Here is a 113,062-nt window from a genome sequence, read left to right on the forward strand (position 1 = left end):
AGCGCCTTGGCGCGGAACGCCTGGTGACTGTCGACGACCGTGTGGGGCGTGTCGTCGCGATTGACCCAGGTGACGACGGTGCCGATCGGCACTCTCAGCTCCGCGGGAGCAAAGGTGAAATTATCGATCGTGATGGTGGCCCCCGAATCCTGCGCGGCGTGCGCCTGCAAGGCCATCACCGCGCCGGCCATCAAACCTGCCGGAATGACGACAGCCAACGCACGGCGAAAGCTCGGGTGTTTGGCCCCCGCGCGGGGTTCTATGGTCGGATTCTTCATTCTGCCAACTCCAGAACCCTAGTGTGGCGTCTCGCAATTGCCTACCGCCTTTGCGGCCAGTCTCTCGTAGGCAATTGCGAGACATAAGCCACACTAGCGCTTTGATTTTGCTAGTGTCCTTTATGTCTCCGAATTACCGTGCGAGGGTGAGGCAAATGAAGCGGTAATTCGGAGACAGGACACTAGGTCGCGAGCGTCGTGTCGACGATGGCGAGCGGCTTGTTGCCCTGGCGCAGCGTGACGGTGGACAATCCGAGAAGGCTCCGCAGCCGTTCCGCGGGAACGACCATCGGTCCGGGTGACGGCGCCGAGCCCGGCGACGGCTGCGGAAAGGCCGTCGACAGCGCGGTATGGAAGGTCATGTTGCCTTCGACCTTCTGCGCCAGCTGGTGGATGTGGCCGTTCAGCACGGTGACGGAGCCGAACCGCTTGAGCAACGCCAGCGCGCGCTCGCCGTCGTCGGTGCCCCATCCCCATTGCCGGTAGAGGACGTAGAGCGGAATGTGGGCGAAGACCACGATCGGCGTGCTGGCGGACTTGTCTTTCAGGTCATTCTCGAGCCAGGCCAATTGCTCGGTGCCGAGATTGCCGAGACCGCCGGCCTTGAGATCGGCGACATTGACGAGTCCGATGAAGTGGACGCCGTGATCGTCGAAGCTGTACCAGCCGGCGCCGTTCGTGCCCTTGCCATAGCGGTCGAGATAGGCCTTGCCCCGGTCCTCGTCGATGAGGTCGTGCTCGCCGGGAACGGCGTGCATTTGCAGGGCCGTCTCGGCATAGACCTGATCGGCATTGTCGAATTCGGCCGGTTTCGACAGATGGGTGATATCGCCGGTATGGATGATGAACGAGGGCTTCACCGCCAGTGCTTTCACCCTGGCGACGGCTTCGCGCAGGGTGCCGAGCGCATCGGGATTGGCGGCCTTGTTGAAGCCGATATGGCTGTCGCTCATCTGCAGGAAGCTGAAGTCCGATGCGGCCGCGGCCTGAGCGTCGCCGAGCAGGCCGCGGGCGACAGGGACGCCGCCGCTCATGGCCCAGAGCACGCCGGTTCCGGCCCACACCATGCATTCGAGGGTATCGCGGCGGTTCGGCTGAGATCCGCCATCCGCGGTCTGCCTTCGGCTCATGTCCGTCCTCCCTTGCGAAAAGCGCGTCACAAGGGGAGACTCGGGCAGAGCCGGATTTATTCTCTGTGAAAGAGGGGCGCACCAAAAAACGGACGCGTAAGGTTGCCGGCAGGATCTTGATCCGCCCGGCAGCAACAGGGATGCCGGCCATCACCGGCGCCGGTGTCCGGGTCAGATCGGCCGGGCTTGGCGCAGGATCTCGACGCCGCCGCCATGACGACATGGGCGTCTCGATCCTGATCGATGGCCGATCAGCTTGCGTGAAGCTTGTGGCGCCCACTGCTCTGCAGGCTGGCGATGAACACGCCCTATTGCGCCTGCAGCCGGTAGATGTACTCGGTCAGAAGCAGAACGCGGGCGCGTGTATAGGCTTCGCGATTGACACGGATGTCGTCGTAGAGGCCCTCGCCGATCTCGGCGCTGTAGCGTGGCCCCCAGATCGGCATGTCGGTCGGGCCGTGGGCGGGCACCCGCTGGCGTCCGTCGATCGTCTCGTAGACCCGCACCACGGGGAAGACGCCGCCGTTGCGCTTGGTAAGTGTTGTGAGGTTTGGGACCGCGCTGGTCAGGTATGGCGCATAGGGTCCGTTGCCTTCACCACGGGCGCCATGGCACACGGCGCAGTGGGCCTCGTACTCGTTCTTGCCCGTATCGAATATCGGTTGCGTTGCGGCGCCGCTTTGCTGCGCTTGGGCCGCTGTCGCGGCGCCGAGCGCGAAGGCGCCGGTCGCCAGAACTCCAAGCAAGGTCGAGCGCATCTGTCCCTCCGTTGGAAGGTGGAGAACGAAGTATCGCTTCCAGCTGCGTCGAGGCGCGTTGACATAGGTCAAGGACGCAGGGCGGCGGATGAAGCCGCGGTCCACCATGATGGCGGTCGTGAGGTGAGCATCGCCAGAGTGGGAACGCCTTTGCGGTAAGCTTAGCCGAACGCCTCGACACGGGAGTCCGAAATTGCGGCGACGCTTCTGTTGCGCTGCAGCACGCAATTCGGAACAAGACGAGCGATGCTCTGCCGACGCTCGCCGTCGTGAGCTCATTTGTCGCGCGCATCCTTGCGCCTTCGCCATGATGGCGGAGACATCATTCTCCCCGGCACGGCGCGCGATCGGATCGGTCGAGCAGTTGAGCGTGATCCAGAGCCTCGCCTCGCTCCGACGTCGATGCGGCATCTTTGGGCATGACGGCTTGACCGGCGGCGAAGATTATAATCTCGTCGATGAAGTGTGGAGGTCATGAGCCTGAACGCCATCTGCAGGAATGTCTTCGGTCGCAATGCCGTCAGCCGACGTGTTTGGCTCGGCATGGCCTTCGCCACCCTTGCGCAAACGATCGCCCGGGCGAGCGATGTCGCCCCCGGCGCGAGCGTTCGGCTCGGCATCCTGCAATTCGGCACCATCCAGTGGCTCGCCGACGTCATCCGTCGCCATCATTTCGATGCCGCGCACGATGTCATGCTGCAGACCGTCAAGCTCGCCACCGCCGAGGCAGGGCGGATCGCGCTGATGGCGGGTTCGGCCGACATCGTGGTGTCCGACTGGACCATGGTCGCAAGCCAGCGCGCCGCCGGAATCAGGCTCTGCTTCGCACCGTTTTCCAGCGCCGTGGGCGGCATCATGGTCGGATCCGACACGCCATTGCGAACGCTGGGCGATCTCAAGGGGCGTAAGATCGGCGTCGCAGGGGGACCGCTCGACAAGTCATGGCTCATCGTCCGGGCTGCGGCGCAGACCGCTCACGGCCTCGATCTCGGCTCCGAAGCGCAGATCACCTACGGCGCACCGCCGCTCCTGAACGGCAAGATGCAGCAGGGCGAATTCGACGCGGTGCTGACCTATTGGACTTTCGCGGCCCGGCTCGAGGCCGCGGGGTTCCGGCAGATGCTGTCGGTTGCCGACTGCGCCCGGGATCTCGGCCTTCCAGGCCAGCTCGACCTGCTCGGCTTCGTCTTCCACGAGGATTGGGCGCGGCAGCAACGTTCCGCTATCGACGGATTCCTGGCGGCCGCCGCCGCGGCTGAGCGCCTGTTGGCGACGTCCGATGCCGAATGGGAGGCGGTGCGGCCGCTGATGGACGCGCCGGACGATGCCTTGTTCTCCGGCCTGAAGCGGCGTTTCCTCGATGGCCTGGCCCATCGATCGGCCGAGGAGCAGCAGCGCACGGCGGAGCAGCTGTTTGCCGTTCTCGTCAGGACAGGCGGTACACGCGCAACCGGCGGTCTTTCGGAGCTGCCGCAGGGAATCTTCTGGCGGTAACGGATGGAGCCCAACAGCAGTCGAGCCCGACGTGCAGCGGCGCTCCGCAGCACTCTGTCGCTGGCCGCCTTCATCGCCTTGTGGTGGCTCGGCGCTGTCCTGGCCGGGTCGCCCCAGTTGCTGCCCTCGCCCGCGGACGTGCTGATCGTCACATGGCGGGAGCTGGCGAGCGGCGCGATGCTCTCCAACATCGGCATCACGCTGTTGCGCGTCTCGATTGCCTTCTCGCTGTCGATGATCGTCGGCAGCACGATCGGCTACCTCGCCGGGCGCTCGGTGCGCGGCAACGCCTATATCAATCCCTGGCTGATCATCAGCCTGAACATGCCGGTCCTTCTGGTCATCATTCTCGTCTACATCTGGATCGGTCTGAACGAAACCGCCGCGGTGCTGGCGGTGATCATCGCCAAGACGCCGACGGTGATCGTGACGATCCGCGAGGGGACGCGGGCCCTCGACCGAGGTCTGGAGGATGTTGCGGCGGTCTTTCATCTTCCCCTGCTGCGCCGGATGCGCAGGATCGTCCTGCCGCAGCTCTCGCCATATATGGCGGCCGCAGGCCGCAGCGGACTATCGATTACCTGGAAGATCGTCCTGATCGTGGAACTGCTCGGGCGACCCAACGGCGTCGGCTTCGAGATGAACCTGTTCTTTCAGAGCTTCAACGTCGCCGGGGTGCTGGCCTACGGTCTTGCCTTCGCCGCGATCATGCTGATCGTGGAAACGACCCTTCTGCAGCCATGGGAGCAGCGGGCCAATGCCTGGCGACGTCCTTGAGGTCCGGATCGAGACGAAGACCTACCGTGCCAATACCGGCCAGGGGCGGAAGGTTCTGCGCGACATCGCCTTCTCCGCGTCGCCGGGCTCGGTTCTGGCCCTGTTCGGTCCATCCGGCACGGGCAAGACCACCACGCTGCGCATCGTGACGGGGCTCGATGCCGATTTCGCGGGGCGCATACTGCGTCCCTCCCGGCGGCTCGGCGTGATGTTTCAGGAGCCGAACCTGGCGCCGTGGCTGACGGTCAATGACAACCTCCGCCTCGTCGTCACCGATGGCGTGCCGGAGCCGGACATCCCGGCCATTCTCGAAGAGGTCGGGGTCGCCGCTTCGGGCAAGAGCCTTCCCCGCCAGCTCTCGCTCGGCATGGCGAGGCGCGTCGCCTTCGCGCGGGCGCTGGCGGTGTCGCCAGGCGTGCTGATCCTCGACGAGCCGTTCGCATCGCTCGACCGGCAGGCGGCCGGCGGTCTTGCCGCGGTGATCAGGCATCGGGCGGACGACATGGGAACGACGGTGCTGCTCGCGACCCACGATCTCGATCATGTGCTCCCGATCGCGGATCGCATTTTGATCCTGTTCGGCCAGCCGGCCAGGCTGGTTGCGGATGTCGCGCTGCCGTCCAAGATGGATGCCGGGGCAAGGATGCAGTTTCGGGGAGAACTCCTCGCCCGCTTTCCTTTCCTGGGAACCATCGAAGAGAATGCGCCGCCGGAATCATCCGGCCCGCCCGCCATTGGACCCTCGCCGCCCCCGGGCGACGGCTGAGGCCACCGTTTACGAGGCGGAACGATCACTGGCGGGAGGCTGGCCGTGATCCCATATCGTCCAGGGTCTCGATCAAATTCGGCGCGTCGACCTCCGGGAGATGCGATATGCGCAAATCGTCCAGGATCAGGGCATCCACCAGCAAGTCGTCGACGAAGAAGTCATCCGCGAGCAAGTCATCGGGCGACAGATCGCCGGCAAGGAGGACGCCGAAGACCTCAGCTGCCAAATCCAACTCTCCGGAATTCAAGTCATCTGGATCCCGGCCATCCGGATCCACGCCGTCCAAGTCCAGACCATTCAAGGTCGGCGATCATGTCGGCTGGAATTCGGAGGCCGGCCGGATCAGCGGCCGAATCGTGCGGGTGCACACCCGTGACGTGGTCCGCGGCGGCTATGTTCATCACGCCAGTGCGGATGATCCGAACTACGAGATCAAGAGCGACAGGACCGACCACCTCGCCCTGCACAAGGCTCGGGCGCTGCGGCATCTGCGCCGGAAAGCGCAATCGGCATCCTGACATGGAGGCGGCCCGGACCGGATCTGCGCATGGCCTTGCCATTCTACACCATCGGTCACGCGAGGCGTCCGATCAATGAGTTCGTCGGATTGCTGCAATCGTCGGCCGTGACGCTGGTCGCCGACGTCCGGACCGTGCCGCGCTCGCGCACCAATCCGCAATATGACGCGACGGTGTTGCCGCAGGCGCTTTGTGCCGCCGGCATCGGCTATGAGCATATCCCGGCGCTCGGAGGGCTGCGCGGCCGGTCGCGGGATGTGCCGCCGCAGACCAACGCGTACTGGCAGAACGCGAGCTTCCACAATTATGCCGACTACGCCATGAGCGGAGCCTTCCGCGCCGGCCTTCTGCATCTGAGGGAACTGGGCCGCGAGCGCAGTTGCGCCATCATGTGCGCGGAAACGCTGTGGTGGCGCTGTCACCGGCGGATCATCGCCGACTATCTGCTGGCGGCGGGCGAAACCGTCTTTCACATCCTCGGGCCCCGGCACGTCGATCCGGCGCAAATGAATGCCGCGGCGCGGGTGCAGCCTTCAGGCGCGCTGGCTTATCCGGCCGACGAGCCGTCGCTGCAGGCTCCGGTAAGCGTGACACCCGCTTCACCTCTTGCCTCAGGCCCGGCGCTTCACCATAGGCCGGGGATGAGACGATAGCGCACGCGCGCGGCATAGGCCGTATAGCCCTTAAGTTCAGCGCGCAGGGTCTGCTCCTCCCTGGTCGCGCGCCAGGCGATCGCCACGATGAGCGCGAGCGCGAGAGCGAGACCGAGCCAGGAGCCGAGCAGCAGCGGAATGCCGAGGAATAGAAACACGGCGCTGGCATACATCGGATGCCGGACGACCGCGTAGGGGCCGGTGTCGATTGGCCTCTGGCCTTGCTGGATCTTCACCACTGGCGCGGCATAGGCATTGACGCGGAAGGTCAGCCACGTTCCATAGCCATTGATCGCGATGAAGACGACGCCGACAACCTGCAGCCAGAGCGGCACCGCATGAAAGCCGGTGCGCGCGGCGTCCCACCCCATCAAGGCCAGCCAGCCGCAGAACGCGAGCATGAAGAGGCCGAGCCAGACCCGGTCCCACGGCTTCTGTTCGCGCTGGAGCGGCGACGCCATCCGCTCGCGCAGCAGGGCCGGACTGCTTTTCGACAGCCAGAGGATCATGGCGCCGCCGCTGGCGGCGAAGATCGCAATCATGATCCAGCCTGCAGGATAATCGAGACTGCCGGTCGGAACCATGACCAGGGCTGCCATCAACGCTGTCCAGGCGGCCAGCTGGAGCAGATAGACAACCATCTCTCGGGCTTGGACCATGACGCAACCTCGCCGCGCTCGACCGCAGAAGGCCAATCTGGCGGATCTATATGGCGGCACAGGCCGGATGCGCAAGACCGCACTCTGGCAACCTCATCAGCGTTGTCGTTGCCCCTGCCATTCATCGCCGATAAGACCGAGCTCGACGTCCAGCAGCCGCAGTGCGCGGTGAATGATCTGATCGATGCGTTGGAATTGTCGCGGAACCGCGTCGACGTCTTGGCGCTGCGGGCGGAGAGCCAGTCGCTGGCGACGATGCTGGCATCGCAGGCGGTCCGGTTTCTCAAAACCTGGCTCGGCGGGATCAATGGCTGACGGCGCGGGCGGCAAGCCAGAATCAGACTTGGCTGCGGCAGCAGGCTAATGCGTGCTCGGCCGCTTGGGCCGGCGGCGGCTTGGCTGCAGAACGGCTTTGGCGCATGGGATCGCTGTCGTGTCCCGGCTCTCCGCCAGCCGCACCGCAGCGGGCGGCCTCGCTTCCTTCGGCCGATAGGCCGCGACCGCGTTTTCCAGCAGTCGAATACCCTTATGCTCCCACAGGATCAGGTCGCGGTCATCGATGACGCTGATCAGCTCGGAGAGCGCACGCATTTCGGAGATGTCGCGATCGTTTCGGTCCGTGGCTTTCAGTTCGGCCAGGCGCTGCCGCACGGCCGTCAGAAACGAGGATGCATTGACCATCGTGATGCTAAGTCCCGCCCCACCTGTTGCTGTTGCGGGAATCCCTAGCATTGGTGTGCGCCCCGCACGAGACCGAGAACTGCCAAGGATCGGCCCCGCACAATCAGAATTTGAGCAGCATTATAGTTCCTGTCTTCGCGCTCCGGGCGCAAGGAGCGGCAATGGCCTGCAGGAAAGGCAGCCATCGACGAGAGTCTGGCGGGTGGGGCCATGACGACGAACCAAAAAACTTGGATCGTGTCCCCTGGCGTGGTGTAGCTGAGTGCGGATCACCACGTTCGCCGGCGTGGGCCGGATCGGTCAGCTGGCGATTGCCGGGAAGCTGACGGCAGGATCATCGCCCAACGGGGCGATGGTTTCCAGTGTCATGTAACGGCCGCGCTGGACCGCCCACTCATCGTTCTGCTCGAGCAGGATCGCGCCACCAGGCGTGTGATCGCGTCCTCGTTGGGAAAGATGCCGACCACCTCGGTTCTGCGTTTGATTTCGCCGTTGACGCGCTCGAGCCGGTTGGTCGAGTGCAACTTGGTGCGGTGTGTGGCCGGGAAGCTCATATAGGCGAGTACGTCGGTCTCCGCCTCATCAAGGAACGCCGCAAGCTTTGGCAGCTTGGGCCGCAGTTGATCGGCGACGCGCCGCCATTGCACCCGGGCTGCTTCGGCGTCGTCCTGGGCAAACGCAGTGGCGATGAACGCAGAGACGATGCGCCGGCCGCCCTTGCCAGCGTGCGCAAGGGCGTTGCGCATGAAGTGGACACGGCAGCGCTGCCAGCTGGCATTCAAGACCTTGCCGACCGTGGCCTTGATCCCCTCATGGGCGTCGGAGACCACCAGCTTGACGCCGCGTAATCCGCGCCGCGCCAGCTTGCGCAGGAATGCGGTCCAGAACGTCTCGGCCTCTGACGGGCCGATGTCCATGCCGAGTACCTCGCGCCGGCCGTCGCTATTGACGCCCACCGCGATGATCACCGCGACCGAGACGATACGCCCGTTCTGGCGCACCTTCACGTAGGTGGCGTCGATCCACAGGTAGGGCCAATCGCCTTCGATCGGACGGGTGAGGAAGGCCTTCACCTTGTCGTCGATCTCACCGCACAACCGCGACACCTGGCTCTTGGAGATGCCGCTGTCGCCTGCACCAGATCGTCGACCGAGCGGGTGGATACGCCCTGGACGTAGGCCTTCTGCACCACCGCCGTGAGTGCCTTCTCGGCCATCCGCCGTGGTGCCAGAAAGCCGGGGAAGTAGAAGCCTTTGCGCAGCTTGGGAATGCGCAGCTCGACCGTGCCGGCGCGGGTCTCCTAGTTCCGGTCGCGATGGCCGTTGCGCTGAGCTAGGCGCCCCTGGCTCTTCTCGCCGTAAGCAGCTCCCGTCAGTCCCTCGACCTCCAGCTCCATGAGCCGGTGGGCGGCAAAGCCGATCATCTCGCGCAAAAGATCAGCGTCTGGGATCCTATCCACAAGCGTGCGCAGGTTCATCATGTCGTCGGTCATTGGTGGTTCCTCGAATCAGGTTGGTGTCACAACACGAACCTTACCGACGAATTATCGGTGACCACCCGCAAAGCCGCTCGCTCGCTACGGCGCTATTGGGCGAGCGGCTTCGCTCCAGCCACGCCACCAGATGGGACACAACCCTTGTTGACTCCTTGTGAAACCAGCGCGAGCCGGCGCTCGAACGTCATCAAGAGTGAGACGCCGATCCGCAATCACAAAGCCAGCGTGCGTTGGGGGTTATCGCGACCTTGCTTAACGGTACGATCTCTTGTTAACAATGTCATACTCGCAAATAAGGAGAGGTCGTTGAACGGGATTGTAGGGGGGGGCGTCGGGCGCACCGCATTCTCTGGATTCGGACGCTTGCATTTCACAAATCTGCCGTCGGCTGCGGCTCGGTCTTTGTCGTTACCGCAGCCTCAGCCTGGGCGAATGCAGCGTTCAGCCACAATGGCCTCTGTCTGCTTTGCAGCTGTCTGCACTTGCTGTGCAGACGACGCAGCAGCGCAAACCGTTCTCCCATCTGTGACAGTTGATGCGCCCGTCGTCCGTCAGAGGGCCCAGCCGAAACGCGCAGTTCGACCAGTGCGAGAGGCCCAACGCCGCTCGTCACGCGCGCGACGACCAAACGCGTCACCCGAAGAACCCAATCCAGCCGCCTCGGATGCACGCCCTGCAATCGCGGAGCGTGGTAATGGCCCGGTCGACGGCTACCGCGCCACCCGCACCACCAGCGGCACGAAAACGGATGCTCTGCTCAAGGATATCCCACAGGAAATCGTGGTCGTCCCCAGACAGGTCCTTGAAGATCGAAACGCGACGACCGTCGCTGGAGCGCTCGATGTCGTGGGCGGCGTGACCCGAGGCAACAATTTCGGTGGATTGAACAATTACGAATTCAACATCCGCGGGTTCCCGACCCGTAATGCGGCCAAGAACGGCATCTCCGCCGTCCGCCGTTATGAGCCGGATGACGCCGCCAATGTCGAACGCGTGGAAGTCATGATGGGGCCATCCGGCGCGCTTTATGGACGAAGCGATCCAAGCGGCTTCTACAACGTGATCACCAAGCAGCCGCTTGACCGCAATGTCGTGACAGCGACGGGCACGGTCGGATCCTACGGTGTGCGTCGCGCAACCATTGACGCGAACCAGGTACTGTCTCAGGACAAGGCTTGGCTTGGCCGCGTCAACGTTGCGGTCGATCAGCGCGATAGCTTCCGTGATTTCAATCATAGCGAGCGGGTATTTGTCGCGCCGGTGATCTCGTACACGCCATCCGCGGATTGGCGCGTGACGTTTGAGGCCGAATACCTGAAGGACGATCGGCCGTTCGATCGCGGTTTGGTCGCGATCAACAAGAATGTGGGCTCCCTGCCGATATCCCGCTTCCTCGGCGAGCCTAACGACGGACCTATCCGCAATCAGTATGCTTTGGCGACCGCGCGCGTCGAACACGATATCAACAAGGATTGGCTCGTCAGATTTGCTACCCAGTACAAGGAAGGGAGCCTGTACGGTTGGACGGCCGAGCCCGTTTCGGTCAATGCAGCCGGCACCCTCACTCGCCGCAACACCTTCCGAGACTACAATTGGGCGTCCTCCAATTCTCAATTTGAAACGGTCGGCCATTTTGGCATCGGCGGCCTCAAGAATACGCTTTTGGCGGGAGTTGAGTACGAGCACTACACCGCTCGCGAAGATTATCGGCGGTCCGACAATACGACGAGCCCCTACAGCATCAATGCCTTCAATCCCGTCTATGGTCAGGTGAAGGCCCCCGTCAGCATCTATTCGCTTTTCACCGATCGCGTCGACACCTACGGACTCTACGGATCGCTGCAGACAGAATGGACCCCCCAGATCAAGACGCTCGTTGGATTGCGCTACGACAACTACAATCAGGATGCGCGGCAGTTGATCACCGGCCAGCGCATCACACAGAATCCTGATCCGGTCATTCCAAAGGCCGGGGTGACCTACGAGATCATCCCGAACTTCACCCTTTTTGCCGATGTCGCGAAATCCTTCCGACCAAACTTAGACTCCGACACCGGCTTCACTGGAACATCGACGGGGCAAGCATTCGCGCCGGAAACCGGAATAGGCTACGAGGCCGGTGCCAAGTGGGAGCTGCTCAACAACACGCTTAGTGTGACGGCTGCGGCATTCAAGATCGTCAAGGAAAATGTTCTGACCGCTGACCCTGCCAACCCGGGATTCAATACGACTGCGGGACAGGTCACGAGCACCGGATTCGACGTCAACGTGGTCGGAAACCTCACACGCGAACTACGGGTGATCGGCGGCTATGCCTATACGGACGCCCGAGTCACCAAGGACATCACGATTCCCGCCGGCGCGCGATTCCCGAACGTTCCACTGAACAGTGGATCGATGATGGCCGTATACGAGTGGCGCTCGGGACCGTTCAGCGGACTTGGTCTCGGCGGAGGCGTGTCGGTGGTCGGATCTCGTGCCGGCGACACCACCGGCGGCACATTCACCGTTCCCGGTTACACGAAGTTCGACGCGCTCGCCTACTACAGCATCAACAGCACCACGAAAATATCGCTCAATATCTACAACATCACGAACCGCGTCTATTACGAACAGGTTCGCTCCGCGACCAACATCTATCCCGGTCAGCCCCGCTCGGTGTGGCTGACCCTGAAGAGCACATTCTGACGGCACGGTTGCGGCATCGCGACGTCTCCAGTGTCTTCGAGGAGGAAACGGCATTTCTCATCCCCGATCTAATTTCGCGTTGAAGGAGGAAATCCGCGAGTATTGGAGCCGGAGAGCCGACACCTTCGATCAGTCGCCTTTTCACGGCATGCAAGCACCTGGCGAGAAGACGGCCTGGCTCGAATTGATCGGGCGACATGTCGCCGCCCTAGCCGGGTCCGACGTATTGGAGCTCGCCTTCGGTACCGGGGAGATCACGACGGTTTTGCTGGCGCTAGGCTTTCGCGTCACCGGGTTGGACTTGACAGAAGCGATGCTTCGAAAGGCAAAGGCGAAACACGCCGGTGCTGCCGACCTGTCGCTTTTTCTGGGGGATGCGGAGGATACGCGGGAAGGTGACGAAAGCCACGATGCGATCGTGATGCGGCATCTCGTATGGACACTGATCGACCCCATAACCGCTTTCCGCGATTGGTACCGGGTCGTCCGCCCCGGGGGCCGGATCGTGATCATCGACGGCGATTTCGCGGAAACCTCGTTCGTAAAGCGCTGGCGCAGAAAACTGTCGCAGTGGATGGAAAAGCTGGAGGGCCCCAAGGGGCCGGTAATCGATTGGGCTGCGCATGAAGCAATCATGCGACAGATCTTTTTTAGCCGAGGCCTGAAGCCCGGCGTGCTTCAATCGATGCTGGCCGAGGCCGGCTTTATCGATTTCAAGATCGAAGGACTCGGATCGATCCGGAAAGCGCAACTCCGGGGTGCCAGTTTGTCGGCACGTCTGAAAACCGGGATCTCGGACAGTTTCATTCTGTCTTGCGCAAAGCCGCGATGATGGTCGAGACGCTCGCTTCGTCGATCACGCTTCCGGCGCGGACCGCGCGGTCGCGGTTGCGGGATGACTGCTGACATGCTGTCGCGGCGACACTTTCTCGCAGCGGTTTCCACAGTGTGGGCATCCTCGACGGCGCGCGCGGGTACCCGCTCGCTTCGGGTGGTCGGAGCCACGGGTCTGATCGGCCGCGACGCACTCGCCTCTCACCATCTCATTCGCAGTCTGGAAGTCGGCGAAGGATTGTTCAGGGTCGGTCCTCTCGGCGGTCTCGAACCAGGCCTCGCGATTCAGAGCGAGACCTCGACGGACGGATCGACCTGGCGATTTCGTCTCAGTCCGACCGCACTGTTTCATGACGGAACGAAGGTCTCGGCTGAGATCGTCGCGTCCGCCCTCAGCCGCTTGAGGCAGACCGCCGCCTCCGCCTTGTATCGCACGCCGACAGCATCCATTGCCGCAGAGGACGACACGGTCGTCATCCGCCTCGACAAGCCTTTCGCGATCTTACCGGCGTTTCTGGCTGCCGATACATCGTTGATTCTCGCCCCGTCCTCCTACACGGCCACGGGCTCGTTGGGTGTTCCGATCGGCACCGGAGCCCATCGGGTCGATGCTGTGATTGATAACGACATCCTCGAATTGTCGTCTGCGAAGGACCAGACCGCTTTCGGTTCAATCACTAACCTGCGTTACACGGCTGTCACCGACGCCGAAACCCGCGCCCGCATGGTCGAGGCTGGAGATGCGGAGATCGCTTACGTATTGTCGCCGATCGCGACCGAGCGGCTGGCGCGCAATTCAAGCCTGCGAGTCGTCAAGACCCCCGGCCCGCGCGTGCGTTACGTGATGGTCAACGCCGCAGATGCGCGGTTGGCCGACATCCGCGTTCGCCGCGCTCTGTCTCTGGCACTTGATCGCGCCACCGCCGCGCGGATCGTGCTGCGCAACCCCGATGCCGCGGCAACACGGCTGATGCCCCCGATACTGCCGGAATGGACGCCGTCCGACATCGCGCCGCTGGAATACAACGTGGCCAAAGCCGAGGCACTACTTCAGGAAGCCGGATGGGAGCAGCAAACCGAAGGCCCGCGGCAGCGCGGTGGACTGCGGTTGGCATTCACGCTCAGTACCTATGCGATGCGGCCGGAGTTGGCGCCTTTGGCAACGGTCTTGCAGGCGCAATGGCGCAAGATCGGCGTCGATGTGTCGATCGAGATGGTGACGCCGGAGCGCATACTGCAGAAGTCGCGCAATGGCAGTCTGGAGCTGGCGCTGATGATACGGTCCTATCTTGCCGTGCCGGATCCGGTCGCAACGTTGTCGGAAGATTTTCTGTCGACATCGTCGGCGCGTGGCTGGGGCGCGGTGGGGTGGACATCGCACGACCTCGACGAGGCAATGCTCGGCTACCAGGCCACGTCCGCCGAGACCGTTCGCGCGCGGGCACGTCAGACCATCATGCGCATCCTGCACGACGAACTTCCGATCGTTCCTCACTCCTGGTACGAACATATGCTCGCTCATACAAAGGCGGTGACCGACGTGACCGGTGATCCGTTCGAATCCAGCTTTCGGATCAGCCGGATGCGGTGGGCATGACCGACCTCGTCTCACGGATGGTCGCTCGCCTGTTGCTCAGGATGGTCGGAGTGACCGGCGTTCTCGTGTCGCTCTGCTTCATGATGGTCGAGTATCTGCCCGGCGACATAGCCTTTCAGGTGGCTGCCGCCAGGTACGATGTGGAGAACGTCACACCGGACGTCGAGGCTGCCGTTGAGCGTGAACTGGGTCTCGATCAGCCGGCAGGTTTTCGCTTCGGCCAGTGGCTCTGTGCGCTTGCGAGAGGTGATCTGGGCCGGTCTGTGGTCACCCATCAACCCGTCGCGTCGATGCTGGAGGCACCGCTGCGGCGTTCACTGCTGCTGGTGGCGCTGACACTCCCCCTGTCCGTCGCATTCGGGTTGCCCCTGGGCCTCTGGCTGGGCCGGACGCCGACCGGGCTGACTGTCGCGAAACTGCTAGGGGCATTGGCATCCGGAGCACCGACCTACGTGCTGGGATTGCTCCTCGTCCTGATCGTGTCGATCAAATTGAAGGTGCTGCCATCGGCCGGATTCGGTGGTGCCGCATTTCTCATCCTACCGGCAGCCACTCTCGCCCTGCGAGGGATGGTGCGCATCGCTCTCTTGACTGCGGTCTGCATCGCAGACGCATTGCAACATCCCAGTATCGCCTTCGCCCGCATGAAAGGACTCGGCGAAGCGTCCGTGATGTTGCAACACGCACTTCCACTGACATCAGCGACGATCGTTGCTTTCGTATTTGCAACGCTCGCGGCTCAACTGGAGGGGGCGGCCGTGGTAGAGCAGTTGTTCGCCTATCCTGGCCTCGGGAAGTTGCTGGTCGATGCGGTTCTGGCGCGGGACGTGCCGGTGGTGCAGGCAAGCGCCATCGTGATGGCGATGCTGATCGTCGCCTGCAATACAATGGGCGAGGCGAGCGTCTGGCTCTTCGATCGTCGGACGCAAACATGACTCGTCTGCAGGTCGTCGGCCTTCTGCTGAGTTTTGCGATGCTGGCCCTGGCTGTTACCGGTCCGGTTATAGCGTCGTCGCCGAACGAGCAAGATCTGGGCAGCGCGCTGCAAGCTCCGTCGCTGGATTATCTGCTCGGCACGGACCATCTCGGCCGGAGCGTCGCCGCAAGGCTTACCTACGGATCGCGCACGTCGCTCTTGATCGCCGGACTCTCCATGATGATCGCACTCGCCTTCGGCACTAGCTTGGCCATGGCCGCGGCTTTTGTGCCCCGCCTCCGCGCTCCGATCCGCTGGCTGCTCGACGTCTTCCAGGCTTTTCCATCGTTCATTGGAATCCTCCTGCTCTCTGGCATCTTTTCGCCTACCCCGGCGGCGATGGCACTCAACGTCGCGTTGGTCTCATGGCCTGAGCCGTGCCGCGTGGCCCTCTTCGCCGCCGAAGCGGCGATGCGCAGCACAGCCGTCGAAGCGGCGACTCTCGTGGAGCTGCCACGGACTACGATTGCGACGAAGCTCGTGCTGCGCCGGCTTTTGCATCCGCTCGCCGCTCTCGGCGCAATGCTTTTCGGACAATCGATCCTGTCAGTGGCTGCCCTCGGCTTTCTGGGGCTCGGTCTCAATCCGCCAGCGCCGGAATGGGGCACCATGATCGCGGAGGCGCTCCCCTACATCGCGGATGCTCCGCATCTGCTGATCGCGCCGTCACTGGCCATTGTCGCAAGCGTAAGTGGCCTGCTGCTTCTGGTCGACCGGAGCAAATCATGAGCACATTGAGCGACTTGCTCCTTGTTGATCAGTTGAGCGTGACCGATCGGAAAGGCAGAGCACTGATCGTGAATTTCAACCTGCATCTCGCGGCGGGAGCGATCCACGTCATTCTTGGTGAATCCGGTGCAGGCAAGAGCATTGTTTGCGCGGCCATCGCGGGCACACTCCCGGAGGAACTCAATGCATCCGGCTCGATCGTTCTCGATGGACTCGAATTGACTCGCTTGACCAGGATTCAACGTCGTGCGACCTGGTCCCGAGATCTATTCCTGCTGCCGCAGGAACCCTGGAACGCCCTGGCCCAGACCCGAAGCCTGGAACGGCAGCTTGCCGACATGCCGCGCCTGTTCGACGGAGCCGACCGCAGGCGCGCTGGCCTTATGACGCGAGGGTTTCTGCAGCGCCTCGGTCTGTCGCCGGTGTCCGATGGATCGAAACTGCCCTGTGAAATCTCGGGAGGCATGGCGCAACGCGCCAGCATCGCGACGGCTCTGGCGTCACCGGCTCGACTGATCCTCGTCGACGAACCCACGAAAGGTCTCGACGCCGTCCGCAGACAGGAAATCTCGGACGCCCTGCGTGTGCTGGCGTCGGAGGGCCGGTCGATTCTTGCGGTCACCCATGATCTTTCGTTTGCCCGCATGCTTGGCGGTACGCTGTCGGTGCTGCGGGACGGTGGCGTTGTTGAATCGGGTGCAACGGCTGGTGTCTTGCGGGAGCCGCGGTCAGCGTACATGCGCAATCTGGTCGATGCGGAGCCGTCGCACTGGCCCCGACGTCGCTACGCGCCGTCAAAGACCATTCTGGAGCTGGATCGTGCCACGATAAGCGTCGGCGACGATCGTCGCCCACTGATGACGAACGTGTCGCTATCCGTTCGCGCGGGAGAAATCGTGGGCCTGTGCGGCCCCTCCGGCTGCGGCAAGACCACTCTGGGAAATGTGCTTCTGAAGCTCCATCCGCCGGCAGCCGGGAGCGTGACATGGTTTATGTCCGAGCGGCGGCGATATCAGAAAATCTATCAGAACCCGGGCGCCGCGTTCGCGCCGTGGCGAACCATTGGGGCGACCGTTTGCGATGCTCTCGACGACACGAACGATCCGAAACGTTTGCTCCCTCGCCTATTGCAGAGCGTCGGTCTAGCGATGACCATTCTGGACCGGCGTCCCCATCAGGTCTCAGGCGGAGAGATTCAACGCATCTCGCTCGTCAGAGCCCTGCTGTGTTCCCCGGCCTTCATTTTCGCGGACGAACCCACATCCCAGCTCGATGTGTTAACGCAACGGAAGATCATGGACCTGCTTGCAGATTTCGTGATCGACCGGAATATTGCTGTCCTACTCGTCAGCCACGACGGCGATCTGATCGATCGCATGACTGAGCGGTCGATAGCAATCTCTCCTGCCGACAATTCGTCGCCGATGGGCGTGGCCGCACTCTGGCAAAGCGTGCGGCGAACTACATGCCCGCGCTGATGTTTAAACCCGCTAATCCCACCGTGTCGTGCTCGGTCATTAATCCCGCCTTAGATTTGCGTCGAAATGGGGTCCTCGATAATTTCCGCGATTCTAGGTTTGCGTGACAAAATTCTAGCGCCGCATAGCGAAAGTTGCATTCCCCGGCGTCATCCACTCAATCCCTGGGTTGGCTTATTTGGCAGGAAAATATTCGTTTTATCGCTTTGCAGGATCACTGCTGGCCGAGGCCTGCAGCGTCTTCCCCTGGCAAAGAGCAGAAATTTCGACGCGCAAAACCTGCATGCGCTCATGACCTCTCGCTGGTCGACATGAACATCTTCGGTGCGCCGCTACCTGTCGTCTGAAACGCGGCGAGGCGCTCAGGGCGCGGCCGCGACGCTCATGTCGAGATAGATCCGGCCGTTCTCGAGCTTGACCGGGAAGCTGCGGGCGCAGCCCTTGTCGGCGCCGGTCGCCTCGCCGTCCTCGAGATTGATGATCCAGTTGTGCAGCGGGCAGGCGACCTTGCGGCCGTGGACGATGCCTTCGCCGAGCGGCCCGCCCTTGTGCGGGCAGCGGTTTTCCAGCGCAAAGACCTCGTTGCTGGCGGTACGGAAGACCGCGATCTCACGGCGCGGAGTGCGCACGGTGCGGGCACCGCGTGCCGGAATGGAGTCGAGTGGGCCGAGATCGAACCAGAAATCGCGGGGCTGCTGCATGACGGACCTCATTCGGCGGCGACGGGCATGATCGGGTTGAGGGTGGCGAGCGGCGTGAATTCGTGCAGCTCGCGACCGGCGGCGCGCTCCGCCCAGGGATCGCGCTGCACTGCCCGCTGGGATTTCTGGAAGCGTTCAAACAGGGCGCGGCGGCCGTCGTGATCGTCGATGATCGCGGCGCGGATGTTGTCGAGCCCGGTCTTCTCCACCCACTTGTAGACACGGTCGAGATAGGCGGCCTGCTCGCGGTAGAGCTGCATCACCGCCGCGACGTGTTCGAGCGCGGCCTCTTCGGTGTCGACATGGCCGAGCAGATCGGTGGCGCGGACATGCAGGCCGGCTGCGCCGGCGATGTGGATGTCGTAGCCGGAATCGACGCAGACGATGCCGATGTCCTTCACCGTCGCCTCGGCGCAGTTGCGCGGGCAGCCGGAGACGGCGAGCTTGACCTTCGCCGGCGTCCACGAGCCGCACAGCAGCCGTTCGAGCCTGACGCCGAGGCCGGTGGAATCCTGGGTGCCGAAGCGGCACCATTCGCTGCCGACGCAGGTCTTCACCGTGCGCAGGCCCTTGGCATAGGCCTGGCCGGAGACGAGGCCGGCGGCGTTGAGCTGGGCCCAGACCGCTGGCAGGTCCTCCTTGCGGACGCCGAGCAGGTCGATGCGCTGGCCGCCGGTGACCTTGACCGTCGGGATCTTGAAGCGGTCGGCGACGTCGGCGATGGCGCGCAGCTCGTCCGGCGTGGTCAGGCCGCCCCACATCCGCGGCACCACCGAGAAGGTGCCGTCCTTCTGGATGTTGGCGTGGACGCGCTCGTTGACGAAGCGCGACTGGGCATCGTCGCGATATTCGCCCGGCCAGGCGCAGAGCAGGTAATAGTTCAATGCCGGACGGCAGGACGGGCAGCCGCAGGAGGTCTTCCAGCCGAGCTCCTGCATGACGGCGGGCAGGGATTTGAGCTCCTTGGCGAGGATGAAGGCGCGCACCTCCTCATGGGTGAGGTCGATGCATTTGCACATCGCCTTGCGCCCGGCCGAGGAATAGCGTTCGCCCAGCGTCGCAGCGAGCAGGGCATCGACCTTGCCGGTGCATTGGCCGCAGGAGGCCGATGCCTTGGTGTGAATGCGAATATCCTCGACGCTGGCGAGGCCCTTTGCGGTGATCGCGTCGACGATCGTTCCCTTGCAGACGCCGTTGCAGCCGCAGATCTCGGCCTCCATGGACAAGGCGCCGATCGCGGCGACTGGATCCATGGCGCCGCCGCCACCCTGATAGGCCTGACCGAGGATCAGCACGTCGCGCACGGAGGTGACATCGGCATTGGTCTTGAGCAGGTCGAAATACCAGCTGCCGTCCGCAGTATCGCCGTAAAGCACGGCGCCGACGACCCGATCGTCGCGCAGCACCACGCGCTTGTAGATGCCGCGGGCAGGGTCGCGGAGCACGATCTCATCGGTGTCGTCGGTCTCGGAGAAGTCGCCGGCCGAGAACAGGTCGACGCCGGTCACCTTGAGCTTGGTCGAGGTCGCCGAGCCGGCATAGCCGCCGACGCTTTCGCCGGCGAGGCTGGCCGCGAGCGTCCTTGCCATGTCGAACAGCGGCGCCACCAGGCCGTAGCACTGGCCGCGGTGCTCGACGCATTCGCCGACCGCGTAGATGTCGTCGTCGCTGGTGCGCATGAAATCGTCGACCACGACGCCGCGCCGGACCTCGAGCCCGGCATCCTTGGCGAGCGCCGCATTGGGGCGGATGCCCACCGCCATGACGATGAGGTCGGCGGGCAGGATGCGGCCGTCGTCGAGGCGTACGGCCTCCGCCTTGCCGTCGCCGAGAATGGCGCTGGTGTTGGCGCCGGTGAGCACCTCGATGCCGCGCTTTTCGATCGCCTTCTGCAAGAGATAAGCGGCGTTGGGATCGAGCTGGCGCTCCATCAGCGTCGGCATCAGATGCACGACGGTAGTCTTCAGGCCCTTAATCGCCAATCCCGCCGCCGCCTCGAGACCAAGCAGCCCGCCGCCGATCACCACGGCATGGCCGCCGCGCGTCGCCGCGGCGAGCATCGCGTCGACATCGTCGAGATCGCGGAACGCCACGACGCCGGCCAGTTCCGCGCCGGGCACCGGGATCAGGATCGGGCGCGAGCCGGTGGCGATGATCAGGGTGTCATAAGGCTGGACCGCGCCCGCCCGGGTGCGCACCGTGCGGGCGCTTCGGTCGATGGCGACGACGACTTCGCCCTTGCGCAGGTCGACGTTGTTGGTCGCGTACCAGGCATCGTCATGGGTGATGATGTCGTCGAACTGTTTTTCGCCGGCCAGCACCGGGGACAGCATGATCCGGTTGTAATTGACGCGCGGCTCGGCGCCGAACACCGTCACGTCATGGCGGCCGGGCGCCCGCGCGAACAGTTCCTCCAGCATGCGGCCGGCGGCCATGCCGTTGCCGATGACGACGAGCCTGGGTTTGGGAGATAGTGCCTGGTCCATGGTCGATCCTGTTTCCAACCGCGTCCGATCGGAGACAGGGAAAGACGGATACCAATGGGGGCATCACGACGACTGCGCCAGGCGTCCTGTTGGACAGTGCTTGGCTGGTCCCTGCGCTTCAACCGACTTTGGCAAAAGCAGTCCGGCGGACGGCAGTCGTCATTGACTGAAGATCGGGTAGCAATCGGCGTGCCAACGCCAGGCATTATCCGACACGTTGAGAGTCTTGGCGAATTTCGAAAGAAGCGCGGAACCTCAGCGGCGGCGATCGCGGTGCGATGATGCAAATTGTGGCGCTGAATGCCTATTGCATGTGCGAAGAGGCTCGATCCCGCACCACGATCAGGCTCTCGATCAGCGACGCTCGGTCGGCTCCCGCCGCGGACGGATCGCCGCATTCCCCAGCACCGTGGCGCGGCCGCCCGCGTCGGCCGGAATGCCCTCCTGGCTGGTGTAGAATTCGGCGACATCGCCGAGGATTTCGACGAAGGTGGCAGCGCCGTAACCGTCGTCATCGTCATAGGTGCGGTCAAAAGGTGTGCCCCGGCGAAGACGAGCATTCCCAGCGGCGATGGCGGACAGGGGGATGTGCCGAGTTGGAGGGCGCCGGTGCGGCTATCGCGTAGATCGGCTTCGTTGCGACGCGTTCAGCAGCTTCATCTCGCGCCAACGATCGACCGTGCAAATGCCTTTGACGCTTTGAATCACCTCGTCGGCGTGCCGGCTGTCCACTTCGACATGCACAGACAAGGCACGGTCACCGGACACGATCACGGCGCTGGGGATATTCTCGATCAGCGACTCGATGTCGACCGGTGCGGCGCCGCGCGCCGCCTCGTGCATCTTTTCTTCAGTGATCGTCAACAGAAGATGGGTTTGGCTCATGTGCATCCGACCGACCATATCAAAGTATACCATAGCGACGTAAAGGATTCACTTTTTCAGCCGCGCGGTTGGAATCCTTGGGACGCCGAGACCTTCTCGTGACCGCGGCAGTCCAGTGCGCAAGCACATGGGTTCGAACGTCGCACGGGCATAGGCCGTTCGGGCCGAGGTCCTCGGCAAGGTGAGATATTTCCGGTTCCAAAGGTAATCCCTGGGGATCGCAGATCTCGAAATTGAGCTCGTCCTGGTCCATCTCGGGGGTCCGTGGCGGCCGCCGCAGCGAATTCGCTGCTGCCGAGAGTCGTCAACCTCTGCGTGTCTGTCCAGAGAATATTTGATAGTCTCTCTTGGCCGGCGGGCGCCACGAACGGCAGCAGGCTGCATATGAGGGGATTCTCGTGTCGAGGAAGCGCGGTGGGGTCGTCATCGGCGTCGACAAGACCGGCGATCTGCCGGCGCTGGAGGCCTCGGCCCGTGGTGCCGCGAAATTCGGAGCCTGGCTCCAGGATGAGGGATTCGAGGTCAAGACGATCACCGATGCCGACGGTTCGGTGACGGCGTCGCAGATACTGGAAGCCATCACGGGGTTTGTCGCCGCCGGAACGTATGACCAGCTCGTCGTCTATTTCTCCGGTCACGGCTATTGGAAGAACGACTCCGAATTGTGGCTGCTGACGCGCGCGCCGGCCGATGCGAACGAAGCCGTCAACTGGAAGGAGACGGTCGACTTCGCCAAGGACTGCGGGGTTCCGAATGTCGTGCTGATCTCGGATGCGTGCCGGAGCATCCCGACGACGCCCCGGGCGATGCGGGTGCGCGGCAGCATCGTCTTCCCCAACGACGACGTTCGGAGAAACCGCGCCAAAGTGGATCAATTCATCGCGGCGAGCATCGGCACGGCCGCTTATGAAGTATCGCTCCAGGGAGGTCCGAAGGAGAACGTCTTCACCCGTTGTCTGATGCAGGCCTTCGCCCAGCCGGACAGCGATATGGTGGTCGAGGTCGTGGAAGACGGCCAGCAGGTGCGGGTGGTCCCTAATCGTCGGCTGGGGCCTTATCTGCGTCGCGAGGTCGCGACGCTGCTGGCCGGCGTTAACATCACTATGGACCAGGCACCGGACGATGAAGTCCTGTCGGATGACAGCGCCTATATCGGCCACGCCAGGACGACGGGAGCAATCATTGCCAAGTCTCCTCGCGAGGTGCCGCTGGCGGGCCGCGGCCTCGGCGGATCGGCACTGCGCAAGGCCGGCGTCCGCGCCCTACCTCCCGATTTGCGCGGCATCGCCGCGCAGGTCTTCACCAAGGCTCTCGACGAGGGACGATCCCTGCGGCGCGACGTGCCTGCCACCGACGGGACCGAACCCGCGGCGCACCCCGTCATCCCGATCGCCGCCGGGCATCCCGGTTTCGACGAGGCGGTGGCGCGCGCGCGCGGTCTTGCGCCCGATGTTCGGCATTTCGAGACCGATACCGGCTTCGCCGTCCTCGGCGGCCGCGTCGTCGACGCAGCGCTGGCGGGCGGCGGTCGTCTTGATCTGCTGGCGTCGGGGGACGGCGAAGCCGAACCGGCGATTCTGCGCGTCGATCCGGATCGAGCGGCCTGCACCGCCGTGATCCGGCTAGGGGACGGCAATGGCGTGCCGCTGGCGGTGCTGCGCGGCTATGTCGGCCATGTCGTCGTAGACAAAGGTCGTGTGGTGAATGTCAGCTATATTCCTTCCGACAGGAATTCCCGTTTTCCAGACTATGCGGCGCGAGCCTCCCAGCTCGAGAAGCTGCGCGCCGCAGCGGCGGCGGCGATCCAGTTCGGTGTCTTTCGCATCAGCGATCCGCACTCCGCCGAGCGTCTCGCGGCAGAGATTCAAGTGGGCAAAGGCATTGATCCGTCCCTCGGTCTCTATGCCGCCTATGCCTATTGGGAGGCGGATGCGATGGCGGCACTGCATGCGGTCGCCTCGGCCATGCGCCAGGATCTGCAATCCGAACTGTTCGACGTCGCCATGCTCGATCGCGACCGGACCGGCAAGACTGCCGGCCCGGAACTGCCGACTGCTGCGTTCTGTCCGATGCTCGCCCAGGGATGGAATCTGCTCAGGGGCCGGGGGATCAGCTTGCCCGGCGTGCTGGACGACGCGCAGGACGAACTCGCCGGCGGCCTCTGGACGACGTTCCTGCCGCGGCGTGCCGATCTGATCCTCGCTGCTATTCGACAGGGAGAACTGCGATGAAGCTTCTTCTCGTGCATGGACGCGCCCAGGCCGGAAAGGATCCGGTCAAGCTGAAGGCCGAATGGATCGAAGCCCTGGAAAAGGGGCTGCGGAAAGCGGGCCTGAGCCTGCCGGCCGATGTCGAGGTCGACTTCCCGTTCTATGGCGATCAGCTCGATGCATTCGTCCGCCAGTTCGATTTGCCTGCCGAGCCGGGCTTCATGCCTAAGGGAAGTCCGGCATTCGACGAATATGCCGAATTCCGCCGGCAGATCGCCGAAGAGATGCGGCTGCGAGCCGGCATCAGCGACCAGGAGGTGCGCGGGGAGATGGGGCCGGTGCCCACCGAAAAAGGCGTCGAGAATTGGGCCTGGGTCCAGGCCATCGTCCGGCTCCTCGACCGTCATCTGACGGGGATATCGGCAACCACGATCGAAATATTCCTGCGCGACGTCTTCCTCTATACACGGCGCGACGTGGTACGCCGGGCGATCGACAAGACGGTCGCCGCGATGCTGACCGGCGACACCGCCGTGGTAGTGGGGCATTCGCTGGGCAGCGTCGTGGCCTACAATGTCATCAAGGCGGCGCCGAGGAAGGTGCCGCTCTATGTCACCGTGGGTTCGCCGTTGTCGATCCGGGCGGTCCGCCAGCCCCTGCTGCCGATCTCCAATCCGGTCGGTGGGCGCGGCTGGTACAACGCGCTCGATCCGCATGACATCGTTGCGCTGTACCCGCTCGACCGCGAAAATTTCGGGGTCGAACCTGCCATCACCAATTTCTCCGGTGTCGATAACTGGACCGAGAACCACCACGGTATCGTCGGTTATCTCGACGACGTCGACGTTGCGCGGGCGATTTACGCCGGTCTCCAGACCTCATAGAACGCCCCCCCCCGCCGGGCGGCGAGCGGTGCGAATGGCCGATGCACCGGCGTCACCCCCGGTGCGGCAGATGCCGGCGCAGCGCGGCGACGAAATCGTCCATGTCGGCGCGGGTCGTCCGGTGATTGACGATGGCGGCGCGGATCACCGGGCGACCGTCGAGATAGGTCAGGGACGGCGCCGCCTCGCCGCTGACATGCAGCGCTTCGACGAGGCGGGGATTGACGGTGTCGGCGTCGGCCGCGCGCACGCCGAAGCAGACGATGTTCAGCGTCACCGGCGCGTGGACGGTGAACAGGCCGCTGGCCTCCAGCCGTTCGGCGAGATGGCGGGCGACGTCGCAGCACCTGGCCATGCAGGCGCCGAGTCGTTCGGCGCCGAAGGTCTGCAGCGTCACCCAGGTCTTGAGCGCGCGAAAGCCGCGCGACAGGTCCGGGCCGAGATCGCAGGGCCAGACATCGCGGCGGGCGAGACCGGCGTCGGCGCGGGACAGATAGACCGCCTCGCTGGAGAAGGTCTGCAGATGGAGCTTGGCGTCGCGCACGATGACGAAGCCGGCGTCATAGGGCACATGCATCCATTTGTGGAAATCGAGGGCGACGGAATCGGCCCGCTCGATGCCTCCCAGCAGCGGGCGCAATTCCGTCGACAGGCTCGCCACGGCGCCGATGGCGCCGTCGACATGCAGCCACAGGGCGCGCGCGGCGGCGACGTCGGCAATGGCCGCGATCGGATCGAGCGCGCCGGTATTCACCGTGCCGGCGGTGGCGACGACGAGAAAGGGTGTCCATCCGGCGGCGATGTCGGTCTCGATCGCCTGGGCGAGCGCGTCGGGCCGCATCGCGCGGCGATCGTCGGTCGCGATCAGGCGGAGCTGGTCGCTGCCGAGACCGGCGAGCTCCATCGCCTGGCCGATGCACTGATGCGCTTCCGCCGAGGCATAGGCGGTGAGCCGCTGGGGCACGGCCTGCAGGCCGCTCTGCCGCACCGAGGGCCCGAGCAGCCTGGTGCGCGCCACCAAGAGCGCGATGAAATTCGCCATCGACGAGCCGGTGACGAACAGGCCCGACGACGAGGCCGGCAGGCCCAGGGACTGCGCCACCCAGCGGGTGACCTGGCGCTCGACCTCGAGCCCGATATGGTTGCGGCCGCCGCAATTGGCGTTGAGCCCGGCGGCGATCATCTCGGCGATCATGCCGGCCGGCGTGCCGGCGCCGTGCACCCAGCCCATGAACAGCGGATGCGGATTGCCGGTGACATAGGGCCGGATCAGCCTGTCGATGTCGGCGACGACGTCGCCGAGTTCGCGCGGCGCATCCGGCAACGGCGCACGAAACGCCGCGCGCACCTCGTCCGGCGCCTCGCGCCAGACCGGCCGCTCGCGCAGGCTGCGCAGATGGTCGATCATGGCGTCGAGCGCCTGGTGGCCGACGGCGCGGAAGGCGTCCCAGTCCGCCGGATCGAGATCGAGCTTGTCGGTCGCCTTCATTGTCTATCCGCTGTCGCGTGATCAGCTGTGCAGGGAAAGGCCGGTCGCCGCTTCGAGGTCGGCGATGGCCTGCGAAGGATCGACCACCTTGATGGTGGCCATGCCCATCTCCCGCGCCGGCTTGAGGTTGACGCCGAGGTCGTCGAGATAGACGCAGCGGGCGGGCTCGACCCCGAGGGCCTCGACCATCATGCGATAGATCCGCGGGTCAGGCTTGCGCAAGCCGATCTTGGCGGATTCGATGATGTGATCGAACAGCGCCATGACGTCGGCGACATAGAACGATCGGCTGCTGCCGATGCTGTTGGCGGGCAAATTGTTGGTGATGCAGCCGGTCTTGAACCGGCTGCGGATGTGCTTGAGCGCCTCGACCATGGCGGGACGCAGGTCGCCGGCGAGCAGCGGCAGGATCTCCCGGCCGCGGACCTCCGCGCCGAAGTCGCGGGATTCGGCCGCGAACAATTCGTCGAAGGCGTCGAGGTCGATCTCGGCCCGCTCGAACTTCGCCCAGGCGTTTTCGAGGTGATTGGCGGCGTTGGTGTTGCGGATGATGTCGGCGGGCAGGCCGCGTTCGCGCTCGAACCTGGCAAAGGCCTCGAACGGCGACGTGGTCAGCACCCCGCCGAAATCCCAGATCACCGCCTCGATCATCGCGTCCCGCGTCCTCATCATGGACCATGCCCGGTGTGGCTAGCATGGCGCGGCGGCGGGGGCCAGTGCGGCGGGACGTTCGGCGCGTTCCGGCGGTGGCGCGCCGGAGCGCACCACCGCCGGCCGTTCAGGCCTCGTTCGAGGGCTTCTCAGAACTGGACGGTCAGGCGTCCGTTGACCGAGCGGCCGGGTCCCTTGACGTTGTAGCCCCAGGCGGTCGACGTCCCCATCATCGAGACGACCTTGTAGTCGACGAGGTCGGCGCCGCCGAGCGGCAGGTCGTAGGTCTGGTTGAACAGATTGTCGACGCCGAGATCGATCCGCGCATGCTGCCACTGATAGCCGGTGCGGAGATTGACCAGGGCATAGGCGGCGGTCTTCAGCTCATTGCGGACCTGGCTGACCTGGTCCTTCGATCCGACGAGCTGCAGCTCGATGCTGTTGATCCAGCCGCCGATGCGATGGTCGAACGCGAGCTTGGCGTTGATCGGCATCACGTGGTAGAGATCGACGCCGTCGGTGCGCCGCCCCCGCACATAGCCCAGCGTGCCGCGGAATTCGCCGCGGCCATAGGTGAGGTTGTCCCAGATCGCCAGCTTGGTCTCGAGATTGACGCCGTAGAGCGTGGCGTCGTGGTTGGCGAAGCGCAGCGACACGAAGCTGTTCGTCGCGGTGAGATTGTCCGGATTGCTCGCAAGGCAGCTGGCGCTGGCGCAGCGATCGACGTCGATATAGTCCTGAACATAGCTGTAATAGGGCGTCACCTTGATGGCCCAGGTCTGCTGCGCCTCGTCGTGCCAGCCGGCGGTGAAGCTGGCCGTGTGGGCCTTCTCGGGCTTGAGATCGACGTTCCCGGTATAACCGTTGCCGTCGCCGAACCAGCCGATCATGCTCATCGCCATCGCGTTGTTCGACCAGGCATAGCGCTCGTAGAGGTTCGGCGAACGGGTCTTGCGGGCGAAGCCGAACTCGAACAGGCTGCGCTGATCGGGCTCGTAACGCACGAGGCCGGAGCCGTCGACATTCACATCGGTGCGGGCGCGGTCGAGCGCATTGAAGGCGGCGGCGTCAGCCGCATACATGCCGTTGTAGCCGCGTACCTCGCCGGTATTCATCCAGACCACGTCGTTGCGAATGCCGCCGATGGTGGTCCAGCCCGGCGCCCAATGCCGTTCCCACTCGGCGAAAGTGCCGACCCGGCCGCGGCGGCCGTTGTTGATGTTGAGGAAGCTGTTCGGGCCCATCATCATCGATCCGGGGACCGGATCCCACCAGTCCTCGAGCCGGTTGTAGGCGAGCTCGTTGCCGATGCGGATGATGTCGTGTTGCGATGCCGCGATGGTCGCCTTCACCGTGTAGCCGGCATCGGAGCTGTTGGTATCCATGGGCATCCTGCCGGTCTTGTCCGGCTCGATGAAGCCCATGGTGTGCCGGATCTGGTGGATGAAGGCGCTGGTCTCGAACTTGCCCCAGTCGAAATTGCCCTCGTAGCGGCCGTTGAGGTAGAGGCCGCGATTGTAGACCATGTCCATGTATTGGTTGACGTAGCCCTGGTAGGGAATGAACTGGCCGCCGACCTGCAGGGTGAACAGGTTGCCGAAACTCTCCTTGGAAATGCTCAAGGCGTGGTTCTGGGTCTCGTAGAGCGTCGACTTGATCCTGGTGCCGTCGCCCGCCTTGTAATCGCCGGAGCGGACCCAGCCGCCGGTATAGGTCACGCTGGTGTCGCGGTTGGCGATGGTGGCTGTGCTGTCGACGCCGTAGGCGTTGCCGTTGCTGCGGAAGAAGCCGGACAGCAGCGCGCTGGTGACCCAGGAATCACCTCGAGAATCCCCTTGCGCGAATTTCGGCGGGGCGGTGGTGACGTCGATCCGCGCGCCGGTGTAGTCGCCGCCGACGCTCACGGGGGCGACGCCGACATAGGCGCGCATCTTCGCGATCATCGCCGGATTGACGAAGGAGAGCGGTGGATTCATCTCGTTCGGGCAGGCCGGGCTGATCAGCATGCTGTTGATGGCGACCTGGACACGATCGGCGCCGAAGCCGTTGATCGAGGGCAGGCTCGAGACGCCGCCGGCGCCCCACGCCGCGCCGCCGGGCAGCTCGGTGATCAGCGCTGCCGAATCGCTGGACGACAGCCCGCGCTGGAAAGCGGTTTCCGCGGAGATGGTGGTGGTATTGGCGGGGACGAAGCTTGTCTCCTGCGGCCCGGGTGCCGATGGCGCCGGCGCGGCGACAGGGCGCGCGGCGGGCGCCGAGCGCGCCGGCACATGGCGCCCGGTGCTGCGAGGTCTTGCGGGATCGACCACGATGGTGGGCAGCTTGCCGGCGCTCTGGGCCCGGGCCGTCGATGCAGCCGGCGGCGCGAGGCTCGCCATGAACAATAGAGCTGGCGACAGCAGCGCGCTGGTGGCGAGCAGGCGGGACCGGCGTCGGCCGGTGGTGACGGTGATGACCATGAATAAATGTCTCGGCTGGCGCGCGTGCCGTCGTGGCCGCACGCGAAAGACTGGCCCGGACCGGAGGGCGGTCCGGGAGCGATGAGGTCGGGCTCGAGCGATCGCCGCCGGCAACCGTGACGATCTGCAGATTCAATGATTGGGAGAAGGAATCAGCTCAGGCGCTGGCCGGGGGAGCGCGGGCGCGATGGCCGGTGGCGGCCTCGATCGCGATGGCCGCATCCGGAGTGGGCGGCAGCGATGGGACATTGACGGCGATGCGCTGTGGCAAAGCCGGCGGTTCGGCCGGCGACAGCACGGCATCGGCGCGGCTGACGCAGAGCGGGCAATGCAGGACCGGCTTGGCCTTGCCGCTGCCAGCCGGATCGGATGGCGCCGAACTGGCACCGAAACACAAGTCATGCAGCGCGTCGGCGGTCGTGGGCGACAGGCCCGCCAGCAGCGAGCTCGCCAGCATGAGCTGGAGCACGAAGGCATAGGCGGCCGCCAGCGCGGCAACGCGCCCCACACTCCTCGCCCGCGGATGACTGACGATCACGGCTTCAAATTCCCCCGCTGCTTGTTAGCACGAAGCCGGGAAGCCGCAAATGGCGGGCGGTGACAACGGCGATGGCGCCGGCACAGGCACAGGACATTGCGGATCGCTGCAATGCAGATACGAGCGTCAGATCCACAGCACTACGCAGGGCATTGCTGGCGCTCGGCTCAGGGGTGCCGCGCCAGGACCTCGTCGATATCGCGAAGGACGAGATCGTCCGATTTCGGTGTCGCCGCATGAGCGGGCGCGGCGGGATCGGGCTCTGGGGAAGGCGCCGGCGGTCCGGCGGACTTGCCACTCTCCAGATCCTGAGTTGGCGGCGGCCGAGCAGCTGTCGTTGTCTGCGACCGGATTACCTTCAGCGACAGCTTGGGGGCGTGGAGCAGCTGGCTGGCGCGCGTGATGGATTGCATCAGCATGCCCCTGGCGCCGGTGACCGCAGGTAACGCACTGGCGGCCGGGGCTGCCGCGGCCGGGGGAATGTCTGCCGAAGCCGTGTCGTCCGTCGTCGCTGTGGCGGCGGGCTCTGCTGGCGGCGGCGGAGCGGCAGTGGCTCGCAACTCCGCCGCCGGCTCGGCGTTCTCCGTGGCGGTGGTCACCGGCGCGTCCGCCGCCGCGACGATGGACGGCGCAGGCGGTGCCACTTCGGATCGCTCGGATGGGGTGTCGGTTGTCGCCGGTTGTGCCACGGTTTCAAGCTCGGCGCGAACCGGCTCGGCAGCAGGCGCCGGCGGCGCGGCTCGCGGCGGCGCGGCCGGCATCGTGATGACGGGCGGCCACGGCGCCTCGGCGGCGGCAAGCGTCGCGGGACCGACCTCGATCGAGGGGCTGGCGCAAAAACGCGCGGCGACCTCGTCATAGGCGCGACGTGCCCGCGCCTCGCGCATTGCCATGTGCGGCAACACGTCGCCGGCCGGGATCGGACCGATGGTCTGGCGCGGCTCGCCGGCGAAACGAACGTCGATGAAATAAAGGTCGGCGCCGGCGTGGCGGGCAGTCCAGGACAGTCGCGGCCGGTCGTCCAGGCCGGGTCCATGAACGGTATAGCCCTCGAGTTGCGGCGGTCCCCAGCTGGATGCGGTCAGCGGCGACTGGCTCGCTGTCGCGACCGCGGCCGGAACTTCGTCGATAAACGTATCCCTCGCGTCGGCCTCCGATTCAATCGGCGCGCCCTCGACGGTTTCGGCTTGCGCGTCTTCCCGGCTTTCCGCCATCTGGAAATCACCTCGCCAGATGCCGCCGGTCGGGCGGCCGTCGAGGCTATTGTCGTGAAAATTCGGATTACCGCAAGTTGCATGGTGGGCCGCCTGCAGGGAGACGTACCAGCTTACCGAAGTCACTCCGCCTGCAGCGCACGCTGCAGGCGGCGGATGATGACGCCTCGCGTGCGGTCGTCGGCCGCGGCCTCGATCCGGTCGCTGATGTCGAGCACCAGCTTCGACATGTCGTTGTGCCAGTCGAGTTCGGTCACCGCTTCGGGCTCGAGGCGGCGTCGATGGGTGGCGACAAGCGGCGTGGGAACCGCGGCGGAGAGATCGAAGATGTCGTCGAGGGTCGGCTCGAAGATCTTCACCGCGGGAATGATGCGCTCGCTGATCCGGGCGTTGAGGCCGGCGATGGCCTCCTCTTCGCCATGGACCAGGAACAGACCGCGCTGCACCGGACGGCGCGCCGCGATCCACCGCGCCAGTTCGGCGCCGTCGGCATGACCGGAGTAGTCGTCGATGCGGCGGATATTGGCGGCGACCTTGACCTGATTGCCCTGGATCCTGACCGACTTTGCGCCGTCGACAAGGAACCGGCCGAGGGTGCCGTGAGCCTGGTAGCCCGTCAGCAGCACGGTGGCCCTGGCGTTCCACAGCCAGTTGCGCAAGTGGTGGCGGATGCGGCCGGCATCGCACATGCCGCTGGCGGCGATGATGATGTGGAAGCCGGAGAGTTTGGCGATCGACTTGCTCTCCTCCACGGTCTCGGTGAAGCGCAGATGTTTCGAGGCGAGCAGGCGGCCGACATCGACCGCCGGGTCGAGGCTGGCGGCGTTCTGGCGGAACACCTCGGTGGCGCGGATCGCCAATGGCGAATCGAGGAAGATCGGCGCCGCCGGGATCGCGCCACGGTCCATCAGATCGACGAGGTCGACGATCAGTTCCTGGGTGCGTTCGACAGCGAAGGCCGGGATCAGCAGCGCGCCGCCGCGGCCGGCGGCCGCGCGCACTTCGGCGGCGAGGTGGGCGCGGCGGCTGCCCGGCGTCACCGGCTCGCGATCCGTGCCGCCGTAGGTCGATTCCATGATGACATGGTCGAAGCCTGCCGGGGCTTCGGGATCGGGCTGCAGCAGCTTGGCGTCCGGACCGATATCGCCCGAGGCCAATACGCGCAGCGGTTTGCCTGTCTTGCCGGCGTCGGCGAATTCGATCTCGATGGAAGCCGAGCCCAGCAGGTGCCCGGCATTCCAGTAGCGGGCGCGGACGCCGGCGATGACGTCGACCCAGCTCTCATAGCTGACCGCGGAGAAGGATTGCATGGCCGCGACCGCGTCGGCCTGGGTGTAGATCGGCTCGACCTCGCCACGTCCGCGCGAGGCGTTGCGGCGGTTGAGCGCCGCGACTTCGGATTCCTGGATGCTGCCGGCATCGGGCAGCATGTAGGAGCACAGGTCGATGGTGCCGCGCGTCGCCAGGATGCGGCCGGCGAAGCCGTGGCGCACCAGCTTGGGGATCAGCCCGCTGTGGTCGATATGGGCATGGGTGAGGAGAACGGCGTCGATGTCCGCGGCGCGGAACGGAAACTCGCCGTAGTTGAGCTCCTTGAGCGTCTTCTGTCCCTGGAACAGGCCGCAATCGACCAGGAAGCGGCCGGTCGGCGTCGTGAACAGATGGCACGAGCCGGTCACCGTGCGCGCGGCGCCGCAGAAGCGAAGGGTGATGCTCACGGGCGGGACTCCTGACGATGGCCGAGCTCATCGGCCAATGCATCGGCAAACAGGCCGTCGAGCGGGAAGGCATTGGTCGGATGGGGCACGCTGCAGCACGAGCGCAGCGAATGGATGCCGGCGCGGGCAAAGGCGCCGCGCAGCTCCGGTGGATAGAGCGCATGGGTGATCACGGCTTCGATCGAGGCGGCGCCGGCATGGCGCAGCGCCTCGGCACAGGTGATCAGGGTGCCGCCGGAGGAGACGATGTCGTCGGCGAGCAGCATCGGGCGGCCGCGCAGGGCGGCGCGGTCGGAGAATTCGATCTCGACGCTGCGGTCGCCGCGTCGGGACTTGCGCGCCACCTGATGAGCGAGGCCGAGAAGGCCGGCGAGCTCGCCGACCCAGCCTGCCGATTCCGCGTCCGGTCCGACGACCACGGTGGAGCGATCGTACGGTGCGGTCCTGAGCACGGCGGCGATGGCGGGCATCGCCGAGAGGTTGTCGGCCCGGATGCCGGGAAAGACGTCGCCGATCGCCGCGGTGCGGTGCAGATGGGCGTCGACGGTGACGATCCGGTCGACGGTATTCGCCAGCATGCGACCGATGGCGCGCTGGCTGATCGCCTCGCCGTCCCGGAAGGCGGCGTCCTGGCGCATGTAGCAGAGATAGGGCGCGACCAGCACGATCCGCCGACAGCCGCTGCGCCGTAACGCTTCGGCGGCGAAGAGCAGCGCGATCAGCTTGTCGTTGGGACGATCGAGCGAGGCGAAGAGGATCGTGGTCGCCGCCGCGGCGCCGATCGTGACGCGGATCTCGCCGTCCGGGAAGGCGTGGGTGTCGATGACATAAAGCGGCAGTCCAAGCCGGCGCGCCAGGCGGCCGGCTTCCTCCCGGGAGGACGACAGGGCCTGGATGCCGGCAGGCATGCCTTCTGCGCTCATGCCGGCTTCCCGTCCACGGGCGGATGGCCGTTGACCAGATAGCCGTTGCTGCTGCGCACTGCCGCGGCGACGAGCTCGTGCTGGGAGGCGTCGAGGGAATAGATGCGGTAGAGCGGCTCGCCCTTGTCGACGCGGTCGCCCACCTTCTTGAACAGGTCGATGCCGGCGCCCCCGTCGAGCGGCGCGCCCGCGGTGCGGGCGAGGCGGTTGAGCTGCAGGCAGTCGATGCCGGCGACAATGCCATCGGCCTCGGCGCGGACATCGAGGCTCAGGGGGCCGGGCTGGACGGCGCAGGGCGAAGGCCCCTGGGCGTCGATGATCTTCTGCATCTGCTTGAAGGCGGCGCCGCTGTCGAGCAGCTCGCGGGCGCGGGCATAGCCGCTGCCGCCGCGCAGCTGCGGGTCGTACTCCAGGAGATGCGCGGCAAGACGCAACGATTTCTCACGGAGGTCGACCGGCGCCTTCGGATCGCCCGACAGCACCGCCATGACGTCGCGCGCCTCGAGCACCGGGCCGATGCCGTTGCCGATCGGCTGGCGGCCGTCGGTCATGATCACCTCGACGGCGATGCCGAAGCGATCGCCGACGAATTCGAACAGTTTGCGCAGCCGCATCGCCTCCGCGGCATTGCCGAGTTTGGCGGAGGGGCCGACCGGCAGGTCGACCAGGAGGTGGGTCGAGCCGGCAGCCAGCTTCTTCGACATGATCGAGGCGACCATCTGTTCCCGGGTGTCGATGGAGAGCGGACGTTCGACCGAGATCAGGACGTCGTCGGCCGGCGACAGGTTGACGTGCCCGCCCCACACCAGACAGCCATGGCAGGCGGCGACGACCTCCTTCATCTCCTCGACGCCGAGATCGACCCGGGCCAGCACCTCCATGGTATCGGCGGTGCCGGCGGGCGAGGTGATGGCGCGCGACGAGGTCTTCGGGATCGTCAGGCCGTGAGCGGCGACGATCGGCACGACGACCATCGAGGTGCGATTGCCCGGGATGCCGCCGATGCAGTGCTTGTCGACGACGATGGGGGAGGGCCAGCTCAGCCGCGTGCCGGCCTCGGCCATGGCCGCGACCAGGGCCAGCAATTCGTCGCTGGTCATGAAGCTCGCCGAACTGATCAGGAAGGCGGCGATCTCCATGTCGGAATAGCGGTAGTGGGCGACATCGTTGACGATGGCCCGGATCTCGTCGGCGCTCAGAATGCGGCCCTGGATTTTCCCCCGTACCGCATCGAGGCTTGCCGGCGGCGGCGCGGGCGTCACGGCAACGAGGCTGCCCACCGGCTCGTTGAAGCGGCGGAAGGCGGGCTGCGACAGCCCGAGCTCGTCGGGGCCGACCAGGCTGTCGTCGTCGGTGATCAGCAGGGTGGCGAGCAGGACTTTGCTGTTGCAGCGCAGCTCGACGCGGCTGAAGCCACGGAACACTTCCGGGCGCAGGGCCAGCGAGCGGCGGGAGACCACCGCGACATTTTCGCGGCCGGTGTCGAGCGCGAGGCGCGAAACGGTGAGCGGCGGCCGCGGCGGGTTTCCTCTCGCTTCGGCTCGTTGCTCCATGTCCAGTCCTCGTCTTCTGCGCCGCCCAACACTGTTGTCGATAGTCGCCGTCGGGCCAAGGGTCTTGATCTAGATCACAACCGGCGGGGTGGCGGTTATTGTGCCGGTCAGGCCGCGCCGACGGGCGGCCTGCAGCAAGTCCGCTTGACCGGAGCCGGCGGCAGTGAAACTTGCGCCCAATGCCGGAAGCCCAGGCGGCGACCGGCCCTCCAACGACGACCATACAAAGAAAAATCCGTCGGGAGGAATTCGAGCCCATGACGACCGCGACGAGCACCGCGCCGCAATCCCGGCTGCGCAGCAACACCATTGCCGACGGCTTCCGGCGCGCCGCTTCGGCCTGCCCGACCCGAAATGGATCGAGGCGGTCACCGCGATCGTGGTGTTGCGGCCGGGCCACGCGCCCGACGAGGCTGGTCTGATTGCCCATGCGCGCACCCGGCTTGCCCCGTTCAAGGTGCCGAAGAAGGTGATCTTCGCCGACAAGTTGCCGCGCAACACCGCCGGCAAATTGCTCAAGCGCGAGTTGCGGGCGCACTACGCCAAGGCGGGGTGAAATCCGATTGTTCGCCACGGCGTCGTCGGCCCAGGCGCGTCCCACCCGCCGCCGTCATCGCCCGACTTGATCGGGCGACCCAGTACACGGGGCGCCGATGGAGCACACTGCGTCGGCTGCTGTGCACCATTGCGACGACACGGCGTACTGGGCCCTCCACTTTCGTGGAGGGCGACAGCGATGTGCGGCGACGCCATGCCCGCCACACGCTCCATCGTCATGCCCGCGCTTGCCCGCCTCTCCGCAAGAAAGACGTAGATGACCGGCACGAAGCCCGGCCATGACGAGGGTCTCGCTTTCACGCTACCCCGCCGCCTCCACCCCGCACCACTCGGCGATGAACAGCGCGATCGCGGTGGTGACGCGCCGGAGCGAGGCGAGGCTGACGCGTTCGTCGAAGCCGTGAAGGTTTTCGCCGATCGGCCCATAGCACAGCGTCGGGATCTGATCGAACAGCGCATAGACGCGGGCGTCGAGATAAGAGAGCGCGGTGAAGCTCTCGAGTGCGCCGCCGGTCGCGGCCTGATGGGCGCGGGCCAGCACCGCCTCGGCCTCCGAGCCCTCCTCGAGCACATAGCCTTCCGCCTGAAAGCCGTTGAAGGTGACGGTCGGCGGGATGTTGGCGAGAAAGCCGTCGGCGCGGGCGAAGGCGGCGACACGGTCGGCGACCTCGCGCATCGCGGCCTGCGCGCTCGTTCCGGGCACGATCGAGATGCGGCAGTCGACCTTGCACCAGCACGGCACCGAGGAGGCCCAGTCGCCGCCGGCGATCTTGCCGATATTGAGGTTGACCGGATGGGGAACGTCGCGGAAATGCGGCTGCGCCGTCGCCCTCTCGTTCCACTCCGCCTCGAGCCGGCGCAACTCGCCGATGACGCGATAGGCCGCATCGATGGCGTTGCTGCCGGCGCCCATGCGCTGCACATGGACCGGCACGCCGCGAACCTCGATATGGAACCAGATTACGCCGATATTGGCCCGCACCAGCATTTCGTTTTCCGGCTCCGGGATCAGTGCCGCATCGGCGCGATAGCCGCGCAGATGCGTCATCAGCGCGCCGTTGCCGGTGGATTCCTCCTCGACCACCGACTGGACATAGACCGTCGCCGCCGGTTGCAGGCCGGCGCGGCGCAGCGCATCGAGGGCGAAGATGTTGGCGGCGTGGCCGGCCTTCATGTCGGCGCCGCCGCGGCCGTAAAGCCAGTCGCCCTCGATGGCCGGCTCGAACGGCGGGTGGCTCCACATCGATGCCGGCCCCTCCGGCACGACGTCGACATGGGCCTGCAGGATCAGCGAGCGGCCGGTCTCCTGGCGCGGGCGATGGATGCCGACGACGATCGGCGCCTCGGAATGCTCGGGGCTGAAGGCGCCGCCGCCGGGATGGCGTTCGATCGCGCTGCGCTCCATGGCGAAGCGTTCCATGGTGTAGCCGCGGTCGCGCAAGGCGCGGAAGACGAAGTCCTGGACCGCATGCTCCTCGCCACGCCGCGAGGGAAAGCGGATGAAGTCGCGGGTGAAGGCGATCTGGGCATCGAAGCCGTCGGAGACGGCGGCAGCGATGCGGTCGCGCACCGAAGGATCAAGCGGCATTGGGGAGAACCTTTCGAAAACAGGAACTGCGGGCGAGAAGCTCGGCGGCTCAGCGCGCGCTCTCGAAACCTTCGAGGAAGGCGGCGAGATTGTCGCCGAGCACATCGGAGAGATAGCCGCCTTCCTGCACCAGCACGGTCGGCAGGCCGAGCCGGGCCACCGCCGCGCCGATGCGCCTGAAGCCGGGCGTCGTGACCTTCAGCGCGGCCAGCGGATCGTGCTCGGAAGCGTCGAGCCCGAGCGCCACCACCAGCGCGCCGGGGGCGAAGCTGGCGATGGCGCGGGCCGCGCCTTCGAAGGCGGCGAGATAGCCGTCGTCGCCGGTGCCGATGGCGAGAGGAATGTTGAGATTGGTGCCGAGGCCCGGGCCTTCGCCGCGTTCATGGGCATAGCCCCAGACGAAGGGATAATAGGCCACCGGATCGGCGTGGATCGACACCGTGTAGATATCGGGCCGGGCATAGAAGATGCCCTGGGTGCCGTTGCCGTGATGGACATCGACGTCGAGAACGGCGACGCGCGCATGCGCCTGGCGCAGGTGGGCGGCGGCGATCGCGCTGTTGTTGAGGAAACAGAAGCCGCCGGCCATGTCGCGGTAGGCGTGATGGCCCGGCGGCCGGCACAGGGCGTAAATCGCATCCTCGCCGTCGAGCACGAGCTGGGCCGCGGTGGCGGCGACGTCGGACGCCGCGCAGGCGCCGGCCCAGGTGCCAGGGCCGATCGGGCAGGCGGTGTCGGCGGTGTGCCAGCCGAGCTTGCCGACGATATGGCTCGGATAGGTCGCCGCGTGCCGCACCGGATGGATGTTGGCGATCATTTCCGGGCCGGCATCGCCGAGCGCGAGCCATTGCTCCCAGGCGGTGGCGAGGAAATCGAGATATTCGGGGCTGTGGATCTGGGCGCGCGGGCCCTGGCCGAAGGCGGTCGGCGCAACCAGCGTGTGCCGGCCCTTGGCGAGACCGTGCAGCAGCCGGTCGGCGCGTTCCGGCTGCTCGGTGGTGCGCTTGATGACGCCGCGCACCAGGAAGAACTGAGGGTCATGGCTGCGATGGGCATCGCTGTAGACAGCTTTCACCGTGAGACTCCATTGCCGAGGTTCGGGATATCACGGACCAGCCGACCGACTTCGGTCCATGCTGTGCCGATGTGATGGTCGAGGTGGGCGCCGATGCGCTCGGGGTAGCCCTGCTCGATGGCGGCCAGCAGCGGCTCGTGGGTGGCGGCGATGCGGCGCGGATCGTCGTAGAGCCGGCCGATCAGCCCGATCACCATGCGCAGTTCGGAAGCGAGGTCGTCGAAGATCCGCAGCAGCCGCCGCGAGCCGGCGATCTCGCAGATCAGGCGATGGAAGCTGTAATCCTCCTCCACCTGTCGCGACGGATCGTCGAGTTCGGCGGTCTCGTACAGCACCTCGAGCTGACGGCGCAGCGCGCGCCGATTGGCCGGCGTCAGGTTCCGTGCCGCGAGCACTGCGGCGTGGCGCTCGACGCAGAGGCGCAGGTCGTAGATCTCGTCGATGTCGGTGACGTCGAGCTTGCGCACGAAGAAGCCGCGGCGCGGATGTGACACCAGCAGTCCCTGGCGTTCCAGGAGCCGTGCCGCCTCGCGCACCGGAGCGCGGCTGATGCCGAGCTCGCGGGCGACGCCGGCCTCCACCACCTTCGCACCGGGCGACAGCCGGCCCTCGATGATGGCTTCGGTCAGTCGGCGCGCGACCTGACCGACGAGGTCGCTATCGGTGAGCGCGTTGAGGCCGACTGGCGGCGCGACAGGTCGCATGAGGAGGTTTCCGTTTGTTCTCGCTGTACACTTTTTAAGCGTCGATTGTCGACAGTTTAATCTTGAAGGATGGACCTGGATTGTATTGGCTGACGGTCGATGGCGCGGGACGGCTGCCGATGCAGTCATTCGCTTGCGCGTTCCAGTTGTGAGCCGTTCGACGATGTCCGACCGCGCTGTCGTGTCACGCCTTTCGTCATCCGCGTCCAATGCAGGGGATGATGATGCCTGCCGTCAGGCGCGCATCGATCTCGCCGCCTGCTACCGGTTGATTCACCGCCTCGGGCTCGACGACAGCATCTACACCCACATTTCGGCGCGGCTGCCCGGCACACATGACCGGTTCCTGATCAATCCTTATGGCCTGCGCTTCGAGGAAGTGACGGCGTCAAATCTCGTCATTGTCGATGTCGACGGCAGCGTCATCGACGATCCGGTCGGCCTCGGCATCAATCCGGCGGGCTTCACCATTCACAGCGCGGTGCATGCGACGCGCCATGACGTCGCCTGCGTGCTGCACACCCACACCGTGGCGGGCGTCGCCGTGTCGTCCCAGGCCGACGGACTGCTGCCGCTCAACCAGTGGTCCATGCAGTTCACCGGCAGGCTCGCCTATCACGACTACGAAGGCATCGCGCTCGACCTCGACGAGCGCTCGCGCCTCGTCGCCGATCTCGGCGACAAATTCGTCATGGTGCTGCGCAATCACGGCCTGCTCACCTGCGGCCGCTCGATCGGCGAAGCCTTCAAGCTGATGCACAATCTCGAACGCTCATGCCGGGCGCAGCTCGCGATCCAGGCTGCCGGCGCGCCGGTCGCGCGCCTCTCCAATTCGGTCGCGGTCAAGGCTGCCGGGCAATATGCCGCCGGCTATGACCGCATCGAAGTGCAGGGCCAGCCGGACACCGAATGGGCGGCGTTCAAGCGCATGCTCGATCGCAGCGATGCCGGTTATGCCGACTGACAGGTCACGACGGGGGACGAGGATGCTGAAGCGTGTAATGCTGGCCGTGATGCTCACCTCCAGCGCGGGCGCCCTGGCGCAGGAGCCGAAGGCCGGGGGCGTCGTCAACGTCGTGATCCAGCCCGAGCCGCCCGGCCTGATGGTCGGCATGGTGCAGAACGGTCCGACCCAGATGGTGGCCGGCAATATCTTCGAGGGCCTGTTGCGCTACAGCCCGAAGCTCGAGCCGCTCCCAAGCCTCGCCGAAAGCTGGGCCGTGAGCGACGACGGCAAGGTCTACACCTTCAAGCTCAAGCCCGGCGTCACCTGGCATGACGGCAAGCCGTTCACCGCGGCCGACGTGCTGTTCTCGATCGATTTCCTCCGTCAGAACCATCCGCGGGCCAAGAACAACCTCGCCCAGGTCGAGAAGGTCGACGCGCCGGACGATCTTACGGTGGTGTTCACCCTCAAGCAGCCGTTCGGGCCCTTCCTCGGCATCTTCGAGGTCGGCTCGCTGCCGATGATTCCCAGGCACATCTATGAAGGCACCGACTGGAAGACCAACCCCGCGAACAACGCGCCGATCGGCACCGGTCCCTTCATGTTCAAGGAATGGAAGAAGGGCGCCTTCATCCATCTCGTGAAAAATCCCAACTACTACGTGAAGGGCCGGCCCTACCTCGACGATATCTACTGGCAGGTCATTCCCGACGCGGCGGCGCGCTCGGTTGCCTTCGAGACCGGCAAGGTCGACGTGCTGCCGGGCGGCTCGGTGGAGAATTTCGACGTGCCGCGCCTCGCCAAGCTCAAGGACACCTGCACCACCGGCGCCGGCTGGGAGTTCTTCAGCCCGCTCGCCTGGATGTGGCTCAACAACCGCGGCGGGCCGACCGCCAACAAGAAGTTCCGCCAGGCGGTGATGTTTGCGGTCGATCGCAACTTCGCCAAGGACGTGATCTGGAACGGCTTCGGCAAGGTCGCCACCGGCCCCGCGGCCTCGACCATCAAGTATTACACCGCCGACGTGCCGAAATACGACTATGACCCGGCCAGGGCCAAGGCGCTGCTCAAGGAGGCGGGCTACAACGGCGAGAAGGTGCGCCTGATGCCGCTGCCCTATGGCGAGACCTGGCAGCGCTGGGGCGAGGCGGTGAAACAGAATCTCGCGGACGTCGGCATCAATGTCGAGATGGTGGCGACCGACGTCCCCGGCTCCAACCAGAAGCTCGGCGACTGGGACTACGACATCGGCTTCAGCTATCTCTATCAATACGGCGATCCGGCGCTCGGCGTCGGCCGCAACTACGTCTCGAGCCAGATCTTCAAGGGCGGTGTCTTCAACAACGTCGAGGGCTATTCCAATCCCGAGGTCGACCAGCTCTTCGCCGACGGCGCGGCGGCGCCTTCGGACGCCAAGCGCAAGGAGATCTACGAGAAGGTCCAGAAGATCCTGGTGGAGGACGTGCCGGTGGCCTGGCAGCTCGAACTGCAATTCCCGACCATCAGCCGCTGCTACGTGAAGAACCTCATCACCACGGCAATCGGCGTCAATGACGGCTTCCGCGACGCATGGCTCGACAAGTGAGACGATTGCGGCGGGACCGGACACTGTCAGACCGTGAGACGATGAGGGAGGTCGCGCGCTGATGCTGTCCTTCGTCGCCCAGCGCGTGGTCAAGGGCGTGATCGTGCTGCTTGCGATCGTGGTCCTGAACTTCTTCCTGATCCGTCTCGCGCCGGGCGATCCCGCCCTGGTGATGGCCGGCGAGGCGGGGGCGGGGGACCAGGCCTATGTGGCGCAGATGCGCGAGAAGTTCGGCCTCGACCGTCCGCTGGCCGAGCAGCTGCTGATCTATGTGAAGGGCATCGCCAGCCTCGATCTCGGCTACTCGGTCCGCCAGGAAGCGCCGGTATCGAAGCTGATCTTCGAGCGGCTTCCCGCCACGCTGTTGCTGACGCTGTCGGCCTTCACGATCTCGCTCGTGTTCGGCATCCTGTTCGGCGCGCTGGCCGCGCGTTTCGCCGGCACCTGGGCGGATACCGCCATCACCACGCTGGCGCTGCTGTTCTATGCGACGCCGGTGTTCTGGGTGGCGCTGATGGCGATCCTTCTGCTCTCGGTGTGGATGGATTGGCTGCCGAGCTTCGGCTACGAGACCGTCGGCGCCAACTACACCGGCTTTGCCCATGTGCTGGATGTCGGCGCCCATCTGATCATGCCGGCGCTGACCATCGGCCTGTTCTTCATGGCGACCTATGCGCGCATGACGCGGGCGTCGATGCTCGAGGTCCAGCGGCTCGATTTCATCAAGACGGCGCGGGCCAAGGGCCTCTCCGCCGGCGTCATCCTGCGCCGTCATGTCCTGCGCAATGCGCTGCTGCCGGTGGTGACCCTGGCGGGGCTGCATTCCGGCACCTTGATCGGCGGCGCGGTGCTGACCGAAACCGTGTTCGCCTGGCCGGGCATCGGCCGTCTGATGTACGAGGCGCTGCTGCAGCGCGACTACAATCTGCTGCTCGGCGTCTTCGTGGTCTGCTCGGCGATGGTGCTGGTCTTCAATCTTCTGACCGATCTCGTCTATCGCACGGTCGACCCGCGTATCCAGGTCACGGCATGAGGTGCGCGCCATGAAGCTCGTCAAGGCGCTCCTGCGTCATCCCGGTGGGCTGATCGGCCTTCTGATCCTGGTTCTTGCGATTGCGGTGGCGATCGGCGGGCCGATGCTGTTTTCCGGTTCGCCCTGGCGCATGGTGCAGCGGCCCTTCCTGCCGCCCTTCATGCTGGCGACGGCGCCGCTCGGCACCGATGCGCTCGGCCGCGATGTCATGGCCGGGCTGATCTTCGGTGCGCGGGTGTCGCTGCTGGTCGGCCTGGTCTCGACCCTGGCCGCGCTCGCGGTCGGCGTGCCGCTCGGCGCGGTGGCCGGCTATTTCGGCGGCCGCATCGACGATGCCCTGATGCGCTTCAGCGAATTGTTCCAGACCGTGCCGAGCTTCGCGCTGGCCATCGTGCTGGTGGCGATCCTCACGCCGTCGATCTATTCCATCGTCGCCGCCATTGCCATCGTCAGCTGGCCGCCGGTGGCGCACCTCGTCCGCGGCGAGGTGCTGTCGCTGCGCTCCCGGGAATATGTCGAGGCCGCCGTGGTCACCGGCCAGACGACCTGGACCATCATCTGGCGCGAGATCCTGCCCAATACCCTGTCGCCGGTGATCGTGCAGGCGTCGCTGATGGTGGCGACCGCGATCCTGCTCGAATCCTCGCTGTCCTTTCTCGGCCTCGGCGATCCCAACCTGATGTCCTGGGGCTATATGGTCGGCGCCGGCCGTACCGTGATCCGGCAGGCCTGGTGGATCACAGTGTTTCCCGGCGTCGCCATCCTGCTGTCGGTGCTGGCGCTGAACCTGATCGGCGATGGCCTCAACGACGTGCTCAACCCGCGCCTCGCGCGCAACGGGCGCTGATCATGGCGGCGGTGGTCTCGATCCGCAATCTTCGCATCGCCCTTCCCGACGGCGGCGATCGCGCTCATGCGGTGGCCGGCGTGTCGTTCGATCTCGCCGCCGGCGAGATCGTCTGCGTGGTCGGCGAATCCGGCTCGGGCAAATCGATGTGCGCCCACGCCCTGATGGGGCTGCTGCCCGACACCGTGCGCGTCGACGGCGGCGAAATCCTCTACCAGAACCGCAACCTGCTCGATCTCGATGAGGATGGCTGGCGCGACCTGCGCGGTCGCGGCATCGCGATGGTGTTCCAGGAGCCGATGACCGCGCTCAATCCCCTGATGCGGATCGGCGACCAGATGATGGAGATGTTCGAGGCCCACGGCCGATCGACCGGGCGCGAGCGCCGCCGGCGGGTGCTCGAGCTCGCCGCCGAAGTGGGCTTGCCCGATCCGCCACGCATCATCCGCGCCTATCCGCACCAGCTCTCCGGCGGCCAGCGCCAGCGCGCGATGATCGCCATGGCCCTGGCGCTCGAGCCCGCGGTGCTGGTCGCCGATGAGCCGACCACGGCGCTCGACGTCACCACCCAGGCGCAGATCCTTGCGCTGATCCACGATCTGCAGCGCCGCCACAACATGGCGGTGATGTTCATCACCCACGACTTCGGTGTCGTCGCCGACATCGCCGATCGCGTCGTGGTGCTGCGTCACGGCGAGGCGGTGGAGCAGGGCAGCGCCGCCGAGGTGCTCAATCACCCGCAGCACGCCTACACCAGGGCGCTTCTGGCGGCGGTGCCGTCGCTCGACCCGCCGCCGCGGCCGGCGCGCGAGGGCGGACACAAGGCGGTCGAGGTCATCGGCCTCGACAAGACCTATGTCACCTCGGGCGGCTGGTTCCGGCCCGACCGCGAGGTGCGCGCCGCCATCGGCGTCAATTTCTCGATCCTCAAGGGCGAGACCCTCGGCCTCGTCGGCGAATCCGGTTCGGGCAAGTCGTCGGTCGCCCGCCTCGTGATGCGGCTGATCGCGCCCGATCGCGGCACCGTGCGGCTCGGCGACACCGATCTGACGTTGCTCGAGGGCGCCGCCCTGCGTGATGCCAGGCGTCGGATCCAGATGGTGTTCCAGGATCCCTTCGCCTCGCTCAATCCGCGGCGCAGGGTCGGCGATATCATCTGCGACGGGCCGATCGCGCACGGCGCTGCGCCCGGCGAGGCGCGCCGGCGCGCCGGCGAGCTGCTCGCCATGGTCGGCCTCGACGCCAGCGCCCTGCAGCGCTACCCGCACGAATTCTCCGGCGGTCAGCGCCAGCGCATCGGTATCGCCAGAGCCCTGGCGCTCGATCCCGAGGTCATCGTCGCCGACGAGGCGGTGTCGGCGCTCGACGTTTCGGTCCAGGCGCAGGTGCTCAAGCTGCTCGAGGACCTCAAGACCCGTCTCGGTCTGTCGATGCTGTTCATCACCCACGACTTGAGAGTGGCAGCGCAGATCTGCGACCGTATCGCGGTGATGCAGCGCGGCGAGATCGTCGAGCTCAAGCCGACCGAGGCATTGTTCGCCGCCCCTGAACATCCCTATACTGCGGCGCTGCTCGCCGCCGTGCCGGGCCGCCACGGATCTCCGCAAGCCGCCTGACCCCACTCCTGACGAGCTATTCCTGACCATGCATTGTGTATTGCTGAGCGAGACGCTCGACCTGCGCGGCTATCTCGCGTCCGAAATCGACCGACTCAGGGACCGCATTACTTTCGTCGATCATCCTTGTGCCGACGCCGACGAGGTGCGCCTCGCGGTGGCCTGGGATCCGCCGGCGGACGGCTTCTCGCGCTATCCCAAGCTCGCCGCCGCCTGTTCGATCGGCGCCGGCGCCGACAGCATCCTGCGCTGCCCGAGCCTGCGCGCAGGCGTTGATGTGGTGCGGGTGGTCGAGCCGGCCCAGGCGCAGATGATGTCGGGTTTCGTGCTCTGGCACGCCATCGGCCATCAGCGCGGCCTGCCGATCTATCGCGACCAGCAACGCCGGCAACTGTGGCGGCGCATTCCGCAACGCGCGGCGCGGGATATCCCGGTCGCGATTCTCGGTTTTGGTGCCATGGGCAGCCGCGCCGCGCAGGATTTCGCCGCGCTCGGCTTTCCGGTGCGGGTCTGGAGCCGCAGCGCGCGGCCGGCGCCGCAGGGGATCGCGGCTTTTCATGACGTCGGGGGGCTCGCCGCCGCGGTCGAGGGCGCCGAGATCGTGGTCAATCTGTTGCCGCTCACGCCCGAGACCCGCGGCATTCTCGACGCCCGGCTGTTCGCGCGGCTGCGTCGAGGCGCCTTTCTCATCCATGTCGGCCGCGGCGAGCATCTCAACGAGGCGGATTGCCTCGCTGCGCTGGCCTCCGGCCAGCTCGCCGGCGCCGCGCTCGACGTCTTCGCCGCCGAACCGCTGCCGGCGGATCATCCGTTCTGGGATCATCCCGGCGTGATGGTGACGCCGCACGATGCCTGCGACGTCAGTGTGCCGGCGGTCGCCGACACCATCCTGGCGACCGCCGCGGCGCTGGAGCGGGGCGAGACGCCGCCGCACACTGTCGATCGTGTCCGGGGTTATTAGGCGCGGATTTGACATTCGCGAGCCGTCTTGTCGCGGGCTGCCGAAGCCAATGTCAGATCCAAGAACGCCACTGCCGCGCGCGTGAAGAAAGCGCATCGGATCAGGTTGGCTGCTTGACGCGCGTGCCGCGTGACCGGGTGGGCCTCGTGGCTCCAGACGGCGCAGGCGCGCCTCGCCACGAGCCTCGACGAGGGCCGCGGGAGCGTCGCCGACAAGCGGCCTGCCGCGGCGAAACCCGTGTCGCGGAATTTGCCGGGTGGACCGCGGACGATTGACGATGTTCCGGCGCTATGGTCCTTGAAGGCAGGGCCCCTGCAAGGCGGCCGGCTCAATCGGGAGGATGACCATGGAGCTCGGCGCGACTGCGCGTGCCCGGTCTGGTGCACTGTCGCTCGTTTCCTCGTCGTGGGGGCGTCTCGTCGATGCGTAAGCCGCCGTTCAACAGGATTCTGATCGCCAATCGCGGCGAGATCGCCATTCGCATCGCGCGCGCCGCTGCCGAGCTCGGCTGCGGCAGTGTCGCGGTGTTTTCCACCGACGATGCCGCTTCGCTGCACGTCCACAAGGCCGATGCGGCCCATCCGCTCGGCAAGAGCGGTGCCGCCGCCTATCTCGACATCGACGGTATCCTGGCCGCGGCCAGGGCCACGGGCTGCGATGCCATTCATCCCGGCTATGGTTTTCTGAGCGAGAATGCCGAACTGGCGGCGCGCGCCCGCGAGGCGGGTATCGCCTTCATCGGGCCGTCGGTCGCGGCGTTGCGGCTGTTCGGCGACAAGGTGGCGGCGCGCCATCTCGCCGCCGGGGCCGGCGTGCCGGTGATCGAAGGCACTACCGGCCCGACCACCCTCGACGAGGCCGAGGCCTTCTTCGCCGCGCTCAAGGGCGGCGCCATGATGATCAAGGCTGTCAGCGGCGGCGGCGGTCGCGGCATGCGCGCGGTGCGAGACGCCGGCGAGATCGCGGAGGCCTTCGCCCGCTGTCGCTCCGAAGCCAAGGCGGCGTTCGGCGACGATGCCGTCTATGTCGAGCGCCTCGTCGAGAATGCTCGGCATATCGAATTCCAGGTGGCGGGCGACCGCGACGGTGCGGTTACGCATTTCGGCGAACGCGAATGCACCCTGCAGCGGCGCAACCAGAAGCTCGTCGAGATCGCGCCGAGCCCGTCGCTGTCGGAGGGATTGCGCAACCGCATCGCCGCCGCCGCGCTCGAGCTGGCGCGGGAAGCGCGCTATGAGTCGCTCGGCACCTTCGAATTCCTGGTCGATGCCGACGATGGCGGCGAGGGCGCCTTCTTCGCCTTCATCGAGGCCAATCCGCGCCTGCAGGTGGAGCATACCGTGACCGAGGAGGTGACGGGGGTGGACCTCGTCGCCAGCCAGATCGCGCTCGCCGCCGGCGCCAGTCTCGACAGCCTCGGATTCGGCAAGGGCTACAGGGCGCAGCCGCGCGGCTACGCCATCCAGCTCCGCGTCAACATGGAGACCATGGACGAGAACGGCGTAGCGACGCCGTCGGGCGGCGTGCTGTCGATCTTCGAGATGCCGACGGGGCCGGGGCTGCGCGTCGACACGTTCGGCTATGCCGGCTACCGCACCTCGAGCGCCTTCGATTCGCTGCTGGCCAAGTTGATCGTGCATGCGTCGGCGCCCGATTACGCGGTGGCGGCGGCGAAGGCCTACCGCGCCGCCTGCGAGGCGCGCATTGCCGGGATCGAAACCAATCTGCCCTTCCTGCAGGCGCTGCTCAGCCATCCCGAGGTGGCGGCCAATCAGGTGAATACCCGCTTCGTCGAGGAGCACGCCGCCGACCTCGCGGCCCGGGCCGCCGCGGCGCATCCGCAACTGTTCGCGTCTGTCGACGAGACCCGATCGGGCGCGACCGCGGCACGCGCGCCGGCGCCGGCCGGGACGGTCGGGATCGCGGCGCCGCTGCAGGGCACGGTGGTGGCCGTGAGCGTGGCCGAGGGGGACAGCGTGCGCCCGGGCCAGCAGCTTGCGGTGATCGAGGCCATGAAGATGGAGCACATCATCACCGCGCTGCAGGGCGGCGTGGTTCGTGGCATCGCCGCGAGACCCGGCATGACGCTGATGAAGGACGATCCCGTGCTGTTCATCGAGCCGGCGGAGGTCGCCGTCGAGGGGAGCTCGACCGAGGCGGTCGCCGATCTCGATGCGATCCGGCCCGATCTCGCCGAGATGATGGCGCGGCAGGGCTTCACGCTCGACGGGAACAGGCCGGAGGCCGTCGCGCGGCGGCGCAAGACCAACCAGCGCACCGCCCGCGAGAACATCGCGGCGCTGGTCGACGAGGATTCCTTCATCGAATATGGCTCGCTGGCCATTGCCGCGCAGCGGGCGCGGCGCAGCCACGACGATCTGATCCGCAATACCCCAGCCGACGGCCTGGTCGCCGGGCTTGCCAGCGTCAATGGTGCAGAGTTCGCACCCGACAAGGCGCGCTGCATGGTGGTCGCCTATGACTATACCGTGCTCGCCGGCACCCAGGGGCAGCGCAATCACAAGAAGCAGGACCGGATGTTCAGGCTCGCCGAGGAGCTGAAGACGCCGGTGGTGCTGTTCGCCGAAGGCGGCGGCGGCCGCCCCGGCGACACCGAGCGCCTCGGCGTCACCGGGCTCGATGTGCCGACCTTCGGCCAGTTCGCCAAGCTCAGCGGCCTCGTGCCGCTGGTCGGCGTCGTGTCCGGGCGGTGCTTTGCCGGCAATGCCGCGCTGCTCGGCTGCTGCGACGTGATCATCGCCGCGCGCGACAGCTCGATCGGCATGGGCGGTCCGGCGATGATCGAGGGCGGCGGCCTCGGCGTCTACCAGCCCGAGGAGGTCGGTCCGTCGGGCGTGCAGGCCTCGAACGGCGTCATCGACGTGCTGGTCGAGGATGAGATCGAGGCGGTGGCAGCGGCGAAGCAATACCTGTCCTATTTCCAGGGACCGCTCGCCCATTGGCAGGCGCCGGACCAGCGGCTGCTGCGTCGCGTCATTCCCGAGAACCGCCTGCGGGTCTACGAGATCAGGAATGTGATCGAGACCCTGGCGGATGCCGGTTCGGTGCTCGAGCTGCGGCGCCAATTCGGGATCGGCATCGTCACCGCCTTCATCCGCATCGAGGGGCAGCCCTTCGGTCTGATTGCCAGCAATCCCAAGCATCTCGGCGGCGCCATCGACGCCGAGGCGGGCGACAAGGCGGCGCACTTCGTCCAGCTGTGCGATGCCTTCGATATTCCGGTGGTCTCGCTGTGCGATACGCCCGGCTTCATGGTCGGCCCGGAGGCGGAGAAGACCGCCCTGGTGCGACACGTGTCGCGTATGTTCCTCACCGGCGCCAGCATCAGCGTGCCGTATTTCACGGTTGTGCTGCGCAAGGGCTACGGCCTCGGCGCCCAGGCCATGGCGGGTGGGGGCTTCCACGCCCAGACCTTCACCATCTCGTGGCCGACCGGAGAATTCGGCGGCATGGGGTTCGAAGGCGCGGTGCGGCTCGGCTACCGCAAGGAGATGGAGGCGATCGAGGATCCTGTCGCGCGCGACAAGTTCTTCTGCGACATGGTTGCCAAGTTCTATGAGACCGGCAAGGCGATCAATATCGCCTCGGTGCTCGAGATCGATCAGGTCATCGATCCGGTCGATACCCGGCGCTGGATCATGGGCGGGCTGCGGGCGTGGCCGAAGCCGCCGGCGCGCACGGAGCGCAAGCGGCCCTGTATCGATGCCTGGTAACCCAGCGGATGCCTTGGCGAGCAGGCTGAACGCGCCGCTCGCCGCTTGCCAAGCAGCGGCCGGAGCGACAAGCTTTGCCGCGCCTGCGCAATGTCGAGGTCGCGATCGATGAAGGCTATCGACCGGCCTGGCAGATGTGGCCGATCCCCAAGCCGAGGGACGGGTTGCCGGTGACGATCAGGCCGCTGTGACCGGCACGGGTCGGTGACGTCCGGCACCGTGGGTGACCGGCGAGCCAAACCGATCGGCGAGGGTAATAAAGTAGAGAAAACGGCTTCAGGGTGGCCGCTGGACATCTTTGGCCACAATTTCGAAAATCGGGAAAAAATAGCAGTCGGAAACGGGCGCAGGAGGGGGCCGATAGCCGCGGCATGCCGTCGTAAGACTAGCGTAAGCTAGCTCGCGCATCGCGAGTGCTGATTGACGGACAACTCCTTGGACAGGAGCGATTTGCTCGCATAGGTGGTTGTGCGAGCAGAGCCGTTCGCTCACTTCGCGCCGTCCCGTTCCGAAGCCGCGCTCCTGCGACCGTTCTTTTTCAGCGCATATATGAGCGGTTGAAGACAACTTGCGACGCATTCGCGAAGTCACGCTCGTGATGCCGGAGGGCCATAGGTTTGCCGTAGCGGCGCCACTTTTGGTTGAAGAAAATACGTTCCACCGGTGGAACACTGAATTTTTTCCGAGAACGCCCGGCACTCCTAGACAAGGCGGTTGCTGTTCGATCATGGTCTTGCCGATTCATCCCGGGGCCAGTCTCATATGGCGCCGGTTCGTGCCGGGGTCGCGAATGATCCCGTCCGTGCAACCAGATCGGTAACGAAGGATATGCAGAAGGTTATGGCGCGCCGCAGTGGAGCTTACGACGTGGAGATCGGCAAACGCATTCGTGCGCAGCGTCTGTCCCGCGGAATGTCACAGGAGGATCTCGCCGACCGTCTCGGCGTTACCTTCCAGCAATTGCAGAAATACGAGAAGGGCGCCAACCGGGTCAGCGCCGCGCGGCTTCGCGAGATCGCGATCGCCCTGAAGCTGCCGATTTCGGTGCTCTACGGTGCCGACCGCTATGCCAGCAAGGCCGGTACCGGCAACGCCGGGGTTCAGGAACTGATCACGTCTTCGCGCGCGATCAACCTGCTGAAGCACTTCTCCCGGATCAAGGACGCTGCCGCACAGAACCTCGTGGTCGATCTGTGCGAGCGCCTCGCCGACAAGGGCTGAGACGGCCGGGCGCCATCATCTGATCTTGATCAGGATGGCGCCCAGCGCGGCGATGCCGATCGCCGCCCACTGCTGCGTGCCGATGCGTTCGCGCAGCACACAGAACGCCAGCAGGCCTCCGAACAGGATGCTGGTTTCGCGCACCGGCGCCACCAGGGCGACCGGGCCCTGCACATAAGCCCACAACGCCGCGAAATACGACGCCATCAGCAGCAGTGCGCCGACGGCACAGGCACGCCAGTTGCGCGCCAGCGCGGCCATCGGTGATCGGCGTTCGAGGGTCGAGACGGTGAGCATGCCGGCTGCGGTCATCAGCGAACTCGCCGCGCCATATTGCACGATCGGGAACAGGCCGCCGCCGGACAGCCGTGCGCCCTTGACGTCGCAGGCATAGGAGAAGGCCAGCACGAAACCGGCAAGTGCCGCGATCGTGAGGCCGCGGGCATTGGATGAGCCGCGTTTGAGGCCGTGGACGCCGAACAGGATCAGGCTCGTGACCATGAGTCCCAGCCCGGTTGCGGCGGTCGGCGCCAGCCGCTCGCCGAACGCCACGAAGCCGATCACAAACAGGATCGGCGGCAGCATCCCGCGGACCGCCGAATAAACGACGTTGAGGTCGGCGAGATCGTAGGCCGCCATGAGCGCCCGCGAATAGGCGACGTTGAAGAAGGCCGCCGCGCCGAGCCAAGGCCATGCCGCTCGCGGCGGCAGGCCGATGAAGGGAAGCGCCACGAGGCAGACCAGCGCGGTCGCGAGAATGATTCCGAGCACGGCCTCGCTCGGCACGCGCTGCTGCTTGGCGACAACGTTCCAGCTCGCATGCAGGCCGGCGCTGACCAGCGCCGCCAAAAAAAACCGCCCAGGACAGAGGCTCGCCCCATTGAATTGCGCAGGAGCCGGACGCTCGCGCGCCGTCCCTTGCGGTGTCGAAGCGCCACGCTATCGCCGGCAGCGGGGCAGCGCAATTAAACCCATGCCTGAATCAGTCGGAATCAAGTCTGAACCCGGTTGGGATCCGGGGCGGGCGTACGCCCTCAGCGCTGCGGCGGCGCGGCGACGCGGCGGCGCCGCCGCCGCGCCTTGGCGGGCGTGTGAGGAGAACTGACGGTCCGAGGGGATCCGCCACGGCGCGGGATGGACGGTGACGACCTGCTGATATGGTCGCAGAACGACTTCAGTTCTTCGGTCTTGATGCCGTACTGACGGGCCACGAGTTCCAGTCGCACCATCTCCAGCAGCTGGACCACGAAATCGAGCGATTCGGCGCGCGCGTCGTCGATCGTCGCATCGATGGTCTCAATCATCTTCCGCATCGTCTCGTCCCTCGGACTACTCCAACACGCGGTTGCGCGCCGGGCTGTGTTGACGCGCCGACGTGCTCCTGACCCAGCCCTGCGTGTTGGCGACGGCCGCATAGAGCCGGATCACCTGCGTCAGCATGGCATGGGTCTCCCCACCGGACGCTCCGTTGACGGCGTGGCTTGCCGAAGCGTCGGCGAGATAGATGAGATCGCAGCCGCGGTGATGGGCATCGACGGCCGTTGCCAGGCAGCCGGTCGCGCCAGCGAAACCAGCCAGCACGATGGGACCGCCGCAATTCTCCATGACCTCGGCGAACAGCGCGTTGGAGAAACACGACGGTTTATCGCGTTCGAACACCATCTCAGAGCCGCGCGGCCCGAAGGGTTCGATCCAGCGGCCGGTCGGCTGCTCCGCGAAGCCGGCTGCTCTTCGCACCGACCGCACGAAGGCGACCGGAAATCCCGTGCGCCTCGCATGAGCGAGCGCTACCCGGCAATTGCCGAGCGCCGATTCGCGTTCGGCAATCGGAAGGATGAGGCGTCCGTTCACATAATCCTGCTGCAGATCGAGCAGAACGAGGGTCGGCTCCGGCCCGGAGGCGAGATAGGCGCGGATATCGACGACGGAAGTCATGAGGTCATGCTGTCGACCGATGGCCGGGAGACACCCCGGAGGCGCGAGCGCTCCAGAATCCCCGGCTGATGCCAGCGTCCTTCAGCACGCAGGATCCGGTACGGATCATCGCCGATCCGGATCGCGTCCGGATGCGGCTCGGTATCGAGCACCATTTCGACATAGTCGAAATCGGAGAATACCAATTCTCGGCCGCCCTGCAGCGGTTCGAAGCCGAAGCGCCCCCAGAAATTGGCGAGACGCTTCTGGGCGTGGCCGTACATCCGGCGATAGCCCTTCATCCGGCACAGGTCGATACCGCCGCGCACCAGCCTGAAGGCAAGGCGGGTCGAGCGGAATTCGTGGCGGACGGCAAGGCGCTCGATCTTCGCGAAATCGGCGAAGTGACGAATCCGCAGACAGCCCGCAGGCTCATCGCCCACATAGCCGATCAGATGCGTGGCCGCGAAGTCGTTGCCCTCGAATTCCTCGAGATAGGGACAGTTCTGCTCGGCGACATAGACCGCACTGCGGATCGTGATGACGCGCATCATGTCTTCGATCGAGCGGGCGACGGTCACGGACAGCGCGCGCGGCCGCGGTCGCGGCGCGACGTTGTCGTAGCTCGGCAGTTCGTCTTCGCCGGCCGGTGCGCGGCGGAAGACATGGAGGTGCGTCGCGGTGACGCCGTCGATGGTGGGGCCGCGACGGAATCCCATGCTCTCGACGAAACGGATCGCCGGAAGGTTGATCGAGCGGGTGAAGAGGTCGGCATCGCGATAGAGCGGCGTGAAGACCTTCTGGAACGCGAGCGGCACTCCGGCGGCCAGCGAACCCTTGGCGTGGCACGCCCAGACATAGATGCCCGCAGGCTTTTCGTTCTGGCTGGTCAGCAGCGACAGATCAGGATCGGCGGCATTGAAGGTGCCGCCGATCAGCTGGCGGACGCCCTCGGCATTGAGCATCAGGAAGGCGAGCAGGCCGTCGCCGTGGGGCGCCGCAGCGTCGAAGCGCCCGCGCCGGGTGATGGCCCAGAGGGTGTCGGGATTGTGGGACACAACCCGCTTCACTACATCAGCGGTGGTCAGGCCGGGGATGTCGTCGGCCGCGGCCGCAACCAGGGCGTCGATTTCGTCGCCGCCGGGATTGAAGACGACGAGGCGGCGTGCAAGCCGCAGCGTTTCCGGATCGTCGAGCGGATAGGTAATGGGTTGTGGTGGCATCGCCACCAGCCGCGCTGTATCCATCGCGTGTAGATCGTGGGCAGTCATTTCCACCATCTCGCAGTTGTGAAATGCGTTTCGATTTGCGAAGATTAGTCGGAGCAGGAGTGGTTGTATGTATTCGAATCGGGCACGGCGTGTTCCGCAGGAAGAACAGAATGAAATCGCGAGGCGCCCGCCTGACTGGGAGTGCATCCGGCTGTTCCTCGAGGTTTCGCGGCGCGGCAGCTTCCGCGCCGCCGCCGAGCACTGCAATCTTTCGATCAACCTGCTGCGCCGGCGGATCATGGAGCTCGAGCACTCGCTCGGGCTGAAACTGTTGACCCGTCACGTCACTGGTATCAAGGTCACTCCGGAAGGCCAGACGGTGCTGGCCGCTGCTGCGCAGATGGAAGCTGCGGCCTTCGGCTTCAGCCGGGCGGGCGATCGTAACAAGCCGATCGAGGGCAAGGTCCGCCTGGCGGTCACCGAAGGTCTGGGCACGTTCTGGGTGGTGCCGCGCCTCGTCGAATTCCAGCGCGCCTATCCCCGGCTGCTGGTCGACTTGAGCTGCACGATGCCCCCGGCGGACGTGCTGCGGATGGAAGCTGACCTGGCAATCCAGATCCAGCGGCCCACCGCGCCCGACGTCAAGGCAGTGCGGCTCGGCCGCATGCATGTCGCCCCCTTCGCCGCGCGGTCCTATATCGACACCTATGGCTGCCCGACCACGACGGAGGAACTGCTCAACCACCGGGTCGTCTGGCACAATGCCGACCAGACGCGCGGCGAGCAGATGTTCAGCGAGCTGTTCCCGGGCAAGTCGCAGATCGGCTTCCTGTCGATGATCAACAACGTCAGCAGTGCCCATTACTGGGCGATCGCAAAGGGCGCGGGCATCGGCTGGCTGCCGACCTATGCCGCGGCAATCGGTGCCCGGGTGGTGCCGGTGAACATCAACCTGGTGTTTCCCTTTGATATCTGGCTCACCTATCATCCCGAGGTGGCGGAGATCCCGCGGGTGCGCAAGCTGATCGACTGGGTGGTGAAGGCCTTCGATGCCGACGAGTTTCCCTGGTTCCGCGACGACTTCATCCATCCCGACCGGCTCGGCGAGCATTTCCGCGGACAGCAGCTGGTGAACATGTTCGAGGGGTTTCTCGGCCTGGAAGCCACAGGCTGACGCTCCCGGGGCTGATACTTCTGGAGGCGACGCTTCTGGCCGCGGTGGTGCGGTGCACCCGACGCTGCCCGACGTCTGCCATCCCTGCCGTTGCCGCTTGATCCCTTGCTGTCGCAAATCTGTCATGGACACCCTATAGTCGGAGCGGAGGAAACGCCGGCTCGCTGCCGGCCTGGCACCGGGGCATTCCATGATCCATTCGACTTTCAAGCTGTTAAAGCTGGCCACGCTGGCGATCGCGCTGCTCGCCGCGCCGGCGTTGTCGCGGTCCGGCGAGGCCCGGGCCGCCGATGTGATTTGCTACAATTGCCCGCCGGAATGGGCCGACTGGGCATCAATGCTCAAGGCGATCAAGGCCGATCTCGGTTACGACATCCCGCACGACAACAAGAATTCCGGCCAGGCGCTGGCCCAGATCCTCGCCGAGAAGGCCAATCCGGTCGGTGACATCGGCTATTTCGGCGTCACCTTCGGCATGAAGGCGAAGGCCCAGGATGCGCTCGATCCGTACAAGCCGGTCGGCTGGGACCAGGTGCCGGCCGGGCTCAAGGACCCTGACGGTTACTGGACGACGATCCACTCCGGCACTCTCGGCCTGTTCGTCAACAAGGATGCCCTCGGCGGCAAGCCGGTGCCGGCGTGCTGGAAGGATCTGCTCAAGCCCGATTACAGGGGAATGGTCGGCTATCTCGATCCGTCCTCGGCGGCGGTGGGCTTTGTCGGCGCCGTCGCGGTCAATCTCGCGCTGGGCGGCTCGGCGACCAATTTCAGCCCTGCGCTCGCCTACTTCAAGGAGTTGCAGAAGAACGAGCCGATCGTTCCCAAGCAGACGTCCTATGCGCGCGTCGTCTCGGGCGAGCTGCCGATCCTGTTCGACTACGACTTCAACGCCTATCGCGCCAAATACACCGAGAAGGGCAATTTCGAATTCGTCATTCCCTGCGAAGGCTCGGTGGTGTTTCCCTATGTCGTCGGTCTGGTGAAGAACGCGCCGGACAAGGACAAGGCGAAGAAGGTCATGGATTATCTGCTGTCCGACAAGGGCCAGGCGATCTGGACCAATGCCTATCTGCGGCCTGCGCGGCCGATCGAACTGCCGGCCGCGGTGAAGAGCAAATTCCTCCCCGACAGCGACTATGCCCGCGCCAAGGCGGTGGACTGGGGCGCCATGGAGAACGCCCAGAAGGCCTTCGTCGACAAGTATCTGGCCGAGGTTCGCTAGTGTCCTGTTTCCAACGTTCGTATCCCATTGCAGCAGGCGCTCATACGAACGTTGGAAACAAGGGGACACTAGCATCATTATGATTCGAGTGTGGTTTTGGATCTGACGCTCGTTCGAAGAACTCGCTGCAATACTGAAACGAGCGTCAGATCCACCACACTAGTGTCCCGTTTCCAACGTTCGTATTCCTTTGCAGCAGGCGCTTTTACGAACGTTGGAAACAAGGGGACACTAGCATCTATATAGTTCTAGTGTCCCGTCTCCGAATTACCGCGTCGTTTGCCTCACGCTCGCACGGTAATTCGGAGACATAGGGACACTAGCAAAATCAAAGTGCTAGTGTGGCTTATGTCTCGCAATTGCCTACGAGAGGGTTGCCGCAAAGGCGGTAGGCAATTGCGAGACGCCACACTAGTGCGGTTTTGGATCTGACGCGCGTATGAAGAACTCGCTGCAATGCTGAAACGAGCGTCAGATCCACCGCACTAGCAAAATCAAAAAGCTGGTGCTGCGTCGAACCAGTGCCTTGGAATCCGAACTCCGCTCGATCTTGCGGTCGCCCTCGGGCGAACGTCGGATTCATCGCCAATTGATCAGAATTCTCAGATGTCGCAATCGAACTTTCTCCGGCTCTGTCTCGCGCCGCTCCTGATCCTGACGGTGGCCTTCTTCCTGCTGCCGATGGCCCGCCTGATCGTCACCGGCGCGGCCGGACCGCAGGGGCTTGGCGGCTACGTCGCGATCGTGACCGAGCCGCGCTATCGCGCCACGCTGATCAACACGGTGGTGCTCGCGGCCGCGACCACACTGGTCTCGCTCGCCGTCGCCACTGTCGCCGGCATGTTTCTGCAGCGCCATCGCTTCCCCGGGCGCTCGGTCCTGATCGCGATGCTGACCTTTCCGCTGGCCTTCCCGGGTGTGGTGGTCGGCTTCATGATCATCCTGCTGGCCGGCCGGCAGGGACTGATCGGCGACATCACCCGTCTCGTCGCCGGCGAGAAGGTGGTGTTCGCCTATTCGATCTGGGGGCTGTTCTTCGGCTATCTCTATTTCTCGGTGCCGCGCGTCATCCTCACCATCATGGCGGCGATCCAGAAGCTCGACCGCGGGCTGGAGGAGGCGGCGCGCTCGCTTGGCGCCAGCCCCTTCGCGGTGCAGCGTGACGTGGTGCTGCCGGCGCTGAAGCCGGCCTTCGTCGCCTCCGGCGCCATCGCCTTCGCCACCGCCATGGGCGCCTTCGGCACCGCCTTCACGCTGGCGACCAACATCGACGTGCTGCCGATGCTGATCTACACCGAGTTCACCCTGGCCGCGAACCTCGCCACCGCGGCCTCGCTGTCGGTGAGTCTCGGCCTGATCGCCTGGGCCATCCTCGCCTTGGCCCGTTCGATGAGCGGCGGCACCGTCGCGGCGGCAGGCTAAAGGGGAAGTGATGCGCAGTCGTCTGATCTTCGCCGGCCAGCTCGGCTTCACCCTTCTCGTCGCCGCCTTTCTGGTGGTGCCGGCGGTGCTGTCGATGGTTGCCGGTGTCACCGTCAACTACTTTCGCGGCGTGCAGTCCGGACTGACGCTGCAATGGGTGGTTCAGGTCTGGGAGCTCTATGCCCCGACCATCGCCTTGTCCTTCGTCGTGGCGCTGGCGACGCTGGCGGTGACCCTGGTGGCCGGCGTGCCCGCGGCCTATGCCCTGCATGTCCGCGGCGGACGGGTTGCGCGGGCGGTCGAGGAGATCATCACGCTGCCATTGGCGATCCCGGGCCTTGCCATCGCGCTCGCCCTGCTGCTGACCTACGGCGGTTTCGGCGGCTTCCGCCGCTCCTGGCTGTTCATCCTGGTCGGCCACGTCATCTTCACGCTGCCCTTCATGGTGCGGTCGGTCATGGCGGTGTTCGCCAGCATCGATATCCGCACCCTCGACGAGGGCGCTGCCTCGCTCGGCGCTTCGCCGCTGCGGCGTTTCCGCGACGTCATCGTCCCCAATGCCAAGCCGGGTATTCTTGCCGGCGCCCTGATGGTGGTGACGCTGTCGCTCGGTGAATTCAATCTGACCTGGATGCTGCATACGCCGCTCACCAAGACGCTGCCGGTCGGGCTTGCCGACGCCTATGCCTCGATGCGGCTGGAAGTGGCCTCGGCCTATACGCTGATCTTCTTCGTGATGATCGTGCCGTTGCTGGTGGCGATGCAGATGCTGGGCGACAAGGGACAACAGGCATGAACGAGGGGTTGGGTACGGGAATGGGCGGGCACGGCGCGGCGGTGCGGATCGAGCGCTGCGGCAAGACCTTCGAGGACGGCACGCGGGCGCTCGACCCGGCGAATCTCGATATTGCGAGGGGTGAAACACTGGTGCTGCTCGGGCCGTCCGGCTGCGGCAAGACCACCATGCTGCGGATCATCGCCGGGCTCGAGCCGCCGGATGCCGGCGGCCGCATCCTGTTCGACGGCGTCGATGTCACCGGCGTTCCGATCGAGCGGCGCCATGTCGGCATGGTGTTCCAGTCCTATGCGCTGTTTCCCAATATGACCGTGGCCGAGAATATCGGTTACGGCCTCAAGATCCGCGGCGTCGGCCGCGCCGAGCGCGACAAGCGCGTCGCCGAACTGGTCGCGCTCACCAATATCGGCGGCCTGGAAGATCGCCGCATCGACCAGCTCTCCGGCGGCCAGCGCCAGCGGGTGGCGCTCGCCCGGGCGGTGGCGGTGCGGCCGAAAATCCTGCTGCTGGACGAGCCGCTCACGGCGCTGGACGCGGCGCTGCGCGAGCGGCTGCGGGCCGAACTCGACCGCCTGCTGCGCGCGCTCGGCATCACGACGATCTACGTCACTCACGACCAGGCCGAAGCCATGGCGCTCGGCGATCGGGTCGTGGTGATGCGCAAGGGCGCCATCGCCCAGATCGGAACGCCGCGCCAGATCTATTTCGCGCCGCGCGACCGTTTCGTCGCCGAGTTCATCGGCGCCGCCAATATTGTCGAAGCATCGGCCAGGGACGGCGAATTGCTGCTGCCCGGTGGCCGGCTGGCGGTCGCCGGCGCCGGCAGCTCCGAGCACGCCGTGGCCATGGTGCGGCCGGAAACCATCGGCATCGTCGAGGCCGCGGCCTCGCAGCTCACCGGCACCGTGGACAGCGTCAGCTTCACCGGCGACCGCCAGCGCATCTGGATTACCGGCGCGGCGGCGAAGCCGCTGGCCGTCGACGCGCCCAACATTCTCGCCGTGACCGCCGGCGATCGCGTCGGACTGAAGATCGCCGCCGACGCGGTGCGGCTGTTGCCCAACGATTGAACGTCCAAGGATCTACTAGTGTGGCGTCTCGCAATTGCCTACCGCCTTTGCGGCAAGCCTCTCGTAGGCAATTGCGAGACATAAGCCACACTAGCTTTTTGATTTTGCTAGTGTCCCGATGTCTCCGAATTACCGTGCGAGGGTGAGGCAAACGAAGCGGTAATTCGGAGACAGGACACTAGTGTGGCGTCTCGCAATTGCCTACCGCCTTTGCGGCAAGCGTTTCGTAGGCAATTGCGAGACATAAGCAACACTAGCATTTTGATTTTGCTAGTGTCCTCATGTCTCCGAATTACCGTGCGAGCATGAGGCAAATGGAGCGGTAATTCGGAGACAGGACACTAGCCGATGACCAAACCGGTTCTGATCGCCCAGATATCCGACCTGCACATCAAGGCGCCCGGGGCGCGGGCCTACAACCGCGTCGACACCGCCGCCGCGCTGTCGGCCTGCGTCGCCGAACTCAACCGCCTGCAGCCGCGGCCGGAGCTGGTGGTGATCTCCGGCGACCTCGCCGACACGCCGAGCGCCGAGGAATACGACCACCTGCGCGCGCTGCTGGCGCCGCTCTCGCTGCCCTACGTCATCGTGCCGGGCAATCACGATTCACGCGAATTGATGCGCGCCGCCTTTCCCGGCCAGCACTATGCCACGACGTCGGGTCCGCTCAATCAGGTCAGCAGCTGCGATCAGCTCGATCTCATTCTGCTGGATTCCAGCGTGCCGGGCTCGCCCCATGGCGAACTCACCGATGAGACTCTGGCCTGGCTCGACGCGAGCCTCGCCGCCGCGCCGAGCCGGCCGGCTCTGGCCTTCCTGCATCACCCGCCGTTTCGCACCGGTATCTGGCACATGGACCGCCAGAACCTGCGCAACGCCGATGCGCTGGCCGAGATCGTCCGCCGCCATCCCCGGCTGAAGCTGATCGCGGCCGGCCATGTCCACCGCGCGACCCTGACGACCTTCGCCGGCGTCGCCGCGACGATCTGTCCGGCGCCCAATCACGCCGTCGATCTCGACCTCGGTCACCTGCGTGAGCCGTCGTTCAGGGTCGAGCCGCGCGCCTTCCACCTCCATGCCTGGTTTCCCGGCGCGGAATTCGGCGATCTCGTCACCCATGTGGTGCCGATCGGCGATTTCGACGGGCCGCATCCGTTCTTCGGCGCCGACGGCAAGCTGCTGTAGCCACTGCGCTCTGCATGCGGGCGCCGCGCTTGACCGGGGCGCGGCGTCACCGCAACCTTGCCGCCGAGTGATGCCGCCGCAGGGGAGGTTGCCATGTCCACGCCGATCGTCGGGCTCGACCATGTCACGGCGCTGACCGCCGATCTCGACCGCGCGATCGCCGATTACGAGCTTTTGCTCGGCCGCCGCGTCGCTTGGCGCAGCAGCGGCGATGGCGCCGCGACCGCGCTGTTCACGCTGCCCAACATGTCGCTGGAGCTGACGGCGCCGGCAGGCGAGGGCGACGACGGCGCGCGGGTCAGGGCCGCGCTCGAGACGCTAGTGCGGTGGATCTGACGCTCGTATCAATATTGCAGCGAGTTCTTCGTACGAGCGTCAGATCCAAAACCGCACTAGTGTCCCGTCTCCGAATTACCGCTTCGTTTGCCTCACGCTCGCACGGTCATTCGGAGACATAGGGACACTAGCAAAATCAAAGTGCTAGTGTGGCTTATGTCTCGCAATTGCCTACGAGAGGGTTGCCGCGAAGGCGGTAGGCAATTGCGAGACGCCACACTAGAATCATCATGATGCTAGTGTCCCTTTGGTTCTAACGTTCGTAGAAGTGCTCGCTGCAAGGGAATACGAACGTTAGAACCGGGACACTAGGCGAGGGGCTCGCCAGCCTCTGCTTCCGCGTCAATGATGCGGCGCGGATGCATCGTCGTCTCTCCCGCCTGCAGATGCAGCCCGAGCCGGTCGGTGAGAAGAGCGCCGTCAATACCCTCGATGGCAAGACGCTGTCCTGGCGCCGCACGCGTTCGGCAACTGCGGTCAATCACGGCGTGCGGCTGTTCTATCTCGCCCGCGAGGCCGAACGGCCGCACTCGCCAGCCGTCACCGAGCCGGCGGTGCAGGGGCTCGACCACGTGGTGGTGACGTCGCCGGACCCCGAACGCGCGGCGGCGCTCTACGGGGCGCGGCTCGGCCTCGACATGCGGCTCGATCTCAGCCGGCCGGACTGGGGCGCGCGGCTGATGTTCTTCCGTTGCGGCGATCTGATCGTCGAAATCGCCCATCGCTTCGGCGAGGCGCCGGCCTCGCCCGACGACAAGCTGACGGGCCTGAGCTGGCGGGTTGATGACGCCGAGGCGGCCCGCGCACGCCTCGCCGCCGCCGGCGTCGAGGTATCGGCGGTGCGCGCGGGGCGCAAGCCCGGCACCAGGATCTTCACGGTCAAGAACCGCAGCGCCGGCGTGCCGACGCTGATGATCGAGCCGGCGGAGAAGCCGGCTTAGCATTGCCTCCGCGGGCCGCATCAAGGCGGCCCGCCAAAGCCGTATCAGTCGCTTCAGTTCTTGCCGAAGCCGGCGCGACGCATCGCCTCGGCCAGGGCGCCGCCGGCGTCGCTGCGCTGCTCGCGCTTTGGCGCCGCCGAGCGGAAGTTGCGCGACGACGAGGCGCTGGCGCGGTCGATCTTGGCCCCCGGCTCGTCGTCGAGCCGCATCGACAGCGAGATGCGCTTGCGCGGCACGTCGACCTCCAGCACCTTGACGCGAACGATGTCGCCGGATTTGGCCACCTCGCGCGGATCCTTGACGAAGGTTTTCGACATCGCCGAGATGTGGACGAGGCCGTCCTGGTGGACGCCGATATCGACGAAGGCACCGAACGCAGCGACGTTGGTCACGGTGCCTTCCAGCACCATGCCGGGCATGAGATCGCCGATGGTTTCGACGCCTTCCTTGAACACGGCGGCGCGGAACGCCGGCCGCGGGTCGCGGCCGGGCTTCTCCAGCTCGCGCAGGATGTCGGTGACGGTGGGGACGCCGAACTTGTCGTCGGCGAAGGCCTGCGGCCTGAGCTTGCGCAGGGTGTCGCCGTTGCCGATCAGGGCCTTGATGTCGCTCTTGGTCGCCTCCAGGATGCGCCGCACCACCGGATAGGATTCCGGATGGACGCCCGAGGCGTCGAGCGGATCGTCGCCGCCGGGGATGCGCAGGAAGCCCGCGCATTGCTCGAACGCCTTGGGCCCGAGCCGCGGCACTTCCTTGAGCTCGGTGCGGCTGCGGAACGGCCCTTTGGCGTTGCGGTGCTCGACGATGCTCTGGGCGAGGCCGGCGCCGATGCCCGACACCCGCGCCAGCAGCGGCGCCGAGGCGGTGTTGGCGTCGACACCGACCGCGTTGACGCAGTCCTCGACGACGGCGTCCAGTGATTTCGACAATTTCGATTCGGCCAGATCGTGCTGGTACTGGCCGACGCCGATCGATTTCGGATCGATCTTGACGAGTTCGGCGAGGGGGTCCTGCAGGCGCCGTGCGATCGACACCGCGCCGCGCAGCGTAACGTCGAGCTCGGGCAGCTCCTGGGAGGCGAAGGCCGAGGCCGAATAGACCGAGGCGCCGGCCTCGGAGACGACGATCTTGGCCATCTTCAGGTCAGGCAGCAGCTTGACGAGTTCGGTGGCGAGCTTGTCGGTCTCGCGCGAGGCGGTGCCGTTGCCGATTGCGATCAGCTCCACCTTGTGGGCGGTGGCGAGCTTGCCGAGGATGGCAAGGGCCTCGTCCCAGCGCCGCTGCGGCTCGTGCGGGAAGATCGCCGTGGTCGCCACCACCTTGCCGGTCTTGTCGACCACGGCGACCTTGACGCCGGTACGGTAACCGGGATCGAGGCCCATGGTGACGCGGGTGCCGGCCGGGGCGGCAAGCAGGAGGTCGCGCAGATTGGCGGCGAAGACCTGCACGGCATCGCTCTCGGCGGCGTTCCACAGCCGCATCCGCAGATCGACATTGAGGTGGATCTGGATCTTGGTGCGCCAGGCCCAGCGCACGGTGTCGACCAGCCAGCGATCGCCCGGCCGGCCGCGATCGGCGATGGCGAAGCGCTCCATGATGCGCAATTCGTAGGAGCTGATCGTGGTCGGCGTCGCCGAGGGCGCCTCGGGCTCGATCGAGAGATCGAGCACTTCTTCCTTCTCGCCGCGGAACAGCGCCAGGACCCGATGCGAGGGCAGCTTCACCAGCGGCTCGCTGAACTCGAAGTAGTCGGCGAATTTGGCGCCGGCTTCCTTCTTGCCCTCGCGCAGCCGCGACACCACGATGCCGTTGCCCCACATCTGTTCGCGCAGCGCGCCGATCAGGTCGGCATCCTCGGCGAAGCGCTCGACCAGGATCGCGCGTGCGCCGTCGAGCGCGGCTGCGGCATCGGCCACCTGCTTGTCGGGGTTGACGAAGCCCGCCGCCACGGTCGTCGGATCGTTCTGCGGTTCTCTGAGCAGCTGTTCGGCGAGGGGGGCGAGACCGGCCTCGCGGGCGATCTCGGCCTTGGTGCGGCGCTTCGGCTTGAAAGGCAGGTAGATGTCCTCGAGCCGGCCCTTGCTGTCGGCGGCGCGGATCGTGGCCTCGAGCGCGGCATCGAGTTTGCCCTGATCGCGGATCGAGGTGAGGATGACTTCACGTCGGGCCTCGAGTTCGCGCAGGTATGTCAGGCGCTCTTCCAGGGTCCGGAGCTGGGCGTCGTCGAGACCGCCTGTCGCCTCCTTGCGATAACGGGCAACGAAGGGGACGGTGGCGCCGCCGTCGAGCAACGCGACGGTCGCCTCGACCTGCTGCTCGCGAACACCGAGTTCATCCGCGATCCTGTGGAAGATTGAATTCGTCAAGCGCTCACCCATCAGAGAACGAAACAGGGCCGCCGCAAGGCGACCGGGGCCGCGCTTATGGCGAGCCGCGGCTGATTCATCAAGCCCATCTCTGGAGGGGCCGGAGGTTCTGTGAATTGGGTGAAATCAAGGCTTGCGCTGCCGAAGGCTGCCAACGGCTGCCAAGGCTGGACAGTCGCAGTACACGCCGTCGCGCGGCATGCCGATCATTCCCGGGCCGATGATGGATCGGCACGGCCGCGGGACTGCGCCCCGCGGCGCCGTGATTTACGGCTCGCGCGCCTGCGATCGGCGCGCGGTCAGATCAGACCGCAATGGTCTCGTCGACGGGCAGCAGGGTCGAGAGCCTTGCCTCGAGCGCATTGCTGATGCGCCGCAGGAGCACGATCGACATGTTGCCCTTGCCGGTCTCAAGCTGGGCGATATAGCGCTCGGAGATGCCCGAGGCCTTCGCCAGAGCCTTGCGCGACAGGCCTTGGCGACCCCGCGCGGCGCGGACGCGCTGGCCGAGCTGGCCGAGGAACTGCCGCTCGGTGGAACGGTCCGGGCTGAAATCCGGCGCCACCACTGACGGCTGCGGCCGCCGCACGTTCAGGGGGATTGCCGTAGCAAGGTCTTGTCGCATCGCTGCATCCTTTCGTCCTGCATTATGCGAATCCGCGGATGCGGAGCCGCCCGCCATCTTCCCCTCGGCAGGGCCGATGGAATTCCTCATCGATTCGTCCGCAGCTGCCGGAGGGGATAGGGAAGGGGCCTTCGCACCCTCGTAATGCCGCCCTCGTGCTGTCACTCTCGGAGCAGTCCCGATGTGCGCTCCAGATCAAGGATTCGCCGCACGAATAACGGCGGACTCGATCTGTCGAACGCGCAGGGCTCCTCTGTCGCGCTTCTGCAGCCGGCGCTGGATTGATCGGTAACACCTGTTACTGTCGAGGGTGATTGATCTGGATCAAACGGCAGCACGGTTGCTGTCCGCCGCGACGACAAGCCGCGCGCAATGCTGCAAAAACAGGCCGGACGACACGATCAGGATGGAAGCCCGGGGGGAGATGGTTGACCGCGCCGCACGGCGCGGGCCGGGTGTCACCAGCGGCGACGCCGCCGGGAATCGCGAGTTCAACCTTCTCGGTTTTTTCCTACCGCCTCGCCTCGGTGACCGAGCAGGTCTCGCTGGCGGTGGCCGCCGCTAACGCGACCCGCTTCGGGCTCGGCCGGCCGGAATGGCGGGGTCTGGCTGCGCTCGGCAGCTAAGGCGAGGTCGCGGCGACCGATATCGGCCGCGTCGTCACTCTCGACAAGATGCAGATCAGCCGCGCGCTCCGCATGCTCGAGCAACGTGGGCTCGTTTCCCGAAGCGCAGGCGCCGACCGGCGGCGGAAGATGGTGGCGCGCGCCCGCGGCGCGGCTGCGCGAGGCGGCACCGCGCGGCGGCGCTGGAGGCCATGGGTGCGGTTCCCGCTGACCCCGCCCTGCTCGGAGCGCACTGGTCAATGGCGGCGATTTAGGCCAAGAGGAACGCTCCCGTGAAACGCTCATCCCGATCCCGCCCTTGAAGCTCGCCAGCACCGCTCCCCAACCGTCTCTCGCCAAGGCCGCAGCCTGGATGGCCGGCTGGCTCGCACTGATGCTGCTGCTCCTGGTCGCCGGCCGGGTGACCATGGCCTCCGTCAACCTGTTCGAGGTTCTCGAGCTGCGCTCGCTGATCGGCTTTGCCCTGCTGGCGCCGATGGTGTGGCGGCAGGGCGGGCTGCGGGCCATGGCGACGGCGCGGCCGCTCCAGCACATCTGCCGCAATACCGCGCATTACACCGGCCAGTATCTCTGGTTCCTGGCGCTGACGATGATCCCGATCGCCCAGGTGGTGTCGATCGAATTCACGATGCCGATCTGGACCGCGCTGCTTGCGGCCTGGTTCCTCGGCGAACACATCACCTTGCGCAAGACGCTTGCCATCGGGCTCGGCCTCATCGGCGTGGTGGTGATTGTCCGGCCCGGCGTCGGTGACGGCAACGCCGGTCAGCTCGTGATGGTGGTGGCCGCGATGGCCTTCGCCATCGCCATTGTCCTCATCAAGTCGCTGACCCGCACCGACCCTCCCGTGGTGATCATCTTCTGGATGCTGGTGATCCAGTCCGTGCTCGGCTTGGTCCCCTCGCTCGTGGTCTGGACCTGGCCGCCGCTGTCGGTCTGGCCCTGGCTGGTGGTCTTGGCGTTCTGCGGCACTTATTCGCACTACTGCATGACCCAGGCGATGCGCCACGCCGACGCGACCGTCGTGGTGCCGATGGATTTCCTGCGGGTGCCGCTCAGCGCCGCGGTCGGCTGGCTGGTGTATGACGAGCGGCTCGACCTGCTGACCGTGGTGGGCGCCGCCGTCATCCTCGGGGCCAATCTGCTCAATCTCGGCCGCGGCCCGCTGGTCCGCCGCGCCGGCGTTGCGGAGCCTTCTTCGAAGGCGTGACGCGCGCTCAGAGGGCCGCGCGCGCGATCAGCCGCGCCCGATCAGCCAGTTGCGCCACCGCCGCCACCGCGAAGGCGGCGTCGCGCTCTCGACACCTGCCTCCTTGACACCTGTCCCCTCGACGCTTGCCTCCTTGGAGGCGGTCAGCGTCGCCTGCGATGGCGCCGTTGTGCCGGCGGCCATCGCCAGTGCCACGGGGCCGACCTCGGCGAGGAAGGCCTTCTCGTATCCGCGGCTCAAGCGCTCGACGGCCTCTGTCAGCGGCAGCCAGTCGACATCGCTGATATCCTTCATCAGCGAGCGGGTCGGGGCGCTGTCGGCCTCCATGCGCCAGAAATGCACGATCTTGGGGCGCCCGTTCGTCTCATAGGCAAGCGTGCCGAGAAACTCGTGGATCCGCACGCCGTGACCGGTCTCCTCCAGCACCTCGCGTTCGGCGGCCTCGCGTGCGCTCTCGCCCCGGTTCAGCTTGCCCTTGGGCAGGACCCAATCCTTGCGCTTGCGCATCAGCACCACCGCGATGAGCGGTGCATCGCCTGTACGCAAGACGATGCCGCCTGCCGCAAGAATCGGCGTGCCTGTCATTCCATCCCTCATTGCATCTCCGAAGGCGCAGGAGCTGCGCGCATGGATGCCATGCGATCGCAATCCGAACGTGACAGTGTCGTCATCTATCCCCACCGCGGCGCAACATGGCCAGCCTTTCATAGCGCCCATCTCAACGAACAGTAGACAGACCGCTGGAATTCCGCATCTTATTCGCAGCTCAAGCCGGCGCATATGATCGGCACCAGGGAGGATGTTGATGAAACTGACGAGACGCGATTTCTCCGCCTTGATGGCGGCAGGCCTGGCGACGCCGGCCGTGATGCGGACCGCGGGTGCGCAGGGCGCGACGCTCAAGATCGGCATGACCGTGCCGGTGACCGGTCCGGCCGCCGAGGCGGGCAAATACGCGGTGAACGGCGCCAAGCTGGCGCTCGAGGCCATCAACAAGGCCGGTGGCGTGCTCGGCAAGAAGGTCGAACTCGTGATCGAGGACGATCAGACCACCAACCCTGGAATCGTGCTGGCCTTCTCCAAGCTCGCGGCCCAGTCCGACATCGTCGCATTTCTCGGCTCGATCCGCTCGACCCAGGTGCACGCCATGGCGCCGGACGTGCTCAAGCTCGGCAAGCCGGTAATGTTCGGCGGCACCGATCCGAACCTGACCAAGCTGGGCAATCCCTGGCTGTTCCGCTATCGGCCCAATGACAGCTATTCCGGCCGCGTCATCGCCGATTATGGCGTTAATACGCTGGGCAAGAAGAAGTGGGCGATTGTCCACTCCACCGATGCCTTCGGCACCGCCGGCGGCAAGGCGCTGAGCGAAGCGTTGACCAAGCTTGGCGCGCCGGCGGTGCTCGATCAGGGCTATGCCAACCAGAGCCAGGACTTCACCCCGGTGGTGCTGGCCATCAAGCAGTCGGGCGCCGACATCCTCAGCTCGTATTTCACCTTCGAGAACGATCTCGGCATCTTTGCCCGGCAGTTGCGCCAGCTCGGCGTCAACATTCCCTGGGTCGGATCGCCCTCGATCGTCAACGTCACCGCGCTCAAGCTGGCGGGGCCGGCGCTCCACGGCACCTACGGCGTTGCCGACTATGCCGAGGATTCGACCGCAGCTTCGAAGGCCTTCGGCAAGGCCTATCGCGACGCCTACAAGGTGGCGCCGGACAACCAGAGCTCATGGCCCTACGACGCCATGAACGTGCTGTGCGCGGCGATCAACAAGGCGGGTTCGACCGAGCCGGAGAAGATCCGCCAGGCGATTCTCGCCACCAAGAAATTCCCCGGCGCCGAGGGCGAGTACAATTTCGACCAGAACGGCGACGGGCTGCACGGCTACAACATCGTGCGCAACGACAAGGGCAACATCGTCTTCGACAAGCACATTGAGTTTACTGACTGACGCGGTCTGGTGCAGCCGGCTTCCCTTGAAACGGGAGGCCGGTATCGCCCGGCGAAGCATTCGCCCGTTCCGCCGCCGCCCCGCGGCTCCTCGAACCATCGGTCGGTCATGGATCTCGCCCTGCAGCTTCTCTTCACGGGCATCGGCATCGGCGCCGTCTACGCGCTGGTGGCGCTCGGCTTCGTGCTGATCTTCCGAGCGACCAACGTGGTGAATTTCGCCCAGGGCGAATTCTCCATGGTCGCCGCCTATCTCATGGTGGTGTTCGCCGTCGATCTCGGCTGGCCCTATTGGCTGTCGTTTCTGATCGCTTTGGCGGGCATGGCGCTGCTCGGCGTCGTCTTCAATCTCGGCGTCTACTATCCGCTGCGTCACCGCAGCTTCCTGCCGGTGATCATCGCTACCATCGGCGCCTCGATCCTGCTCGCCAATTCGGTGCTGGCGATCTACGGCCCGCAGCCCCAGGTGCTGGAGGGCTGGTTCTCGACGCCGGGCCTGCAGCTCGGCCCGGTCTATCTCGACAGCCAGTATCTTCTGATCATCGCCGTGACCATCGCCATGGTCGCGTTCCAGTACTGGTTCTTCGAGCACACGCTGCTCGGCAAGAAGCTGCAGGCGACCTCCCAGGACAAGGAGATGGCCTCTCTGCTCGGCATCTCCGTCTCCTCCATGATCATGATCACCTTCGTCTATTCGGCTGTGCTCGGCGGCCTCGCCGGCATCCTGGTGGCGCCGATCCTGTTCGTCTCGATCCAGATGGGCTCGACGATCGCGCTCAAGGCCTTTGCCGCGACCATCATCGGCGGCTTCGGCGACGTCGCCGGCGCGATCATCGGCGGCCTCGCGCTCGGCATCATCGAGACCTTCGGCGCCGCCTATGTCTCGGTGCCCTACAAGGACGGTTTCGCCTTCCTGGTGCTGGTGGTGTTCCTGGTGTTCCGGCCTCAGGGCATCTTCGGTGAACGCGTCGCGGAGAAGGCATGAGCTCGTCCAGCGAAAACCTGAAACTGGGCGCGGCGGTGCCGCGCTCCACGCCGCTCCTCGTTCGCCATGCGCCGTATTTCATCCTTGCCGCGCTCGTCGCCGCCGCCGCGGCGCTGCTGCCGCTGGACGGCTATGTGCTGAACATCCTGATGCAGGCCTCGACCTTCGCCATCGCGGTGTTCGGGCTGTCGGTGGTGCTCGGCCTGTGCGGTCAGATCAACCTCGCCCAGGCCGCGTTTTTCGGCTTCGGCGCCTATGCGGTCGGGCTCGGCACCGCCGACTATCACCTCGATTTCTGGATCTGCCTCGGTGCCGGCGCGCTGGTGGCAGTGGCGTTCGGCGCCATCCTCGGCATGTCGACGCTGCGGCTCGGCGGCCATTACCTCGCCATGGTGACGATCTCGTTCCAGCAGATCGTCACCCTCGTCATGATCAACGCCATCCCGCTCACCCACGGGCCGGACGGCGTCGGCCAGATCGGCCGGCCGGCACTGCTCGCCGGACCGCAGGCCTATCTCGCCTTCTGCGTCGCGGCGCTGGCGGTGATCGGCTATCTCGTCTGGCATCTGCCCGATACCCGGATCGGGCGAGCGATGCGCGCGGTGCGCGATAACGAACTCGCCGCCAGCATCGCCGGCATCGACGTCTACCGCACCAAGGTGGCGGCCTTCGCGCTCTCGGCGCTGCTCGGCGGCGTCGCCGGCGGGTTGTTCGCCGGCGGCTTTTCCTATGTCAGTCCCGATCAGTTCTCCTTCGCCGAATCCATCGTCTTCCTGACCATGGCGCTGCTCGGCGGCGCGGCCTCGCCGATCGGTTCGGTGATCGGCACCGGGCTGCTGATCCTGATCCCGGAATGGCTGCGCGTCCTCAAGAGCCTGCCCGGGCTCTATCTCGCGATCTACGGCCTGTCGGTCATCCTGATCGTCCGCTTCATGCCCGACGGCATCTGGGGCTTCGTCGAAGGCCTTGCCGCGCGCTGGCGGGCCAGGCCGGCAGCGCCGCCGGCGGCGCCGGCACTGCAGCTCGCGCCCGCCCGGACCGGCGGCGACATGGTGCTGCAGGTGCGCGGGCTGTCGAAGCATTTCGGCGGACTGAAAGCGGTCGATCAGGTCGATATCGACGTGCGCCGCGGCGGCGTCCACGCCCTGATCGGCCCCAACGGTTCGGGCAAGACGACGACGCTCAACGTGCTGTCCGGGCTCTACAAGGCGACCGCCGGCAAGGTGATGCTGGACGGCGTCGACATCACCGCGATGCCGGCGCATCAGCGCACCATCGCCGGGCTGGGCCGCACCTTCCAGAACATCCGCCTGTTCAGGTCGATGACGGCGCTGGAGAACGTCGTGATCGGCGCCGAGCGGCCGGGCAACACGCTGGTCGCCCATGGCGGCGAGGCCGAGCTCGAGACCCGCGCCATGGCGGCGCTGACCTTCGTCGGTCTCGGCAGCCGGGCCAACGAACTGGTGACGAGCTTCTCCTATGGCCACCAGCGACTGATCGAGATCGCGCGCGCTCTCGCCGGCAATCCGACGCTGCTGCTGCTGGACGAGCCCGCGGCTGGTCTCAATTCGACCGAGAAGCTCGAACTGCACGATCTCCTCAAGCGGATCGAGGCCCAGGGCCTGACCATTCTGATCATCGATCATGACATGACGCTGGTCCGCGAAGCGGCCCAGCACATCACGGTGCTGAATTTCGGCCGGCGCATCGCCGACGGCGAATCGCTGGCCGTGCTGCAGCAGCCGGACGTGATCTCCGCCTATCTCGGGAGCGAATGATGGCCCTTCTCGAAGTCCGGGACCTGGTGGTTCGCTATGGCGAGATCGAAGCGCTGCGCGGCGTTTCGTTCGATGTCGAGGCCGGGCAGGTGGTGACGCTGCTCGGCTCGAACGGCGCCGGCAAATCGACGACGCTGCGGGCGATCTCCGGTCTCGCCGCGCCCGCCGCCGGCGACATCGTGTTCGAGGGCCGCTCGATCGCCGGCCGGCATCCCGAGGAGATCGTCCGTCTCGGCATCTCCCACGTACCTGAAGGCCGCCGGGTCTTTCCCGGCCTGACGGTGAAGGAGAACATCATGCTGGGTGGCTCCAACCGCCGGGCCGGCAAGGCGGAACTGGCGCGCGAGGCCGACGCCATGTTCGACCTGTTCCCCGATATCCGCGCCTTCGCCCATGCGCTCGGCTGGACGCTGTCAGGCGGCCAGTTGCAGATGGTCGCGGTGGCGCGCGGGCTGATGGCCAAACCCAAGCTGCTGCTGCTCGACGAGCCGTCGCTCGGGCTCGCGCCCGTGATCGTCCAGGCGGTGTTCCGCATCATCACCGAAATCCGCCGCCACACCACCGTGCTGCTGGTCGAGCAGAACGCCCGCATGGGCCTGTCGGTGGCCGATCAGGGCTATGTGCTGGAAACCGGACGCCTCGCGCTCGGCGGCAAGCCCGACGAGCTGTGGAGCAACGAGGCGATCGCCGCCGCCTATCTCGGCGGCCACGCCAAGGCGGCTGTATGAAGGCTGCTGCATGAAGGCTGCCGTATGAAAGCTGCCGTATGAGGCAGTCCTTCCGGGTTTCGAACCGCCCCCAACGTCGGCCCGTGCGGGCCGACCAACACCAAGCATTGTGCCAGGACGCTATTCACGATGGTCACCATTCCCTATCAGAAGCTGATCGACTTCGTTGCCGCGATCTTCCAGCGCGCCGGCTCTTCGCCGGCGGAGGCGCGGCGCATCGGCAGCTATCTGGTCACCGCCAATCTCACCGGCCATGACAGCCACGGCGTCATCCGCGTGCCGGTCTATATGCGATGGAAGACCAGCGGCGACGTGGTTCCCGACCGCACCGTCAAGCTGCTGGTCGACACGCCGTCGCTGGCGGTGATCGACGGCTGCTTCGGTTACGGCCAGACGGTCGGGCCGCAGGCGGTGGCGATCGGCATCGAGAAATGCAAGAGCGCGGGCCTTGCCGCCATCACACTGCGCAATTCCGGTCATATCGGCCGAATCGGCGACTGGGCGGAAATGGCTGCCGCCGAGGGCCTGGTGTCGATTCATTTCGTCAATGCCGCCGGCTCGATCCTGGTGGCGCCGTTCGGCGGCGTCGATCGGCGCCTGTCCACCGCGCCCTATTGCGTCGGCATCCCGCGCCAGGGGCAGCCACCGATCGTGCTCGATTTCGCCACCTCGCTGGTGGCCGAAGGCAAGGTGCTGGTGGCGAGCCGCGGCGGCAAGAAGCTGCCGGCGGGGGCGCTCATCGCGCCCGACGGCACGCTGAGCGAGGATCCGGCGCTGCTCTACGGCCCCTTTGAGGCCGAGGGCCCGCGCGATCATTCGAAGGGCCGCGGTGCGATCAGCGCCTTCGGCGAACACAAGGGTTCCGGGCTGGCGCTGGTCTGCGAACTGCTCGGCGGCGCCTTGAGCGGCAACGGCGCGACCAGCGCGCCGCGCCGTTTCTCCAACGGCATGTTCGCGATCTATCTCGATCCCGAGCGGGTCGACATCGACAACTTCTTCGACGGCGAAATCACGCGTTATGTCGATTACTTCAAGGCCAGCCGGCCGGCCGCAGGAGTCGAGAGCGTGCTGATCCCAGGCGAGCCGGAGGCGCGCACCAGGGCCGAGCGCATGGCGAACGGCGTGCCGCTGCCCGACGACACCTGGGCGGCGATCGCCGCCGCCGCCCGCGATGTCGGCATAGCCGAGGCGGAGATCGTGCGGGTAACCGCATAGCGCGGGCGGCAAAAACCGCTATGCTCGCGTCGTCGTGCGACGATGGCGCACCGGAACAAAAATCACCAACGCGACAATTGGTCAGGGAAGGCTGGAAACGGCGATGGCAAACAAGGTCAAGGAAATCTGGGCGTCGGGCAGGGCGGTGGTCAATGGCTGGCTGGCGATCCCGTCGGGCTTCTCCGCCGAGGTGATGGCGCAATGCGGCTTCGACAGCATCACCGTCGACCTGCAGCATGGCGTGCAGGACTATCACTCCATGGTCCAGTGCTTTCAGGCCTTCGGCGGCCACCCGGTGACGCCGATGGTGCGCGTGCCATGGAATGAGCCCGGGATCATCGGCAAGGTGCTCGATGGCGGCGCTTATGGCGTGATCTGCCCGATGGTGAATACCAAGGCGGAAGCCGAGGCATTCGTCGCCGCCTGCAAATATCCGCCCCACGGCAACCGCAGCAATGGCCCGATCCGCGCCGGGCTCTACGGCGATGCCGGCGCCTATCAGAAGACGGCCAATGACGAGGTGCTGTGCCTGCCGATGATCGAGACCCGCACCGCCGTGCAGAACATGGAGGCGATCCTCGACGTCGAGGGCCTTTCCGGCGTCTATATCGGTCCGTCCGATCTCGGCTTCTCCTACGGCCTCGTGCCCAAGCTCGACCGCGAGGAGCCGGAGATCCTGAAGATCTACGACAAGCTGCTCAAGGAATGCGACAAGCGCGGCATCTATCCCGGCATCCATTGCAGCGGCGCCACCGGCGCGGCGCGCAACATCGCCATGGGTTTCAAGCTGGTGACGCTGCTCAACGACAGCGGGCTGTTGGCACAGGCGGCCAAGGGCGCGGTGGCGCAGACCCGCAAGGATTCGGCCGGCCGCGCTTAAGGCAACCGGAACCAACGCTCGCTCCATCATCCCGAGGTGGCGCCAACCGGTCCGCGAAAGCGGCCGGATGACAAGCTCCGCGCCCTCGAAGGATGAACGGCCGCAGGGATCACGCCGGCCACGTCGCCCTTCGAGGCCCGCTGCGCGGGCGCCTCAGGGTGACGTGGAGAAACACTTCGTTCATCCGCCATTTTGGTTCATCCGCCATTTTGGGCGTTCGCGATCTGATGCTTCGCCTTATGGCTCACCACATCATCTGCCGGAGGTCTCATGTCTGCGCCGCTTGTTATTCGCCTTCATCCCGACGACAGCGTGGTGATCGCCCGCGCGACGCTGCTGCCGGGGACCGTCGTCGCCGATGGCATCACTGCCAGCGATCGGGTTCCCGCCGGGCACAAGGTCGCGGTGAGGCCGGTCGCGCAAGGCGAGCCGGTGCGCCGCTACGGCCAGATCATCGGCTTCGCCACCGCGCCGATCGCGCCGGGCCAGCATGTTCACACCCATAACTGCGGCATGGGCGACTTCGCCAAGGATTACGCCTATGGCGTCGACGCCAGGCCGACGCCGCAGGTCGAGGTGCCCGCGACCTTTCAGGGTATCCGTCGGCCGGACGGCCGGGTCGCCACCCGCAACTACATCGGCATCCTCACCAGCGTGAATTGCAGCGCCCATGTCGCCTCGGTCGTCGCCGACATGTTTCGCCGCAATCCCTTCACCGGCGACGATCCGCTGGCCGATTTCCCCAATGTCGACGGCGTCGTGGCGCTGACCCACAAGACCGGCTGCGGCATGGCGCTGGACGAGCCGCTTGCCTTGCTGCGGCGGACGCTCGGCGGCTATGCCCGGCACGCCAATTTCGCCGCGGTGGTCGTCATGGGGCTCGGCTGCGAGGTCAACCAGATCGGCGGGCTGATGACCGAGCAGAAGCTGGCCGGCCGGCTGCGTGAGCTCGAGATCCAGTCGATCGGCGGCACCCGCAAGACCGTCGAGGCCGGCGTCGCCTTCGTTCGCGAGGCACTGGCCGACGCCAACAAGGTCCAGCGCGAGACGGTGCCGGTGTCCGAACTCACCGTGGCGCTGCAATGCGGCGGCTCCGACGGCTATTCCGGCGTCTCGGCCAATCCGGCGCTCGGCGCCGCCAGCGACCTCGTGGTCCGTCACGGCGGCACGGTGATCCTGTCTGAGACGCCGGAGACCTACGGCGCCGAGCATCTGTTGACGCGCCGCGCCGTGAGCCGCGACGTCGGCGAGAAGCTGGTCGGCCTGATGCGCTGGTGGGAGGCGTATGCCGCCCGCGAGGGCGCCGAGATGAATGCCAATCCAAGCCCCGGCAACAAGGCCGGCGGCCTCACCACCATCCTGGAGAAGTCGCTCGGCGCCATGGCCAAGGCCGGCTCGACCAATCTGGTGGACGTGCTGCATTACGCCGAGCCGGTCATCAAGAAGGGCTTCGTCTTCATGGATACGCCGGGTTACGACCCGGTGGCGGCCACCGGTCAGGTCGCCGGCGGCGCCAACCTCGTCTGCTTCACCACCGGCCGCGGCAGCGTGTTCGGCTGCAAGCCGGCGCCGTCGATCAAGCTCGCCACCAACACGCCGATGTACCAGCGGATGGAAGACGACATGGACATCAATTGCGGCACGATCCTCGACGGCGAGGAGGGCGTGGCGCAATGCGGCCAGCGCATCTTCGATCAGATGCTGCGCGTGGCGTCCGGCGAGCGCACCAAGAGCGAGAGCTTCGATTTCGGCAGCGACGAGTTCGCCCCCTGGGTGCTCGGCGCGACGATGTAGGCCCCAAAGCGGCGGGCCCAGGGCGCGCCGGGCCGGCCGCCGCTTGCGCCGGCGGCCGGCAGGCGCCTATGTAGGGCAGCTTTTCGATCTTGTAGCGAGCTGCCCCGATGACATCGTCTTCCCGCGCCTCCAGTTCCCGCGACTCCTATCCCCGGGACTTGCGTGGCTATGGCCGCAATCCGCCCGACCCGTGCTGGCCCGGCGGCGCCCGCGTCGCCGTCCAGTTCGTCGTCAATTTCGAGGAGGGCGGAGAGAACAACATCCTGCACGGCGATCCGGCGTCCGAGGCTTTTCTCTCGGACGTGCTGGGCGCCCAGCCCTGGCCCGGCCAGCGCCACGCCAATATCGAATCGATGTTCGAATATGGCTCCCGTGCCGGGTTCTGGCGGCTGTGGCGGATGTTCACCGAGCGCCGCATCGGCGTCACGGTGTTCGGCATCGCCACCGCGCTGGCCCGCAACCCGGAGGTGGTGGCGGCGATGCAGGAGGGGAAATGGGACATCGCTTCCCATGGCCTGAAATGGATCGAGCACAAGGATGTCGGCGAAGACGCCGAGCGCGCCATGATCGCGGAGGCGATCCGCCTGCATGAGCAGGCGACCGGTGAGCGGCCGACCGGTTGGTACACCGGCCGCTCCTCGATCAATTCGAACCGTCTCGTCAACGAGGCCGGCGGCTTCCTCTGGCTTTCCGATTCCTATGCCGACGATCTGCCCTATTGGTTGCAGGCGCCGTCAGGCCCGCAACTCATCATCCCCTACAGCCTCGACAACAACGACATGCGTTTCGTCAACGCCCAGGGGTTCGGCAACGGCGAAGACTTCTTCCAGTATTTGAAAGATGGCTTCGACCTGCTCTATGCCGAGGGCGCGACCGCGCCGAAGATGATGTCGATCGGCCTGCATTGCCGGCTGGTCGGCCGCCCCGGCCGCGCCGCGGCGCTGGCGCGCTTCCTCGACTATATCGGCTCCTTCGACAAGGTCTGGACGCCGACCCGCAAGGCCATCGCCGAGCACTGGCACGTCCATCATCGCGACCTGGCCAAAAGCGCGCCGCCGCTGCTTTGAGCAGCGAGTCGTGCAATCAAGCGGCTTTATCGTCGCGCTGTTGCGTGCTTGTGTCCACCGGTCGGTTGCCTTGGAAGGACCCGAAGAAGATGACGCAGATCGAGCTCGACACCCTGAACAGCTTGCCGGCGGCGGAGTTCGTCGCGGCGCTCGGCAATGTCTTCGAGCATGCGCCCTGGATCGCGGAGGCGGTGGCGCCACGCCGACCGTTCGCTACCATCAAGGTGCTGTTCGCAACGATGCGTGAGGTCGTTGCCAGCGCCGGCGAGGAGCAGCGGATGGCGCTGATCAAGGGCCATCCCGATCTTGCCGACAGGACGCAACGTGCCGCCGGGCTCACCGCGGACTCCACGGCCGAGCAGGGCAGCGTCGGCCTCGACGGCCTGACCGAGGCCGAATACGACGCCTTCACCCGGGTCAATACGTCGTACCGGCAGAAATTCGGTTTTCCCTATATCGTCTGCGTTCGCCGCCACACCAAGGATTCGATCCTGCGCGATTTCGAACGCCGGCTGCCCAACGACAGAGCCGCCGAGATCGCCGGCTCGATCGACGAGATCTGCCGCATCGCCGCGCTGCGGCTCGACCAGCTCGTCGCCGGTCCCGGGCGCCTCGCGGTCACCGGCCGGCTGTCGACCCATGTGCTCGACACCCATGGCGGCGCCCCGGCCGAGGGCATCGCGATCGAACTGCGGGAATTGTGTGCCCTGGGGCCGCCGCGTCTGATCGCCCGGGCGCGGACCAATGCCGATGGCCGCACCGATCAGCCGCTGATCCACGCTCGCCCGCTGCCGATCGGCCGCTACGAGCTGACCTTCCACACCGGCGCCTATTTCGCCGGGCGCGGTGTCGCGCAGAACGATCCGCCGTTCCTCGACGATATTCCGATCCGCTTCGCGATCGATGCCCCGGAAGGGCACTTCCACGTCCCGCTGCTGGTGACGCCCTGGAGCTATTCCACCTATCGCGGCAGCTAGTGTCCTGTCTCCGAATTACCGCCCCATTTGCCTCACGCTCGCACGGTCATTCGGAGACATAAAGGACACCAGCAAAATCAAAGCGCTCGTGTGGCTTATGTCTCGCAATTGCCTACAACAGACTTGCCGCAAAGGCGGTAGGCAATTGCGAGACGCCACACTAGTGTCCCGTCTCCGAATTACCGCTTCGTTTGCCTCACGCTCGCACGGTCATTCGGAGACATAGGGACACTAGCAAAATCAAAGTGCTAGTGTGGCTTATGTCTCGCAATTGCCTACGAGAGGGTTGCCGCAAAGGCGGTAGGCAATTGCGAGACGCCACACTAGTGCGGTGGATCTGACGCTCGTTTTCCGTGAGTCCTGGGCTCAGGCGTGCTCGGCTGCCGCGGCCGTCTGCGCGGCATCGGCCTTGGCGCTCTCGGCTGTGCCGAGCCCGTTGAAGAAGGCGTTGAGCGCCACCGCGGCGATGGCGGCGAGCAGGATGCCGGATTCCAGCAGCGGGTGAAGCTGAGAGGGCAGCTGCTTGAAGAAGTTCTGCGACACCAGCGGTATCATGCCGAAGCCGACCGAGATCGCGACCACGAACAGGTTGAAGCGATTGGTCTTGAAGTCGACCGCCGTGAGGATCCGCGCCCCGGTTGCGGCGACCATGCCGAACATCACGAGCCCGGCACCGCCCAGCACCACCTGGGGCACCGCCTCCACCAGCGCCGACATCTTCGGCATCAGCCCGAGCAGCAGCATGATCGCGCCGCCGGTGGCCGTCACCCAGCGCGAGCGCACGCCGGTGACGCCGACGAGTCCGACGTTCTGGGAAAACGAGGTGTAGGGGAAGGTGTTGAAAATGCCGCCGAGCAGGGTGCCGACGCCGTCGGCGCGCAGGCCGCGGGCGAGCGCCTGCTGATCGATCTTCCTGTCGGTCATCTCGCCGAGCGCGAGAAACATGCCGAGGGACTCGATCATCACCACGATCATGACGATGCACATGGTGATCGAGGGCACCAGCAGGAATTTCGGCGCGCCGAAGCGGAACGGGACGACGATGTCGGCCCAGGCGGCGCTCGCCACCTTTTCGAAATGCATGACGCCGAGCGTCGTCGCGAGCACCGCCCCGGCGATGATGCCGAGCAGAACCGCGACGTTGGAGATGAAGCCGCTGCCCCATTTGAGCAGCGCCAGGATCACCAGCAGCACGAACAGCGCGATGCCGAGCCCCTGCAACTGGCCGTAGGCCGGATTGGGAAAGGCGCCGGGCACGCCGTCCACCACCCTGGTCAGCGTCGGCAGGCCGCCACCCGCCCAGTTGATGCCGACCCGCATCAGCGAAATGCCGATGACCATGATGATGGTGCCGGTGACCACCGGTGGAAACAGCGGCAGCAGCCGGCTGATGAACGGCGCGACGATGATGGCGAACAGGCCGGCGACGATCACCGAACCGTAGATGCCGAGCAGCCCGATATCCGGCGATCCGGCCATGGACAGCATCGGACCGACCGCGGCGAAGGTGACGCCCATCATCACCGGCAGGCGGATGCCGACGCCGGGCAGGCCGATGCACTGCACGAGCGTGGCGAGACCGCAGGCGAACAGGTCGGCGCTGATCAGGAAGGCGATATCCTCCGGCGACAGCTTGAGCGCGCGGCCGATGATCAGGGGCACGGCGACCGCGCCGGCATACATTACCAGCACGTGCTGCAGGCCAAGGACGACGAGCCGCGGCACCGGTAGTTTCCGGTCGACGGGATGGACTTCGCTGCTCATGAGACCCCCTTGTGTTCGCCGCCCCCGCGGCGTTGGTCGAACCGGCACGTCGATCTAAGCCGATAATCGGGCGTCGTGCCAGACGCTTGACGTTTCGGTGCGCCGGATGCATCGCAATGTGCCTTGTGCGTGTCGGCGGAGGCGCCACAATGGCCGCTGCACCGCCCCTCCACCTCTTGCGGGAGACTGAGCTGCCCATGACGATTGCCGAGCCTGCCGCCGCGCTGGGGCGCGAAATTGTCGCCCATATCGACGAACTCGCGGCGATCTCTGCCGAGCCGGGTGTCATTACCCGCGTCTTTCTCACGCCGGAGCACCGGGCCGCAGCCGACCTGCTGATGGGCTGGATGCGGGACGCGGGCATGAGTGCCGCCATCGATGCCATCGGCAATGTGGTCGGGCGCTACGAGGGCGAGCAGGACGGCCTGCCGTGCCTGATGCTGGGCTCCCATTACGACACCGTGCGCAACGCCGGCCGCTGGGACGGACCGCTCGGCGTCATCACCGCGATCGCCTGCGTCGGCGCCCTGCATCGCCGCGGCCGGCGGCTGCCATTCGCCATCGAGGTCGTCGGCTTCGCCGATGAGGAGGGGGTACGCTTCGCATCGACCCTGCTCGGCAGCCGGGCGGTGGCGGGCACCTTCGACGCGCGCGCGCTCGACAGCATTGACCGCGACGGCATCACCATGCGCGAGGCGCTGCGCGCGTTTGGGCTCGATCCCGGCGCCATCGCCACGGCGGCGCATGCGCCGGGTGCCGTGCTCGGCTATGTCGAGCTCCACATCGAGCAGGGGCCGGTGCTGGAGGCCGAAGGGCTGCCGGTCGGGGTGGTGAGCGCGATCAGCGGCGCGACCCGCCTTTCGGTGACGCTGACCGGGATGGCCGGTCACGCCGGGACCGTGCCGATGGCGCTGCGCCGTGACGCGCTGACAGGCGCCGCCGAATGCATCCTCGCCATCGAGACCTACTGCCGCGGCCATGCTGGTCTGGTCGGCACCGTCGGCCAGATCGCCGCCGAACCGGGGGCGACCAACGTGATTCCCGGCCGCGTCGGTTTCACCATGGACATCCGAACCGCCGGCGACGATCGCCGCAAGGCGGCGGTCGGCGACCTCACCGCCGCGATCGAGGCGGCGGCACGGCGTCGCGGCCTCGAGGTTGCGATCACGGTGACCCATGAGAATCGCACGGTGAACTGCGCCGGCTGGCTCAAGGCACAGGTCGCCGCCGCCGTGGCCGCGGAAGGCTACGCCGTTCGCGAACTGCCCAGCGGCGCCGGCCACGACGCCATGGCAATCGCGGATATCGCCGACATGGCGATGATCTTCGTGCGCTGCCGCGGCGGCATCAGCCATCACCCCGACGAGCACGCCGAGCTCGGCGATGTCGAGGCCGGCGCGAAGGTGCTGTTGCGCCTGATCGAGACTTTCTCCCCGCGGGACAACGCTCGCTGACCGCACTAGAATCATGATGATGCTAGTGTCCCCTTGTTTCCAACGTTCGTATGAGCGCCTGCTGCAATGGGATACGAACGTTGGAAACAGGAAACTAGTGCGGTTGAACGGCGCCATCGGGCGCGGCTAACATCCGCTCGACCGGCCGCGCGCGTCGCGATCACAGCCGGAACCAGGGGAGGAGGCGAACAATGACGGTGCAGCAGAAGGTCGCCTGGATCACGGGCGGCGGCAGCGGCATCGGCCTTGCCGGGGCCGAAGCGCTCGCCGCTCAGGGCTGGCGCGTGGTGATTTCCGGCCGCCGCGCCGAGGTCGTGGACGAGGCGGCGGCGAGCTTGCGCGCCAGGGGCGGCGCGGTCACCGCGCGGGCGCTCGATGTCGGCAACGCCGCCGACGTCGAAAGAGTCGCAACGGAACTGCTCGCCGAGCACGGCCGGATCGATTGCCTCGTCAACAGCGCCGGGCTCAATCTGCCGAAGCGAAGCTGGGCCGATGTCACCACCGAGGGCTGGGACCAGATCGTCAAGATCAATCTCAACGGTCTCGTCTATTGCATCCGCGCCGTGCTGCCGGCGATGCGCGCGCAGCAGGACGGCTGCATCGTCAACATTGCGTCGTGGGCTGGCCGCCATGTCTCCAAGCTCACTGGACCGGCCTATACCGCCACCAAGCACGCCGTCGTGGCGCTGACCCATTCGCTCAACATGGAAGAGTTCCGGCACGGCATCCGCGCCTGCGCGCTGTCGCCTGGCGAGGTGGCGACGCCGATCCTCAAGAGCCGGCCGGTGCCGCCGAGCGTCGAAGACATGGCGCGGATGCTGCAGCCGGAGGACCTCGGCCGTACTATCGCCTTCGTCGCGACCATGCCGCCCCATGTCTGCGTCAACGAGATCCTGATCAGTCCCACCTGGAACCGCAGCTTTGCAGGAAATGGCCCATGATGCTTTGGCCTCGCTTCTTCGCCCTCGTTGCCGCGCTGGGCGCGGGACCGTTGCCGGCGGCGGCGATGGAGATCAGCCGCGCCCAGGCGCAGCTCTGGGAGGATGTCAGCGCCTATGCGCCGTCGCCGGGTCAGATGACCGTCTGCTATGGGTTCATCTGCCGGCGTCGTCTCGAATACGCCTTTACAGCTGCCGATCGCGCGGCGCTGACGTCGATCCTCGCCGCCGGCCGCGGTTCGCCGGCGGCGGAGCGCGCAGCGGTGCAGAAGGCGGTGGTCTGGTTCGATCGTCACATGGGACCGATTCTCGGCACCGACCGGCGGGTTGCGAGGGCGGACTTCCGCTATCGCGACGATGCCCATAATTTCGATTGCTGGGATACCACCCGCAACGTCACCGGGCTGTTGCTCATCATGCAGGACTGGGGCCTGCTCAAGCATCACAGCGTCGGCGATCCGACCTATCGCGGCAACGCCCTGGTGCTGCAGACCCCTCACAACACGCCGATCCTGATCGACCACAGCACCAACGTGCGCTGGACCGTGGATCTGTGGACGCGGGGCTACGGCCAGACGCCGGAGGTGTTGCCGGCGGATGAATGGATGAAGCTGGACTGATGGAGTGGATTCGACATTCACGACCCGCCGAGGTCGAACTGACAATGGAGAGTGCAACGGGCGATCCGGCGCTTCACCTCGCCCCGCGTAAGCGGCCCGCTGGCGGGGAGAGGTCGGTTCGCGTGACGACAAGACGCGCGATCTAGTGTGGACGATCTGACGCTCGTTTCAGCATTGCAGCGAGTTCTTCAAACGCGCGTCAGAACGTTGGAAACGGGACACTAGTGTGGCGTCTCGCAATTGCCTATGCCCTTTGCGGCAAGCCCCTGTAGGCAATTGCGAGACATAAGCCACACTAGCTTTTTGATTTTGCTAGTGTCCCGATGTCTCCGAATGACCGTGCGAGGGTGAGGCAAACGAAGCGGTCATTCGGAGACAGGACACTAGTGTGGCGTCTCGCAATTGCCTATGCCCTTTGCGGCAAGCCCCTGTAGGCAATTGCGAGACATAAGCCACACTAGCTTTTTGATTTTGCTAGTGTCCCGATGTCTCCGAATGACCGTGCGAGGGTGAGGCAAACGAAGCGGTCATTCGGAGACGGGACACTAGCCCTCTTTCCCGTCCGCCCCGGCGTTTGTCCCTGCCTCGCGGTTGCGCATCAGATCGGCGGCGAGGTCGGCCAGCGCCGGGCGCGGCAGTGCCGCGAAGGGTAGCGGCCGCGTCACGTCAATGGTGGCGAGGCCGAGCCGAGCGGTCAACAGGCCGTTGAGCAGGCCTTCGCCGAGCCGCGCCGACAGTTTCGCCGCGATACCGTGGCCGAGCATCTGCTGCACCAGGCTGTCGCTGGCGGCGAGACCGCCGGTGATGGCAAGATGGGCGATCGCCTGGCGTGTCAGCTTGATCAGGCCGAGCAGGCCCGGCCGGCCGCCATAGAGCAGGGCGAGCTGGCGGATCAGCCGCGCCGCGGCGGCGAAGACGAACAGCATGTCGACCAATGCTCGTGGGCTGACGGCGGTGACGATCGACACCCGCTGGGCAGCGGTGATGATCAGGCGCCGCGCCTCGGCGTCGAGCGGCGCCATCACTTCGCGTTCGGCGAGACGCAGGAGGTCGGCGCCGTCGATGATGTCGCGGCTGTGGCTCTGCAGCACGGCGCGGGCATGGGCGAGGCGCGGATTGCCGTGGGCGAGGCGCATCAGTTCGCGCAGGATGGCCGCTGCCTCAACGCGGTCGTCGCTCGCCAGCACCGCGCTGGCCCGGAGATGCAGCGTTTCGATGGTGGAGAGCCGCAGCAGGGCGCGGATTTCGCGCAGGCCGATGGCGAGAAGGGCGACGGCGAACGCGGCGGCGAAGCCTAATCCGACCGCGCCGAGCGCGGTGCTGCGGTTGAACAGGTCCTCGACCAGATTGGTCAGTCCGAGCCCGAGACCGAGCAGCACGATGCCGCCGAGCGAACCCCAGAACAGTGGTCCCCAGCGCAGGCTGCGCCGCGGCAGGAGCGGCGCCGTCTCGAGGATGACCGCAGGCGGCGTCGGCTCGGGCTCCGGCGTGACATGGACCTTGCCGCGCTGCGCGCGGCCGGCCTCCTCGGCGGGGGGCAGCAGCACGACATCGGGATCGTCGAGCTTGAAGGTCGCTGGCCGGCGCGGGGGCTGGCTCATCGCAGGCGGTCTCCGATCAGGAACTGCAGGGCGCGGTCGAGGCGTATATGGGGCAGCGGGGCGTCGATTCCGGCCGCGGGCGCGCGCGGCGGCCGGAAGCGCAGGAAACGGAAATCGGCGTCGCCGGCGGCGCCGTGGCTGAGGCCGCGGAATTGGGCTTGCGCCGGCGCGGCAGGGTCGAACAGGCTATCGGGAGCCATCGGCAGGTCGCCGGGAAAAGTCGCGACGTCGGTCTCGCCATCGAAGAATTCGCCATGGGCGCTCTCGCCGGCCGCGGGCGTGCCGATGATCGAGGGCAGGTCGTCGCCGCCGCGCCGGACGCGGGCCTCGCGGGTGGCGCGCACTGCCGCGAGCGCCGCCACGTCGACGGCGGCGCCGGCGAATTCGGCGCGTTTCGCCGCGCCTTCCACCATCCGGCGCAGGATCGCCTCCAGCGGATCATGGCTCGCATGATGGAGGTGGTCGGCCTTGGTGGCGGCGAACAGGATGCGGTCGATCCGCGGTCGCAGCAGCGCGCTGAAGAAGGTGCCGCGGCCGACGCGGAAGCAGTCGAGAATGCCCGCCAGCGCGGCTTGCAGATCGGCGAGCGCCTCGGGGCCGGCGTTGAAGGCGGCGAGGGCGTCGACCAGCACGATCTGGCGGTCGAGCCGGGCGAAATGGTCGCGGAAAAATGGCCGGACCACGACGTCCTTATAGGCCTCGAAGCGGCGCCGCATCATCTCCCAGAGCGAGCCGGCCGGTGCGTCACCGGCGCCGGACAGTTCGAGCGGCGCGAAGGTCAGCGCCGGCGAGCCCGCGAGGCTGCCCGGCATCAGAAAACGGCCGGGCGGCAGCATGCTCATGGCAAAGCGCTCGTCGCGGCAGGCGCGCAGATAGTCGGTGAACAGCTTTGCCGAGGCGCGGGCCGCCTGCTCGTCGGCGGCGGCGAGCGGATCGAGGGTTGCGAGCAGGCCATGCCAGGGCGCGGCCAGCTCGGCGCGGGGCGCCTTGCGCGACAGCATCAGGCTTTCCGCCGACCACTCCTCGTAGCTCTTGTGTAGCAGCGGCAGGTCGAGCAGCCACTCGCCCGGATAGTCGACGATGTCGAGGGTCAGGCTGCGGTCGGCGCCGCTGGCGCGCTGGTAGTCGATAACGAGGCGGAGTTCGCTGATGTCGGTGGTCGAGTGCGGCCATTGTCGCGCCTCGACGAGGGTGCGGATATGATCCTCATAGGCAAAGCGCGGGACTGCGTCGTCGGGCTGGGGGGACAGGCGGGCCTTGGCGATCCGGCCGCTGGCGGCCTCGAACACCGGAAGCCGGCCGCCACGCAGCATGGCATGGACGAGAGCGGTGATGAACACCGTCTTGCCGGACCGCGACAGGCCGGTGACGCCGAGCCGGACGGCGGGATGGAAAAACTGGTCGCCGTAATCGGCCAGCGCCTGCAGGGACAGGCGGGCCTCTTCGACGAGATCAGAGAAACGTGACGACATGAGCTAAATCAAACGGGTTGTGGACATGAAATGCAACACATCGTGTTCGCCTCTTCCCGTTGACGAAATTGTCACCTTGCCCGTCTATTGGATGATGGGGGCGACAAAATTTTGCCGTCCCGGCCGGGCATGGAGGCAGCCAGCGGCAAGGAGCCGCTGCCGTGGGCCGGCAGATTTGCAGGGTTTAGGGTCGTAGAGAACATGACGGAGCGAAGAAGCGGCAGAATGTTCCGCCTCAAGCAGCTCACCGACGCGGCGCTGCACGGCGCCCCGCACGGCGTGCGCTGGAATTACGACCGGGCCGAGCTGATGGCCGACGGTGTCGTCCACGCCATCGGGGTTGGCTGCGGCCTGATCGCCGCGGCGATCCTCATCGTGCTCGCCTCGCTCTATCGTCCGGGCGCCCAGGTGGCCGCGGTGGTGGTCTACGCCGGCGGCCTGCTGGCGATGCTGGGCATCTCGGCGACCTACAACCTGCTGCCGGTGTCGCGCTTCAAATGGTGGTTGCGCCGGCTCGATCATTCGGCGATCTATCTCCTGATCGCCGCGACCTATACGCCCTTCATCGTTCAGGTTAAAGGCAGCGTCTATGCCCTCGCGCTGCTGACCGGCGTCTGGTTGGTCGCGGTGATCGGTACCGTGCTCAAGATCGCGCTGCCCGGCCGCTTCGACCGGCTCTCCATCGTGCTCTATCTCGCCATGGGCTGGAGCGGCGTCATGCTCTATGACACGCTGGTGTCGGCTCTGCCGGTCGTGACGCTGTCGCTGATCGCGGCCGGCGGCATTCTCTATTCGCTCGGCGTGATCTTCCACGTCTGGGAGCGCCTGCGTTTCCAGAACGCCATATGGCACGCCTTCGTGCTGCTCGGCGCCTCCTGCCATTACACCGCGGTGCTGGATCTCGTGCTGGCGTGAGCATCTGATCTCAAGAGCGTAGCCCGGGGCACGATCTCAGTTGCTTTCGTCATGCGCGAGCGCACGACGTAGCAAAGGATTGGGCCCCGAATCCTGCTTGCGGCTGACGCCGTCGCGCCATTAAATCGCGCCGGCACAATCGATCAGCGGGGGAATACGCATGCACGTCGCGGGCAAGGTCGTGGTCGTCACCGGCGGCGGCAACGGCATCGGCAAGGCGCTGGCCGAACTCTTTCATCGCGAGGGCGCGGCGAAGGTGATCGTCGCCGATCTCGATATGCCGGCGGCGGAAAAAGTCGCGGCTGCGCTCGGCGGCCGCGCGGTGCGCACCGACGTCGGCCGCGAGGACGACGTGCGCGCGCTGATCGAGCGGACCGAGGCGGATTGCGGGCCGATCGCGCTGTTCTGCTCCAATGCCGGCATCGGCGCCGGCTTCGATCCGCTGTCGGAGAACGCCGCGGGCAGCTCCGACGAGCCGTGGATGAAGAGCTGGGCGATCAATGTCATGGCCCATGTCTATGCGGCGCGGCATCTGGTCCCGCGAATGAAGGCGCGCGGCGGCGGCTATTTCCTGCACACGGTGTCGGCGGCAGGACTGTTGTCCCAGATCGGCAGCGCCGCCTACTCCACCACCAAGCATGCGGCGGTGGGCTTTGCCGAGAATCTGGCGATTTCGCACCGGGCCGACGGCATCCGCGTCTCGATCCTCTGTCCGCAAGGGGTCGACACCAACATGCTGCGCGGCCTGCCGAAGGGGCCGCAATCCGCCGACGGCAATCTCAGCCCGGAGGAGGTTGCAGCATCGGCGCTGGCGGGCATCGCCAACGAGCAGTTCCTGATTCTGCCGCACCCGCAGGTCGCCGACTACATGCGGGCCAAGCTCGACAATTACGACCGCTGGATCGGTGGCATGGCGAAGATCCAGGCGAAGATGCGTGAGGCGGCGGCGCGTTGAGACCGCGACGATCGGCGCGCGGGCATGACGGAGTTTATCAAGTCACCGTAAACCCTGCGGGCTCCGCTTGCCGCGGCCGGAAAGCAGGCGATGACGGCGGAGAGAGCAGGGGCGCTGCATCGGCAACGCCGCGCAACACGCTCACCACGTCGCCGTCGCCTTCATGGTCGGCGTGCCGGCGGCATTTGCCGTCCATAGCGCCAAACCGTTCGCGGTCTCGTCGGCATTGAGGCTGAATTCGGCGCCGTCGAACAGCGGAGCGACGCCGCGATAGTCGAACACCTTCGGCGCGGCGCCGCCGTGCAGATCGGCGGCGAACTGGGTCAGCAGCGCCGCCTGGAGAGGGCCGTGGAACACCAGTCCAGGATAGCCCTCGACCTTGGTGACGTAGTCGCGGTCGTAATGGATGCGATGGCCATTGAAGGTCAGCGCCGAATAGCGGAACAGCAGGACCGGATCGGCCATGTGACTGCGGCGGTGGCGCGCGGGCGGCGGCGCGGCCGGCACCGGCGCCGAAGCGGCGGCGGTCGTGGTGGCCTCGCGATAGACGATGTCCTGGCGCTCGCGCACGGCAAGGCCGCGGGGCGTGGTGATGTCGTGAGCGACCGTGACGAAACACAGCGCGCCGGACGAGCCCTGTTTCAAGGTGACGTCGGCGATGCGCGAGGTGCGGGTGACCTCGTCGCCGACCCGCAGAGCATCGAGAAATTCGAGCTTGCCGCCCGCCCACATCCGCCGCGGCAACGGCACCGGGGGCAGAAAGCCGCCGCGATCGGGATGGCCGTCGGGGCCGAGCGCCGACATCGGCGCCACCGGCTGGGCGAGGCACCAGTGCACTGTCAGCGGCGCGGCATCGCCGGCCTTGGGCTGGCCGATGTCGATGAACAGCGTGGCGCGCAGCGCCCTGGTGAGCTGCGCCGTGACGATGTCGGTCGCGGCATCGGTGTTGCCGATCCAGCGGCGCAGGTGATCGAGATCGACGGCGGTGCTCATGCCTCGTAGTCCTTGATGATGGCGTCGATCGCCGCGTTGTGCTCGCCGATCGCCGGCACCGCGGCATAGCTGCGCGCCTCGCCGACGAACTGGGCGCCCGGCGCCGGATAACTGACCGTGCCCTTTTCGGTCGCGACCTTGATCCGCCTCAGATGCGGATGCGTCGTCAGGTCGGCCATGCTGTTGACCTCGGCGAAGGCGATGTCGGCGGCGGCGAGCCGCTCGATCAGGGTGTCGCGGGAGAGCCGGCCGAATACCTCGGCGACGGTCCTGTCGGTTTCGGCGCGATGGCGCACCCGCTCGACGCCGTTGGCGAAGCGCGGGTCGGACGGCAGTTCCGGGCGTTCCAGCACCTCGCCGCACAGCTTCTTCCATTCGCGCTCGCTCTGGATCGAGATCAGGATGTCCTTGCCGTCGACCGAGCGGAACACGCCATAGGGCGCGATCGAGGGGTGGGCGAGGCCCATGCGCTTCGGCGGATTGCCGGCCTCGGCGTTGAGCAGCGGCACGGTGAGCCAGTCGGCCATCACATCGAACATCGAGATCCGGATGTCGGCGCCCATGCCGGTGCGGCTGCGCGAGATCAGCGCCTCGAGCACCGCGGCCTGGGCGGCCGCGCCGGTGGCGATGTCGACGATGGAGACGCCGACCCGCGAGGGGCCGTCGGCGCCGCCGGTGATGGAGGCGAGCCCGCTTTCGGCCTGGATCAGCAGGTCATAGGCCTTGCGGTCGGCGTAAGGGCCTTCGTCGCCATAGCCCGAAATCGTGCAGAGGATCAGCGCCGGATAGTCGCGGCGCAGTCGCTCGATGGCAAAGCCGAGCTTGTCCATGGCGCCCGGCTTGAGGTTCTGCACCAGCACGTCGGCGCCGGCGATCAGGGCTTCCAGCTTGCGGCGGCCCGCGGCCGTGGCGAGATCGATCACGACCGATTGCTTGCCGCGATTGAGCCAGACGAAATAGCTGCTCTGGCCATTGGCGGCGGCATCGTAGCCGCGGGCGAAGTCGCCCTCGGGCCGTTCCACCTTGATGACGGTGGCGCCGGCGTCGGCGAGGCGCGAGGTGCAGAACGGCGCGGCGACGGCCTGTTCGACGGCGACGACGGTCACCCCTTCGAGTGCGCGCATGCTCGGAACTCCGCCGCTTTCAGTAGGAGCGAGGCATGCCGAGCACGTGCTCGGCAAGGAAGGACAGGATCAGGTTGGTCGAGATCGGCGCCACCTGGTAGAGCCGCGTCTCGCGGAACTTGCGCTCGACGTCGTATTCCTCGGCGAAGCCGAAGCCGCCATGGGTCTGGACGCAGGCATTGGCCGCCTCCCAGGACGCATCCGCCGCCAGCATCTTGGCCATGTTGGCTTCGGCGCCGCAGTCGAGTCCGGCTTCGTATTTGCGCGTCGCCTCGCGCACCATCAGTTCAGCGGCGCGCATGGCGGCATAGGCCTTGGCGATGGGAAACTGCACGCCCTGGTTCTGGCCGATCGGGCGGCCGAACACCACGCGCTCGCGGGCGTAACTGGTCGCCTTGGCGATGAACCACTTGGCGTCGCCAACGCATTCGGCGGCGATCAGGATGCGCTCGGCATTCATGCCGGAGAGAATGTAGCGGAAGCCCTTGCCTTCCTCGCCGATCAGGTTCTCCGCCGGGACCTTAAGGTTGTCGAAGAACACCTCCGTGGTCGCATGGTTCATCATGGTGCGGATCGGCCGGATGGTCAGGCCGTCGCCCTTGGCCGCCTTCATGTCGACGATGAAGACCGACAGTCCGTCGGTGCGCTTGGCGGCCTGCTCCTTGGGGGTGGTGCGCGCCAGCAGGATCATCAGGTCGGAATGTTCGGCGCGGCTCGTCCAGATCTTCTGGCCATTGACGATGTAATGGTCGCCGTCGCGGCGGGCGAAGGTCTTGAGCGAAGAGGTGTCGGTGCCGCTGGTCGGCTCGGTGACGCCGAAGGCTTGCAGGCGCAATTCGCCGGAGGCGATCCGCGGCAGCCATTGCTGCTTCTGCGCGGCGCTGCCGTGCCGCAGCAGCACGCCCATGGTGTACATCTGGGCGTGACAGGCGCCGCCGTTGCAGCCCGAGCGCTGCACTTCCTCGAGGATCGCCGCCGCCGCCGACAGCGTCAGGCCGGACCCGCCATATTCCTCGGGGATCAGCACCGAGAGGTATCCGGAGCGGGTGAGGGCATCGACGAACTCCGCCGGATATTCCATGCCGCGGTCGAGCTTGCGCCAGTACTCGCCGGAGAACTGCGCGCACAGCCTGGCGACGGCGTCGCGGATGTCGGAGTGATCGTCGGCTTCGGTGGCGTGGCTCTGGGTCATGGCTAACCGGGGTCCTCAAGTCGGGAGAACATCACGCGCCGCGGGCGCGGGGTTACCTCTTCTTCCGTGATCGCCCTGCCCATTGCAACGCCTAAGCTGCCGCACCGCTGCATCGGCATGCGGCGCGGCGAACCGCTCGGCGGAATATTGCCGCGCGCACCGAACTTCGATCGCCGATCAGGCCGGGATGCGGACAGGCAGCGCCTCGTAGCCGCGCACGAAGGAGGAGTAGACCCGCTTCGGTGGGCCGACCACCTCGATCATCGGGAAGCGCTTGAGCATCTCCTCCCAGACGATCTTGAGCTGCAGTTCGGCGAGCCGCATGCCGACGCAGCGGTGGATGCCGAAGCCGAAGGACAGGTGCTGGCGCGGCCGCGGCCGGTCGATGATGAAGCGGTCGGGCTGCTCGATCGCCGTCTCGTCGCGGTTGCCGGAGACGTACCACATCACCACCCGGTCGCCCTTGCGGATGGTCTGGCCGCCAAGCTCGGTGTCGCACAGCGCAGTGCGACGCATATGGGCGAGCGGCGTCTGCCAGCGGATCACTTCGGGCACGAAGCCGTCGATCAGCGCCGGATCGGCCCGCAGCTTGGCGTATTCGGCGGGATTCTGGTTCAGCGCCAGCACCGAACCGGTCATGCTATTGCGGGTGGTATCGTTGCCGCCGACGATCAGCAGGATGATATTGCCGAGCAGGTTGTCGAGATCCATGGACCGCGTCGCCTCGCTGTGCGCCATCATCGAGATCAGGTCGCTCTTCGGCTCCTGCCGGGCCCGTTCGTTGAACATCCGCACGAAGGTCTCGCCGCACTCCATCAGTTCGGCGCGGCGCTGCGCCTCGTTGGCCACCACCATGCTCTTGGGCAGCGCGGTCGCCACATCCGACCAGCGGGTCAGCTTGCCGCGCTGCTCGAACGGGAAATCGAGCAGGGTCGCCAGCATCTGCGTCGTCAGCTCGATCGAGACGCGCTCGACGAAGTTGAAGGTTTCGTTGCGCGGCAGTTCGTCGAGGATGCGGCAGGCGCGCTCGCGGATCAGCACCGCCAGGCGGTCGAGATGCACCGGCGTGAACAGCGGCGACACCGTCTTGCGCTGCGGGCCGTGCATCGGTTCATCCATGGCGATGAAGCTCGGCCACTGATAATCGGGCTCGACGTCGCGCAGCATGATGCCGCCGAGCCGCATATCCGATGAGAAGAGTTGCGGATGGGTGTCGACATGCATGATGTCGTCATAGCGCGTCACCGACCAGTAATTGCCGATCGGACTGGTGCTGCAGAAATGCACCGGCGCCTCCCTGCGCAGGCGCTCGAACCAGGGCCACAGCGTGTCGCTGCGGAACAATTCCGGGTGACCGGGATGGAAGTCGGCGAGCGGCGTCGCATAGGCCTTGGCGCGGGCCTCTTCCAGGGCGTTGTTCGTCAAGCCGTTGTTCGTCAAGCCGTCGTTCATCAAGCCACTGTCGGCGGCGCCCCCTATGGCGGCGAGCATGCGGTCTCCTCCCCGGAATTTCTGTTGCGGCGTTCTATCAGCCCGGAATGCGGACCGGTAGCGTCTCGTAGCCCTTGACGAAGGACGAATAGACGCGCGTCGGTTCGCCGACCACCTCGATCCGCGGAAAGCGCTTGAGGATTTCCTCCCAGACGATCTTGAGCTGAAGTTCGGCGAGCCGCATGCCGATGCAGCGATGGATGCCGAAGCCGAAGGACAGGTGCTGGCGCGGCCGCGGCCGGTCGATGATGAAGCGGTGGGCCTCCGGGATCACCGTCTCGTCGCGGTTGCCGGAGACGTACCACATGATCACCTTGTCACCCTCGCGAATGCGCTTGCCGGACAATTCGGTGTCGCGCAGCGCGGTTCGCCGCATATGGGCGAGCGGCGTCTGCCAGCGGATCACTTCGGGGACCATGCTGTCGATCAGCGCCGGGCCGGCGCGCAGCTTGCGGTATTCGCCGGGGTTCTCGTTGAGCGCCAGCACCGAGCCCGTCATGGTGTTGCGGGTGGTGTCGTTGCCACCGACGATCAGGAGAATGAGGTTGCCGAGGAAATTGTTCGCGTCCATGTCCCGCGTCGCCTCGGCATGGGCCATCAGCGACAGGAGGTCGCCTTTCGGCGGCGCCGCCTTGCGCGCCTCCCACAGCCTGGCGAAATAGGCGCGGCAGTCCTCCAATTCCGCCTGGCGGACGTCCTCAGCCGCCTGGTCGACGGGAATCGCGGTGGCGACATCCGACCAGTGCGTCAGCTTGCGCCGCTCCTCCCAGGGGAAGTCGAACAGCAACGCCAGCATCTGGGTCGTCAGTTCGATGGAGACGCGGTCCACCCAATCGAAAGTCTCGTTGCGTGGCAGGCCGTCGAGGCATTCCGCCGTGCGCGTGCGGATGCCGACGGCGAGCTGATCGAGATTGTGCGGCGCGAAGATCGGCGCCACGGTCTTGCGCTGGGCGCCGTGCTTGGGCTCGTCCATGGCGATGAACATCGGCCGGCGGAATTCAGGCCTCGCGTCGCGGATGGTGATGCCGCCGAGGCTCGCTTCCGAGGAGAAGACGCCGTGGCTGGTATCGACCTGCATGATGTCGTTGTAGCGGGTCACCGACCAGTAGGGGCCGAACATGCCGGCGCGGCAGTAGTGCACCGGATCCTCGGCTCGCAGCCGTTCGAAATACGGCCAGAAACTGTTGGTCCGGAACAGCTCGGGGTGGCCGACATCGAAGTCTTCGAGCGGCGTCGAATAGGCGCGGTCGCGGGCGGAACGCAGCGACGCCGGCGTCGCCGGCTTGAGGGCGAGGTCCATGGTGCGTCTCCCTGTCGGTCCGCGCCCTCTTGCGACCCGTGCCGCCGGGCGCCAACCTGTCTGTCGCAGTTCGGGCGGACGGATAGGGTCGAATTACAACCCGTCCTTGCGCGGCAGACAAGCGTTTCCATCGCGCCGCCGACGCCATTTTCCGGCGCCCGGCCGGCATCATGGTAGCCCTTCTCTTGCTGCATCGCCCGTGGCAAGGTCCGCCCGCCGCGGGCATGAGGGCCCGCGCGGGAGGCAGGACTTGCAATGATTCCGAACGCTCAGCGCAGCTTCAATTTCGACCTCGGCGAGACCGCCGACGCCATTCGTGAAACGGTACGGGATTTCTCCGCCCACGAGATCGCGCCCCGTGCGGCCGACATCGATCGCAGCAACCAGTTTCCGCGCGACCTCTGGCCGAAGATGGGCGCGCTCGGGCTGCACGGCATCACGGTCGAGGAGGAATATGGCGGTTCGGGCCTCGGCTATCTCGAACACTGCATCGCCGTGGAGGAGATCTCGCGCGCATCGGCCTCGGTCGGCCTGTCCTACGGCGCCCATTCCAATCTCTGCGTCAACCAGATCCGTCGCAACGGCACCGATGCCCAGAAGCGCAGGTATCTGCCCAAGCTGATTTCGGGCGAGCATGTCGGCGCGCTGGCGATGTCGGAGCCGGGGGCCGGTTCCGACGTGGTGTCGATGACGACGCGCGCCGACAGGAAGGGCGACCGCTACGTCATCAACGGCGGCAAGATGTGGATCACCAACGGGCCGGTCGCAGAGACCCTGGTGGTCTATGCCAAGACCGATCCCGCCGCCGGTCCGCGCGGCATCACCGCCTTCCTGATCGAGAAGGGCATGAAGGGGTTCTCCACCGCGCAGAAGCTCGACAAGCTCGGCATGCGCGGCTCCGATACAGGCGAACTGGTGTTCGCGGATTGCGAGGTGCCGGAAGAGAACGTGCTCGGTGATGTCGGCCGCGGCGTCAACGTGCTGATGTCGGGGCTCGACTATGAGCGCGCGGTGCTGGCTGCCGGGCCGCTCGGCATCATGCAGGCCTGCATCGACGTGGTGATCCCCTATGTCCACGAGCGCAAGCAGTTCGGGCAGCCGATCGGCTCGTTCCAGCTGGTGCAAGGCAAGCTCGCCGACATGTACGTGACCATGAATGCCGCGCGCGCCTATGTCTACGCGGTGGCCAAGGCCTGCGACCGCGGCGAGACCACGCGCGAGGACGCGGCCGGCGCCATCCTCTATGCCGCCGAGAACGCCACGCGCTGCGCGCTCGATGCCATCCAGCTGCTCGGTGGCAACGGCTATATCAACGACTATCCGACCGGCCGTCTGCTGCGCGACGCCAAGCTCTATGAGATCGGCGCCGGGACCAGCGAGATCCGGCGCATGCTGATCGGCCGGGAGCTGTTCGACAAGTCGGCGTGATCCCGGCTCGCTCGCTGTCGCGGCTGGATCGGTCGCTGTTTGCGCAAGGCTGTCTGAGCAAGGCAGTCTGAGCAAGGCTGTCTGAGCAAGGCAGTCTGCGCAAGGTCGGCTGCGATAGCCGGGCATGACGACCGGAAAAGCGGGCCGGTTTTCAGCCGGGCGCCGCTGTTCTACTGCCCCGGCCGGCCGCCGCGCTCGACGAAGGCGCGGACGTCGGTGAGCACGGCCGGCAGCACCGCGCGAACCTCGTCGAGCGTCATCCCGGCGCGGATGCGGGGATCGTAGAGAATGTTGAGCAGGTACTGGTCGTAGAGATCGAAGAAGCCCATCTGCACGCTGTCGTTGAACATCGTCCATGGCACGGCGCTGGTGTCGTTGATCGGGCCGAGCGACTGCAGCATCTCCTCATAGGCGCAGTCGAAGAACACGAAGTCACCGCTGTCGACGGTGAGAACGACATCGGATGCGATGATGGCGAAGGCGTCGTCCTTGCGGAAGCCCGACAGGCATTGCGGATCGAGCGAGCGGCGGATGTCGCGGGCCTTGTCGCTGCCGTAGAGCGAGGCCAGGGTGCGGTAGAAGTCGCGGTCTCGGACCAGCGTGACGACCACGTTGGCGTCGTCGCGGCGCTCGACCGCGGCGATGTCGAGATGCTTCACCCGGGCGCCGATGTCGGCGAGGACGCCGGCAAACTGGCTGCGGCGGTCGGCGCGGCCGGCGGCCTCGATGAAGACCCGCACCGGCTTGTCGTACTTGCGGATGCGGTCGACCCGGCCGGCCAGGTGATACTCGGCGCCGAACGCGACGCGGAGGAAGCCGTCGACGATCTCGGCATCGCTGAAGCCGGTCCGCTCGCTGTGCTGCCGCTGGGCGATCGCCGGCACATCCGTCGGCTGCAAGCGTGGCGATGCTCCGGCCACGACAGCGCCGGGCGCGGCGCCGAGCAGGGCGACGGCGAGACCGACGAGGATCCGGGCGGGGAGGGGGCGCATGGCGCAAGGTTGCCGGATGACTGCCGCCGGCGCAAGGTGCGGGACGATGGCGCCGCACCGTCATGCAAAAAGGCCGGCGTCGCCGCCGGCCGTTCTCGTTTCCGTGAGGTGCCCCGCGGCGCGAGGCTGTCAGCGCAGGACCCTGTTAGCGCAGGACGACGACCTTGGCGCCCACCGAGACGCGGTTGTACAGGTCGATCACGTCGTCGTTGACCATGCGGAAGCAGCCGGAGGAGACGGCCTGGCCGATGGTCTCAGGCTCGTTGGAGCCGTGGATGCGGTACAGCGTCGAGCCGAGATAGATGGCGCGGGCGCCCAGCGGATTGTCCTCGCCGCCGCGCATGTGGCGGGGCAGGTCGGGCCGCCGTCGCAGCATCTGGGATGGCGGGGTCCAGTCCGGCCATTCCTTCTTGGCGCTGACGTGGTGGACGCCGCCCCAGCGGAAGCCGTCGCGGCCGACGCCGATGCCGTAGCGGATCGCCTGGCCGTTGCCGGTGACGAAATAGAGGCGTCGTTCCGCGGTGTTCACCACGATGGTGCCCGGCGCGTAGTTGCTTGCGAACATCACGGTGGTGCGCGGGATCGGCCCGGTGCCTGACGAGCCGCCGAAGAAGAAGGGGAAGCGCCGGTTCAGCGGCGCGCCGCCCGAGGCCCAGTCCTCATAGTAGCTCTGGGCGGAAGCCGCGGTGAGCGTGGTGAAGAGGGCGGCAACGGCGAAGCAGACGGTAGCCAGGCGTTTCATCGAGGTCCTCGCGAGCGTGCGGACCGGCGCCGAGCCCAATCATGGACGGGCACCCTCCCATGACGAGAAAGGGCCACAATTGCGCCGCGTCCGCAAGATCACCGCCGATCTGCGCTGTCCAGTTGTGCGCCGCCGTTGCCAAAAAGCATCGCTTCCACCAAAGCCCGCAACAGCCATGTGGACCGCGCACAGGGCTGCGCGCCAGCAGACTTTGACGGCGGCGGCGAAGGATGGTTGTTCTTGGCACTTGGGGTCAATCAAGGGACGGGACGAATGAACGGAGCGGAAAGTCTGGTTCGGACGCTGGTGGCTGGCGGCGTGGATGTCTGCTTTGCCAATCCCGGCACTTCCGAGATGCACTTCGTGGCCGCTCTGGACCGTGTCGAGGGCATGCGTTGCGTGCTCGGGCTGTTCGAGGGCGTGGTCACCGGTGCCGCCGACGGCTATTTCCGCATGGCGGAGCGGCCGGCGGCGACCTTGCTGCACCTTGGCCCGGGCCTCGCCAACGGCCTCGCCAATCTGCACAACGCCAAGAAGGCCAATTCCGGCATCGTCAACATCGTCGGCCAGCACGCCTCCTATCACATCGCCTACAACGCGCCCCTGACCTCCGATATCGAAGGGCTGGCGCGGCCGATGTGCAGCTGGGTGCGGACCTCAGCGGACGCTGCCTCGGTGGCCGCCGACGGCGCCGCCGCGATCGCCGCAGCCAGCGGCCAGCCGCCGCAGATCGCCGCGCTGATCCTGCCCGCCGATACCGCCTGGAACGAGGCCGAGGGCCTTGCCGAGGTGCCGGCGGCGAGGCAACGCGCCGGCGTCTCGGCGGCGGCGGTCGACGACGCGGCGAGAGCCCTGCGCAACGGCGCCGCCTCGCTGCTGCTCCTGACCGGCGCGGCGCTGTCGGAGCCGGGGCTGGCGCTGGCGGGGCGGATCGCCGGCAAGACCGGATGCAAGGTGATGGGCCAAACCTACAATCCGCGCATGGCGCGCGGCCGGGGCCGCTTCGCCATCGAGCGCATTCCCTATGTGATCGAGCAGGCCCTGCCGATCCTCAAGGACTTCCGCGACCTCGTGCTGGTCGAGGCCGCCGACCCGGTCGGCTTCTTCGCCTATCCGGACAAGCCGAGCCGGCTGCGCGCCGAGGATGCAGCGGTGCATCGCCTGACCGCCATCGGGGACAACTCCGTGGCGGCGCTGGAGGCACTCGCCGACGCGCTCGGCGCCCGTGCCAGCGACGCCAAGCCTCAGGCCCGGATGGAGCTCGCCCGGCCGACGGGGGCGCTGACCTATCCCAGTATCGCCATGGCCATCGCCTGCGCGATTCCCGAAAACGCCATCGTCGTCGACGAATCCATTACCACCGGACGCGGATTCTTTCCGCCGACCGCGGCGGCGGCGCCCCACGACTGGCTGCAGAACATGGGCGGCTCGATCGGCTTCAGCCCGCCGGTCTCGACCGGCGCCGCCGTCGCCTGCCCCGATCGCAAGGTGATCTGCATGGTCGGCGACGGCAGCGCCATGTACACGCTGCAATCGCTGTGGACCCAGGCTCGCGAGAACCTCGACGTCACCACGATCATCTTCGCCAACCGCAACTACCAGATCCTGCGCGGCGAATTCGCCGGCGTCGGCGCCGGGGAGCCGGGCCGCCGCGCCGTCGACATGCTCAGTATCGACCGGCCGACGCTCGACTGGGTGTCGCTGGCCAAGGGTATGGGGGTGGCGGGCCGTTCGGTGACGAGTGCCGAGGCCTTCAGCGCCGCGCTGGACGAGGCCAATGCCCAGAACGGGCCGCGCCTGATCGAAGTGGTGATGTAGTTTGTTTTGACGCGTTTCCTTCGCGCGAACCGGTATCCACTTCTCAGATCGGATGCTTCTCTTCCACGGGACGCGGGCCGGCGAGGCCAGGTGAATTGACCCAGCGATCCGCCTCGGCGGCGACGTCGCGGCTGCGAGCCCAGCGGCGCAACCGCTCGCGTTCGAGGGGGTTGCCGCAGGCGTCGGCCTCGCGACGCAGGCGATCGGCCTCGCCATGGAGGTCTTCGGCATGCAAGTCTTCAGCAGAGAACGGGGCACGGCTGCTGTGGGGCATCGATGCGTCTCCCTAAAGGTGAGCAAGGGGAGCGCGTCCGGCGTCCGGTCATGATCGCGGCCGGATCACCGGCTAAACCGCGCGACACCGACTAATGGTCCGTAAGGACCACCAAGCACTATCAAGTTTCGACAGTGTCCGCCTCCTGGCGCCGACTGACAACTGCTAAATTCCCTTTGCAGGGGTGCAATCGGGCGGCATCCGGGGCTCGGAAGTCCCGGCAGCGGTGCCGTCCGACCCGGCACGGTCCGGGGTGGAGCAGGGGTCGGCACCGGGTGCCAGCGGCGCCACATCGCCGTCGAGCATCGCGAATACCACAGTACGGTTGCGGCCGAGCCGCTTCGCCTCGTAGAGGGCGAGGTCGGCCTCGCGCAGCACGTCGATGGGATCGGGCCCGCCGCGCGGGCGGAAGCTGATGCCGACGCTGACGGTCAGGACACGCAGCGGTGCCGCGGGATGGGCGATGGCGAGGCCGCGGACCGCAAGCCGCAGCGCGTCGGCCGCCACTTCGGCGCGTTGCGGTGTGCTGCCCGGCAGGATGACCGCGAACTCCTCGCCGCCGTAGCGGGCGGCAAATGCATTGCCCTCGCGGGTCAGCTTTTCAATCATCACGGCCACGTGTTTGAGACAGTCATCGCCCCTGATATGGCCGAAATGGTCGTTGAACGGCTTGAAATCGTCGACATCGATCATCAGCACGGCGAACGCGGCATCGTCGGCGATTTCCCTCAGCGCGGCATCGAGGGCGCGGCGGTTCGGCAGTCCCGTCAGTCCGTCGGTGGTGGCGAGCGAACCGAGCTGGCGGTTGAGGACGCGGAGTTCATCCTCCATCCTCTGACGTTCGCTGACGTCACGCAGGCAGGCGATGATGCCGCACTGGCCGGCACCGCCGGCGCAACGGAATCTGGCCTCGACGTGGAGATGGGTGAGGTCGGACTTCAGCACGCGATAGGTCGCGCTGATCAGGGCGCCGACGCCGGCCGTGCGCGCGATGGCGGCGGCGGCGATGGCGTGGTCGTCGGCATGAACGAAGGTACCGTGAGGCTGGCCGATCCAGTCGGACACGCGCCAGCCGAGAATCCGCTCGATCGAAGGCGAGACGTAGGACACCGTGCCGTCGGGCTCGCACTGCATCACCACGTCGCCGGCGTTTTCCGTCAACAGCCGGTATTTGGCCTCGCCTTCGGACAGGCGCCGCTCGGTTCGCATGCGGTGGCCGAACTGGAGGGCGAGGGCGATGCCGACCATGATCACGGCCGTCACCGGCCCAAGCGCCACGACAGCGTCCGACTGCAGGCTCTTGCGCCACGCCGCCAGCACCTCGCTCTGGGGCCGGCTGACGGTGGCGATCAGAGGATAGTTCTGGCTCTGCTCCCAGGCGATGAATTTGGCGAGGCCGTCGAGCGGCGAGACGATTTCGCCGTAGCCGCTGTTGCTGCTGGCGCTGGCCATCTGATTGATGATCTGCGACGAGATCTCGGTGCCGGGCGCGGCGTCGCGGCTGTCGGCGATGAGCCTGCCGTCGATCCGTATCAGGCTGATGCGGCCGATCCTGCCGACCTCGAAGGTCTTGTAGAAGCCGGCCAGGACGGAAAGATCGAGGCTTGCCAGTGCGACGCCGGCGAAACGGCCGTCCTCCCCGCCGAGCCGCCGCGAGATGATCACGGTCGGCGGGCCATCGCCGCGGAAGACCAGCGGCGCGCTGATCTGGACCGCGGTGCCTTCGACATCGCGAGGCACCGAGAAGTAAGTCTGTTGCGAATGATCTTCCGAGGGGGGCGCCGGAAATGTGGCGTAGAGCCAATGGCCGGTGGTGTCGAGCACGCCGAAATCCCGCACCTGGGGCAGTCCCTGGCGGCGCAGCCGCAGGAAGCGGAGCATGCGTTCGGCCGCCGGCGCGGGGGCGTAGCGCATCTGGTCGGCGACGGCGTCGAGGGTCAGATCCGCGCTCCGGATGCTCTGAAAGGCATGCGCCGCGACCGAATGAGCGAGATTTCGCAACTCGAGTTCGTTCTGGCGCAGCGCGGCTTTGCGGCCGTCGACCGCCTTGAAGACGAGAACGGCGCCGACGCAGGCGCACAGAATGACGACGAAGGCGGCAACGCCCGTGATCGGCGACAACAGCGCCGCTCTCACCCTTGTCATGATCTCCGCCGTAGCTTGTCACGCTTGGCTCCCCTTAGAGCCCAGATCGTTTCCAGGTCGTTAGTGTACCCCTTTAATTTGCGTCCGATCGGCTCTTTGCTGGGAACAATCCCTTGCCGCGCGCCGCCTGTTTTTCCCGCAATGCGGAACAATGGGGCGCCAGGCCGCTTACCTTCGCGGAAGGCCGCAGGCCGCCATCTCCGATTGTGCTGCTCCGATGGCCTGCCAGGAGGGCGCCGTGACGCGAATTGCCGATCCAGCCGATCCCGATCCCGAATCCGGTTCCGGCCGGCGGGTGCTCGGGGCCGTGCTCGTCGCCGCGGCGCTGGCGACCGGCGCGGCGCTGGCACAGGGCGGCAAAGCCGACCCTGGCAGATCCGAGCGCGGCAAGGCCGGCGCGAGGGCGCCGGCCGGGCTCTCGCACCAGGCACGCGAGTGGCGCGCCGCCAAACTGCCGGGCCTCAATGTCTACAACGATCGCAACGAGAAGATCGGCGATATCAGCGATCTGATTGGCGACCGTTCCGGCAAGGTGGTGAGCGTGGTTATCGGCGTCGGCGGTTTTCTCGGCGTCGGCGAACACTATGTCGCGGTGCCCCTCGACAAGTTGAAATGGTTCGACGCCCCCGGGCGCGAGGCCGTAGCCGGCGACACCGGCACCGGCGCGCCAGCGACCAATGTCGACAGCAACGCCAAGACGGCCGCCGATGGCGGTGCCCGGACCACCGGTGCGGCGCGCGGCTCGTCGCGTCACGTCAACTAGTGTCCTGTCTCCGAATTACCGCTCCATTTGCCTCACGCTCGCACGGTCATTCGGAGACATAAAGGACACTAGCAAAATCAAAGCGCTCGTGTGGCTTATGTCTCGCAATTGCCTACGAGAGGGTTGCCGCGAAGGCGGTAGGCAATTGCGAGACCCACACTAGGTTAGAATTGTTCCACTTTAGAAGGAGTCTCTTTGCATCCCGCCGGGCCACTATTTTATGCAACATAGGTCACGAACGAGATGTTCAGAGGATCCTGATGACCCGTTTGCCGAATATCATGACGAAGGCGCCCCTCGCCGCCACGCTCGCGCTCGCGGCGGCCTTTGTCACGCCGGCTGCAGCCCAGCAACTGGCGGAATTCCAGCTCACCCATGCCGACGGCGGGTTTCAGCCGGCCGAGCTCGCCGTTCCCGCCAACAAGGCGATCACCTTGCGGGTGAAGAATGCCGGCGCCAAGGCCATCGAGTTCGAGAGCAAGACGCTGCACGTCGAGAAGGTGATCGCCGCCGGCACCGAGGCGGTGGTGAATGTCAAGGCGCTGAAGCCTGGACGCTACGAGTATTTCGACGAGTTCAACGAAAAGGCACGCGGCGCCCTCGTCGCCAAGTAACGGGTTCGTCATGCTGGCGGCGCTGATCATCGTCTTCCGCGAAGTCTTCGAGGCCGGGCTCATCGTCGGCATCGTGCTGGCGGTGACGCGCAGCGTTCCGCATCGTCACCTCTGGATCGGCGGCGGCGTCCTCGGCGGCGTCGCCGGCGCCTGTCTGGTGGCTGCCTTCGCCGGCGCGCTGTCGCAGCTGTTCGCCGGCATGGGCCAGGAGCTCTTCAACGCCGGCATCCTCGCCATCGCCGTGGTCATGCTGACCTGGCACAATGTCTGGATGGCGAGCCACGGCAAGCAGCTGGCCGGCGAATTCGCGGCGATCGGACAGGCAGTCGCTTCCGGCAAGAAAACCCTGCTCGCGCTGGCGGTGGTGGTCGGTGTCGCCGTGATGCGCGAAGGCAGCGAGGTTGCGCTGTTCCTCTACGGCATCGTCGCCTCCGACGGCGGATCGTCGGCGGGGCTGGCGCTCGGCGGTGTGCTCGGCCTGCTGCTCGGCGCCGGCGTCTGCCTGATGACCTATCTCGGCCTGGTGCGGATCCGGCCGCGCCTGCTGTTCGCCACCACCACCGTGCTGATCACGCTGCTGGCGGCGGGCATGGCGGCGCAGGCGACGGCGTTTCTCGAACGCGCCGACTGGGTCACCGCGCTGTCCGCGACGGCATGGGATTCCGGCTGGCTGCTTGCCGAAGACGGCGTGCTCGGCAAGGCGCTGCACACCCTCGTCGGCTACACCGAGCAGCCGAGCATCATGCAGGTCGTGGTCTATGCCGCGACGATCGCGATCACCATCGCCTTGATGATGCTGACCGGCCGACACACTCCGCGGCCTGCAGCTGCCGCGGGACGACCGCTCGCCTCCTGACGCGCACCGGCGTGGATTGCACCGTCAGACGCAGTCTGGCCCGACGAAGAACTTGAAAGACCGAAAGATCGCCGGTGAGCCGAAAGCTCGCTCGCGCGCGCCATGCGTGGCGCAGCGGAACGCCGTGAAATGTGGACTGTGACAAGTGTTGTAGTTGCATAAATTCGCATGAGCATTAGCTTTGACCCCGCGAAACGGGCGGCGACCTGCGGGACTCGGCGGCTTGGGTGCGTTGCCTGAGCGTCCCGCGCATCGTGGACGGGAAAAGCAGAAAGGTCATTGCGCCGCCTTCCGCTTTTTGGTGCTCGGGGGCCGCGCATCTTCCTGGCTCGGCTCATCTGGCACCAAACTATCGAGCGTCACTTTCAACGCATCCGCCAGCTTGCGCAGCGTTTGAACGTCGCCGCTTTTGCGCCCGACCTCGATCTCGGACAGATAACCTTGGGTGATGCCCGCGCGTTTGGCTAGTTCATCCTGGCTCAAGCCGCGCTTTTTTCGGAAGAATGCGAGCGGCGTTTTCGCCGCAAGGAACGCATCAACCTCGGCGCTTGAGAAAGTTTCTTCCTCGCCGCTCGCGACGCGGACGATTGAGCGGCGCAGGGTCTCTACGTCGGCGGCGTCTTCATTGGCTGCGGCAACGAGTTGATCGTACTCCTTGCGGGACAAGATCACGATGTCATCGCCTTTCGGGCTTTTGGTCATCACGGGCATGTCGGTTTGTCCTTAGTCGTAAATCCCGCCGCGCGGGCCGCTATCGTGAATGGTGATGGTGTCGGCAGTCTCAGTAAACAGGATGCGAAAGCCTTGAACGCGCAACCGCTTCTGTCGGAGGCCTAGCCTGCCGAGGCAGCGCCGGCGATATGCTTGTCAGGCAATCGCGAGGCGATAGACACAAGCTTTTCCGTCATGAATAGCTCCTCCCAATAGCCAAAAGCCTTGATGAACCAACGGCAGGCATCTTCCCGATGGTCGCCGTCGGCGATCGTAAGGCGCAAAATGAAGTCGCCGGGCTTCACATGCCCGGCCGCTTGGATGACAGGAAGCCATTCCGCCAAAGCCGTTACCTCGGGATCTACCTTGTTCTTACGCATGTGCTTTGAGCCGTTTGCAATCTCTCCACACACGTAGAGAAATCGGCAGTCCTTTGCGACGGCTTCTTGAAAATCCTCCAAACCGTCTCGAAGGGCGTTTTTGCTGCCTTCGGTAAAATTGAGCCGATAACGCCGAGCCAGTACCGCGTATCTCGGGGCTCGATTGCCAAAGCCAGTCGGTGATGTGCCATGCAGTAACCGCAGCATTCCAAACGATGAAGAGCGGTTCTGGAAACTCGGTGCGCTTTGTCCAGACCGAAAGTGAGCTTGAGAGATGGTCGATCTCCCACAACAGCTTTGACAGCATATGCTGCGGCTTGTTGAGGGCGAAGACGTTTTGGATGTCGCTCGGTCTTGGTGCTTCCATTTTTACTGCCATCCACGTGGTAATAAGGTGCGCTCGTGCCCGCGCGCTCCATCAGGCCACGGCCTTCTTTTTCGGCTTGGCTCGGGCCGGTTCTGCTACGAGCCGGATTCCCATGGCCCCGATGATCCGCAGGATGGTTGCGAATTCCGGGTTGCCATTCTCGCCGAGCGTCTTGTAAAGCCCCTCTCTGGTCACGCCAGCAGCCTTGGCAACCTCGCTCATACCCTGCGCTCGGGCGACGAGATTGAGGGCGTCGCGGACTTCGGCGGGATCACCATCGGCAAGAACGAGGTTGAGATACTCCGCACGTGCTTCCGGTGTGCGAAGGTGCTCGGCGGCGTCGAACTTCTTGAGTTTACTGACTTTCATCCTCAGTCCTCCAATGTCTCTGCGATTTCCTGGGCCTTCCGGATGTCCTTACTCTGGGTGCGCTTGTCGCCGCCGCAGAGTAGAATGACGACGGCCTTGCCGCGCCGAGTGTAATAAAGCCGGTATCCCGGGCCGTGGTCGATACGAAGCTCGCTAACCGCACCTCCGACCGACTTCGCATCGCCGAAGTTGCCAGCGGCAACCCGGCTGATCCGGCGAACGATCTGCAAGCGTGCGCGCTGATCGCTCAGGCCGGCAAGCCAGTTTGTGAAGTCGGGTGTCTCGCGAACGTCGATGATGGCGCGATTGTAATCTATAGATTACAATCGCGCCAGCGAAAACGTATCCGATGGATTACATTCTCAGGCGCCATGCCGTTGCGCGCCTGTTCGGTTTGCGATTTGCGCCGCCTTTCGTTTGCACCTTACCCGCTGGCGCCGGGCCGATCGAAGGCATGTTGTTGATCGAGGGCGCGGCGTGCGCGACGTTGACGTGCGCATAGCGCAGCACCATCGAAAGGCTGGACCATCCGCCGAGGTGCATGAGCATGTTGAGATCGCGGTTTTCCTGATAGTGCCACGTCGCCCAGGTGTGGCGGCAATCGTGCGGGTGAAAGTCGGTGATCTTGGCGCGGGTGACGGCGGCCCGTCGCGCGGGGCGTCGGGATCGAGCGGGCGCATAGGGCTCGCAAGGCGGCGCTCCACCGTGATCGCCAAGAGCGAGGCCGCCTCGTCCTCAAGCGGGCTGTCCTAATTCCCGAACGCACACCGAGAACTGACGGGCCGACCGTGGGTGCGATTGGGCGGATTTTGGGCGCACTTGTTCGTTATTTGGCGCTCAAAACTGTCACGAAGCGTACGATGGTGGCGTCGAAGGCCTTGTCTGCCAATAAGGCGTCGGCCTGACCGGCCGCAACGGGCGGCGCCCGGCTCATGTCGTTGCCGAGCCGGCGGCGTCCTGAAACCTCTGTCGAGGCCGAAGGGTCGGCCGTGCAGGGGAGAGTGGATCGCCGCTCTCGTCGCGTGACGGTCATTTCGCGCGCTATTTCTTTTGTTGCGGTTGGTAGTCGCAAATACAGGTCCCGGGTCTCGGGCAGGTTATTTTGCCCGTGCACGGTGCGTCCTTGGCCATGTTGACGCAGTCTTCCTTGTCTTTTGCGTTCTCGCACTTGCATTGACGATCGGTACCGCTGCACTGCCATCTCGCAGAAGGCTTCTGCGATGGTCCTGCTGCAAATGACGCCGTTGACGCGGCCAGCAATACGGCAACAGCGCACGCGAAGAGGCTGGATCGGGACATGGCTGATCTCCCTGGTAATCGAACTGTTTCATTATCGCCTGCCCAAGGGCGACGAGATTGATCGGAATCAAGGGCACGAATACTCGGCTTCTCATACGACGCAACGGTTCGCTTCCGCGGCCGCCGCGAGCGCCTGACCGGGACGCCATGGTGATCGTCCTCGCAGCGCGGGATCACTTGCAGGGAGTGGCCGCCGCTGTGCAGCGAACCATGCTCTTGGTCACGATGCCGCAGTTCAGTTTCTTGGATGCCGCAGCTTCCCACGACGCGTAATCGGAACCCGCTTGTGTTCGCGCGGCAGCGTTCCAGACGGCGATTGCCGATTTGCGCGCCACATCCTCATCGGTCCACATGCTCGAGGAACCGCTGGCGGTGACCACCATGCGCAGGCAGTGCTGTGCTACCGCCGGTTGCATGGCCGCGAGGACAAGAGCCACATTGTCCATCGTTTTGCTGGCAATTGACATGGCAACAACCTCTCCGACATCCGATACGTCTAACGATGCGTCCGGCGCGACGGTTGACGCAGATCAAGCGAGGGTCGCCGACCGCTCAACCATGCGCCCCGGAGAGATTCCGGCAATGGGCATTCTCGGCGGCGCATGCATTGCATTTTTCCGTTTGAATGATCTGGCTTGCAGCGGAGCCCGCAGTTTCGCCCGCTCAGACCGGCCAGCAAATCCTGAAAGACGTGCTCAAGCCGTCTGAATAGAACAAGGGGGAGGACGAAGTCGTCCGCGAACGAAACAAGAAGAAATTCGAGCAGCGATTCCAGAAAGATCGCCTCAAGCAGGTTTAGGAAAGGGCCAGGCGGGATGCCATGAATGAAGCCATCGGCAAGAAGTGGAAAGAGATCGAGAACACGCCTTACGGCGTGAAGAAGAAGGAGGATCTCATGAAGCAGTTCGTCAAGGGCTATGACCGGGAGCACAAGGACTCAGCCGGACAGGGGTAATCGACCGTGAAGAGCGAAGGAAAAGCGGCCCTTCGATGCTTGGGTATCCGTTGCATTGCGATCATTGTCGCGCTCACCCTGGCTCCGCGCGTCAGCCGCGCGCAGGTCACGCATCCGGGAATGATCGATGCCAGCTGCAGCTCCGGCTGCGATCTCGTCCATCGCAGTTGCGTGCGGCAGGAAGGCAAGATCAAGGGCGGGTTGCGTCAGTGTGATCTCGATCGCAAGGCGTGCAAGGAGCGCTGCCCCGATGCGCGGCCGGAGAGGCCTTCCAAACCCGACCTCCGTTAGTGGTGGTGGATCCGACGCTCGTATCGACATCGCAGCGAGTCCTTCGGACGAGCGCCAGAATTGCCTGCACCAGAGCCCGCGAGGCCTCCCGTGGTCAAGGCACACGGGTATGGCGTCCGTTGTCAGGACGCCACGGTCCCTCCGCCGTTGCAGCCGCAGGTTTTTCTGGCTTGTGAGCGCACCTTCCCGTAGCTATACCGCTCAGATCCAACGCTCGCGCCGTATCAGCGACGCCGTCCGTTGCGTTGCTGCTTTCATTCGAGCCCCGCGATGCTTCGCCTTGCAGCCCTATTGCTTGCCATCAGCGTTGCGCATTCGGCGCAGGCGCAGTCCGTTCAGCCGCCTGCGTCTGCCAGGCCGGCAGTCAAGCGGCCGGCGCCGAAAGCGGCGTCCGCGTCGCGGCCAGCTACGCCGGCAGCGAGTGGACCTTGCGTCGGCGTCATTCCCCTCGTCGGTGATCGCTTGGAGGTGAAGAAGATCGGGCTGACGGTGTTCGGCAATGAATACAAGGCCATTCCGGTCGATTGGGGTCTCGATGATCTCATTGTCGAGCGGGTGCGGGCGGCGGTCGGCCCGGGCAAGGTCGTGCGTCGGATCAGCCATCCCAAGGGGGCATTCGATTCCTATCGTCCGGGCGGCGTGCTGTTCAACAAGGACGAGCAATCCGCAGCCCTGCTCGCTCAGCATGTCGGCCAGCCGCGCTGTGAACGCTACGTCGTCGTCACACGGTCCGGCGCACAATATGTCGGCAATCAGGCGATCAATGGCATTGGGGTCGTCAACGTGGGTAGCCCCATGCTGGGCAAGACGTATGTGCACGCTCTCGTTTACATCAACGTCCACGACGGCCAAAGCTTGGCGGTACTGAAGAGGGGACGAGCGTCGATCAATGGCAACGACTTCCTGTTGGGACCACCGACGCGCAGACTGGAAGATTTCTCCTGGCCGGATTCGCCGGAGGCTGTCATGACCCCAACGGTGCGTGCTGCCGCCCAGTCAATGCTTGCCGAAGTGCTGGACAAGACCTTGCCGGGAATGATGGCTCCCTGACGTCTGGCCGTCACGACCGCGTAGCCCTCGCATGGTGCAGAACTAGTGTGGCGTCTCGCAATTGCCTACCGCCTTCGCGGCAAGCCTCTCGTAGGCAATTGCGAGACATAAGCCACACTAGCACTTTGATTTTGCTAGTGTCCCTATGTCTCCGAATGACCGTGCGAGCGTGAGGCAAACGAAGCGGTAATTCGGAGACGGGACACTAGCTAATTTGTCAGGCGCGCGCTGATAGGAGCAGTATCTGAATCGAAAAGTCCGCGAGACCGGAATGGTGGGCGCACAAGGGATCGAACCTTGGACCTCTCCCGTGTGAAGGGAACGCTCTCCCGCTGAGCTATGCGCCCGGACCGGTCAAGAGGCGGCAACGCAGCCTCGGGGCGGCCTGAAAGGGACGGCCACGATCCGTGCCGCGATTTACGGAACGGGGGCAGGGGTGTCAAGCGCGGCTGGCGAAAATCACCGGAACCGTCGCTCTGCCGGGGGTGTCGCAGGCCTCAGCCGTTCTGGCGGGGCTGCGCCGCCTGGGACTGCAGCGCCCGGATGCGGTCGGCGAGGGTGCCGCCCGGGGGCAGGGCGATGCCGGGTGCGCTGCCGTTGGCGGCGGTCTCCCGCGCCGTCGGCGCGGCAGCCAGGATGGCCTCGATCGGCGAGTTCGGGCCTTCGATGGTCGAGGCGAGCCTGGCGACTTCGGCGGCGATATCGTTGATGCGCTCCCGCAGCAGCGCATTCTCCATGCGCTCATGGGCCCATTTGCTCTCGCTCCGGCCCTGTGCGGCGTTCAGATCGTGCTGCGCCCTGGTCGCCTCATCGCGAGCGGCGCGCAGCTGTTCCTCGAGCGCGGCCTTCTCGGCGCGCAGTTTCTCCACTGCCGCGTCGGCGGTGCCGGCGGCGAGCTGCTGGCGCAAGTCGGCCTCGGTGCGCCGGGCCGCCTCGATGTCCTGGCGCAGCAGGCCGGCTTCGTATGCGCGCTCGGCGAGCTGCTTTCCCAGGTTGGCGAGCCGGGTTTCCAGGTCGCTGATCCGGCCCGCGAACTGCCCGGCATCCTTGGCCTGGTCACCGGCCTGCGCCTCGATCTTGCGATCGAGCTCCTCGGTCCGCTGGCGCAGGCTGTCAGCCAGGCTGCGGGCTTCGGTGAGTTCGCGCGCGGCGGTATCGGCGTTGCCGCGCTGATCGGCGAGCTTGTGCTGCGCGCTGGCGTAATCGCGCTCGGCCTCTTCGACCCGGGCGCGCAGGGTGGTGATTTCGGCGTTGAGCAGCGCGAGCTGGGCGTCACGGGTCTCGGCCGCGGTGGCACGGTCACTCAAGACATGGCCGGGCTTGTCGGTCTCGCCCTGCCGGTCATCGAGCGCCTGCCCGGCCTCAGCCGGCGTCGCCGCCCTGGCCGCGAGTTCCTCCTCGAAGGCGGCAAGCTGCTTCTTCAGGGCCTGTTCGCGGGCCTCAAGGGCGAAGATCGCCGCGCCTTTGTCGCCGAGTTCGATCTTCAGCCGGTTGATGGCGTCGGATTTCTTGCCGATCTCGGCGAGCTGGGCGGTGGTCTTGTGCTTCAGCTGATCGACGGTGATTTCGAGGCGCCGGGCCGCCATGGCGAATTCGGCGCGGAGCTGGTCCTTGTCGGCCTGGATCTCGGCCATGGAGATCGGGGTCGTCGCCTCGAGCCGCTTGGTTGTCAGGCGCACGGCGCGATTGTGCACCAGCGGCATGACCATCAGGCCGCACAACATCGCGAGCAGGAAACCGATCGCCAGATACATGATCTGTTCGATCATGAATGAACTCCCCGAAGGCCGTGAGGGCCGGCAGCCGCGGCCGGCAAAGCTATCGGCAGGGCATTATCCGCCGTGCCGCCCTTCACCATGCCATGGCGCTCGGGGGCAAATCCAGCGCCAGGGTCGCAATTCCAACCTGTCCACCGCACCAGGGCGGGAGGATGGCAACTGCCCTGCGATCCCCGGCCCCGTCACGCGGCCGGGGCGCTTATTGTGCTCGGGGTTAGAACGGATTCCAGGTCGGCTGGGGGGTGAATTTCAGGTAGCCGACATTGGCCCCGAGGCGGAGGCCGACGCCCGAGCGGATCGGGACGATGACGATGTTGTTGGCGGTCAGTGCGGTCATGCCGAAGCCGCCGACCAGATAGGCCGAGCCGTCGATTCCCGCGAAGCGCTGATAGATGGCACGGGTCGCCGGCAGGTTATAGATCAGCATCATGGTCCGGGCGCCGTCGCCGCCCCAGTCGAAGCCGAGTGAGGGGCCCTGCCAGTAGACCCGCAGGTCGCCGGCGTTCTTGGTGTAGAGGGTGCCCTCGCCATAGCGCAGGCCGGCAACGAAGGCGCCGCTGCCTTCCTCGCCGAGGACGTAGCCATTGGGCAGGCCCCATTGGCTGACCGCCTTCTCGATCACCGAGGCGAGCCCCCGGGAGACGTTGCCGAAGAAGCGATGCCCGGCCGTGGTGAGCTCATCCACGGCATAGGTACCGCGCTGCTGGGCAGCGGCTGGCGCGGCCCAGCAAAGGATCGCCGCAACGGTGACCGCTGCGAGACGCGAAGCGAAGGTCATCAAGGCCTCTCGAGATTGAATACGACTGGGTTGGATGAAGGCGTGTGTCCGCAGTTTAACCGGATGCTGACGATATCGGACCTAGTGCGGTGGATCAGACGCTCGTTTCAGCAGTGCAGCGAGTTCTTCATACGAGCGTCAGATCCAAAACCGCACTAGGGTGTGGATATCAGGTTCCGACTCAAATGGCGTTATCCGCAGCAACTGTGACGGCACGGCGGCAGGAAATGAAAGTCCGATGGCTGGAAATCGCCCGGATTGCGGCAGTCCTGCTGATGGCGGCGATCCCCGGCGGCGCGGTGCTGGCCCAGACCACCGAGCGGCTGGTGGTCGATCGTTTCACCGGGCTCGCCATCGGCGGCGTCGATCCGGTCGCCTATTTCACCGACCACGCCATGCTGCCCGGGCTGGCGGATTTCGAACTGGCGGCGCAGGGCGCGGTCTGGCGCTTCCGCAATGCCGACAACCGCACTTTCTTCAAGAAGGCGCCCGAGGTCTACGGCCCTCAATTCGGCGGCTATGACCCGATCGATGTGGCGCGGGGCATCGCGGTCGCGGGCAATCCGCGGCTCTGGTTGATCCATGGCCAGCGGCTCTATCTGTTTTCCCGCGAGGACAGCCGCGATGCCTTCTCTGCCGCTCCGGATGTGGTGTCGCATCGGGCAGCCGCGGCCTGGCCGGCGCTGCGCGACACCCTCGCCCGATGATCCCGGCGGCAGGTTAGAAACGAGCCGCCGGCCCGGCGGCCTTGGGATCGCCCCAGGCGATGAAGGCCGGCACGATGTGGTCGGCGGCGGCCCCGAACACCAGCGGCTGGCCGTCGGCGCCGGTGACCATGCCGCCAGCGGCTTCGACCACGGCGTGGCCGGCGGCAACGTCCCATTCGGAGGTCGGCGCCAGGCGGGGGTAAATGTCGGCCTCGCCCTCGGCGACCTTGGCGAATTTGACGGCCGATCCCATGGTCCGCCGCTCCGCCCCGGGCCGGCCGGCGATGAAGGCCTCGGTCCGGGCGTCGCCATGGGAGCGGCTGACGGCGGCGACCCAGCCGGTTGCCGGCAAGGCGCGGGT

The 113,062-nt window shown here is 66.0% G+C and carries 104 protein-coding genes, 1 tRNA gene and 4 pseudogenes (2 of these 109 only partly in view); 58 read left to right on the forward strand and 51 right to left on the reverse strand.

The window, feature by feature from the left end:
- The 3 genes from DB459_RS13640 to DB459_RS13650 all read right to left on the reverse strand — a co-directional run.
- Positions 1-191, reverse strand: the 5' portion of a protein-coding gene (locus DB459_RS13640) for a cupredoxin family copper-binding protein (RefSeq protein ID WP_253713557.1). 106 nt of this gene lie to the left of the window's left edge; 191 of the gene's 297 nt are visible here — the first part of the coding sequence; it begins with the start codon at positions 189-191; its stop codon lies off the left edge, out of view.
- Positions 192-460: 269 nt separating this feature from the next.
- Positions 461-1,408: a metallophosphoesterase gene (locus tag DB459_RS13645; RefSeq protein ID WP_253713376.1), complete on the reverse strand. Its 948-nt coding sequence runs from the start codon at positions 1,406-1,408 to the stop codon at positions 461-463.
- Between the two features lie 308 nt (positions 1,409-1,716).
- Positions 1,717-2,166 (reverse strand): c-type cytochrome, encoded by a 450-nt coding sequence (locus DB459_RS13650; RefSeq protein WP_253713377.1) that lies wholly within the window; start codon positions 2,164-2,166, stop codon positions 1,717-1,719.
- 474 nt (positions 2,167-2,640) lie between these two features.
- Here DB459_RS13650 and DB459_RS13655 point away from each other — a divergent pair, with 474 nt between their 5' ends.
- The 3 genes from DB459_RS13655 to DB459_RS13665 are packed head-to-tail and all read left to right on the forward strand — an operon-like array spanning position 2,641 to position 5,203.
- Positions 2,641-3,660 (forward strand): ABC transporter substrate-binding protein, encoded by a 1,020-nt coding sequence (locus DB459_RS13655; protein WP_253713378.1) that lies wholly within the window; start codon positions 2,641-2,643, stop codon positions 3,658-3,660.
- Between the two features lie 3 nt (positions 3,661-3,663).
- On the forward strand, positions 3,664-4,437 hold the full coding sequence (locus DB459_RS13660; protein ID WP_253713379.1) for an ABC transporter permease: 774 nt from the start codon (positions 3,664-3,666) through the stop codon (positions 4,435-4,437).
- A complete protein-coding gene (locus tag DB459_RS13665) occupies positions 4,418-5,203 on the forward strand; it encodes an ABC transporter ATP-binding protein (RefSeq protein ID WP_253713380.1) in 786 nt (261 codons plus the stop codon). Before DB459_RS13660 ends, DB459_RS13665 begins: the two co-directional genes overlap by 20 nt.
- 25 nt (positions 5,204-5,228) lie before the next feature.
- Here DB459_RS13665 and DB459_RS13670 read toward each other — a convergent pair whose 3' ends face one another.
- Positions 5,229-5,507: a hypothetical protein gene (locus tag DB459_RS13670; protein ID WP_253713765.1), complete on the reverse strand. Its 279-nt coding sequence runs from the start codon at positions 5,505-5,507 to the stop codon at positions 5,229-5,231.
- Between DB459_RS13670 and DB459_RS13675 the strand changes: the two are divergent.
- Positions 5,494-5,724, forward strand: a pseudogene (locus tag DB459_RS13675) (DUF2945 domain-containing protein); the annotation flags it as partial. The gene DB459_RS13670 and the pseudogene DB459_RS13675 overlap by 14 nt on opposite strands.
- 29 nt (positions 5,725-5,753) lie before the next feature.
- Positions 5,754-6,377: a DUF488 family protein gene (locus tag DB459_RS13680; RefSeq protein ID WP_253713381.1), complete on the forward strand. Its 624-nt coding sequence runs from the start codon at positions 5,754-5,756 to the stop codon at positions 6,375-6,377.
- Here the strand turns inward: DB459_RS13680 and DB459_RS13685 are convergent.
- Positions 6,350-7,036: an isoprenylcysteine carboxylmethyltransferase family protein gene (locus DB459_RS13685; RefSeq protein ID WP_253713382.1), complete on the reverse strand. Its 687-nt coding sequence runs from the start codon at positions 7,034-7,036 to the stop codon at positions 6,350-6,352. The genes DB459_RS13680 and DB459_RS13685 overlap by 28 nt on opposite strands.
- 108 nt (positions 7,037-7,144) lie before the next feature.
- On the opposite strand from DB459_RS13685, the gene DB459_RS13690 reads away from it, so the two are divergent.
- Positions 7,145-7,351 (forward strand): hypothetical protein, encoded by a 207-nt coding sequence (locus DB459_RS13690; protein ID WP_253713383.1) that lies wholly within the window; start codon positions 7,145-7,147, stop codon positions 7,349-7,351.
- Positions 7,352-7,396: 45 nt separating this feature from the next.
- Here DB459_RS13690 and DB459_RS13695 read toward each other — a convergent pair whose 3' ends face one another.
- Positions 7,397-7,717, reverse strand: coding sequence for a hypothetical protein (locus tag DB459_RS13695; RefSeq protein ID WP_253713384.1), 321 nt, complete (start codon positions 7,715-7,717; stop codon positions 7,397-7,399).
- A gap of 300 nt (positions 7,718-8,017) precedes the next feature.
- A pseudogene (locus DB459_RS13700) lies at positions 8,018-9,209 on the reverse strand (IS256 family transposase).
- Between the two features lie 588 nt (positions 9,210-9,797).
- Here DB459_RS13700 and DB459_RS13705 point away from each other — a divergent pair.
- From DB459_RS13705 to DB459_RS13730, 6 genes are all read left to right on the forward strand, one after another.
- A complete protein-coding gene (locus tag DB459_RS13705; RefSeq protein ID WP_253713385.1) occupies positions 9,798-11,900 on the forward strand; it encodes a TonB-dependent siderophore receptor in 2,103 nt (700 codons plus the stop codon).
- A 79-nt stretch (positions 11,901-11,979) separates the two neighbouring features.
- Entirely contained in the window at positions 11,980-12,732 is a 753-nt protein-coding gene (locus DB459_RS13710; protein WP_253713386.1) for a class I SAM-dependent methyltransferase, read from the forward strand.
- Between the two features lie 63 nt (positions 12,733-12,795).
- Positions 12,796-14,331 (forward strand): ABC transporter substrate-binding protein, encoded by a 1,536-nt coding sequence (locus tag DB459_RS13715; protein WP_253713387.1) that lies wholly within the window; start codon positions 12,796-12,798, stop codon positions 14,329-14,331.
- Positions 14,328-15,266 carry an ABC transporter permease gene (locus tag DB459_RS13720; protein WP_253713388.1) on the forward strand — a complete coding sequence of 313 codons (939 nt, stop codon included), beginning with the start codon at positions 14,328-14,330 and terminating at the stop codon, positions 15,264-15,266. The genes DB459_RS13715 and DB459_RS13720 overlap by 4 nt, the downstream gene beginning before the upstream one ends.
- The gene (locus DB459_RS13725; protein ID WP_253713389.1) at positions 15,263-16,036 is read left to right on the forward strand and encodes an ABC transporter permease; all 774 of its coding nucleotides are present in this window, start codon (positions 15,263-15,265) and stop codon (positions 16,034-16,036) included. The genes DB459_RS13720 and DB459_RS13725 overlap by 4 nt, the downstream gene beginning before the upstream one ends.
- Positions 16,033-17,514: an ABC transporter ATP-binding protein gene (locus tag DB459_RS13730; protein WP_253713390.1), complete on the forward strand. Its 1,482-nt coding sequence runs from the start codon at positions 16,033-16,035 to the stop codon at positions 17,512-17,514. Before DB459_RS13725 ends, DB459_RS13730 begins: the two co-directional genes overlap by 4 nt.
- Before the next feature lie 362 nt (positions 17,515-17,876).
- On the opposite strand, the gene nirD is transcribed toward DB459_RS13730, so the two are convergent.
- From nirD to DB459_RS13745, 3 genes are all read right to left on the reverse strand, one after another.
- The gene (nirD, locus tag DB459_RS13735) at positions 17,877-18,215 is read right to left on the reverse strand and encodes a nitrite reductase small subunit NirD (protein WP_253713391.1); all 339 of its coding nucleotides are present in this window, start codon (positions 18,213-18,215) and stop codon (positions 17,877-17,879) included.
- 8 nt (positions 18,216-18,223) lie between these two features.
- Positions 18,224-20,701 carry a nitrite reductase large subunit NirB gene (gene nirB, locus DB459_RS13740; RefSeq protein ID WP_253713392.1) on the reverse strand — a complete coding sequence of 826 codons (2,478 nt, stop codon included), beginning with the start codon at positions 20,699-20,701 and terminating at the stop codon, positions 18,224-18,226.
- A 615-nt stretch (positions 20,702-21,316) separates the two neighbouring features.
- Positions 21,317-21,586: a hypothetical protein gene (locus tag DB459_RS13745; protein ID WP_253713393.1), complete on the reverse strand. Its 270-nt coding sequence runs from the start codon at positions 21,584-21,586 to the stop codon at positions 21,317-21,319.
- A gap of 398 nt (positions 21,587-21,984) precedes the next feature.
- Here DB459_RS13745 and DB459_RS13750 point away from each other — a divergent pair, with 398 nt between their 5' ends.
- Both DB459_RS13750 and DB459_RS13755 read left to right on the forward strand, forming a co-directional pair.
- Positions 21,985-23,817 (forward strand): caspase family protein, encoded by a 1,833-nt coding sequence (locus DB459_RS13750; RefSeq protein WP_253713394.1) that lies wholly within the window; start codon positions 21,985-21,987, stop codon positions 23,815-23,817.
- Entirely contained in the window at positions 23,814-24,680 is an 867-nt protein-coding gene (locus tag DB459_RS13755) for a hypothetical protein (protein ID WP_253713395.1), read from the forward strand. Before DB459_RS13750 ends, DB459_RS13755 begins: the two co-directional genes overlap by 4 nt.
- Before the next feature lie 52 nt (positions 24,681-24,732).
- Here DB459_RS13755 and DB459_RS13760 read toward each other — a convergent pair whose 3' ends face one another.
- From DB459_RS13760 to DB459_RS13795, 8 genes are all read right to left on the reverse strand, one after another.
- Positions 24,733-26,169, reverse strand: a complete 1,437-nt coding sequence (locus tag DB459_RS13760) for a pyridoxal-dependent decarboxylase (protein ID WP_253713396.1) — start codon at positions 26,167-26,169, stop codon at positions 24,733-24,735.
- A gap of 21 nt (positions 26,170-26,190) precedes the next feature.
- The gene (locus tag DB459_RS13765) at positions 26,191-26,820 is read right to left on the reverse strand and encodes an HAD-IA family hydrolase (RefSeq protein ID WP_253713559.1); all 630 of its coding nucleotides are present in this window, start codon (positions 26,818-26,820) and stop codon (positions 26,191-26,193) included.
- A gap of 149 nt (positions 26,821-26,969) precedes the next feature.
- Positions 26,970-29,279 carry a TonB-dependent receptor gene (locus DB459_RS13770; RefSeq protein ID WP_371926950.1) on the reverse strand — a complete coding sequence of 770 codons (2,310 nt, stop codon included), beginning with the start codon at positions 29,277-29,279 and terminating at the stop codon, positions 26,970-26,972.
- A 157-nt stretch (positions 29,280-29,436) separates the two neighbouring features.
- Entirely contained in the window at positions 29,437-29,817 is a 381-nt protein-coding gene (locus DB459_RS13775) for a hypothetical protein (RefSeq protein ID WP_253713397.1), read from the reverse strand.
- Positions 29,818-29,984: 167 nt separating this feature from the next.
- Positions 29,985-31,031 carry a hypothetical protein gene (locus tag DB459_RS13780; protein WP_253713398.1) on the reverse strand — a complete coding sequence of 349 codons (1,047 nt, stop codon included), beginning with the start codon at positions 31,029-31,031 and terminating at the stop codon, positions 29,985-29,987.
- A gap of 122 nt (positions 31,032-31,153) precedes the next feature.
- Positions 31,154-32,749 (reverse strand): MBL fold metallo-hydrolase RNA specificity domain-containing protein, encoded by a 1,596-nt coding sequence (locus DB459_RS13785; protein WP_253705714.1) that lies wholly within the window; start codon positions 32,747-32,749, stop codon positions 31,154-31,156.
- Complete coding sequence (locus DB459_RS13790; RefSeq protein WP_253713561.1) at positions 32,746-33,657, reverse strand: ribose-phosphate diphosphokinase; 912 nt, start codon at positions 33,655-33,657, stop codon at positions 32,746-32,748. Before DB459_RS13790 ends, DB459_RS13785 begins: the two co-directional genes overlap by 4 nt.
- Positions 33,658-33,668: 11 nt before the next feature.
- Positions 33,669-35,225 (reverse strand): thymidine phosphorylase family protein, encoded by a 1,557-nt coding sequence (locus tag DB459_RS13795; protein ID WP_253705716.1) that lies wholly within the window; start codon positions 35,223-35,225, stop codon positions 33,669-33,671.
- Between the two features lie 163 nt (positions 35,226-35,388).
- On the opposite strand from DB459_RS13795, the gene DB459_RS27595 reads away from it, so the two are divergent.
- The gene (locus tag DB459_RS27595) at positions 35,389-35,781 is read left to right on the forward strand and encodes a hypothetical protein (protein WP_371926740.1); all 393 of its coding nucleotides are present in this window, start codon (positions 35,389-35,391) and stop codon (positions 35,779-35,781) included.
- A gap of 303 nt (positions 35,782-36,084) precedes the next feature.
- On the opposite strand, the gene DB459_RS13805 is transcribed toward DB459_RS27595, so the two are convergent.
- From DB459_RS13805 to DB459_RS13815, 3 genes are read right to left on the reverse strand one after another with little or no spacing between them, the layout of a single operon-like run.
- On the reverse strand, positions 36,085-37,371 hold the full coding sequence (locus DB459_RS13805; RefSeq protein WP_253705718.1) for an ArgE/DapE family deacylase: 1,287 nt from the start codon (positions 37,369-37,371) through the stop codon (positions 36,085-36,087).
- Between the two features lie 49 nt (positions 37,372-37,420).
- On the reverse strand, positions 37,421-38,446 hold the full coding sequence (locus DB459_RS13810) for a histone deacetylase family protein (RefSeq protein WP_253705720.1): 1,026 nt from the start codon (positions 38,444-38,446) through the stop codon (positions 37,421-37,423).
- Positions 38,443-39,150 carry a GntR family transcriptional regulator gene (locus DB459_RS13815; protein WP_253705722.1) on the reverse strand — a complete coding sequence of 236 codons (708 nt, stop codon included), beginning with the start codon at positions 39,148-39,150 and terminating at the stop codon, positions 38,443-38,445. Before DB459_RS13815 ends, DB459_RS13810 begins: the two co-directional genes overlap by 4 nt.
- A 163-nt stretch (positions 39,151-39,313) precedes the next feature.
- Here DB459_RS13815 and DB459_RS13820 point away from each other — a divergent pair, with 163 nt between their 5' ends.
- The 8 genes from DB459_RS13820 to DB459_RS13855 all read left to right on the forward strand — a co-directional run bounded on the left by DB459_RS13820 (position 39,314) and on the right by DB459_RS13855 (position 51,093).
- Positions 39,314-40,114 carry a class II aldolase/adducin family protein gene (locus DB459_RS13820; protein ID WP_253705724.1) on the forward strand — a complete coding sequence of 267 codons (801 nt, stop codon included), beginning with the start codon at positions 39,314-39,316 and terminating at the stop codon, positions 40,112-40,114.
- A 22-nt stretch (positions 40,115-40,136) separates the two neighbouring features.
- Positions 40,137-41,681 (forward strand): ABC transporter substrate-binding protein, encoded by a 1,545-nt coding sequence (locus DB459_RS13825; protein WP_253705726.1) that lies wholly within the window; start codon positions 40,137-40,139, stop codon positions 41,679-41,681.
- 61 nt (positions 41,682-41,742) lie between these two features.
- On the forward strand, positions 41,743-42,714 hold the full coding sequence (locus tag DB459_RS13830) for an ABC transporter permease (protein ID WP_253705727.1): 972 nt from the start codon (positions 41,743-41,745) through the stop codon (positions 42,712-42,714).
- A gap of 10 nt (positions 42,715-42,724) precedes the next feature.
- Positions 42,725-43,561 (forward strand): ABC transporter permease, encoded by an 837-nt coding sequence (locus DB459_RS13835; RefSeq protein ID WP_253705729.1) that lies wholly within the window; start codon positions 42,725-42,727, stop codon positions 43,559-43,561.
- A gap of 2 nt (positions 43,562-43,563) precedes the next feature.
- Positions 43,564-45,177, forward strand: a complete 1,614-nt coding sequence (locus DB459_RS13840; protein WP_371926741.1) for an ABC transporter ATP-binding protein — start codon at positions 43,564-43,566, stop codon at positions 45,175-45,177.
- Between the two features lie 28 nt (positions 45,178-45,205).
- A complete protein-coding gene (locus DB459_RS13845) occupies positions 45,206-46,138 on the forward strand; it encodes a glyoxylate/hydroxypyruvate reductase A (protein WP_253705731.1) in 933 nt (310 codons plus the stop codon).
- A 422-nt stretch (positions 46,139-46,560) separates the two neighbouring features.
- Positions 46,561-49,872: a carboxyl transferase domain-containing protein gene (locus DB459_RS13850; protein WP_253705732.1), complete on the forward strand. Its 3,312-nt coding sequence runs from the start codon at positions 46,561-46,563 to the stop codon at positions 49,870-49,872.
- A 762-nt stretch (positions 49,873-50,634) separates the two neighbouring features.
- Positions 50,635-51,093 carry a helix-turn-helix domain-containing protein gene (locus tag DB459_RS13855; protein ID WP_253705734.1) on the forward strand — a complete coding sequence of 153 codons (459 nt, stop codon included), beginning with the start codon at positions 50,635-50,637 and terminating at the stop codon, positions 51,091-51,093.
- Between the two features lie 15 nt (positions 51,094-51,108).
- On the opposite strand, the gene DB459_RS13860 is transcribed toward DB459_RS13855, so the two are convergent.
- The 4 genes from DB459_RS13860 to DB459_RS13875 form a co-directional block, all read right to left on the reverse strand.
- Positions 51,109-51,942, reverse strand: coding sequence for a DMT family transporter (locus DB459_RS13860; RefSeq protein WP_253705736.1), 834 nt, complete (start codon positions 51,940-51,942; stop codon positions 51,109-51,111).
- 185 nt (positions 51,943-52,127) lie between these two features.
- Complete coding sequence (locus tag DB459_RS13865; protein WP_253705738.1) at positions 52,128-52,406, reverse strand: hypothetical protein; 279 nt, start codon at positions 52,404-52,406, stop codon at positions 52,128-52,130.
- 16 nt (positions 52,407-52,422) lie between these two features.
- On the reverse strand, positions 52,423-53,028 hold the full coding sequence (locus tag DB459_RS13870; protein WP_253705740.1) for a cysteine hydrolase family protein: 606 nt from the start codon (positions 53,026-53,028) through the stop codon (positions 52,423-52,425).
- Positions 53,025-54,254 carry a GNAT family N-acetyltransferase gene (locus DB459_RS13875; protein WP_253705742.1) on the reverse strand — a complete coding sequence of 410 codons (1,230 nt, stop codon included), beginning with the start codon at positions 54,252-54,254 and terminating at the stop codon, positions 53,025-53,027. Before DB459_RS13875 ends, DB459_RS13870 begins: the two co-directional genes overlap by 4 nt.
- A 91-nt stretch (positions 54,255-54,345) precedes the next feature.
- Between DB459_RS13875 and DB459_RS13880 the strand changes: the two genes are divergently transcribed.
- From DB459_RS13880 to DB459_RS13915, 8 genes are all read left to right on the forward strand, one after another.
- Positions 54,346-55,392, forward strand: a complete 1,047-nt coding sequence (locus DB459_RS13880; RefSeq protein ID WP_253705744.1) for a LysR family transcriptional regulator — start codon at positions 54,346-54,348, stop codon at positions 55,390-55,392.
- A gap of 190 nt (positions 55,393-55,582) precedes the next feature.
- Positions 55,583-56,614 carry an ABC transporter substrate-binding protein gene (locus tag DB459_RS13885; RefSeq protein WP_253705746.1) on the forward strand — a complete coding sequence of 344 codons (1,032 nt, stop codon included), beginning with the start codon at positions 55,583-55,585 and terminating at the stop codon, positions 56,612-56,614.
- 606 nt (positions 56,615-57,220) lie between these two features.
- On the forward strand, positions 57,221-58,036 hold the full coding sequence (locus DB459_RS13890) for an ABC transporter permease (protein ID WP_253705748.1): 816 nt from the start codon (positions 57,221-57,223) through the stop codon (positions 58,034-58,036).
- A gap of 10 nt (positions 58,037-58,046) precedes the next feature.
- Positions 58,047-58,832 (forward strand): ABC transporter permease, encoded by a 786-nt coding sequence (locus tag DB459_RS13895; RefSeq protein ID WP_253705750.1) that lies wholly within the window; start codon positions 58,047-58,049, stop codon positions 58,830-58,832.
- Positions 58,829-59,902 (forward strand): ABC transporter ATP-binding protein, encoded by a 1,074-nt coding sequence (locus DB459_RS13900; protein WP_253705752.1) that lies wholly within the window; start codon positions 58,829-58,831, stop codon positions 59,900-59,902. Before DB459_RS13895 ends, DB459_RS13900 begins: the two co-directional genes overlap by 4 nt.
- A 348-nt stretch (positions 59,903-60,250) precedes the next feature.
- Positions 60,251-61,087, forward strand: coding sequence for a phosphodiesterase (locus DB459_RS13905; protein WP_253705754.1), 837 nt, complete (start codon positions 60,251-60,253; stop codon positions 61,085-61,087).
- A gap of 93 nt (positions 61,088-61,180) precedes the next feature.
- Positions 61,181-61,423, forward strand: coding sequence for a VOC family protein (locus DB459_RS13910; RefSeq protein WP_253705757.1), 243 nt, complete (start codon positions 61,181-61,183; stop codon positions 61,421-61,423).
- A 359-nt stretch (positions 61,424-61,782) separates the two neighbouring features.
- The gene (locus DB459_RS13915) at positions 61,783-62,364 is read left to right on the forward strand and encodes a VOC family protein (RefSeq protein WP_253705760.1); all 582 of its coding nucleotides are present in this window, start codon (positions 61,783-61,785) and stop codon (positions 62,362-62,364) included.
- Positions 62,365-62,417: 53 nt separating this feature from the next.
- Here the strand turns inward: DB459_RS13915 and DB459_RS13920 are convergent, their stop codons facing one another.
- The gene (locus DB459_RS13920; protein WP_371926742.1) at positions 62,418-64,730 is read right to left on the reverse strand and encodes a Tex family protein; all 2,313 of its coding nucleotides are present in this window, start codon (positions 64,728-64,730) and stop codon (positions 62,418-62,420) included.
- 328 nt (positions 64,731-65,058) lie between these two features.
- A pseudogene (locus DB459_RS13925) lies at positions 65,059-65,355 on the reverse strand (helix-turn-helix domain-containing protein); the annotation flags it as partial.
- A gap of 428 nt (positions 65,356-65,783) precedes the next feature.
- Between DB459_RS13925 and DB459_RS13930 the strand changes: the two are divergent.
- The 3 genes and pseudogenes from DB459_RS13930 (at position 65,784) to DB459_RS13940 (ending at position 67,191) form a co-directional block, all read left to right on the forward strand.
- The gene (locus DB459_RS13930; protein WP_253705766.1) at positions 65,784-65,981 is read left to right on the forward strand and encodes a hypothetical protein; all 198 of its coding nucleotides are present in this window, start codon (positions 65,784-65,786) and stop codon (positions 65,979-65,981) included.
- Between the two features lie 15 nt (positions 65,982-65,996).
- Positions 65,997-66,257, forward strand: a pseudogene (locus DB459_RS13935) (winged helix DNA-binding protein); the annotation flags it as partial.
- A gap of 76 nt (positions 66,258-66,333) precedes the next feature.
- Positions 66,334-67,191, forward strand: coding sequence for a DMT family transporter (locus DB459_RS13940; protein ID WP_253713563.1), 858 nt, complete (start codon positions 66,334-66,336; stop codon positions 67,189-67,191).
- A gap of 27 nt (positions 67,192-67,218) precedes the next feature.
- Here the strand turns inward: DB459_RS13940 and DB459_RS13945 are convergent, their stop codons facing one another.
- The gene (locus tag DB459_RS13945) at positions 67,219-67,776 is read right to left on the reverse strand and encodes an NUDIX hydrolase (protein WP_253705771.1); all 558 of its coding nucleotides are present in this window, start codon (positions 67,774-67,776) and stop codon (positions 67,219-67,221) included.
- A 220-nt stretch (positions 67,777-67,996) separates the two neighbouring features.
- Between DB459_RS13945 and DB459_RS13950 the strand changes: the two genes are divergently transcribed.
- The 9 genes from DB459_RS13950 (at position 67,997) to uraD (ending at position 78,565) form a co-directional block, all read left to right on the forward strand.
- Positions 67,997-69,142, forward strand: a complete 1,146-nt coding sequence (locus DB459_RS13950; protein WP_253705773.1) for an ABC transporter substrate-binding protein — start codon at positions 67,997-67,999, stop codon at positions 69,140-69,142.
- 108 nt (positions 69,143-69,250) lie between these two features.
- Positions 69,251-70,126, forward strand: coding sequence for a branched-chain amino acid ABC transporter permease (locus tag DB459_RS13955; protein WP_253705776.1), 876 nt, complete (start codon positions 69,251-69,253; stop codon positions 70,124-70,126).
- Positions 70,123-71,904, forward strand: a complete 1,782-nt coding sequence (locus tag DB459_RS13960) for an ATP-binding cassette domain-containing protein (RefSeq protein WP_253705778.1) — start codon at positions 70,123-70,125, stop codon at positions 71,902-71,904. The genes DB459_RS13955 and DB459_RS13960 overlap by 4 nt, the downstream gene beginning before the upstream one ends.
- The gene (locus tag DB459_RS13965; protein WP_253705780.1) at positions 71,904-72,632 is read left to right on the forward strand and encodes an ABC transporter ATP-binding protein; all 729 of its coding nucleotides are present in this window, start codon (positions 71,904-71,906) and stop codon (positions 72,630-72,632) included. The genes DB459_RS13960 and DB459_RS13965 overlap by 1 nt, the downstream gene beginning before the upstream one ends.
- A gap of 129 nt (positions 72,633-72,761) precedes the next feature.
- On the forward strand, positions 72,762-73,847 hold the full coding sequence (locus DB459_RS13970; RefSeq protein WP_253705782.1) for a malate/lactate/ureidoglycolate dehydrogenase: 1,086 nt from the start codon (positions 72,762-72,764) through the stop codon (positions 73,845-73,847).
- Positions 73,848-73,950: 103 nt separating this feature from the next.
- Positions 73,951-74,727: an HpcH/HpaI aldolase/citrate lyase family protein gene (locus tag DB459_RS13975; protein WP_253705784.1), complete on the forward strand. Its 777-nt coding sequence runs from the start codon at positions 73,951-73,953 to the stop codon at positions 74,725-74,727.
- Positions 74,728-74,997: 270 nt separating this feature from the next.
- Entirely contained in the window at positions 74,998-76,521 is a 1,524-nt protein-coding gene (locus tag DB459_RS13980) for a UxaA family hydrolase (protein WP_253705786.1), read from the forward strand.
- A gap of 107 nt (positions 76,522-76,628) precedes the next feature.
- The gene (gene puuE, locus DB459_RS13985; protein ID WP_253705788.1) at positions 76,629-77,588 is read left to right on the forward strand and encodes an allantoinase PuuE; all 960 of its coding nucleotides are present in this window, start codon (positions 76,629-76,631) and stop codon (positions 77,586-77,588) included.
- 89 nt (positions 77,589-77,677) lie between these two features.
- Positions 77,678-78,565 (forward strand): 2-oxo-4-hydroxy-4-carboxy-5-ureidoimidazoline decarboxylase, encoded by an 888-nt coding sequence (uraD, locus tag DB459_RS13990; protein ID WP_253705790.1) that lies wholly within the window; start codon positions 77,678-77,680, stop codon positions 78,563-78,565.
- A gap of 366 nt (positions 78,566-78,931) precedes the next feature.
- Here uraD and DB459_RS13995 read toward each other — a convergent pair whose 3' ends face one another.
- The gene (locus DB459_RS13995) at positions 78,932-80,329 is read right to left on the reverse strand and encodes a nucleobase:cation symporter-2 family protein (protein WP_253705792.1); all 1,398 of its coding nucleotides are present in this window, start codon (positions 80,327-80,329) and stop codon (positions 78,932-78,934) included.
- A 197-nt stretch (positions 80,330-80,526) separates the two neighbouring features.
- On the opposite strand from DB459_RS13995, the gene DB459_RS14000 reads away from it, so the two are divergent.
- The 3 genes from DB459_RS14000 to DB459_RS14010 all read left to right on the forward strand — a co-directional run bounded on the left by DB459_RS14000 (position 80,527) and on the right by DB459_RS14010 (position 83,341).
- Positions 80,527-81,783, forward strand: coding sequence for an allantoate amidohydrolase (locus tag DB459_RS14000; RefSeq protein ID WP_253705793.1), 1,257 nt, complete (start codon positions 80,527-80,529; stop codon positions 81,781-81,783).
- A 191-nt stretch (positions 81,784-81,974) separates the two neighbouring features.
- Entirely contained in the window at positions 81,975-82,724 is a 750-nt protein-coding gene (locus tag DB459_RS14005; protein WP_253705795.1) for an SDR family oxidoreductase, read from the forward strand.
- Positions 82,721-83,341: a hypothetical protein gene (locus DB459_RS14010; protein ID WP_253705796.1), complete on the forward strand. Its 621-nt coding sequence runs from the start codon at positions 82,721-82,723 to the stop codon at positions 83,339-83,341. Before DB459_RS14005 ends, DB459_RS14010 begins: the two co-directional genes overlap by 4 nt.
- A gap of 545 nt (positions 83,342-83,886) precedes the next feature.
- Here the strand turns inward: DB459_RS14010 and DB459_RS14015 are convergent.
- Both DB459_RS14015 and DB459_RS14020 read right to left on the reverse strand, forming a co-directional pair.
- On the reverse strand, positions 83,887-84,942 hold the full coding sequence (locus tag DB459_RS14015; protein WP_253705798.1) for a YcjF family protein: 1,056 nt from the start codon (positions 84,940-84,942) through the stop codon (positions 83,887-83,889).
- On the reverse strand, positions 84,939-86,414 hold the full coding sequence (locus DB459_RS14020; RefSeq protein WP_253705800.1) for a YcjX family protein: 1,476 nt from the start codon (positions 86,412-86,414) through the stop codon (positions 84,939-84,941). Before DB459_RS14020 ends, DB459_RS14015 begins: the two co-directional genes overlap by 4 nt.
- Before the next feature lie 225 nt (positions 86,415-86,639).
- Here DB459_RS14020 and DB459_RS14025 point away from each other — a divergent pair, with 225 nt between their 5' ends.
- Together DB459_RS14025 and DB459_RS14030 are read left to right on the forward strand one after the other, a co-directional pair.
- On the forward strand, positions 86,640-87,329 hold the full coding sequence (locus DB459_RS14025) for a hemolysin III family protein (RefSeq protein WP_253705802.1): 690 nt from the start codon (positions 86,640-86,642) through the stop codon (positions 87,327-87,329).
- Between the two features lie 160 nt (positions 87,330-87,489).
- Complete coding sequence (locus DB459_RS14030) at positions 87,490-88,284, forward strand: SDR family oxidoreductase (RefSeq protein ID WP_253705803.1); 795 nt, start codon at positions 87,490-87,492, stop codon at positions 88,282-88,284.
- A gap of 141 nt (positions 88,285-88,425) precedes the next feature.
- On the opposite strand, the gene DB459_RS14035 is transcribed toward DB459_RS14030, so the two are convergent.
- The 5 genes from DB459_RS14035 to DB459_RS14055 all read right to left on the reverse strand — a co-directional run bounded on the left by DB459_RS14035 (position 88,426) and on the right by DB459_RS14055 (position 94,384).
- Entirely contained in the window at positions 88,426-89,277 is an 852-nt protein-coding gene (locus DB459_RS14035; RefSeq protein WP_253705805.1) for a MaoC family dehydratase N-terminal domain-containing protein, read from the reverse strand.
- A complete protein-coding gene (locus DB459_RS14040) occupies positions 89,274-90,401 on the reverse strand; it encodes a CaiB/BaiF CoA-transferase family protein (protein ID WP_253705807.1) in 1,128 nt (375 codons plus the stop codon). The genes DB459_RS14035 and DB459_RS14040 overlap by 4 nt, the downstream gene beginning before the upstream one ends.
- Before the next feature lie 19 nt (positions 90,402-90,420).
- Complete coding sequence (locus tag DB459_RS14045; protein WP_253705809.1) at positions 90,421-91,593, reverse strand: acyl-CoA dehydrogenase family protein; 1,173 nt, start codon at positions 91,591-91,593, stop codon at positions 90,421-90,423.
- 177 nt (positions 91,594-91,770) lie between these two features.
- Positions 91,771-93,045, reverse strand: a complete 1,275-nt coding sequence (locus tag DB459_RS14050) for a cytochrome P450 (protein WP_253713564.1) — start codon at positions 93,043-93,045, stop codon at positions 91,771-91,773.
- A gap of 76 nt (positions 93,046-93,121) precedes the next feature.
- Positions 93,122-94,384, reverse strand: a complete 1,263-nt coding sequence (locus tag DB459_RS14055; RefSeq protein WP_253705811.1) for a cytochrome P450 — start codon at positions 94,382-94,384, stop codon at positions 93,122-93,124.
- 255 nt (positions 94,385-94,639) lie between these two features.
- Here DB459_RS14055 and DB459_RS14060 point away from each other — a divergent pair, with 255 nt between their 5' ends.
- Entirely contained in the window at positions 94,640-95,812 is a 1,173-nt protein-coding gene (locus tag DB459_RS14060; protein WP_253705813.1) for an isovaleryl-CoA dehydrogenase, read from the forward strand.
- Between the two features lie 170 nt (positions 95,813-95,982).
- Here DB459_RS14060 and DB459_RS14065 read toward each other — a convergent pair whose 3' ends face one another.
- Positions 95,983-96,804: a DUF2927 domain-containing protein gene (locus DB459_RS14065; protein ID WP_253705815.1), complete on the reverse strand. Its 822-nt coding sequence runs from the start codon at positions 96,802-96,804 to the stop codon at positions 95,983-95,985.
- A gap of 145 nt (positions 96,805-96,949) precedes the next feature.
- On the reverse strand, positions 96,950-97,546 hold the full coding sequence (locus DB459_RS14070; protein WP_253705817.1) for a L,D-transpeptidase: 597 nt from the start codon (positions 97,544-97,546) through the stop codon (positions 96,950-96,952).
- A gap of 273 nt (positions 97,547-97,819) precedes the next feature.
- On the opposite strand from DB459_RS14070, the gene DB459_RS14075 reads away from it, so the two are divergent.
- Positions 97,820-99,364: an acetolactate synthase large subunit gene (locus tag DB459_RS14075; RefSeq protein ID WP_253705819.1), complete on the forward strand. Its 1,545-nt coding sequence runs from the start codon at positions 97,820-97,822 to the stop codon at positions 99,362-99,364.
- 43 nt (positions 99,365-99,407) lie between these two features.
- Here DB459_RS14075 and DB459_RS14080 read toward each other — a convergent pair whose 3' ends face one another.
- Positions 99,408-99,638: a hypothetical protein gene (locus tag DB459_RS14080; RefSeq protein ID WP_253705821.1), complete on the reverse strand. Its 231-nt coding sequence runs from the start codon at positions 99,636-99,638 to the stop codon at positions 99,408-99,410.
- A gap of 165 nt (positions 99,639-99,803) precedes the next feature.
- Complete coding sequence (locus DB459_RS14085; protein WP_253705823.1) at positions 99,804-101,783, reverse strand: diguanylate cyclase; 1,980 nt, start codon at positions 101,781-101,783, stop codon at positions 99,804-99,806.
- Positions 101,784-102,021: 238 nt separating this feature from the next.
- On the opposite strand from DB459_RS14085, the gene DB459_RS14090 reads away from it, so the two are divergent.
- The 3 genes from DB459_RS14090 to DB459_RS14100 all read left to right on the forward strand — a co-directional run bounded on the left by DB459_RS14090 (position 102,022) and on the right by DB459_RS14100 (position 104,016).
- Positions 102,022-102,546 carry a PRC-barrel domain-containing protein gene (locus tag DB459_RS14090; RefSeq protein WP_253705825.1) on the forward strand — a complete coding sequence of 175 codons (525 nt, stop codon included), beginning with the start codon at positions 102,022-102,024 and terminating at the stop codon, positions 102,544-102,546.
- 260 nt (positions 102,547-102,806) lie between these two features.
- Entirely contained in the window at positions 102,807-103,160 is a 354-nt protein-coding gene (locus DB459_RS14095) for a cupredoxin domain-containing protein (RefSeq protein ID WP_253705827.1), read from the forward strand.
- 10 nt (positions 103,161-103,170) lie between these two features.
- Complete coding sequence (locus DB459_RS14100; protein WP_253705829.1) at positions 103,171-104,016, forward strand: FTR1 family protein; 846 nt, start codon at positions 103,171-103,173, stop codon at positions 104,014-104,016.
- Between the two features lie 276 nt (positions 104,017-104,292).
- Here DB459_RS14100 and DB459_RS14105 read toward each other — a convergent pair whose 3' ends face one another.
- The 6 genes from DB459_RS14105 to DB459_RS14130 form a co-directional block, all read right to left on the reverse strand.
- Entirely contained in the window at positions 104,293-104,727 is a 435-nt protein-coding gene (locus DB459_RS14105) for a helix-turn-helix domain-containing protein (protein ID WP_253705831.1), read from the reverse strand.
- 122 nt (positions 104,728-104,849) lie between these two features.
- Positions 104,850-105,314, reverse strand: coding sequence for a hypothetical protein (locus tag DB459_RS14110; protein WP_253705835.1), 465 nt, complete (start codon positions 105,312-105,314; stop codon positions 104,850-104,852).
- 211 nt (positions 105,315-105,525) lie between these two features.
- A complete protein-coding gene (locus tag DB459_RS14115) occupies positions 105,526-105,843 on the reverse strand; it encodes an addiction module antidote protein (protein WP_253705837.1) in 318 nt (105 codons plus the stop codon).
- Between the two features lie 2 nt (positions 105,844-105,845).
- Complete coding sequence (locus DB459_RS14120) at positions 105,846-106,160, reverse strand: type II toxin-antitoxin system RelE/ParE family toxin (RefSeq protein WP_371926984.1); 315 nt, start codon at positions 106,158-106,160, stop codon at positions 105,846-105,848.
- Positions 106,161-106,197: 37 nt separating this feature from the next.
- The gene (locus tag DB459_RS14125) at positions 106,198-106,467 is read right to left on the reverse strand and encodes a tyrosine-type recombinase/integrase (RefSeq protein ID WP_253713566.1); all 270 of its coding nucleotides are present in this window, start codon (positions 106,465-106,467) and stop codon (positions 106,198-106,200) included.
- Between the two features lie 202 nt (positions 106,468-106,669).
- The gene (locus DB459_RS14130; protein WP_253705839.1) at positions 106,670-106,957 is read right to left on the reverse strand and encodes a hypothetical protein; all 288 of its coding nucleotides are present in this window, start codon (positions 106,955-106,957) and stop codon (positions 106,670-106,672) included.
- A 106-nt stretch (positions 106,958-107,063) separates the two neighbouring features.
- Here DB459_RS14130 and DB459_RS14135 point away from each other — a divergent pair, with 106 nt between their 5' ends.
- On the forward strand, positions 107,064-107,279 hold the full coding sequence (locus tag DB459_RS14135) for a hypothetical protein (RefSeq protein ID WP_253705841.1): 216 nt from the start codon (positions 107,064-107,066) through the stop codon (positions 107,277-107,279).
- 36 nt (positions 107,280-107,315) lie between these two features.
- On the opposite strand, the gene DB459_RS14140 is transcribed toward DB459_RS14135, so the two are convergent.
- Entirely contained in the window at positions 107,316-107,609 is a 294-nt protein-coding gene (locus DB459_RS14140; protein ID WP_253705843.1) for a hypothetical protein, read from the reverse strand.
- A gap of 353 nt (positions 107,610-107,962) precedes the next feature.
- On the opposite strand from DB459_RS14140, the gene DB459_RS27360 reads away from it, so the two are divergent.
- The 3 genes from DB459_RS27360 (at position 107,963) to DB459_RS14150 (ending at position 109,438) form a co-directional block, all read left to right on the forward strand.
- Positions 107,963-108,097 (forward strand): hypothetical protein, encoded by a 135-nt coding sequence (locus tag DB459_RS27360; protein ID WP_256519169.1) that lies wholly within the window; start codon positions 107,963-107,965, stop codon positions 108,095-108,097.
- A gap of 6 nt (positions 108,098-108,103) precedes the next feature.
- A complete protein-coding gene (locus DB459_RS14145) occupies positions 108,104-108,388 on the forward strand; it encodes a hypothetical protein (protein WP_253705845.1) in 285 nt (94 codons plus the stop codon).
- A gap of 462 nt (positions 108,389-108,850) precedes the next feature.
- Complete coding sequence (locus tag DB459_RS14150) at positions 108,851-109,438, forward strand: hypothetical protein (protein WP_253705847.1); 588 nt, start codon at positions 108,851-108,853, stop codon at positions 109,436-109,438.
- A gap of 272 nt (positions 109,439-109,710) precedes the next feature.
- On the opposite strand, the gene DB459_RS14155 is transcribed toward DB459_RS14150, so the two are convergent.
- The 3 genes from DB459_RS14155 to DB459_RS14165 form a co-directional block, all read right to left on the reverse strand.
- Positions 109,711-109,785 (reverse strand) — tRNA-Val (locus DB459_RS14155).
- Positions 109,786-109,935: 150 nt separating this feature from the next.
- A complete protein-coding gene (locus DB459_RS14160) occupies positions 109,936-111,207 on the reverse strand; it encodes a hypothetical protein (protein ID WP_253705849.1) in 1,272 nt (423 codons plus the stop codon).
- A 223-nt stretch (positions 111,208-111,430) separates the two neighbouring features.
- Complete coding sequence (locus DB459_RS14165; RefSeq protein ID WP_253705851.1) at positions 111,431-111,994, reverse strand: DUF1134 domain-containing protein; 564 nt, start codon at positions 111,992-111,994, stop codon at positions 111,431-111,433.
- Between the two features lie 227 nt (positions 111,995-112,221).
- Between DB459_RS14165 and DB459_RS14170 the strand changes: the two genes are divergently transcribed.
- Positions 112,222-112,701, forward strand: a complete 480-nt coding sequence (locus tag DB459_RS14170; protein WP_253705853.1) for a YHS domain-containing (seleno)protein — start codon at positions 112,222-112,224, stop codon at positions 112,699-112,701.
- Positions 112,702-112,714: 13 nt separating this feature from the next.
- On the opposite strand, the gene DB459_RS14175 is transcribed toward DB459_RS14170, so the two are convergent.
- A protein-coding gene (locus DB459_RS14175) for a 3'(2'),5'-bisphosphate nucleotidase CysQ (protein ID WP_253705855.1) crosses the window boundary here: on the reverse strand, positions 112,715-113,062 show its 3' end. The gene runs 477 nt beyond the window's last position; only the last 348 of its 825 coding nucleotides appear in the window; its start codon lies off the right edge, out of view — the gene reads right to left on this strand; it ends in the stop codon at positions 112,715-112,717.

The sequence above is a fragment of the Bradyrhizobium sp. WD16 genome (assembly GCF_024181725.1).
GTDB lineage: Bacteria > Pseudomonadota > Alphaproteobacteria > Rhizobiales > Xanthobacteraceae > Bradyrhizobium_A.

What these genes read in the sequence shown, in the direction of transcription:
- DB459_RS13645 (WP_253713376.1), bottom strand. Translation starts at nt 1,408, where the DNA reads ATGAGCCGAAGGCAGACCGCGGATGGCGGATCTCAGCCGAACCGCCGC.
- DB459_RS13650 (WP_253713377.1), bottom strand. Translation starts at nt 2,166, where the DNA reads ATGCGCTCGACCTTGCTTGGAGTTCTGGCGACCGGCGCCTTCGCGCTC.
- DB459_RS13655 (WP_253713378.1), top strand. Translation starts at nt 2,641, where the DNA reads ATGAGCCTGAACGCCATCTGCAGGAATGTCTTCGGTCGCAATGCCGTC.
- DB459_RS13660 (WP_253713379.1), top strand. Translation starts at nt 3,664, where the DNA reads ATGGAGCCCAACAGCAGTCGAGCCCGACGTGCAGCGGCGCTCCGCAGC.
- DB459_RS13665 (WP_253713380.1), top strand. Translation starts at nt 4,418, where the DNA reads ATGCCTGGCGACGTCCTTGAGGTCCGGATCGAGACGAAGACCTACCGT.
- DB459_RS13680 (WP_253713381.1), top strand. Translation starts at nt 5,754, where the DNA reads ATGGCCTTGCCATTCTACACCATCGGTCACGCGAGGCGTCCGATCAAT.
- DB459_RS13685 (WP_253713382.1), bottom strand. Translation starts at nt 7,036, where the DNA reads ATGGTCCAAGCCCGAGAGATGGTTGTCTATCTGCTCCAGCTGGCCGCC.
- DB459_RS13695 (WP_253713384.1), bottom strand. Translation starts at nt 7,717, where the DNA reads ATGGTCAATGCATCCTCGTTTCTGACGGCCGTGCGGCAGCGCCTGGCC.
- DB459_RS13715 (WP_253713387.1), top strand. Translation starts at nt 12,796, where the DNA reads ATGACTGCTGACATGCTGTCGCGGCGACACTTTCTCGCAGCGGTTTCC.
- DB459_RS13720 (WP_253713388.1), top strand. Translation starts at nt 14,328, where the DNA reads ATGACCGACCTCGTCTCACGGATGGTCGCTCGCCTGTTGCTCAGGATG.
- DB459_RS13725 (WP_253713389.1), top strand. Translation starts at nt 15,263, where the DNA reads ATGACTCGTCTGCAGGTCGTCGGCCTTCTGCTGAGTTTTGCGATGCTG.
- DB459_RS13730 (WP_253713390.1), top strand. Translation starts at nt 16,033, where the DNA reads ATGAGCACATTGAGCGACTTGCTCCTTGTTGATCAGTTGAGCGTGACC.
- nirD (WP_253713391.1), bottom strand. Translation starts at nt 18,215, where the DNA reads ATGCAGCAGCCCCGCGATTTCTGGTTCGATCTCGGCCCACTCGACTCC.
- nirB (WP_253713392.1), bottom strand. Translation starts at nt 20,701, where the DNA reads ATGGACCAGGCACTATCTCCCAAACCCAGGCTCGTCGTCATCGGCAAC.
- DB459_RS13745 (WP_253713393.1), bottom strand. Translation starts at nt 21,586, where the DNA reads ATGAGCCAAACCCATCTTCTGTTGACGATCACTGAAGAAAAGATGCAC.
- DB459_RS13755 (WP_253713395.1), top strand. Translation starts at nt 23,814, where the DNA reads ATGAAGCTTCTTCTCGTGCATGGACGCGCCCAGGCCGGAAAGGATCCG.
- DB459_RS13760 (WP_253713396.1), bottom strand. Translation starts at nt 26,169, where the DNA reads ATGAAGGCGACCGACAAGCTCGATCTCGATCCGGCGGACTGGGACGCC.
- DB459_RS13765 (WP_253713559.1), bottom strand. Translation starts at nt 26,820, where the DNA reads ATGATCGAGGCGGTGATCTGGGATTTCGGCGGGGTGCTGACCACGTCG.
- DB459_RS13770 (WP_371926950.1), bottom strand. Translation starts at nt 29,279, where the DNA reads ATGGTCATCACCGTCACCACCGGCCGACGCCGGTCCCGCCTGCTCGCC.
- DB459_RS13780 (WP_253713398.1), bottom strand. Translation starts at nt 31,031, where the DNA reads ATGGCGGAAAGCCGGGAAGACGCGCAAGCCGAAACCGTCGAGGGCGCG.
- DB459_RS13790 (WP_253713561.1), bottom strand. Translation starts at nt 33,657, where the DNA reads ATGCCTGCCGGCATCCAGGCCCTGTCGTCCTCCCGGGAGGAAGCCGGC.
- DB459_RS13795 (WP_253705716.1), bottom strand. Translation starts at nt 35,225, where the DNA reads ATGGAGCAACGAGCCGAAGCGAGAGGAAACCCGCCGCGGCCGCCGCTC.
- DB459_RS13805 (WP_253705718.1), bottom strand. Translation starts at nt 37,371, where the DNA reads ATGCCGCTTGATCCTTCGGTGCGCGACCGCATCGCTGCCGCCGTCTCC.
- DB459_RS13815 (WP_253705722.1), bottom strand. Translation starts at nt 39,150, where the DNA reads ATGCGACCTGTCGCGCCGCCAGTCGGCCTCAACGCGCTCACCGATAGC.
- DB459_RS13820 (WP_253705724.1), top strand. Translation starts at nt 39,314, where the DNA reads ATGTCCGACCGCGCTGTCGTGTCACGCCTTTCGTCATCCGCGTCCAAT.
- DB459_RS13825 (WP_253705726.1), top strand. Translation starts at nt 40,137, where the DNA reads ATGCTGAAGCGTGTAATGCTGGCCGTGATGCTCACCTCCAGCGCGGGC.
- DB459_RS13830 (WP_253705727.1), top strand. Translation starts at nt 41,743, where the DNA reads ATGCTGTCCTTCGTCGCCCAGCGCGTGGTCAAGGGCGTGATCGTGCTG.
- DB459_RS13835 (WP_253705729.1), top strand. Translation starts at nt 42,725, where the DNA reads ATGAAGCTCGTCAAGGCGCTCCTGCGTCATCCCGGTGGGCTGATCGGC.
- DB459_RS13840 (WP_371926741.1), top strand. Translation starts at nt 43,564, where the DNA reads ATGGCGGCGGTGGTCTCGATCCGCAATCTTCGCATCGCCCTTCCCGAC.
- DB459_RS13845 (WP_253705731.1), top strand. Translation starts at nt 45,206, where the DNA reads ATGCATTGTGTATTGCTGAGCGAGACGCTCGACCTGCGCGGCTATCTC.
- DB459_RS13850 (WP_253705732.1), top strand. Translation starts at nt 46,561, where the DNA reads ATGCGTAAGCCGCCGTTCAACAGGATTCTGATCGCCAATCGCGGCGAG.
- DB459_RS13855 (WP_253705734.1), top strand. Translation starts at nt 50,635, where the DNA reads ATGGCGCCGGTTCGTGCCGGGGTCGCGAATGATCCCGTCCGTGCAACC.
- DB459_RS13865 (WP_253705738.1), bottom strand. Translation starts at nt 52,406, where the DNA reads ATGCGGAAGATGATTGAGACCATCGATGCGACGATCGACGACGCGCGC.
- DB459_RS13870 (WP_253705740.1), bottom strand. Translation starts at nt 53,028, where the DNA reads ATGACTTCCGTCGTCGATATCCGCGCCTATCTCGCCTCCGGGCCGGAG.
- DB459_RS13875 (WP_253705742.1), bottom strand. Translation starts at nt 54,254, where the DNA reads ATGGATACAGCGCGGCTGGTGGCGATGCCACCACAACCCATTACCTAT.
- DB459_RS13880 (WP_253705744.1), top strand. Translation starts at nt 54,346, where the DNA reads ATGTATTCGAATCGGGCACGGCGTGTTCCGCAGGAAGAACAGAATGAA.
- DB459_RS13885 (WP_253705746.1), top strand. Translation starts at nt 55,583, where the DNA reads ATGATCCATTCGACTTTCAAGCTGTTAAAGCTGGCCACGCTGGCGATC.
- DB459_RS13890 (WP_253705748.1), top strand. Translation starts at nt 57,221, where the DNA reads ATGTCGCAATCGAACTTTCTCCGGCTCTGTCTCGCGCCGCTCCTGATC.
- DB459_RS13895 (WP_253705750.1), top strand. Translation starts at nt 58,047, where the DNA reads ATGCGCAGTCGTCTGATCTTCGCCGGCCAGCTCGGCTTCACCCTTCTC.
- DB459_RS13900 (WP_253705752.1), top strand. Translation starts at nt 58,829, where the DNA reads ATGAACGAGGGGTTGGGTACGGGAATGGGCGGGCACGGCGCGGCGGTG.
- DB459_RS13905 (WP_253705754.1), top strand. Translation starts at nt 60,251, where the DNA reads ATGACCAAACCGGTTCTGATCGCCCAGATATCCGACCTGCACATCAAG.
- DB459_RS13910 (WP_253705757.1), top strand. Translation starts at nt 61,181, where the DNA reads ATGTCCACGCCGATCGTCGGGCTCGACCATGTCACGGCGCTGACCGCC.
- DB459_RS13915 (WP_253705760.1), top strand. Translation starts at nt 61,783, where the DNA reads ATGCATCGTCGTCTCTCCCGCCTGCAGATGCAGCCCGAGCCGGTCGGT.
- DB459_RS13940 (WP_253713563.1), top strand. Translation starts at nt 66,334, where the DNA reads ATGGCCGGCTGGCTCGCACTGATGCTGCTGCTCCTGGTCGCCGGCCGG.
- DB459_RS13945 (WP_253705771.1), bottom strand. Translation starts at nt 67,776, where the DNA reads ATGACAGGCACGCCGATTCTTGCGGCAGGCGGCATCGTCTTGCGTACA.
- DB459_RS13950 (WP_253705773.1), top strand. Translation starts at nt 67,997, where the DNA reads ATGAAACTGACGAGACGCGATTTCTCCGCCTTGATGGCGGCAGGCCTG.
- DB459_RS13955 (WP_253705776.1), top strand. Translation starts at nt 69,251, where the DNA reads ATGGATCTCGCCCTGCAGCTTCTCTTCACGGGCATCGGCATCGGCGCC.
- DB459_RS13960 (WP_253705778.1), top strand. Translation starts at nt 70,123, where the DNA reads ATGAGCTCGTCCAGCGAAAACCTGAAACTGGGCGCGGCGGTGCCGCGC.
- DB459_RS13965 (WP_253705780.1), top strand. Translation starts at nt 71,904, where the DNA reads ATGGCCCTTCTCGAAGTCCGGGACCTGGTGGTTCGCTATGGCGAGATC.
- DB459_RS13970 (WP_253705782.1), top strand. Translation starts at nt 72,762, where the DNA reads ATGGTCACCATTCCCTATCAGAAGCTGATCGACTTCGTTGCCGCGATC.
- DB459_RS13975 (WP_253705784.1), top strand. Translation starts at nt 73,951, where the DNA reads ATGGCAAACAAGGTCAAGGAAATCTGGGCGTCGGGCAGGGCGGTGGTC.
- DB459_RS13980 (WP_253705786.1), top strand. Translation starts at nt 74,998, where the DNA reads ATGTCTGCGCCGCTTGTTATTCGCCTTCATCCCGACGACAGCGTGGTG.
- puuE (WP_253705788.1), top strand. Translation starts at nt 76,629, where the DNA reads ATGACATCGTCTTCCCGCGCCTCCAGTTCCCGCGACTCCTATCCCCGG.
- uraD (WP_253705790.1), top strand. Translation starts at nt 77,678, where the DNA reads ATGACGCAGATCGAGCTCGACACCCTGAACAGCTTGCCGGCGGCGGAG.
- DB459_RS13995 (WP_253705792.1), bottom strand. Translation starts at nt 80,329, where the DNA reads ATGAGCAGCGAAGTCCATCCCGTCGACCGGAAACTACCGGTGCCGCGG.
- DB459_RS14000 (WP_253705793.1), top strand. Translation starts at nt 80,527, where the DNA reads ATGACGATTGCCGAGCCTGCCGCCGCGCTGGGGCGCGAAATTGTCGCC.
- DB459_RS14005 (WP_253705795.1), top strand. Translation starts at nt 81,975, where the DNA reads ATGACGGTGCAGCAGAAGGTCGCCTGGATCACGGGCGGCGGCAGCGGC.
- DB459_RS14010 (WP_253705796.1), top strand. Translation starts at nt 82,721, where the DNA reads ATGATGCTTTGGCCTCGCTTCTTCGCCCTCGTTGCCGCGCTGGGCGCG.
- DB459_RS14015 (WP_253705798.1), bottom strand. Translation starts at nt 84,942, where the DNA reads ATGAGCCAGCCCCCGCGCCGGCCAGCGACCTTCAAGCTCGACGATCCC.
- DB459_RS14020 (WP_253705800.1), bottom strand. Translation starts at nt 86,414, where the DNA reads ATGTCGTCACGTTTCTCTGATCTCGTCGAAGAGGCCCGCCTGTCCCTG.
- DB459_RS14025 (WP_253705802.1), top strand. Translation starts at nt 86,640, where the DNA reads ATGTTCCGCCTCAAGCAGCTCACCGACGCGGCGCTGCACGGCGCCCCG.
- DB459_RS14030 (WP_253705803.1), top strand. Translation starts at nt 87,490, where the DNA reads ATGCACGTCGCGGGCAAGGTCGTGGTCGTCACCGGCGGCGGCAACGGC.
- DB459_RS14035 (WP_253705805.1), bottom strand. Translation starts at nt 89,277, where the DNA reads ATGAGCACCGCCGTCGATCTCGATCACCTGCGCCGCTGGATCGGCAAC.
- DB459_RS14040 (WP_253705807.1), bottom strand. Translation starts at nt 90,401, where the DNA reads ATGCGCGCACTCGAAGGGGTGACCGTCGTCGCCGTCGAACAGGCCGTC.
- DB459_RS14045 (WP_253705809.1), bottom strand. Translation starts at nt 91,593, where the DNA reads ATGACCCAGAGCCACGCCACCGAAGCCGACGATCACTCCGACATCCGC.
- DB459_RS14050 (WP_253713564.1), bottom strand. Translation starts at nt 93,045, where the DNA reads ATGAACGACGGCTTGACGAACAACGGCTTGACGAACAACGCCCTGGAA.
- DB459_RS14055 (WP_253705811.1), bottom strand. Translation starts at nt 94,384, where the DNA reads ATGGACCTCGCCCTCAAGCCGGCGACGCCGGCGTCGCTGCGTTCCGCC.
- DB459_RS14060 (WP_253705813.1), top strand. Translation starts at nt 94,640, where the DNA reads ATGATTCCGAACGCTCAGCGCAGCTTCAATTTCGACCTCGGCGAGACC.
- DB459_RS14065 (WP_253705815.1), bottom strand. Translation starts at nt 96,804, where the DNA reads ATGCGCCCCCTCCCCGCCCGGATCCTCGTCGGTCTCGCCGTCGCCCTG.
- DB459_RS14070 (WP_253705817.1), bottom strand. Translation starts at nt 97,546, where the DNA reads ATGAAACGCCTGGCTACCGTCTGCTTCGCCGTTGCCGCCCTCTTCACC.
- DB459_RS14075 (WP_253705819.1), top strand. Translation starts at nt 97,820, where the DNA reads ATGAACGGAGCGGAAAGTCTGGTTCGGACGCTGGTGGCTGGCGGCGTG.
- DB459_RS14080 (WP_253705821.1), bottom strand. Translation starts at nt 99,638, where the DNA reads ATGCCCCACAGCAGCCGTGCCCCGTTCTCTGCTGAAGACTTGCATGCC.
- DB459_RS14085 (WP_253705823.1), bottom strand. Translation starts at nt 101,783, where the DNA reads ATGACAAGGGTGAGAGCGGCGCTGTTGTCGCCGATCACGGGCGTTGCC.
- DB459_RS14095 (WP_253705827.1), top strand. Translation starts at nt 102,807, where the DNA reads ATGACCCGTTTGCCGAATATCATGACGAAGGCGCCCCTCGCCGCCACG.
- DB459_RS14100 (WP_253705829.1), top strand. Translation starts at nt 103,171, where the DNA reads ATGCTGGCGGCGCTGATCATCGTCTTCCGCGAAGTCTTCGAGGCCGGG.
- DB459_RS14105 (WP_253705831.1), bottom strand. Translation starts at nt 104,727, where the DNA reads ATGCCCGTGATGACCAAAAGCCCGAAAGGCGATGACATCGTGATCTTG.
- DB459_RS14110 (WP_253705835.1), bottom strand. Translation starts at nt 105,314, where the DNA reads ATGCTGCGGTTACTGCATGGCACATCACCGACTGGCTTTGGCAATCGA.
- DB459_RS14115 (WP_253705837.1), bottom strand. Translation starts at nt 105,843, where the DNA reads ATGAAAGTCAGTAAACTCAAGAAGTTCGACGCCGCCGAGCACCTTCGC.
- DB459_RS14135 (WP_253705841.1), top strand. Translation starts at nt 107,064, where the DNA reads ATGGTCCTGCTGCAAATGACGCCGTTGACGCGGCCAGCAATACGGCAA.
- DB459_RS14140 (WP_253705843.1), bottom strand. Translation starts at nt 107,609, where the DNA reads ATGTCAATTGCCAGCAAAACGATGGACAATGTGGCTCTTGTCCTCGCG.
- DB459_RS27360 (WP_256519169.1), top strand. Translation starts at nt 107,963, where the DNA reads ATGAATGAAGCCATCGGCAAGAAGTGGAAAGAGATCGAGAACACGCCT.
- DB459_RS14160 (WP_253705849.1), bottom strand. Translation starts at nt 111,207, where the DNA reads ATGATCGAACAGATCATGTATCTGGCGATCGGTTTCCTGCTCGCGATG.
- DB459_RS14165 (WP_253705851.1), bottom strand. Translation starts at nt 111,994, where the DNA reads ATGACCTTCGCTTCGCGTCTCGCAGCGGTCACCGTTGCGGCGATCCTT.
- DB459_RS14170 (WP_253705853.1), top strand. Translation starts at nt 112,222, where the DNA reads ATGAAAGTCCGATGGCTGGAAATCGCCCGGATTGCGGCAGTCCTGCTG.